The sequence below is a fragment of the Pseudomonas sp. GNP013 genome, from assembly GCF_054343995.1.
The window spans coordinates 2522680-2638022 of record NZ_JBTGUT010000001.1 but is presented as its reverse complement, the minus strand read 5'-3'; the positions used below and the strand labels follow the sequence as shown (position 1 = coordinate 2638022).

83 protein-coding genes and 1 pseudogene (2 of these 84 only partly in view) are annotated in these 115343 nt (G+C 62.9%); 38 read left to right on the top strand and 46 right to left on the bottom strand.

The features are described 5' to 3' along the window. The 7 genes from ACXX81_RS11525 to ACXX81_RS11495 form a co-directional block, all read left to right on the top strand. Window positions 1–135: the final stretch of an MdtA/MuxA family multidrug efflux RND transporter periplasmic adaptor subunit gene (locus ACXX81_RS11525; RefSeq protein ID WP_322213435.1), read on the top strand. Its footprint begins 1164 nt before the window's first position; the window shows 135 of its 1299 coding nt (coding positions 1165–1299); its start codon lies beyond the left edge, outside the window; its stop codon occupies window positions 133–135. Next, a complete protein-coding gene (locus tag ACXX81_RS11520) occupies window positions 132–3233 on the top strand; it encodes an MdtB/MuxB family multidrug efflux RND transporter permease subunit (protein WP_231423828.1) in 3102 nt (1033 codons plus the stop codon). The genes ACXX81_RS11525 and ACXX81_RS11520 overlap by 4 nt, the downstream gene beginning before the upstream one ends. Then, complete coding sequence (locus tag ACXX81_RS11515; RefSeq protein WP_458571709.1) at window positions 3230–6337, top strand: efflux RND transporter permease subunit; 3108 nt, start codon at window positions 3230–3232, stop codon at window positions 6335–6337. The genes ACXX81_RS11520 and ACXX81_RS11515 overlap by 4 nt, the downstream gene beginning before the upstream one ends. Continuing rightward, window positions 6334–7800, top strand: a complete 1467-nt coding sequence (locus tag ACXX81_RS11510) for an efflux transporter outer membrane subunit (RefSeq protein ID WP_209981498.1) — start codon at window positions 6334–6336, stop codon at window positions 7798–7800. The genes ACXX81_RS11515 and ACXX81_RS11510 overlap by 4 nt, the downstream gene beginning before the upstream one ends. Before the next feature lie 904 nt (window positions 7801–8704). Continuing rightward, on the top strand, window positions 8705–9121 hold the full coding sequence (locus ACXX81_RS11505; protein ID WP_209981500.1) for a nuclear transport factor 2 family protein: 417 nt from the start codon (window positions 8705–8707) through the stop codon (window positions 9119–9121). Then, window positions 9118–10587, top strand: coding sequence for an FAD/NAD(P)-binding protein (locus tag ACXX81_RS11500; protein WP_458571708.1), 1470 nt, complete (start codon window positions 9118–9120; stop codon window positions 10585–10587). The genes ACXX81_RS11505 and ACXX81_RS11500 overlap by 4 nt, the downstream gene beginning before the upstream one ends. Then, window positions 10584–11243 (top strand): glutathione S-transferase family protein, encoded by a 660-nt coding sequence (locus ACXX81_RS11495; RefSeq protein WP_458571707.1) that lies wholly within the window; start codon window positions 10584–10586, stop codon window positions 11241–11243. Before ACXX81_RS11500 ends, ACXX81_RS11495 begins: the two co-directional genes overlap by 4 nt. A gap of 3 nt (window positions 11244–11246) precedes the next feature. Here ACXX81_RS11495 and ACXX81_RS11490 read toward each other — a convergent pair whose 3' ends face one another. Further along, window positions 11247–11975: an ArsR/SmtB family transcription factor gene (locus ACXX81_RS11490; RefSeq protein ID WP_458571706.1), complete on the bottom strand. Its 729-nt coding sequence runs from the start codon at window positions 11973–11975 to the stop codon at window positions 11247–11249. Between the two features lie 142 nt (window positions 11976–12117). Here ACXX81_RS11490 and ACXX81_RS11485 point away from each other — a divergent pair, with 142 nt between their 5' ends. From ACXX81_RS11485 to ACXX81_RS11460, 6 genes are all read left to right on the top strand, one after another. Further along, a complete protein-coding gene (locus ACXX81_RS11485; RefSeq protein WP_458571705.1) occupies window positions 12118–13491 on the top strand; it encodes an MFS transporter in 1374 nt (457 codons plus the stop codon). 111 nt (window positions 13492–13602) lie between these two features. Further along, the gene (locus ACXX81_RS11480; protein WP_231423704.1) at window positions 13603–14943 is read left to right on the top strand and encodes a lysine N(6)-hydroxylase/L-ornithine N(5)-oxygenase family protein; all 1341 of its coding nucleotides are present in this window, start codon (window positions 13603–13605) and stop codon (window positions 14941–14943) included. A gap of 16 nt (window positions 14944–14959) precedes the next feature. Further along, window positions 14960–15313, top strand: coding sequence for a cupin domain-containing protein (locus ACXX81_RS11475; RefSeq protein ID WP_057008863.1), 354 nt, complete (start codon window positions 14960–14962; stop codon window positions 15311–15313). Further along, complete coding sequence (locus ACXX81_RS11470; protein ID WP_458571704.1) at window positions 15310–16413, top strand: NAD(P)/FAD-dependent oxidoreductase; 1104 nt, start codon at window positions 15310–15312, stop codon at window positions 16411–16413. The genes ACXX81_RS11475 and ACXX81_RS11470 overlap by 4 nt, the downstream gene beginning before the upstream one ends. 4 nt (window positions 16414–16417) lie before the next feature. Beyond that, window positions 16418–18037: a methionine--tRNA ligase gene (locus tag ACXX81_RS11465; RefSeq protein ID WP_458571703.1), complete on the top strand. Its 1620-nt coding sequence runs from the start codon at window positions 16418–16420 to the stop codon at window positions 18035–18037. Next, window positions 18030–19142: an NAD(P)/FAD-dependent oxidoreductase gene (locus tag ACXX81_RS11460; RefSeq protein ID WP_209981514.1), complete on the top strand. Its 1113-nt coding sequence runs from the start codon at window positions 18030–18032 to the stop codon at window positions 19140–19142. Before ACXX81_RS11465 ends, ACXX81_RS11460 begins: the two co-directional genes overlap by 8 nt. A 14-nt stretch (window positions 19143–19156) precedes the next feature. Here the strand turns inward: ACXX81_RS11460 and ACXX81_RS11455 are convergent, their stop codons facing one another. Genes ACXX81_RS11455 through ACXX81_RS11440 form a run of 4 tightly spaced genes read right to left on the bottom strand, consistent with a single transcriptional unit; the run spans window position 19157 to window position 23752 of the window. Continuing rightward, window positions 19157–19603 carry a response regulator gene (locus ACXX81_RS11455; RefSeq protein WP_209981516.1) on the bottom strand — a complete coding sequence of 149 codons (447 nt, stop codon included), beginning with the start codon at window positions 19601–19603 and terminating at the stop codon, window positions 19157–19159. After that, window positions 19600–21927 (bottom strand): ATP-binding protein, encoded by a 2328-nt coding sequence (locus tag ACXX81_RS11450; RefSeq protein WP_458571702.1) that lies wholly within the window; start codon window positions 21925–21927, stop codon window positions 19600–19602. Before ACXX81_RS11450 ends, ACXX81_RS11455 begins: the two co-directional genes overlap by 4 nt. After that, complete coding sequence (locus ACXX81_RS11445; RefSeq protein WP_209981520.1) at window positions 21924–22577, bottom strand: response regulator; 654 nt, start codon at window positions 22575–22577, stop codon at window positions 21924–21926. Before ACXX81_RS11445 ends, ACXX81_RS11450 begins: the two co-directional genes overlap by 4 nt. Then, entirely contained in the window at window positions 22574–23752 is a 1179-nt protein-coding gene (locus ACXX81_RS11440) for a sensor histidine kinase (protein WP_458571701.1), read from the bottom strand. The genes ACXX81_RS11445 and ACXX81_RS11440 overlap by 4 nt, the downstream gene beginning before the upstream one ends. 155 nt (window positions 23753–23907) lie before the next feature. On the opposite strand from ACXX81_RS11440, the gene ACXX81_RS11435 reads away from it, so the two are divergent. Then, on the top strand, window positions 23908–24426 hold the full coding sequence (locus tag ACXX81_RS11435) for an SgcJ/EcaC family oxidoreductase (protein ID WP_458571700.1): 519 nt from the start codon (window positions 23908–23910) through the stop codon (window positions 24424–24426). Between the two features lie 810 nt (window positions 24427–25236). On the opposite strand, the gene pvdO is transcribed toward ACXX81_RS11435, so the two are convergent. From pvdO to pvdM, 3 genes are read right to left on the bottom strand one after another with little or no spacing between them, the layout of a single operon-like run. Continuing rightward, window positions 25237–26109: a dihydropyoverdine dehydrogenase gene (pvdO, locus tag ACXX81_RS11430; protein ID WP_231423712.1), complete on the bottom strand. Its 873-nt coding sequence runs from the start codon at window positions 26107–26109 to the stop codon at window positions 25237–25239. A 30-nt stretch (window positions 26110–26139) separates the two neighbouring features. Beyond that, complete coding sequence (pvdN, locus tag ACXX81_RS11425; protein WP_458571699.1) at window positions 26140–27408, bottom strand: pyoverdine-tailoring periplasmic protein PvdN; 1269 nt, start codon at window positions 27406–27408, stop codon at window positions 26140–26142. A gap of 19 nt (window positions 27409–27427) precedes the next feature. Continuing rightward, entirely contained in the window at window positions 27428–28777 is a 1350-nt protein-coding gene (gene pvdM / locus ACXX81_RS11420) for a pyoverdine-tailoring dipeptidase-like protein PvdM (protein ID WP_231423714.1), read from the bottom strand. A 142-nt stretch (window positions 28778–28919) separates the two neighbouring features. Between pvdM and pvdP the strand changes: the two genes are divergently transcribed. Further along, complete coding sequence (gene pvdP / locus ACXX81_RS11415; protein WP_458571698.1) at window positions 28920–30548, top strand: pyoverdine maturation tyrosinase PvdP; 1629 nt, start codon at window positions 28920–28922, stop codon at window positions 30546–30548. A gap of 3 nt (window positions 30549–30551) precedes the next feature. Here pvdP and ACXX81_RS11410 read toward each other — a convergent pair whose 3' ends face one another. Next, window positions 30552–31652 (bottom strand): DUF1853 family protein, encoded by a 1101-nt coding sequence (locus ACXX81_RS11410; RefSeq protein ID WP_458571697.1) that lies wholly within the window; start codon window positions 31650–31652, stop codon window positions 30552–30554. On the opposite strand from ACXX81_RS11410, the gene ACXX81_RS11405 reads away from it, so the two are divergent. The 8 genes from ACXX81_RS11405 (at window position 31644) to ACXX81_RS11370 (ending at window position 40028) form a co-directional block, all read left to right on the top strand. Beyond that, window positions 31644–32534 carry an NAD(+) kinase gene (locus ACXX81_RS11405; protein WP_003217892.1) on the top strand — a complete coding sequence of 297 codons (891 nt, stop codon included), beginning with the start codon at window positions 31644–31646 and terminating at the stop codon, window positions 32532–32534. The two genes, ACXX81_RS11410 and ACXX81_RS11405, sit on opposite strands and share 9 nt — an antisense overlap. Then, window positions 32534–33505 carry a metallophosphoesterase gene (locus ACXX81_RS11400; protein WP_458571696.1) on the top strand — a complete coding sequence of 324 codons (972 nt, stop codon included), beginning with the start codon at window positions 32534–32536 and terminating at the stop codon, window positions 33503–33505. Before ACXX81_RS11405 ends, ACXX81_RS11400 begins: the two co-directional genes overlap by 1 nt. Further along, window positions 33502–34371: a rhomboid family intramembrane serine protease gene (locus ACXX81_RS11395; protein WP_322213453.1), complete on the top strand. Its 870-nt coding sequence runs from the start codon at window positions 33502–33504 to the stop codon at window positions 34369–34371. Before ACXX81_RS11400 ends, ACXX81_RS11395 begins: the two co-directional genes overlap by 4 nt. Window positions 34372–34385: 14 nt before the next feature. Continuing rightward, window positions 34386–34646, top strand: coding sequence for a YeaC family protein (locus tag ACXX81_RS11390; RefSeq protein WP_322213454.1), 261 nt, complete (start codon window positions 34386–34388; stop codon window positions 34644–34646). Further along, the gene (locus ACXX81_RS11385) at window positions 34643–35473 is read left to right on the top strand and encodes a DUF2797 domain-containing protein (RefSeq protein WP_231423716.1); all 831 of its coding nucleotides are present in this window, start codon (window positions 34643–34645) and stop codon (window positions 35471–35473) included. The genes ACXX81_RS11390 and ACXX81_RS11385 overlap by 4 nt, the downstream gene beginning before the upstream one ends. Before the next feature lie 13 nt (window positions 35474–35486). Further along, entirely contained in the window at window positions 35487–38144 is a 2658-nt protein-coding gene (gene pepN / locus ACXX81_RS11380; RefSeq protein ID WP_231423717.1) for an aminopeptidase N, read from the top strand. A 147-nt stretch (window positions 38145–38291) separates the two neighbouring features. Then, window positions 38292–39398 (top strand): cell division protein ZapE, encoded by a 1107-nt coding sequence (gene zapE, locus ACXX81_RS11375; RefSeq protein ID WP_458571695.1) that lies wholly within the window; start codon window positions 38292–38294, stop codon window positions 39396–39398. A 138-nt stretch (window positions 39399–39536) separates the two neighbouring features. Next, window positions 39537–40028: a GNAT family N-acetyltransferase gene (locus ACXX81_RS11370; protein WP_322213459.1), complete on the top strand. Its 492-nt coding sequence runs from the start codon at window positions 39537–39539 to the stop codon at window positions 40026–40028. A gap of 102 nt (window positions 40029–40130) precedes the next feature. Here the strand turns inward: ACXX81_RS11370 and ACXX81_RS11365 are convergent, their stop codons facing one another. The 4 genes from ACXX81_RS11365 to ACXX81_RS11350 all read right to left on the bottom strand — a co-directional run bounded on the left by ACXX81_RS11365 (window position 40131) and on the right by ACXX81_RS11350 (window position 44921). Next, window positions 40131–40340, bottom strand: a complete 210-nt coding sequence (locus tag ACXX81_RS11365; protein WP_209981551.1) for a hypothetical protein — start codon at window positions 40338–40340, stop codon at window positions 40131–40133. Between the two features lie 144 nt (window positions 40341–40484). Then, window positions 40485–42722: a TonB-dependent siderophore receptor gene (locus ACXX81_RS11360; protein ID WP_458571694.1), complete on the bottom strand. Its 2238-nt coding sequence runs from the start codon at window positions 42720–42722 to the stop codon at window positions 40485–40487. A gap of 126 nt (window positions 42723–42848) precedes the next feature. Next, entirely contained in the window at window positions 42849–44591 is a 1743-nt protein-coding gene (locus ACXX81_RS11355; RefSeq protein ID WP_458571693.1) for a phosphoethanolamine transferase CptA, read from the bottom strand. A 153-nt stretch (window positions 44592–44744) separates the two neighbouring features. Beyond that, window positions 44745–44921 carry a DUF6026 family protein gene (locus ACXX81_RS11350; protein WP_269325510.1) on the bottom strand — a complete coding sequence of 59 codons (177 nt, stop codon included), beginning with the start codon at window positions 44919–44921 and terminating at the stop codon, window positions 44745–44747. A gap of 268 nt (window positions 44922–45189) precedes the next feature. On the opposite strand from ACXX81_RS11350, the gene gnd reads away from it, so the two are divergent. From gnd to ACXX81_RS11335, 3 genes are read left to right on the top strand one after another with little or no spacing between them, the layout of a single operon-like run. Next, a complete protein-coding gene (gene gnd, locus ACXX81_RS11345) occupies window positions 45190–46173 on the top strand; it encodes a phosphogluconate dehydrogenase (NAD(+)-dependent, decarboxylating) (protein ID WP_209981556.1) in 984 nt (327 codons plus the stop codon). Continuing rightward, window positions 46170–47693, top strand: coding sequence for a glucose-6-phosphate dehydrogenase (gene zwf, locus ACXX81_RS11340; protein ID WP_458571692.1), 1524 nt, complete (start codon window positions 46170–46172; stop codon window positions 47691–47693). The genes gnd and zwf overlap by 4 nt, the downstream gene beginning before the upstream one ends. After that, window positions 47690–48523: an HAD family hydrolase gene (locus ACXX81_RS11335; protein ID WP_209981560.1), complete on the top strand. Its 834-nt coding sequence runs from the start codon at window positions 47690–47692 to the stop codon at window positions 48521–48523. The genes zwf and ACXX81_RS11335 overlap by 4 nt, the downstream gene beginning before the upstream one ends. Before the next feature lie 57 nt (window positions 48524–48580). Here the strand turns inward: ACXX81_RS11335 and ACXX81_RS11330 are convergent, their stop codons facing one another. Continuing rightward, complete coding sequence (locus ACXX81_RS11330) at window positions 48581–48841, bottom strand: hypothetical protein (RefSeq protein WP_209981562.1); 261 nt, start codon at window positions 48839–48841, stop codon at window positions 48581–48583. Window positions 48842–49118: 277 nt separating this feature from the next. On the opposite strand from ACXX81_RS11330, the gene ACXX81_RS11325 reads away from it, so the two are divergent. After that, window positions 49119–50444 carry a sigma-54 dependent transcriptional regulator gene (locus tag ACXX81_RS11325; protein WP_209981564.1) on the top strand — a complete coding sequence of 442 codons (1326 nt, stop codon included), beginning with the start codon at window positions 49119–49121 and terminating at the stop codon, window positions 50442–50444. Window positions 50445–50737: 293 nt separating this feature from the next. On the opposite strand, the gene fapF is transcribed toward ACXX81_RS11325, so the two are convergent. The 7 genes from fapF to ACXX81_RS11290 form a co-directional block, all read right to left on the bottom strand. Then, complete coding sequence (gene fapF / locus ACXX81_RS11320; RefSeq protein WP_458571691.1) at window positions 50738–52048, bottom strand: fibril amyloid transporter FapF; 1311 nt, start codon at window positions 52046–52048, stop codon at window positions 50738–50740. A 48-nt stretch (window positions 52049–52096) separates the two neighbouring features. Further along, a complete protein-coding gene (fapE, locus tag ACXX81_RS11315; RefSeq protein ID WP_322213465.1) occupies window positions 52097–52846 on the bottom strand; it encodes a fibril amyloid subunit FapE in 750 nt (249 codons plus the stop codon). Window positions 52847–52883: 37 nt separating this feature from the next. After that, window positions 52884–53561 carry a fibril amyloid maturation endopeptidase FapD gene (gene fapD, locus ACXX81_RS11310; protein ID WP_209981569.1) on the bottom strand — a complete coding sequence of 226 codons (678 nt, stop codon included), beginning with the start codon at window positions 53559–53561 and terminating at the stop codon, window positions 52884–52886. 61 nt (window positions 53562–53622) lie between these two features. Further along, window positions 53623–54306 (bottom strand): amyloid-like fimbrin subunit FapC, encoded by a 684-nt coding sequence (fapC, locus tag ACXX81_RS11305; protein ID WP_209981571.1) that lies wholly within the window; start codon window positions 54304–54306, stop codon window positions 53623–53625. A gap of 67 nt (window positions 54307–54373) precedes the next feature. Continuing rightward, a complete protein-coding gene (fapB, locus tag ACXX81_RS11300) occupies window positions 54374–54940 on the bottom strand; it encodes a fibril amyloid subunit FapB (protein ID WP_231423723.1) in 567 nt (188 codons plus the stop codon). Next, the gene (fapA, locus tag ACXX81_RS11295; RefSeq protein ID WP_209981575.1) at window positions 54937–55392 is read right to left on the bottom strand and encodes a fibril amyloid chaperone protein FapA; all 456 of its coding nucleotides are present in this window, start codon (window positions 55390–55392) and stop codon (window positions 54937–54939) included. The genes fapB and fapA overlap by 4 nt, the downstream gene beginning before the upstream one ends. A 319-nt stretch (window positions 55393–55711) precedes the next feature. Continuing rightward, window positions 55712–56707 (bottom strand): FecR family protein, encoded by a 996-nt coding sequence (locus ACXX81_RS11290; RefSeq protein WP_231423724.1) that lies wholly within the window; start codon window positions 56705–56707, stop codon window positions 55712–55714. 153 nt (window positions 56708–56860) lie between these two features. Here ACXX81_RS11290 and ACXX81_RS11285 point away from each other — a divergent pair, with 153 nt between their 5' ends. Next, entirely contained in the window at window positions 56861–57130 is a 270-nt protein-coding gene (locus tag ACXX81_RS11285) for a PepSY domain-containing protein (RefSeq protein WP_003236351.1), read from the top strand. A 21-nt stretch (window positions 57131–57151) separates the two neighbouring features. On the opposite strand, the gene ACXX81_RS11280 is transcribed toward ACXX81_RS11285, so the two are convergent. Beyond that, window positions 57152–62290 carry a dermonecrotic toxin domain-containing protein gene (locus tag ACXX81_RS11280; RefSeq protein WP_458571690.1) on the bottom strand — a complete coding sequence of 1713 codons (5139 nt, stop codon included), beginning with the start codon at window positions 62288–62290 and terminating at the stop codon, window positions 57152–57154. Between the two features lie 169 nt (window positions 62291–62459). On the opposite strand from ACXX81_RS11280, the gene ACXX81_RS11275 reads away from it, so the two are divergent. Further along, complete coding sequence (locus ACXX81_RS11275) at window positions 62460–63497, top strand: Ldh family oxidoreductase (RefSeq protein ID WP_209981580.1); 1038 nt, start codon at window positions 62460–62462, stop codon at window positions 63495–63497. 33 nt (window positions 63498–63530) lie between these two features. Here ACXX81_RS11275 and ACXX81_RS11270 read toward each other — a convergent pair whose 3' ends face one another. Further along, window positions 63531–63851: an ElaB/YgaM/YqjD family protein gene (locus ACXX81_RS11270; RefSeq protein WP_017738628.1), complete on the bottom strand. Its 321-nt coding sequence runs from the start codon at window positions 63849–63851 to the stop codon at window positions 63531–63533. A 163-nt stretch (window positions 63852–64014) separates the two neighbouring features. Between ACXX81_RS11270 and ACXX81_RS11265 the strand changes: the two genes are divergently transcribed. Then, window positions 64015–64269 (top strand): hypothetical protein, encoded by a 255-nt coding sequence (locus ACXX81_RS11265; RefSeq protein WP_057009320.1) that lies wholly within the window; start codon window positions 64015–64017, stop codon window positions 64267–64269. 744 nt (window positions 64270–65013) lie between these two features. Here the strand turns inward: ACXX81_RS11265 and ACXX81_RS11260 are convergent. The 3 genes from ACXX81_RS11260 to ACXX81_RS11250 all read right to left on the bottom strand — a co-directional run bounded on the left by ACXX81_RS11260 (window position 65014) and on the right by ACXX81_RS11250 (window position 68123). Further along, on the bottom strand, window positions 65014–65475 hold the full coding sequence (locus ACXX81_RS11260; RefSeq protein ID WP_209981582.1) for an LEA/WHy family protein: 462 nt from the start codon (window positions 65473–65475) through the stop codon (window positions 65014–65016). Window positions 65476–65487: 12 nt separating this feature from the next. Beyond that, complete coding sequence (locus ACXX81_RS11255; RefSeq protein WP_209981584.1) at window positions 65488–66915, bottom strand: nucleobase:cation symporter-2 family protein; 1428 nt, start codon at window positions 66913–66915, stop codon at window positions 65488–65490. A gap of 74 nt (window positions 66916–66989) precedes the next feature. Beyond that, complete coding sequence (locus ACXX81_RS11250; RefSeq protein ID WP_458571689.1) at window positions 66990–68123, bottom strand: Gfo/Idh/MocA family protein; 1134 nt, start codon at window positions 68121–68123, stop codon at window positions 66990–66992. 313 nt (window positions 68124–68436) lie between these two features. Here ACXX81_RS11250 and ACXX81_RS11245 point away from each other — a divergent pair, with 313 nt between their 5' ends. Both ACXX81_RS11245 and ACXX81_RS11240 read left to right on the top strand, forming a co-directional pair. Continuing rightward, window positions 68437–69477: a WD40/YVTN/BNR-like repeat-containing protein gene (locus ACXX81_RS11245; protein WP_458571688.1), complete on the top strand. Its 1041-nt coding sequence runs from the start codon at window positions 68437–68439 to the stop codon at window positions 69475–69477. A gap of 15 nt (window positions 69478–69492) precedes the next feature. After that, window positions 69493–71868 (top strand): efflux RND transporter permease subunit, encoded by a 2376-nt coding sequence (locus ACXX81_RS11240; protein ID WP_231423732.1) that lies wholly within the window; start codon window positions 69493–69495, stop codon window positions 71866–71868. Window positions 71869–72723: 855 nt separating this feature from the next. On the opposite strand, the gene ACXX81_RS11235 is transcribed toward ACXX81_RS11240, so the two are convergent. After that, window positions 72724–77529 carry a hypothetical protein gene (locus ACXX81_RS11235; protein ID WP_458571687.1) on the bottom strand — a complete coding sequence of 1602 codons (4806 nt, stop codon included), beginning with the start codon at window positions 77527–77529 and terminating at the stop codon, window positions 72724–72726. 18 nt (window positions 77530–77547) lie between these two features. Then, window positions 77548–82428 (bottom strand): dermonecrotic toxin domain-containing protein, encoded by a 4881-nt coding sequence (locus ACXX81_RS11230; protein WP_458571686.1) that lies wholly within the window; start codon window positions 82426–82428, stop codon window positions 77548–77550. Between the two features lie 142 nt (window positions 82429–82570). Here ACXX81_RS11230 and ACXX81_RS11225 point away from each other — a divergent pair, with 142 nt between their 5' ends. From ACXX81_RS11225 to ACXX81_RS11215, 3 genes are all read left to right on the top strand, one after another. Continuing rightward, window positions 82571–82861 (top strand): DUF5629 family protein, encoded by a 291-nt coding sequence (locus ACXX81_RS11225; protein WP_231423735.1) that lies wholly within the window; start codon window positions 82571–82573, stop codon window positions 82859–82861. Next, window positions 82848–84023 (top strand): lactonase family protein, encoded by a 1176-nt coding sequence (locus tag ACXX81_RS11220; RefSeq protein ID WP_209981598.1) that lies wholly within the window; start codon window positions 82848–82850, stop codon window positions 84021–84023. Before ACXX81_RS11225 ends, ACXX81_RS11220 begins: the two co-directional genes overlap by 14 nt. Before the next feature lie 156 nt (window positions 84024–84179). Then, window positions 84180–84359 (top strand): hypothetical protein, encoded by a 180-nt coding sequence (locus tag ACXX81_RS11215; protein WP_209981600.1) that lies wholly within the window; start codon window positions 84180–84182, stop codon window positions 84357–84359. A 36-nt stretch (window positions 84360–84395) separates the two neighbouring features. Here ACXX81_RS11215 and ACXX81_RS11210 read toward each other — a convergent pair whose 3' ends face one another. The 10 genes from ACXX81_RS11210 to ACXX81_RS11165 all read right to left on the bottom strand — a co-directional run bounded on the left by ACXX81_RS11210 (window position 84396) and on the right by ACXX81_RS11165 (window position 97687). Continuing rightward, complete coding sequence (locus ACXX81_RS11210; protein ID WP_458571685.1) at window positions 84396–84989, bottom strand: glutathione S-transferase; 594 nt, start codon at window positions 84987–84989, stop codon at window positions 84396–84398. Then, window positions 84986–88624 (bottom strand): SbcC/MukB-like Walker B domain-containing protein, encoded by a 3639-nt coding sequence (locus ACXX81_RS11205; protein WP_458571684.1) that lies wholly within the window; start codon window positions 88622–88624, stop codon window positions 84986–84988. The genes ACXX81_RS11210 and ACXX81_RS11205 overlap by 4 nt, the downstream gene beginning before the upstream one ends. Further along, on the bottom strand, window positions 88621–89862 hold the full coding sequence (locus ACXX81_RS11200) for an exonuclease SbcCD subunit D C-terminal domain-containing protein (protein ID WP_458571683.1): 1242 nt from the start codon (window positions 89860–89862) through the stop codon (window positions 88621–88623). Before ACXX81_RS11200 ends, ACXX81_RS11205 begins: the two co-directional genes overlap by 4 nt. Window positions 89863–90236: 374 nt before the next feature. Further along, the gene (locus ACXX81_RS11195) at window positions 90237–91877 is read right to left on the bottom strand and encodes a BatD family protein (protein WP_209981608.1); all 1641 of its coding nucleotides are present in this window, start codon (window positions 91875–91877) and stop codon (window positions 90237–90239) included. After that, a complete protein-coding gene (locus ACXX81_RS11190) occupies window positions 91874–93607 on the bottom strand; it encodes a VWA domain-containing protein (RefSeq protein ID WP_209981610.1) in 1734 nt (577 codons plus the stop codon). The genes ACXX81_RS11195 and ACXX81_RS11190 overlap by 4 nt, the downstream gene beginning before the upstream one ends. Next, window positions 93604–94692 (bottom strand): vWA domain-containing protein, encoded by a 1089-nt coding sequence (locus tag ACXX81_RS11185; protein WP_231423740.1) that lies wholly within the window; start codon window positions 94690–94692, stop codon window positions 93604–93606. Before ACXX81_RS11185 ends, ACXX81_RS11190 begins: the two co-directional genes overlap by 4 nt. After that, complete coding sequence (locus tag ACXX81_RS11180) at window positions 94685–95179, bottom strand: DUF4381 domain-containing protein (protein ID WP_209981615.1); 495 nt, start codon at window positions 95177–95179, stop codon at window positions 94685–94687. Before ACXX81_RS11180 ends, ACXX81_RS11185 begins: the two co-directional genes overlap by 8 nt. Further along, a complete protein-coding gene (locus tag ACXX81_RS11175; protein WP_209981617.1) occupies window positions 95176–96108 on the bottom strand; it encodes a DUF58 domain-containing protein in 933 nt (310 codons plus the stop codon). The genes ACXX81_RS11180 and ACXX81_RS11175 overlap by 4 nt, the downstream gene beginning before the upstream one ends. A 5-nt stretch (window positions 96109–96113) precedes the next feature. Next, entirely contained in the window at window positions 96114–97073 is a 960-nt protein-coding gene (locus ACXX81_RS11170; protein WP_003236444.1) for an AAA family ATPase, read from the bottom strand. 260 nt (window positions 97074–97333) lie between these two features. Next, on the bottom strand, window positions 97334–97687 hold the full coding sequence (locus ACXX81_RS11165) for a hypothetical protein (RefSeq protein ID WP_231423741.1): 354 nt from the start codon (window positions 97685–97687) through the stop codon (window positions 97334–97336). A gap of 491 nt (window positions 97688–98178) precedes the next feature. On the opposite strand from ACXX81_RS11165, the gene ACXX81_RS11160 reads away from it, so the two are divergent. Further along, window positions 98179–103047 carry an NAD-glutamate dehydrogenase gene (locus ACXX81_RS11160; RefSeq protein ID WP_209981619.1) on the top strand — a complete coding sequence of 1623 codons (4869 nt, stop codon included), beginning with the start codon at window positions 98179–98181 and terminating at the stop codon, window positions 103045–103047. A gap of 112 nt (window positions 103048–103159) precedes the next feature. On the opposite strand, the gene ACXX81_RS11155 is transcribed toward ACXX81_RS11160, so the two are convergent. The 3 genes from ACXX81_RS11155 to ACXX81_RS11145 all read right to left on the bottom strand — a co-directional run bounded on the left by ACXX81_RS11155 (window position 103160) and on the right by ACXX81_RS11145 (window position 106049). Continuing rightward, window positions 103160–103846 (bottom strand): GntR family transcriptional regulator, encoded by a 687-nt coding sequence (locus ACXX81_RS11155; protein ID WP_458571682.1) that lies wholly within the window; start codon window positions 103844–103846, stop codon window positions 103160–103162. 16 nt (window positions 103847–103862) lie between these two features. Continuing rightward, a complete protein-coding gene (locus ACXX81_RS11150) occupies window positions 103863–104564 on the bottom strand; it encodes a FadR/GntR family transcriptional regulator (protein ID WP_209981621.1) in 702 nt (233 codons plus the stop codon). 159 nt (window positions 104565–104723) lie between these two features. After that, the gene (locus tag ACXX81_RS11145; protein WP_231423747.1) at window positions 104724–106049 is read right to left on the bottom strand and encodes a C4-dicarboxylate transporter DctA; all 1326 of its coding nucleotides are present in this window, start codon (window positions 106047–106049) and stop codon (window positions 104724–104726) included. 216 nt (window positions 106050–106265) lie between these two features. Here ACXX81_RS11145 and ACXX81_RS11140 point away from each other — a divergent pair. Beyond that, window positions 106266–106884, top strand: a pseudogene (locus ACXX81_RS11140) (DNA-3-methyladenine glycosylase I). A 142-nt stretch (window positions 106885–107026) separates the two neighbouring features. Here ACXX81_RS11140 and ACXX81_RS11135 read toward each other — a convergent pair. The 3 genes from ACXX81_RS11135 to ACXX81_RS11125 form a co-directional block, all read right to left on the bottom strand. Then, the gene (locus ACXX81_RS11135; RefSeq protein WP_209981625.1) at window positions 107027–107794 is read right to left on the bottom strand and encodes an SDR family oxidoreductase; all 768 of its coding nucleotides are present in this window, start codon (window positions 107792–107794) and stop codon (window positions 107027–107029) included. Window positions 107795–107816: 22 nt separating this feature from the next. After that, entirely contained in the window at window positions 107817–108884 is a 1068-nt protein-coding gene (locus ACXX81_RS11130) for a phosphotransferase family protein (protein WP_458571681.1), read from the bottom strand. Window positions 108885–109013: 129 nt separating this feature from the next. Then, the gene (locus ACXX81_RS11125) at window positions 109014–109967 is read right to left on the bottom strand and encodes a 2-hydroxyacid dehydrogenase (protein WP_458571680.1); all 954 of its coding nucleotides are present in this window, start codon (window positions 109965–109967) and stop codon (window positions 109014–109016) included. Between the two features lie 224 nt (window positions 109968–110191). Here ACXX81_RS11125 and ACXX81_RS11120 point away from each other — a divergent pair, with 224 nt between their 5' ends. Further along, window positions 110192–111469, top strand: a complete 1278-nt coding sequence (locus ACXX81_RS11120) for a serine/threonine transporter (RefSeq protein ID WP_322213485.1) — start codon at window positions 110192–110194, stop codon at window positions 111467–111469. Between the two features lie 217 nt (window positions 111470–111686). On the opposite strand, the gene acnB is transcribed toward ACXX81_RS11120, so the two are convergent. Both acnB and uspL read right to left on the bottom strand, forming a co-directional pair. Then, window positions 111687–114296, bottom strand: a complete 2610-nt coding sequence (gene acnB / locus ACXX81_RS11115; RefSeq protein ID WP_209990313.1) for a bifunctional aconitate hydratase 2/2-methylisocitrate dehydratase — start codon at window positions 114294–114296, stop codon at window positions 111687–111689. A 669-nt stretch (window positions 114297–114965) separates the two neighbouring features. Then, window positions 114966–115343, bottom strand: the end of a protein-coding gene (gene uspL, locus ACXX81_RS11110) for a universal stress protein UspL (protein WP_231423745.1). Its footprint extends 486 nt past the window's final position; the window shows 378 of its 864 coding nt (coding positions 487–864); its start codon lies off the right edge, out of view — the gene reads right to left on this strand; the stop codon is at window positions 114966–114968.

The window sequence follows — 115343 nt, the reverse complement described above, 5'->3', positions numbered from 1 at the left end:
GACGGCAGCGAAATCGAAGTGGTCAACGACAGTGCCGAAGTGCCCACCACCCCGACCGAACACCTGCAAGGCAAACCTGCGGCCAAAACCGAGAGCGGCGTAAACGCCGGCAAGGCGCAAAAGGTCGGTTCATGAACCTGTCGCGGCTGTTTATTCTTCGCCCGGTCGCCACCACGCTGAGCATGCTGGCCATTGTCCTGGCCGGCATCATCGCGTACCGGCTGCTGCCGGTATCGGCGTTGCCCCAGGTGGATTACCCGACGATCCGGGTGATGACCCTGTACCCCGGCGCCAGCCCCGATGTAATGACCAGCGCGGTCACCGCGCCGCTTGAGCGCCAGTTCGGGCAAATGCCCGGCCTTACGCAGATGGCGTCGACCAGCTCCGGCGGCGCCTCGGTGCTGACCCTGCGCTTCAACCTCGACATCAACATGGACGTCGCCGAGCAACAGGTGCAGGCCGCCATCAACGCCGCCACCAACCTGTTGCCCAAGGACCTGCCGGCGCCGCCGGTGTACAACAAGGTCAACCCGGCGGACACCCCGGTGCTGACCCTGGCAATCACCTCCAAAACCATGCTGCTGCCCAAGCTCAATGACCTGGTCGACACCCGCATGGCGCAAAAGATCGCGCAGATCAGCGGTGTCGGCATGGTCAGCATCGCCGGCGGCCAGCGTCAGGCCGTGCGCATCAAGGTCAACCCCGAGGCCCTGGCAGCCAACGGCCTGAACCTGTCGGACGTGCGCACCCTGATCGCCGCGTCCAACGTTAACCAGCCCAAGGGTAACTTCGACGGTCCCACGCGGGTGTCGATGCTCGACGCCAACGATCAACTGGTCTCGCCCCAGCAATACGCCGAGCTGATCCTCGCCTACAACAATGGCGCGCCGTTGCGTCTCAAGGATGTGGCGCAGATCGTCGACGGCGCCGAAAACGAACGCCTTGCCGCCTGGGCCAATGAAAACCAGGCTGTGCTGCTCAATATCCAGCGCCAGCCGGGCGCCAACGTCATCGAGGTGGTCGACCGCATCAAGGCGCTGCTGCCGAGCATCACCGACAACCTGCCGGCCGGCCTGGATGTGGCCGTGCTCACCGACCGCACCCAGACCATTCGCGCCTCGGTCACCGATGTGCAGCACGAATTGCTGATTGCCATTGCCCTGGTGGTGATGGTCACGTTCCTGTTCCTGCGCCGGGTCAGTGCGACCATTATTCCGTCGATCGCCGTGCCACTTTCACTGGTGGGCACCTTTGGCGTGATGTACCTGGCCGGGTTCTCCATCAATAACCTGACGCTGATGGCCCTGACCATCGCCACCGGTTTCGTGGTGGACGATGCCATCGTGATGCTGGAAAACATCGCGCGCTATATCGAGGAAGGGGAGACGCCCATGGCGGCAGCGCTCAAGGGCGCGCGGCAGATCGGCTTCACCCTGATTTCCCTGACGCTGTCGCTGATCGCCGTGTTGATTCCGCTGCTGTTCATGGCTGATGTGGTGGGGCGGCTGTTTCGCGAGTTCGCCATCACCCTGGCGGTGGCAATCCTGATCTCCCTGGTGGTCTCGCTCACCCTCACGCCGATGATGTGCGCGCGCTTGCTCAAGCGCGAGCCCGAGGAAGCGGAGCAAAGCCGCTTCTACAAGGCCAGCGGCGCCTGGATCGATTGGCTGATCAACGGCTACGCGCGCATGCTGCAATGGGTGCTCAGGCACCAGCCGCTGACCCTGCTGGTGGCCATCGCGACCCTGGGCCTCACCGTGGTGCTGTACCTGGTGGTGCCCAAGGGCTTTTTCCCGGTGCAGGACACCGGGGTGATCCAGGGTGTTTCCGAGGCGCCGCAGTCGATTTCGTTTGCCGCCATGAGCCAGCGCCAACAGGAACTGGCCAAAATCATCCTGGCCGACCCCTCCGTAGAAAGCCTGTCGTCCTATATCGGCGTGGACGGTGACAACGCCACGCTCAACAGTGGCCGTTTGCTGATCAACCTTAAGCCCCACGCCGCACGTGACCTGAGCGCGACCGAGGTGATCGCACGCCTGCAACCGCAGATCGACAAGCTGGTGGGCATTCGCCTGTTCATGCAACCGGTGCAGGACCTGACCATCGAAGACCGCGTCAGTCGCACCCAATACCAGTTCAGCATGTCGTCCCCGGACGCCGAGCTGCTGGCGCTGTGGAGCGGCAAGCTGGTGCAGGCCCTCAGTCAGTTGCCGGAGTTGACCGACGTCGCCAGCGACCTGCAGGACAAGGGCCTGCAGGTGTATCTGGTGATCGACCGCGATGCGGCCTCGCGCCTGGGGGTCAGCGTGTCGACCATTACCGATGCGCTGTACGACGCCTTCGGCCAGCGGCAGATCTCGACCATCTACACCCAGGCCAGCCAGTACCGTGTGGTATTGCAGGCCCAGTCGGGCGAAACCCTCGGCCCGGAGGCGCTGAATCAGATCCACGTGAAAACCACCGATGGCGGCCAGGTGCGGCTGTCGAGCCTGGCCCGCGTGGAACAGCGCCAGGCGCAGTTGGCGATTGCGCACATCGGTCAGTTCCCGGCGGTGATGATGTCGTTCAACCTGGCCCCGGGCGTTGCGCTGGGCAAAGGCGTGGAGCTGATCAACCAGACGCAGAAGGACATCGGCATGCCGGTGGGCGTGCAGACCCAGTTCCAGGGCGCGGCCCAGGCGTTCGAGGCTTCGCTGTCGAGCACCCTGCTGCTGATCCTGGCGGCGGTGGTCACCATGTACATCGTGCTTGGCGTGTTGTACGAGAGCTATATCCACCCGATCACCATCCTCTCGACCCTGCCCTCGGCAGCGGTGGGCGCGTTGCTCGCCTTGCTGCTCAGCGGTAATGACCTGGGCATGATCGCGATTATCGGCATCATTTTGCTGATCGGTATCGTGAAGAAGAACGCGATCATGATGATCGACTTCGCCCTCGACGCCGAACGCAACCAGGGCCTTGACCCGCAGACGGCGATCTATCAGGCGGCGCTGCTGCGTTTCCGGCCGATCCTGATGACCACCCTGGCCGCGCTGTTCGGTGCGGTGCCGCTGATGCTCGCCAGCGGTTCCGGCGCCGAGTTGCGCCAGCCCCTGGGCCTGGTGATGGTCGGCGGCCTGCTGGTGAGCCAGGTGTTGACGCTGTTCACCACACCGGTGATCTACCTGTACTTCGATCGTCTGGGACGGCGTTGGCGCAAAGAACCGCAACGCCTGGAGCCGGTTGAGCCATGAACCTGTCCGGACCTTTCATTCGCCGGCCGGTCGCCACGCTGCTGCTGAGCCTGGCGATCATGCTGCTGGGCGGTGTCAGCTTCAACCTGCTGCCGGTGTCGCCCTTGCCGCAGATCGACTTCCCGGTGATCGTGGTGTCGGCCAGCCTGCCCGGGGCCAGCCCCGAAGTGATGGCGTCCACCGTGGCCACGCCGCTGGAGCGCTCCTTCGGCTCGATTGCCGGCATCACCACCATGAGCAGTTCGTCCAGCCAGGGCTCCACCCGGGTGATTTTGGCGTTCGACTCCGACCGCGATATCAACGGCGCGGCAAGGGAGGTGCAGGCCGCCATCAACGCGTCGCGCAACCTGCTGCCCAGCGGCATGCGCAGCATGCCCACCTACAAGAAGATCAACCCGTCCCAGGCGCCGGTCATGGTGCTGTCGCTGACCTCGGACGTGTTGCAGAAGGGGCAGCTCTACGACCTGGCCTCGACCATCCTCTCGCAAAGCCTGTCCCAGGTGCCCGGCGTGGGCGAAGTGCAGATCGGCGGCAGTTCGCTGCCGGCGGTGCGCATCGAACTGCAACCCAAGGCCCTCGACCAGTACGGCGTGGCCCTGGACGATGTGCGTAACACCATCGCCAATGCCAACCAGCGCCGGCCCAAGGGCTCGCTGGAAGACAGCCAGCGCAACTGGCAGATCCAGGCCAACGACCAGTTGGAAAAAGCCAAGGACTACGAGCCGCTGCTGATTCGCTACCAGAATGGCGCGGCCCTGCGCCTGTCGGACGTGGCGAAGATCACCGACGGCGTCGAAGACCGCTACAACAGTGGCTTCTTCAACAACGATTCGGCGGTGCTGCTGGTGATCAACCGCCAGTCCGGCGCCAACATCATCGAAACGGTCAGGCAGATCAAGGCGCAGTTGCCGGCGTTGCAGGCGGTGTTGCCGTCCAGCGTCAAGCTCAGCCTGGCCATGGACCGCTCACCGGTGATCACCGCCACCCTGCATGAAGCCGAGATGACCCTGCTGATCGCGGTGGGCCTGGTGATCCTGGTGGTGTACCTGTTTCTCGGCAATTTCCGCGCGTCGCTGATCCCGACCCTGGCGGTGCCGGTGTCGCTGGTGGGCACCTTCGCGGTGATGTACCTGTATGGGTTCTCGCTGAACAATTTTTCGCTGATGGCGTTGATCCTCGCCACCGGCCTGGTGGTGGACGATGCCATCGTGGTGCTGGAGAACATCTCCCGGCATATCGACGACGGTGTGCCGCCGATGAAGGCAGCGTATCTGGGCGCTCAGGAAGTGGGCTTTACCTTGCTGTCGATGAACGTGTCGCTGGTGGCGGTGTTCCTTTCCATCCTGTTCATGGGCGGCATCGTCACCAGCCTGTTTCGTGAGTTCTCGATCACCCTGTCGGCGGCGATCATTGTGTCGCTGATCGTCTCGCTGACCCTGACCCCGATGCTCTGCGCACGTTGGCTCAAGCCCCAGGTCAAGGGCCGCATGACCGGGCTGCAGCGCTGGAGCCAGAAGGTCAACGACCGCATGGTGGCCGGCTATGCCATCAGCCTGGACTGGGTGCTGCGCCATCGGCGCCTGACATTGCTCAGCCTGCTGCTGACCATCGGCGTGAACGTCGCGCTGTATGTGGTGGTGCCCAAGACCTTCATGCCTCAGCAGGACACCGGCCAGTTGATCGGCTTCGTGCGCGGTGACGACGGCCTGTCGTTCAGCGTGATGCAGCCGAAGATGGAGACCTTCCGCAAGGCGGTGCTCAAGGACCCGGCGGTGCTCAGCGTGGCCGGCTTTATCGGCGGCAACAACGGCACCAACAACGCGGTGATGCTGGTACGCCTCAAGCCGATTGCCGAGCGCAAGGTGTCTGCCCAGGCGGTGATCGAGCGCCTGCGCAAGGACGTGCCGCTGGTGCCGGGCGGGCGCCTGTTCCTGATGGCCGACCAGGACCTGCAATTTGGCGGCGGTCGTGACCAGACCAGCGCGCAATATTCCTACATCCTGCAAAGTGGCGATCTTGCCGCGCTGCGGCTGTGGTACCCGAAAGTGGTCGCCGCCTTTCGTACGTTGCCGGAGCTGACCGCCATCGATGCACGGGAGGGCCGGGGGGCGGCGCAGGTCACGCTGATTGTCGACCGTGACCAGGCCAAGCGCCTGGGCATCGACATGGACATGGTCACGGCGGTGCTCAACAACGCCTACAGCCAGCGGCAGATTTCCACCATCTATGACAGCCTCAATCAGTATCAGGTGGTGATGGAGGTCAACCCCAAATATGCCCAGGACCCGATCACCCTCAACCAGATGCAGGTGATCACCGCCGATGGCGCACGGGTGCCGTTGTCGACCATTGCCCATTACGAAAACAGCCTGGCCAATGACCGGGTCAGCCACGAGGGCCAGTTCGCTTCGGAAAACATTGCCTTCGACATGGCCCCCGGGGTCACGGTGGAGCAGGGCACGGCCGCGATCGAACGGGCGATTGCCAAGGTCGGCTTGCCCGAGGACGTGATCGCCAAGATGGCCGGCACCGCCGACGCCTTTGCCGCGACGCAGAAAGGCCAGCCGTTCATGATCCTCGGCGCGCTGGTGGCGGTGTACCTGGTGCTGGGTATTTTGTACGAGAGCTACATTCACCCGCTGACGATTCTTTCGACGCTGCCGTCGGCCGGGGTCGGCGCCATGCTCGCCATCTACCTGACAGGCGGCGAGTTCAGCCTGATCTCCCTGCTCGGGCTGTTCCTGCTGATCGGCGTGGTGAAGAAAAACGCGATTTTGATGATCGACCTGGCGTTGCAACTGGAGCGCAACGACGGCCTGGGCCCGCTGGAATCGATTCGCAGCGCCTGCCTGCTGCGTCTGCGGCCAATTCTGATGACCACCCTGGCGGCCATCCTCGGCGCCTTGCCCTTGTTGCTGGGCAGCGGCGACGGTGCGGAAATGCGCCATCCGCTGGGCCTGACCATCATCGGCGGCCTGGTGTTCAGCCAGGTCCTGACCCTTTACACCACCCCGGTGGTCTACCTCTATCTCGACCGCGCACGCCACCGTTTCAACGCCTGGCGTGGCGTGCGTACCGATGCTGCCCTGGACTCTGTGCTATGACCGATTCAACGTTTGCCCAATGCGCCATGTTCCGTGGGTCCCGCGTGGCGAGCCTATTGCTGTGCGGCCTGTTGCTCAGCGCGTGTGCCATTGGCCCCGATTACAAACGCCCGGAGGTGATCGAGCCGGCGCAGTTCAAGGAAGCCCAGGGCTGGCGCCAGGCCACGCCGAGCGACTCCCTGGCCCGTGGTGCCTGGTGGGAGCTGTACGGCGACCGCCAATTGAATGACCTGGTGACGCGTCTGAACACCTCCAACCAGACCGTGGCCCAGGCCGAAGCACGTTTCCGTCAGGCCCAGTCGCTGGTGCGCAGCGCCCGTGGCGCGTTTTACCCCAGCGTCGACCTGAGCGTCGGCAAGACCCGCGCAAGCCAGGGCACCGGCAGCAGCAACGCGAGCCTGAGCAGTTCCAGCAGCGGTATCCGCGACACCCTTAACGCGCAGTTGGGCGTGAGCTGGGAGGCGGACGTGTGGGGCAAGTTGCGCCGAGGCCTGGAAGCCAACGAGGCCAGCGCCGAAGCCAGCGCTGCGGATCTCGCGGCGATGCGCCTGAGCCAACAGTCGGAGCTAGTGCAGAGCTACCTGCAATTGCGCGTGATGGATGAACAGACGCGCTTGTTGCAAGCCACGCTGGACACCTATCAGCGTTCGCTGCAGATGACCGAAAACCAATACCGCGCCGGCATTTCCGGCAAGGACGCGGTCGCTCAGGCGCAAACCCAGCTCAAGACCACCCAGGCCAGCCTGATTGACCTGATCTGGCAGCGCGCGCAACTGGAAAACGCCATCGCCGTGCTGGTTGGCGAGGCCCCGGCCAACTTCAACCTGGCGGTGAGCAAGGACATTCCCGCGTTGCCGCAAATCCCGCTGAGCCTGCCTTCGCAACTGCTCGAACGCCGCCCGGACATCGCATCGGCCGAACGCTCGGTGATCGCCGCCAATGCCAATATCGGCGTGGCCAAGGCCGCCTACTACCCGGACTTGAGCCTGAGCCTGGCGGGCGGGTATACCAGCAGTACCTATGCCGACTGGATCAGCCTGCCGAACCGCTTCTGGTCGGTGGGGCCCAAGCTTGCGATGACCCTGTTCGACGGCGGCCAGCGCTCGGCCGAGGTCGACCGCACGGTGGCCTCCTACGACGAGACCGTGGCCAAGTACCGCCAGACGGTGCTGGATGGGTTCCGTGAAGTGGAAAACTACATGGTGCAGCTCAAGGTGCTGGAAGACGAGGCGGTGGTCAGCAACGAAGCGCTGGACGCCGCGCGTGAGTCGTTGCGGTTGACGCAGAACCAGTACAAGGCAGGGTTGATTGCGTATCTGGATGTGGTGACGGTGCAGGCGACCGCATTGAGTAATGAGCGGACGGTGTTGACGTTGCTGCAGACGCGTTTGGTGGCGAGTGTGCAGTTGATTGCGGCGCTGGGTGGGGGGTGGGATGGGGTTACTGCTTCTGGGGGGGAGTGATTGGGTGTATAGCCGTTTGGGTGTATAGCCGTTATTGGGGGATGGCTACTGGCGGTTCCGCCCTTACGGCGGCTCACTTTTGGAAAAGAGCCCCAAAAGTAACCAAAAGGGCTCTTGCCCCACCACTCGGCACCTCGCCTGGGCTCGGTGTGCCCGCACGCAGGCTTGAATCCGTGGGCCGCCGCAATGGGCCATCCTTGGCCCAGTGCGGCTAACCCGGCGTCCTGCCGGGTTACCCACGGATTCAAGCCTGCGTGCGGCCAGCGTGGTTGACGGGGCGCTTGAGATCAAGATCAAAAGCCAAAGCAAAGCAAAACAAAGCAGATCAAAAGCAGACGGTGTTGTATCTGATCCATGGAGATCACATGTGGGAGGGGGCTTGCTCCCGATAGCAGTGGGTCAGCTAAAAATAAGCTGACTGAAACTCAGCCATCGGGAGCAAGCCCCCTCCCACATTTTACAGCGTACGGCAGACAACCCCGGTCGGCTCTAAGGCCGCCGCGCTTTTGCTTTTGATCTGAGGCGCCCCGTCAAACACGCTGGCCGAACGCAGGCTTTGGAGCGTGGGCAACCCGGCAGGACGCCGGGTTAGCCGCGCTGGGCCAAGGATGGCCCATCGCGGCGGCCCACGCTCCAAAGCCGGAGTGAGGGCACACCGAGCCCAGGCGAGGTGCCGAGTGTTGGGGCAAGAGCCCTTTTGGTTACTTTTGGGGCTCTTTTCCAAAAGTGACCCGCCGTAAGGGCGGAACCCATACCCGCCATAACCGCAGCAACGGATATGTACCCCACCAGCCAGCCAGCCACCCAGCCACCACACTTCGACCCAGCCCGAAGCATCCCCCCTCACCAATTCCCTATAGTCACAGGCTCTCTCAGCCCAGCGCTGCCACCCAAGGAAACCGCCATGACTTCGTCCATCGACCCTGGCCTGCTGGATATCTACGAATCCTGGCACTCCACCGTCTGTGCCGGCGACCTGGCCGCCACCGCCGCGCTCTATGCCGAAAACGCAGTATTCGAAACGCCGCTGGTGCTGGCCATCTACCCCGATCACGGCAGCGGCGTGCTGGAAGGACGCGCCACCATCCAGCGCTTCATGGAAGACAGCAAACGCAAGTTCCCCAGCGACCTCGCCGAGTGGTATCGCAGCGACAAGGCCTTCATCAACGGGCGCAACCTGACCTGGGAATACCCGCGCAAGACGCCCAAGGGCGAGCAGGTCGATTTGATGGAAATGATGGAAATCGAAAATGGCCTGATCACCTACCACCGTGTGTACTGGGGCTGGTACGGCGTGCGCTTGCTGGCGCGGGCGTTGTGAGCTTCAGTCGTGCGGTCGCCATTATCGGCGGCTCGGTCACCGGCGTTGCGGCCTTTATTGCGCTGGTGCGCACGGGGAAGGCGCGGCGTATCGACCTGATCGATCCCCAGGGACTCGCCGATTCGATCGCCTTTACCGCTGCCGAGCAGGGGCTGTTGTGCAACACCTCGGTGCAGACGATGTCGGTGCTCGACGATGACCCGCAGGACTTCCAGCGTTACCTGAACGCCCAGGGCATTGCCGCCAGTGAGGACGGTTTCGTGCCCAGGGCCTGGGTGTCGGGCTACCTCAAGCAACGCTACTCGGAGTATCGCGACCTCGCCGAGGCTCAGGGCATCGAGCATCGGGTGGTGCGCGCGACGGTGCGCCGTATCAAGCCGGTTGCGCCTGGTCGCTATCAATTGCAGCTGGACAATGGCGCCGAGCTTTACGCCTCGGCGGTGCTGGTGTGCACCGGCAGCGCGGCGCCCTGTGTGCCGCCGCAGGTCGCAGCGCATGTGGGCACGCCGGGTATTTTCACCACGCCGTACCCCACCGGCGCCTGGTTGCAGCACTTGCATAAACCGTCGCGGGTGCTGGTGCTCGGCAGCCGTCTGTCTGCTGTCGACAGCGCACTGCTGCTGTGCGGCGCGGGGCATCGCGTGTTGATGGCTTCACCCTCCGGGCGCTTGCCCGGCGTGCGCACGGCCACGCCACGGCGCAGCGCGGTTGCGCTGGATGAGGCGCGATTTGCCCGGCTCGACCTGGAAAGCCCCAGGCTGTACTGGCATCTGCTGCGCCTGCTCGCAAAGGCGGCCAAGGCCATCAATGGGCGCCCGCTGCGCGAACAGATTGATCGCAGTCGCGATGCGGCTCAACGCCTGCGCGGTGAAATCGCCCTGGCCAGCTGTGGCGCGACCGATTGGCAAAACCTGCTGGTGCACTGCATGGACCTGGCGGACCTGAAACTGCGCGCCGCCCCTGCGGCGGTGCGTACGGCCGCGCTGCAAAACTGCTGGGAAGCGGTGGGGCGCTATCTGTTCGCGGTGCCCCTGCAAACCGCCGTCACCCTGTCGCAGTGGATCGACGAAGGCCGCCTGCAACTGGCCGCGCATGTGCCCACCCGGCTTGAGTGGCAGGGCCGTTGGCTCGCCCATGATGACCATGGCAACAGCCACGCGGTCGACGCCGTGGTGTGTGCCAGTGGTTTTCACAAACAACAGTTCCATGCCACGCCTGATGGCCTTGAGTTGCAGGTGTCATCTGGCGCGCCCTGCATCCCTCCGGCGGTCTCTGCGCAATTGCAGGTCAGCCTGCCGGGTGCCGACCGGCCGGACAACATCTGGCTGCTGGGCGTGGCGTCCTACCTGGCGGCGCCGATGGTCAACTCGGTGTACCAGTCGGTGCGCCAGGCTGCCGAGGTGGCACTGATGCTCAGCGAGCACCCGGCCTTCAGCGACGAACAGGCAAGTGAGGCAGTGGCATGAAAGTGTATGGCGACCGAGGCTCAAGCAACACCCGGCGGGTGCTGACCACCGCCGCTTACCTGGGGCTGGACGTTGAATTCGTCTTCCTCGACCTGTTCAGCGGCCAGAACCGCACGCCGGAATACCTGGCCCTTAACCCCAACGGCAGCATCCCGACCTTCGTTGACGGCGATGTGGTGCTGTTCGAGGCCTCGGCCATCATGATCTATCTGGCCGAGCAGAGCGGTTCTGCACTGCTGCCCGAGGGCAAGGCGAAGTACGAAACCCTCAAGTGGATGTTCTGGGCCGCCGAACATTTTCGTCGCGGGCCCACGGTGCTGATCGAGCAGCGCTTTATGGAACGCCTCAAGGGCCATGCCGAAAACCCTACCCTGGTGGCCGAGGCACTGCACGCGATCCATCGCTACACGGCGGTGCTCGACGAGCATCTGCGCACCCGTGCATTCATGGTCGGCGACGCCCTGACCCTGGCCGATATCGACCTGGCGGCGCCGCTGAGCCATATCCCGCGCACCCAGGCGCCGTTCCTTGAGTATCCCCATGTGGCGGCCTGGTACGCGCGCATCAACGCGATCCCGGCCTGGCAGCAGAGCGGGGCGGCGCAGGAGCGGCGTATCGTGGACATCGAGGGGCTGTTCACCGCGCAACCCGCTTGAGGATCAGGCCGTGGTCAGGACGCGCAGCGGCGCTTCGAGATGGCGCAGGTGCTCAATCCCCAGGTGGGTCTTGAGCGCACGCCAGCCGGCCACGGTGACAAACACGGCGCGGGTGCCCGCCTGCCGACGCAGCCAGCCCAGTTGGGTAAAGGTATCCAGCAGATGGCTGCCGAGCGGGCCGGCAATATGGTGCTCGCGCTCGGTCCAGTCCAGGCAACGCCGGGCCTGCACGTGGTCCTGAAAGCACGGTTCGCCGCTTTCCGGGTTCAGCGATTGCAGCCATTCGATGCCGCGCAGGCTCAGCACGTATTCGCGCTCGTTGCGCTCCAGGATATAGCCGCGCTCCAGCATGCCCTGGGTCACGGCCACACCGACCTGACCGGCCAAATGGTCATAACAGCAACGTGCGAAGCGCAGGTCATGGGCCGCGCGGTTGGGCAGGCTGCGCCACGAACTGGTTTGCGGGGACACCGCGGCCAGGCTTTCCAGGACATGGGAAACGTCGGGACCAGCCAGCTGATAGAAGCGATTGCGGCCCTTGGTTTCAACGGTGAGCAGGCCGCCGTCGAGCAATTTGGCCAGGTGCGAGCTGGCAGTCTGCGGCGTCACGCCGGCCGCATCGGCCAAGGCACTGGCCGACAGCGCACTGCCGTCGGCGAGGGTGATCAGGATCACGGCGCGCACCGGTTCGGCGATCAGGTAGGCGATGGATGAAATTTTAGGTTGGGTCATTCCCTTGAACTCCGCGCTGTGCCGGGTGATATCAGGGCCGAGGATGACACAAACACCAACACTTCGACACGCCTCGAAGCGTTTATCGGACAAAGCTGCTTATAGTCACGCCGCAATTATGTCGCCAGGGACACACGCAGCCATGGAACTCAGCACGCGCTATCAACGACAGGTACTGATCGCCACCAGCCTCAGCTACGTGGTCGTCATCCTCGACACCTCGATCGTCAACGTGGCGCTGGAGTCCATCTCCACCACCTTCGGTTCGGACATCACCGGGCTGCAATGGGTGATCAACGCCTACACCCTCACATTCGCCAGCCTGCTGCTCACCGGCGGCCTGCTCGGCGACCGCTTCGGCGCGAAAAAAATCTACGCCCTGGGCCTTGGCCTGTTCGCCCTGGCATCTGCGCTGTGCGGCCTGGCCACCGACCTGCCGGAGCTGGTCGGCGCCCGTGTGCTGCAGGGGCTGGGCGCGGCGTTGCTGGTGCCGTGCTCGTTGATGCTGATCAACAGCGCCTACCCGCAGTCCCATCAGCGCGCCAGCGCCATTGGCGTGTGGGCTGGCTGCGGCGGCATCGCCATGGCCGCCGGGCCTTTGGTGGGCGGGGTGCTGATCGAACTGTTCGGTTGGCGCAGCATCTTCCTGATCAACGTACCGATTGCCTTGATCGGCGTATGGCTCACCTCGCGCATCCCGCACGCTGCGCCACTGGCGCCCAACCGACACCTGGACGTTACCGGGCAAATCGCGGCGATTATCGCGCTGGGCTCCTCGGTGGCCGTGTTGATCGAGGGCGCCAGGCTGGGCTGGAATTCCGAATGGGTCTATGCGGGCGTGTTCGTCGCGTGCATCGCCTGGTGTGTGTTCCTGGTCACCGAAAGCCGTCACAAGGACCCGATGCTGCCGCTGCAGTATTTCCGCAATCCGACCTTTTGCGGCGCGACCTTCCTGTCGATGGCCTCGGCCCTGGTGTTCTACGGGCTGTTCTTCCTGTTGAGCCTGTATTTCCAGACCCATCGCGGCTGGTCACCTTTGGAAACCGGGCTGGCCTTTTTACCGCTGACCGCCATGGTCACCCTCGGCAGTTTCACCTGCGGTCGCCTGACCCGTGCCTACGGCCCACGTGCCGTGCTGGTGGCAGGTTTCGGCTTGTACACCCTGGGCTTTATCGGCCTGTTTGCCCTGGCCGGTGACGCGCCGTACTGGCGTATCGCGCTGTGCTATCCGGCAGTCGGTTTCGGCGCGGGGATCATCACCCCGGCCGCCACCGCCGTATTGATGAGCGTGGTCGACCGTGCCAAGGCCGGCGTCGCCGCCGGCACCCTGAACGCCAGCCGGCAAAGCGGCTCGGCCTTTGGTGTGGCGATCTTCGGCGCCTTGCTCACCTCGGTGCAGCCGCTGGACGACGCCATCGAGGTCGCGGTCGGCGTCGCGATCGGCCTGTCGCTGCTGGCCATGCTGCTGTGTCTGCTGATGCTCAAGGCCCCGCTTGTGCAGACCGTGGAAAGTTGATGCACCACCACTTGTAACGGCATCACCCGTAACAGCCAACGCCCGGCACGCCTTCGTGATCATCGCGAGGCGTTGCTGCATCTGAAAACATCATCAATAGGGATAGTGATCATGAGTGTGCTCTCTGCAGCCGCAGTGGTAGACATGGCGGGAATCGGCATCGGTCCGGCCAACCTGAGCCTGGCGGCACTGGCCCGGCCCCATGCGGGCATCAGCTCGGCCTTCTTCGAGCGCAGCAGCGAGTTCCAGTGGCATCCCGGCATGATGGTGCCCGAAGCCAGGTTGCAGGTGCATTACCTCAAGGACCTGGTCAGCCTGGTCGACCCCTCCAACCCGCTGTCCTTCCTGGCCTACCTGTCGAAGAAAAAGCAACTGCTGAGCTTCATCAACGCCAATTTCGATCAAGTGCTGCGCCGCGAATTCAACCAGTACTACCGCTGGGCGTGCAGCCAGTTGCCCAACCTGCAGTTCAACCGCGACGTGCGTTCGGTGACCTTCGAAAACGGCCTGTTCATGCTCAAGGGCGATACCTGGATGCAGCCGGCGCGCAACCTGGTGCTGGGCACCGGGCAACAACCGTCGGTGCCGGCGTTTGCGCAGGCGCACCTGGGCGACACGCTGTTTCATGCCTCGCAGTACATGACCCGCAAGCGTTCGCTCAAGGACAAACGCGTGGTGGTGATCGGCGGCGGCCAGACCGGCGCCGAGATCATCCAGCACCTGCTGTCCGACACCAGCGCACTGCCGGCCAGCGTGACCTGGGTGTCGCGGCGCTGGAATTTCGCGCCGCTGGACGAGTCACCGTTTACCAACGAGCTGTACACCCCGCAGTACAGCGATCATTTCTTCGCGCAGCCCGAGGCCGTGCGCCAACCGCTGCTGGCCGAGCAAAAGCTGGCCAGCGACGGCATCTCGCAATCGCTGTTGCAGTCGATCTATCGGCGCCTGTACGAACTCAAGCATGTGCTGCATCACCCCTGTCAGGTCCGCCTGCTGCCAGGTCGCGAGCTCACCGCCGTGCAGCCCCGAGCGCAGCACTGGAGCCTGGCGCTGCTGCACGGGCACAGCCAGGCCCGTGAGGAACTGAACGCCGACGTCGCCGTGCTGTGCACCGGCTACGCCTACCAGATGCCGGCGTGCCTGGAAGCGCTCGAACCGCGCATTGCCCGGCGCAACGGCGAGTACGTGTTCAACCCCGACTACTCGGTGCAATGGGACGGCCCGCAGGGTTCGGCGCTCTATGTGCAAAACGCCGCGCGCAGCCAGAAAGGCATCGCCGACCCGAACCTGGGCCTGATCCCCTGGCGTTGCGCGCACATCATCAACAGCGTCAGCGGCCAGCCCCTCTACGACCTGGACGAGCCTGAAGCATGCGTCCAGTGGGGCGCCAGCGCTGCCTTCGAGGACGTCAGCGATGGGTGTTTCGATCGCCTCGCCGCCGTCGCCCACTAGACCCAGGAGTCCCGCCATGGAACCCATCACACTTCCCCCCAACGGCAACGCCCCGGTGATTCGCGAAACCGAGGAGCCCGTTGCGCTGCAAGGCGTGCACCTGTACCTGCACCACTTTTCCGGCCGGCTGACCAACGCGCCGATCCAGTCCTCGCGCTTCACCATCGAGCCCGGCTGCGGTACCGAAGAAGACAAACACGCGGTGAATGAAATCTGGTTTATCAGCGGCGCCGATCTGGAGGTGTATTACGACGGCACCTGGCACGCGGTAAAAAATGGCGGCAGCGTGTATTTCGAGCCGTGGCGCCCGCATTTTGTGCGCAATAACAGCACCACCCAGGCCCAGGTGTTTTCGGTGTGGTGGGCATGAGTCGGCAAGTTGATTTCGACCTGGTGATTGTCGGCGGCGGCATTATCGGCGCCTGGGCCCTGCACCACGCCGTACAGCGTTACCCGCACTGGCGGATCCTGCTGATTGACCGCTACCGCGTCGGCGACGGCGCCACCGCGCATTCGGCGGGCGTGCTGCTGGCCACCGGCAAGTCCGAGCGTGAGCGGCGCCTGGCCGGGGAGAGCGCCGGGCTGTATCGCGCGTTGCGTGACCGGCTGGGCCTTCGCACCACCCAGGCGCCGGTGTACTGGCTGGCCCATCACGGGTTCACTGCCGATATCCAGCGCGCCGTGGTCGAGGCGCCCGTGCTGCCGGCCGATGTGTCGCTGCAGGCCCTCGGCGAACGTCTGGGCGCCGCGCTGAACCTGGGCGCCGACGAATGCCTGTCCAGCGGCGGCACGGCGGAAAGCTACGAGCCGCCGCTGGTGGCGCGCCTGCTGATCAGCCACAGCCTGGCCAGTGCGAATGTGCAGTGCCTCGAAGGGGTCGGCGTAGAGGCCATCACCCGCACCGGCATCCGCCTCAGCGACGGCTCCCGCGTGCTGGCGCAACGCACCCTGATGGCCACCGGGCCGTGGGTCAGCGAGTCGCCCTTTGCCGCGATTGCGGCCGAGCATGGCCTGCGCGTGAAGAAGGTGGTGGCCCTGCATATCGACGGCCGGCCACCGGCGGATGCCGCGGCGCTGTTCCTGCCGCAATCGGACGCTTACCTGATGCCGTTGCCGGCGCGTAACCAGTGGCTGTTCAGCTTTCGTTGCGACGAGTGGGACGTGGCGCCACGCAAACACGCGCTGGAAATCAACGCCCACGACGTGCAGGTCGCCACCCGCACCCTGGCGCACTACCTGCCCGACCTGGTGGCGCGTTGCCGCGGTGGCCGGGTGTTCTGCGACAGCTACAGCCCCAGCGGCGAGTCGCAGGTCAGCTACCACCCCGAGCAACACCTGGTATTTGCCGGTGCCGGCAGCGGTGCGGGGTTTCGCCTGGCCCCCGGCATTGCCCGCGAAGCCCTTGACCTGCTCGTGGCGCACTGGCCCGACACCGCCGCTGCCACACCTTCCGCTGCCTTGATGGACTGAACCGATGACTGCCACTCCTGCGCAAACCTTCTTCCTGATGCCGATTCCGCCAACGCCCAACGGCCGCCTGCACCTGGGCCACATCGCCGGGCCCTACCTGCGCATGGACATGCTCGCGCGCTACCTGCGCAGCCAGGGTCACCACGTCGACGTGGTGTCGGCGGTGGACGGCTTTGACTCCTACGTGTTGTGGAAGGGTCTGCAGGAACAGCGCGCGCCCGAAGCCGTGGTGCGCGACTACCACGCCCGGATCGCCAATGACCTGCGCGCCCTCGACGTGCAAGTCGATGACTTCCTCGACCTGGTGCAGGGCCCGTATGCTCGCCAGCATGCCGCCAATGCCCAGCGCACGGTGGAGCGGCTGGTGGCGCTGGGCGTCACCGAAAACGTGAGCGAGCGCGTGCTGTACTGCCCTGGCACCCGGCGCTACATGGCCGGCGCCTGGCTGGTGGGCCAGTGCCCGTATTGCCAGGCCGGCGCCGGCGGCTACTTTTGTGAAGCCTGCGGCGCGCTGTTCCGCCCGGAAAGCATGCTCAACCCGCAGCCGCGCATGGGTGACAGCCCGCTGCAACGGGTCGAGGTCGAGAGCCTGTTCCTCAAGGTCGCCGACCCCGAGCAGTTGCTGCACCGCATGAGTGCCAGCGGCGCGCCGGCGTCGATCATCGAGGTGATTGCGCGCTTTTTGCAGCGTGAAAACGGCCGTGTGCGCCTCACCGCGCCGGGTGACTGGGGCGTGGCCTGGAGCGCGGACCGCTTCGGCAACCCACGGGTGCTGTTCGAGTCCGGCTGGGAATACGCGCTGACCTGCGCCGACCGCGCGCTGGAGCAAACCCCTGAGCACGGCCACGCGATGCTGCGCAGCAGTGCTGTGACCACGCTGGTCAGCTTCGGTATCGACAACGCGGTGTTGCTGCTGGCCGGCAGTGCGGCGGTGATGGATGCGCTGCAGGATCACCGGTCGTTCGACTACGTGCTCACCAACTACTTCTACAACCTGCAAGGCGCGAAATTCTCCACCAGCCGCCTGCACGTGGTGTGGGCGGCCGACATCGTCGACCACACCCCGGCCAGCAGCGACGGCGTGCGTTATTTCCTCAGCCGCGAAAGCCCGGAAAACGGCGAAACCAACTTCGCCATCGAAGCATTCATCGAGGTGGTCAACGTGGAACTCGCGGGCGCACTCGACAGCCGTATCGACCTGGCGCTGGCCCACCTCGATCAGCAGCGGCAGGCTATCGAGCCCGAGGGGCGCGTGAGCCTGGACGCGGCCGTCGAACGCCTGGCCCTCGCGTTCCGCCTGGACGCGGTCTCGGTGCGTGATGCCTGGGACGTATTGCACCAGTGGATGCAGTGCCCTGAACGCGACGTGACCGACAGCGCCCAGGCTTACCTGTGGCTCAAGGGCCTGGCCTACCTGGCGGCACCGACCATGCCGCGTGTGGCCGCCTACCTGTGGCAGCGGCTGGGGCATGACGGGCTGCCGAGCCTGCAGGGGTTGTACAGCGCCTCGACGCCTCGCGAGACCCGTGCGCCACGCCCGCGTTTCAAACCGTTGTCGCCCGCCAGCCTCGCACCCTGCCTGCCTGCCAGCGTGGTGCTCGACGGCGCTCGCGCCCATGCATGAGTCCGCCGACGTCATCGTCATCGGCGGCGGCACCACCGGCACCAGCGCGGCCTGGCACCTGGCGCGGGCCGGTGTGTCGGTGCGGCTGCTCGACAAAGGCGCTATCGCCAGCGGCGCGTCCGGCGCGTCGCCGGGGATCGTGCGTGAGTATTACGCCGACCCCGCCCTGAGCCGGTTGGCGGCACGCGGGGTGCAGGCGTATCGCGATTGGGCGCAACGCTATCCGGGCGCCTGCGGCTATCGGCGCACCGGTTTTCTCACCGGCATTGCGCCGCGCGAGCAGGCCGCGACCCAGGCCAATGTGGCGCGCCTGCACGGCCTGGCATGGCTTTCACCGGCGGCCGCACGTGACCTGATTGCCGACCTGCACAGCGACGCGCTGGCCGGTGCGGTGTACGAGCCCGACGCCGGCTATTGCGACCCGCGACAGACCGCGCAGAGCTTTGCTGCGGGCGCGCGCGCCCTCGGTGCGGTCATCGAAGAGGGGCGGGCCGTGCAGCGCATCGTCTGCGACGGTGGGCGGGTGATTGGCGTGCACACCGATCGCGGTTTTATCGCCAGCGCCCGCGTGGTCAACGCCGCCGGGCCCTGGGCTGCGCGGCTGGCCGCCGACTGCCAGGCGCCACTGCCGATCCACGCCACGCGGCAAACCGTCGGTATCGTTCAGACGCCCGGCGCGCATCCGCCCATGCCTGGCTACTGCGACCGCGACGCCGGGTTCTACCTGCGCCCTGACACGCCGGGCCGCTACTTCATCGGCTCATTGATCGCCAGTGAAAGCCAACCCATCGACCCGGACGCATTCGAGCGCAGCCTGAGCGATGCGAGCGTGTTGGCCCACCGCGACCGCGCCACGCAACGCCTCAAGCGTCTGCTGGATGCGCAACCTGTCGGGCACCGCGTGTCATTCTTCGACAGCACGCCGGACGGTAACCCCATCGTCGGCGCGGACCCGCGCATTGGCGGTCTGCTGATCGCCGCAGGGCTGTGCGGGCATGGCTTCAAGTTCGCCCCGCTGTTTGGCGAGGCGATTGCGCAATGGGTGGTGGAGGGCACGCTGCCTGCCGCGCTGGCGCCGTTCGCGCTGGAGCGCTTTATCGAGTGACCCGGCGCCCGGCTTCAGCAACGTTGCAACAACGCAATCTGCTCGGCCGGCACCAGGGTGCGCAGGGTTTTGTAGAGCGCGCGGGTTTCCAGCAGGTTCCACACCCGCAGCATGGTTTCCAGCGCGTCCAGCGGTTTGCTGATGAAATCCCGCGCGCCGAGGGCCAGGGCGCGCAGGCGCGTGTCGCGGGTGGCGTCGGCGGTGAGTACCAGGACCGGCAGGTACTCGCCGTGGGGGATGCGCCGGTTGAGTTGTTCGAGCACCGCAAAGCCGTCGAACTGCGGCATATGCAGGTCGAGAATCACCAGGTCCGGCTCGAAGCTGTTGAACAGCTCCAGGGTGCGCAGCGGCTCGGTGCTGCTCAGCACATTGGTCAAGCCTTCGCGCGCCAGCAGTTGCTCCACCAGGTCAAGGTTGGGGCGTTGGTCGTCGATAATCAGAATGCGCAGGTCGAGGTTCACGCGGGCTCCGGAAAATACTGGTCGAGGTGGGCGAGAAACGCAGGCACGTTGATCGGCTTGTTCAGCACGGCGGTCGCGCCGGCGTGCTGCAAGGCCGTGCGGGTGAGGTCGCTGGCATCGGCGGTGAGCATCAGCACCGGCGTGTCGCGGGTCAGCCGCGCGCGGCGCAGGCGTTGCAGCACCTGCAGGCCGTCGATGTCGGGCAGCGATACGTCCAGCAGAATCAGTTGGGGCGCATGCTGCGCGGCCAGGTCCAGCCCGAGCTGGCCCTGCATGCTCGACAGCAGCTTGATGCCCGGCCTGCGCTGCAACAGGGTTTCGATCAGCGCCAGGCTCGCAAGGTTGTCTTCGATACACAGCACCTTGCCGTGAATCGCCTGCGTGCCGGGGGCAGGACGGGCCGACCGGGCGTCGCTGATGGCGGCGTCGGGACGTTGCGCTTCCTGCACCCTTACCAGCGGCAGCTCCAGGGTAAAACGCGAACCGATGCCGGGTTGGCTGTGCACCTGCAGCGTGCCGCCCATCTTCTCCAGCAGGCTCTTGCTCAGCGCCAGGCCCAGCCCGCTGCCTTCGACGGTCGGGTCGGCGCCCAGGCGCTCGAACGGCTTGAACAGTTGCCCAAGGTGCTCGGCCGCAATGCCCTTGCCGGTGTCGCACACCGACACGCCGACGCGTTGGCCGTGCAGGTTCACCTCGATGCTCACCTGGCCGGGGCGCAGGTTGTACTTGATCGCATTGGACAGCAGGTTGAGCAGCACCTGGGTGAGACGTTGGCGGTCGGCGACGATGCCCAGGTCGGGGGCGAGCGCCGGCAGTGGCTGCAACTGGATGCCTGCGTCCGCCGCCATCGGCGACACCAGTGTCAGGCACTCCTGCAGCACCCCGGCCAACGGCAATGGCTCGAGGTTCAGCGGCAGGCGCCCGGCTTCGATCTTGGCGATGTCCAGCACTTCATTGATCAGCGTCAACAGGTGTTGCCCGGCGCGCAGGATGTGGCCGACGTTGGCTGTGTGCGCGGCCGGCGCGTCCATCTCCAGCAGTTGCGCAAAGCCCAGGATCGAGTTGAGCGGGGTGCGCAGCTCGTGACTCATGCGTGACAGAAACTCGCTCTTGGCGCGACTGGCGCGTTCGGCCTCTTCGCGGGCGGTGCGCAGGGCGATTTCCGCCGCGCGGCGGTCAGTGATGTCGCGGGTGATCTTCGAGAAGCCGCGCAGGGCGCCGGTGCCGTCGTACTGTGCGGTGATCACCACGCTGGCCCAGAAGTGCGTGCCGTCCTGGCGGCAGCGCCAGCCTTCTTCGCTGTAGTCGCCGTTGCGCGTGGCTTCGCGCAACGCCATGGCCGGGTGCTGCGGGCATTCCTCGGGCAGGTAGAACAGCGAGAAATGCTGGCCGATGATTTCCTGTTCGGTGTAGCCCTTGATGCGCTCGGCGCCGTTGTTCCAACTGGTGACGTGGCCCGCCGTGTCGAGGGCGAAGATCCCGTAGTCCTTGACCCCGTCGATGATCAGCCGCAAGCGCTCTTCATTGTCGCGCAGCGCACGCTCGCGCTCGGACAGCAGCAGGCCGGCCTCCACCAGGCGCGTGCCCAACTGGCCGATTTCGTCGTGTTCCGGCGGTTGCGGCAGCAGCGGGTGACCCAGCGCCAGGCGCTGTGCGTTGCGTTGCACGTTCTGCACCCGGGCGACGATGCCCTTGGACAGAAACAGCACCGCGACGATGGCGCCGAACAAGCCGCAGACCGCCGCCAGCCAGGTCGACAGCAGCAGGCGCTCGCGGGTTTCGGCCGCGGCCTTGCTGCGCTCGGCCAGCAACGAATCTTCCAGCCGGAGCATGGTGCTGATGTGTTGGCGCAATGCATCGAGGATGTGCTTGTTGCTGATCAGAATGGCGCTGATCGACTCCGCTGTGGCCTCGCGGTCGTTGAGCATGGCTTCCAGGCCGTCGACCTTGTGCGCGATCAGCGGCTTGATTGCGTTGAGCTCTTCGCGCACCCGTGGGTCGCGCACGTTGCTGTCGAGCCTGTGCAGCGCCGATTCGATCTGCGGGCCGGCCGTGCGGTAGCTGGGCAGGAAGTCCTCGCGGCGGGTCAACAGGTAACCGCGCACGCTGCCCGCCGCTTCGGCCAGCAGGGTGTGCACGGCCTGGATATCGCGCTGCACGCGCAGCACCCGACGCACGTCCTCTTCGGCGTGGGCCGTTTGGCGCTCGGTGATGTAGATCAGCACCAGCGACAGCAGCAGCACCACCAGTGGCAGCGAAATCACCAGCAGCGCCTTGCCGCGCAACGGCAGGTCGGCCCAGCGCTGCGCCTGCAAGCGCCTCATGCCTGGGTCACCAGGCCCAGGGCGATGCCGCGCACCGCCGCCTGGGTGCGGTCGGCGGCGCCCAGCTTGCCGATCACCCGCTCGACATGGGCCTTGGCGGTGCCGGTGGTAATCCCCAGCTGCGCGCCGATTTCGCGGTTGCTCATGCCCGTGGCGACCAGGCCCAGCACCTGGCGCTCCCGGGGTGTGAGGTGTTCCGTGGGGGCCGCGCCGCCGGCGTTGCGCTCGGCCATGCGCCGCAGCAGGCGGGTGCTGACCAGGCTGTTGAGCGCTTCGCCGCCGGCGGCCACTTGCTGCAGGGCGGCGATCACCTCGTCACGGCTGGCGTCCTTGAGCAGGTAGCCGACGGCACCGGCATTGATCGCCGCTTCCAGGTGGTCGGGGCTGTCGTCCATGGTGAACATCACCACTTTCAGTGCCGGCAGGCGCTGTTGCAGCAGGCGCGCCGCACCGAGGCCGTTGAGCACCGGCATGCGGATATCGAGGATGACGATGTCCGGCAGCAGTTGCTCGCACAGATCCACGGCCTGCTGACCATCGCGCGCCTGCCCGACCACCTCGAACTGCGGGTGGCCGGCCAGCAGGGCGACAAAGCCGGTGCGGGTGACTTCATGGTCATCCGCGAGGACCAGACGCAGTACATCGCTCATGGGCAGGTTCCATTGAAGTGGGCAGGCACGCTGGCCTGCAATCGGGTTCCGCCGTCGACCGTACTGACGCAACTGAAGCGCCCGCCGAGCAGGCTGGCACGCTCCTGCATGGTGGCCAGACCCAGGTGCTGCGCGTCATCGCGCGGCTGCCCGACGGCAAAGCCCCGGCCGTTGTCGTCCACCCGCAGAGCGGCTTCGCCGTCGCGCAGCTCCAGGGCCAGTTGCACCTGGCTGGCCTGCGCGTGCTTGAGCACATTGTTGATCGCCTCCTGGCCGATGCGGAACAGGGCGATCTCCACCTGGCTGGGCAGGCGCGTGTCGCAGTGCGCCTGCCAGACCACGCGCACACCGGCATCGCGCAGACGGTCGGCTTCCTTGTCGAGGGCCTTGAACAGGCCGAAATCGTCGAGCACCACGGGGCGCAGGCCGGCGATCAGTTGCCGGCCTTCACCGACCGAGTGCTGGGCCAGGGTCAGGATGGCCTGCAGGTCGGCGGCCAGGGCGTCGGGCAACGGCAGGCAGCGGCCGGCGAACCCTTGCAGGCGCTGATGCAGGCCGGCGAGGGTCTGCGCCAGGCCGTCGTGCAGGTCGTAGGCCACGCGTTTGCGTTCATCCTCCTGGGCGTGCAGCAGCCGGTTGACCAGCTCGGAGAGGTGTTTGTCGCGGGCCTTGAGGGTGGTCAGCAGGCGGTCGTTTTCCAGGTGCGCGGCCAGCAGGGTGGCGAGCAATTGCAGGGATTCGGCGTCTTCATGGTCTGGCGCGCGCAGGCTCACGCTGTTGCCCAGCACCAGCACGCCAAAGGTGCCGCCGTCGCTGCCGCGCAGCGGCACATGCAGCACGCTGGGCAGCGCCTCGCCCGGCAGTTCCTGCCAGTACGGCGTGCGCCGGCCGCGGTCGGCGAGGGTCGCCAGACGGGCGAGGTGGGCCGGGTTGCCTTGGCGGGCAGTGGAGTGGGCGACGCCCCTGGCGTCCCATTCCTGCAGCAGCCCGTGGTCCATCGCCAGAAACGCGCAGGCCCGTGCCAGTACGCGTTCGCGCATCGCGGCGGGGGCCAGTTGGGCCAGTTCCTGCCCGGTGTCGACCAGCAGGCGCAGGCGCGCGGTGCGGCTTTGCGACTGCCTGAAGTGCGCGCGCATGGCCAGCGCGCTGGCAGGGTCGTGAGGCGTGTTGTGCATGTTGAATGCTCAGGGGCGCGAGGCGGCTATTAGACCTCGACGGGCACCCTGGGCGCTATCTGCCATATGGCATAGGCAAATGCCCCCGGTTGGCCGATGGCGGGAGGAGGGCGGCTTGGCAAAGTGGGCTCAACGAACACCACCGGAGCATCGCAATGAAATCCAGAACCGCCGCCCTCGCCCTGTTGTTTGCCTTGAGCGCACCGCTTGCCCAGGCTGCCGTCACGGCCCCTTATGTGTACCTGGACGTGGCCCAGGCGCCTGTCAATGTGAAGGACCGTGAGATTGCCGGGCTGTTCGACCGCTGGAACAGTGCCTTGCAGACCGGCGATGCCAAATCGGTGGTCAAGTTGTACGCGCCGGATGCGGTGTTGCAGCCGACCGTGTCCAATCAGGTGCGTACCACGCCGGATCAGATCAGGGATTACTTCGATCACTTCCTGGCGCTCAAGCCGGTGGGGCAGATCAACTACCGCGAGATCCGCCAACTGGGCAGCAATGTGGCGATGGACAGTGGGGTTTATACCTTTACGTTGACTGAGGCCAGTGGGAGCAAGCGGCAGGTGCAGGCGCGGTATACCTTTGTTTATGAGCAGGTTGAGGGGGAGTGGAAGATTCTTAATCATCATTCTTCGGCGATGCCGGAGGTGCAGGTTCGGCATGCCAGGCAGTGAGGGTTGGGTTGGTTTTGTGTACATATCCGTTGGTGGGGTAACGGCTGATATGGGTTCCGCCCTTACGGCGGGTCACTTTTGGAAGGACCCAAAAGTAACCAAAAGGTCCTCGCCCCAACACTCGGTGCCTCGCCTAGGCTCGGCATGCCCTCACGCAGGCTTTGGAGCGTGGGCCGCCGCGATGGGCCATCCATGGCCCAGCGCGGCTAACCCGGCGTCCTGCCGGGTTACCCACGCTCCAAAGCCTGCGTTCGGCCAGCGTGTTTGACGGGGCGCCTCAGATCAAGATCAAGAGCGCGGCGGCCTTAGAGCCGACCGGGGTTGTCTGCCGTACGCTGTACAAACTGTGGGAGGGGGCTTGCTCCCGATGGCTGAGTGTCAGTCAGCTTATTTTTAGCTGACCCACCGCTATCGGGAGCAAGCCCCCTCCCACAGTTGATCTCCATTTGTCTGTCGGATATCACACTGCCTTTGATCTGCTCTGGCTCTGGCTCTGGCTCTGCTTTGGCTTTTGATCTTGATCTCAAGCGCCCCGTCAACCACGCTGGCCGAACGCAGGCTTGAATCCGTGGGTAACCCGGCAGGACGCCGGGTTAGCCGCACTGGGCCAGGGATGGCCCATTGCGGCGGCCCACGGATTCAAGCCGGAGTGCGGGCACACCGAGCCTAAGCGAGGTGCCGAGTGGTGGGGCAAGAGCGTTTTGCTTACTTTTGCGCTTTTCAAAAGTGAGCCGCCGTAAGGGCGGAACCCATACCAGCCATCACCAAAAAACGGATATGCCCCCAAAAAAGCGCCCAACCAAACCCTGATCAAAGCTCCCGCACAACCCTGAACCCAACCCAATCCCCACGCGTCTGCGGGTAAATATTGTTCCGATTCCCCGACCGCGAAAACACCGGTGCCTCGCCCCAGTCATTACCCCGAATCTGATACCCCTCACAGTTCGGCTCCACCCACGCGCTGCCATCGGTGGGCGCGCCGATGTAGTTGGGATGTTCGCAATCGGCAACCCGCTCATACACATTGCCATGCATGTCATACATGCCAAACGCGTTCGGCGGGTAGCTGCCCACCGGCGACGAATAGCTGTAGCCATCCGCCGGGCCATAGGTGTTGGCGTGCCGGGCGATGCTGTAGCCCTTGCCTTCGTCGAACGGGAAGGGGAACGGTCCGGTGGAGCCGGCGCGGGCGGCGTATTCGCGTTGCGACTCGCTGACCAGGTGGTAACGCTGGCCGGTTTTTTTCGACAGCCAGCTCACGTACTGCCTGATGTCGTCCATGTCCATGCACACCGCCGGCTGACGCGGGCCCTGGGGGTAGCGCGGCTTGCTGGCGATGCATTCGCGGCCGGGGCGGGTGTCGCCGTCGGCGATCTTCACACCGCTCTGGCGCAGGTAGCTGTCCCATTCGCCGGCGGTCACCTGAAAGCGGCTCATGGCGAAAGGCTTGGCAAAGGTCACCTCATGCATCGGGCCCTCGTCGGGCTCGCGGCCGACTTCATCGTCCGGGGTGCCCATGGTGAAGGTGCCGGCCGGCAGCACCACCATTTCCGGGCAGTCCTTGCAGTCCTTGAACACTTTGCCCGGTTGCGGCGTATCGGCCCAGGCCAGGCTGGGCAACAGCGCGCCGCACACGGCAGTCAACGCCAGTGCCGTCAGGGGGTTGAGTCGGAATGGAGTCATGTGGGCATCTCGTTCAAAGGGAAAAGGGCATCACACCCGCTGGCTCAGCAGGCGCATGAAACGCTGGATTTCATCGGTGGAGTTGAGCAGGCCGGGAGACGTGCGCACCACCGGGCCGGCATCACGCTCCACCGCATCGACCACCACACGGTTTTTCATCAGATAGGCCGCCACCGCGTCGCTGTCCTGGCCCTTGACCCGGAAGAAGGTGAAACCGGCCGACAGTGCCGCGCTGCGCGGTGTCACCAGCTCGATCTGCGGATGGGCGAGCAGGCGGGTTTTCAGCTCGGTGTTGAGTTCATGAATACGCGCCTGCACCTGCGCCTTGCCCAATTGCAGGTGCAGCTTGAAGGCTTCATCCGCCGCCCAGCGATGCTCGAAGGCGTGATAACCGCCGGGGGTCATGCGGGTGGCGAAATTGGTGTCTTCGGAGAAGGTCGCCACCATGGGCGTGACGTATTTGTTCTCGCTGTCGCGTGCGCAGACCACGCCGGTGCCGCGCGGGCCGAACATCCACTTGTGGGTGCCGGCGATGAAGAAATCGCAGTGCATGTCGGGAAAGTCGAGGTTTTCCACGCCGAAACCATGCACCCCGTCGACCACGTAAAGTATCCGGTCCTGGTCGTCGCGGTTGCGGTTGTGCTCGTTCACCAGCGTGCCGATTTCGCCGATGGGCAGCTTCACGCCGCTGCCGGACTGCACCCAGGTCATGCCCAGCACGCGGGTGTTGGGGCGGATGGCGCGCTGGATATTGCCAAGCACTTCATCCACCGAAACCTGACTGGCGCGCTCGAACAGCTCGATGCGGCGCACCTGTGTGCCTTCCTTGAGCGTGCGAAAATCCAGCACGCTCTGGGTGGCGTAATGCTCATGGACGGTGGTGAGGATTTCCTGGTCCGGCCGCACCTTGATGCCGCCATAGATCATCGCCAGGCCTTCGGAGGTGCTGCCGGTAAGGGCGATCTGTGCCGGTGTGGCCTTCAAATAGCGGCCGGCCCAGTCGCGTACCTGGCCTTCACGCTTCCAGGTTTCCTGCAGGTCCCAGTCCATCGCCAGGCCGGGGTTGCGGTCGATCTGCAGGCGATAGCGCTCGATGGCGTCGCGCACCGGCCTGGGGTGCGAGGTCACCAGAAAGTTGGAGAAATGCAGGTAGCTCGGGTCCTGGTCGAACAACTGCTTCAATCCCGTCCAGGGATCGTTTGCCGTGGCGGCCAGCGCCGGCCGCATCAGCGACGCGCCCAGGGGCAGGCTGGCAGCGAGCAGGCCAGCCTGCTTGAGAAAGGTGCGGCGGTCGGTCATGGGCTTGCTTCGTGGTTGATTAACGGTTGGCCAACGGCTTGGCGGCTTTTTGCACTTGGTCCCACACCCGCAGGAAGTTACCTCCCCACAGCTTGGCGATATCGGCTTCGGAGTAGCCGCGCTGGATCAGTTCGGCGGTGACGTTGCGGACCTCGCCGACATTATTCCAACCCTCGATACCACCGCCGTCGTTGAAGTCCGAAGCAATGCCCACGTGATCGATACCGATCTTGCGCACGGTGTAATCAACGGCATCGCCCCAGTCCTTGAGGCTGGCCTTGGGTTCTTCTTCGAGGATGCCGTACAGCCCCTGGGCGTACTGACCGAATTTCTGCTCGGGCCAGGCGGCGATGATGGCGTCGCCCGGCATCAGCGCCATGGCCAGGTTGGGCAGGGGCGGCAGGTCGAAGCGCGCGCGCAGGGTGTTGAGTTTGTCCTGGGTGGGCTGGCTCAGCGGACGCAGGTAGGCGGGGAAGCCCACCACCTGCACCACACCGCCGCTTTGTTTGATCAGTTGCAGCTCTTTGTCGCTGAGGTTACGCGGGATGTCCACCGACGCGCGCGGCGCCGAGTGCGAGGCCACCATCGGCGTGCGGCTCAATTGCGCGACCTGCTCCAGCGCCTGGGTCGACATCTGTGACACATCGATGATCACGCCCAGGTCGTTCAGGCGCTGCACCGCTTGCTGGCCGATCTGCGACAGCCCGCCCAGGGCATCGGTGGAGTCATTGAAGAACGGCAACGGGCGCGACGAGTCCGACCATGAATTGTTGCCGATGTAGCTGAAGCCGAACATGCGCATGCCGCGCGCGGCCCACAGGTCCAGCTGGTTCAGGTCATCTCCCAGCGGGTAGGCGTTGAGCATGCTGATGAAGATCGCGAATTTGCCTTCGCCATGCAGGCGCCGGAAGTCATCCGGGGTGTAGGCGATGCCGACCTGGTTGGGAAAGTCGCGCACCATGCCGGTGATGATCGTGTAGCGCACCTCCTGCTCGTGGCGGGCTTCTTCGACAAAACCGTCGGTGGGCCTGTGCGGTGCATTGTCGCCGTTCCAGATTTCCGGCCAGCCGAAAATCGTCAGCGCTGCGCCGGAGAGGCGTCCGCGCGCTGCCTTGGCCAGGTCGAACTGGCCGCTGCCATCCTTGTCGGCCTCATTGCCGGCGGTGCCGAAATCCATGGGCACGGTGATGTGGCTGTCGAACGACAACAGGCGGTCCTGCATTTCATTGGCCTGCCTGATCACCTCCAGCGGGTAGCCGGCATTGCCCTTGAACCAGTGATCCCAGACCAGAAACCCGGCCCCGGCGCCAATGGCCAGGGCCAGCGGCAAGCCGAGATACAGCGCCTTTTTCGAACGTGGTTTTGTCATTGCCATCTCAGTCAGTTGAGGCCTTTGCTATCTGGGAAGGACGAGCCATGACAGAGGAAATTTAGGCGGGCAGGGCGGGGCGGTAAATTTCGCCGGGCTGCAAACGTTCTAGCTCTGATTAAGCCGTTTCCTAAGGTAGACAATGACGATCTCTCGACGTGGGTTCATCGCAGGCCTGGCGCTGACCGGCGCGGCTGTGCCGGCGGCCTTTTACGCCCATCGCGAGCTGACGCGGGAAGAAGAATTTCCCATCACCCCCGGCGAAGCCACGGTGGCGTTGGCCGATACCACCGGGCAGCACCTGGCCAATACCTTGCGCGGTGTGTGGAGCCTGCGCCTGACAGGCCATGACGCCGGGCTCAAGGGCTTGCCGCTGCACGGCCTGGAGCTGCTGCTGGATATCGCGCCGCGTGGCCGTGGCCTGCGCGGCTACCTGGACACCGCCGAAAACCTGCGTGCCGAGGGCGAACCGCGCTACCGCGTACTGGGCGACCTGACGGGCGAAGGCACGTTGCTCTACTGGCGGCTGATCGACCGTGACTCGGCCGGTGGCGCGCCTGCCTATGAATTCAAAATGACCCTCGACGAGGTGTGGGCCGATTTCGCCAACGCCGGCAGCAGCACCCTCAGCGGGCAAATCTTCGACCTCGATCGCCCCCTGGCACTGACCGAGCGCGACAACCGCTTCATCGCCCACAAACAGCTGTTTCCCGAAGCCCGCCAGCGCATCGGCCTCAACCCGACCTTGCTGGCTTGGCTGATCGCGCCCGAACACCGCCTGTTTCACCAGCTCTGGCACGCCACCCGCGACCAGTGGCACAAGCTCTCCGAAGAAAAGCGCGACGCCCTGCGCGGCATCGGCTGGCAACCCGGCCCACGCGGGCAGGAGCGTGACGCCCGTGGCAAGCGCAAGGACCGCAACGGCTCGGGCATCGATTTCTTCTTCATGCACCGCCACATGCTCGGCACCGCGCGCTCGATGCAGGAACTGCCGTCATGGCCGCAATTTCCCGCCCCCCAGCCGGCGCTGGAGCGCGATCGCCTGGGCTTTTTGCGTTACTTCGACAACCACGATGGCTTCTCCCTGCCGCCCACCTGGTCGGCGCCGGACGACAGCGACTACACCCAGTGGGTCAGCGACATCAAGGCCGCCGAGACCTACCACAGCAACTTCCAGGTGTGGGAATCCCAATACCGCGACCCGCGTTATCTGGCGCGGTTGACCCTCGGCCAGTTGGGCTCGGAAATGGAGCTGGGCCTGCACGACTGGCTGCACATGCGCTGGGCGTCGGTGCCGCGCGACCCCTCCAATGGCGCGCCGGTGCCGTTCGCCCGCGACCCTTCGGACTTCGCGGCGCGCTGGTATGTGGCGCAAAACGATTTTCTCGGCGATCCGTTTTCATCCCATGTGAACCCCGTGTTCTGGCATTTTCACGGCTGGATCGATGACCGCATCGAAGACTGGTTCCGCGCCCATGCGCGTTTCAATCCGGGCGAAGTCAGCCGCATGCAAGTCAATGGCGTGGCCTGGTTTGCCCCGGGCCGCTGGGTGGAAGTGGGCGATCCGTGGCTGGGGCCGGACACCCATGGCTGCAGCACCACGCCGGGGTTGCAAATGGGCAAGTCGATGGAAATGGACCCGGAAACCATGAAGCTGGCGCTGCGCATTACCTTCAGCGCCGAAGACGACGGGTTGCAAGGGCTGTTCAAGCGCGTGCCGAGGCGGCCCTGGTACGCCCGGCACCTGAAGGTCAAGTCGCAGCCGGTTTGACCCTCAGGGATTGCCCGGCACATTCGGCCACAGGTCGGCGACCAGGAACAGGCGCTCGGCTTCCTCCCAGTCTTCGCCCTGCTGCACCAGCCGCACCAGCAGTTGCGCCGGCGCCATCGGGTCCAGCGCTGTCAGCCACGTGTGCATCTGGGCCTCGCTCCACACCTCATCAGCCGGGTAATGCGCCGGGGCCAGCCAGGCGTGGCGCGGCAGGGGTTGCCAGCGGCCCGGCGGGCGCGTGGCGACAAAGTCCTGCCAGTCACGCTGATGCAACCAACTGCCGCGTAAATGCTGCGGATGGGCGCCCAGCGGCGGTTCGGCCGGGCCCGGCCACGGATACAACAGGTAACCCCCGAGCCACAGGTACGCGTCGAACTGTTGAACATCCAGCGCGGCCAGCACCTCGCGGCTTTCCGGGCGGGCGGAGATCGGCAGTTGATGCTCGGCCAGGTGCGCCAGCTTACGGTCGAGCCGGTCATGGCAGCCCGGGCCCAGCCATTGCTCGGTGGCCTGGCCATTACCGGCTTGCGGCCCGAGGTACAGCTTGATCGCCAGTTCCAGGTGGTGTACGCCATCGCGGTCGCGCAGCAGCATGTCCAGCTCGCCCAGCGTATGCCCGGCCCGGCGGATCGGCAGGTTGGCGGCCAGCAACTGAACGCCCGGTGCGTGCTGCACGGCGAATTGCCAGAGGCGCTCGTAATACAGGCCCAGGCGCCGCGTGCGTGCCAGGCTGAGCCAGTGCTGCAGGGCGCTGCTGTCCTCGTCCAACTGACGCAGCCAGTGTTCCAGCCGGCAGGGGGCCTGCACCCAGTCGCTGCCGGCCAGCGGGTGGCGTTGCGGCCATGGCGTCTGCGCCAGCATCGGCGGCGCCAGGATCACCCACGCGAGGTCGCGCACCTCGGGGTGACGCAATTGGCGGGGCAAGGTGTGCAGGTCGGGGAACACAGTCATGCTCCGAGCATAGCCTTTTAAGTGTGACGCAGCTGCGTGAGAACCATTGTCATCAAGGCTTTGCGCTGACAAAGGGTTTTGCCTGACGCGGCCTTTCACCCATAATCGTGGTTTTTCGCCGCACCCGGAACCCGCAGGAGCCCCATGGAGCAATTTCGCAATATCGGCATTATCGGTCGCCTGGGCAGTACCCAGGTGCTGGACACCGTCCGCCGGCTGAAAAAATTCCTGCTCGAACGCCACCTGCACGTGATCCTCGAAGACACCATCGCCGAGATTCTCCCCGGCCACGGCCTGCAGACGTCCTCGCGCAAGATGCTCGGCGAAGTGTGTGACATGGTGATTGTGGTCGGCGGCGATGGCAGCCTGCTGGGCGCCGCACGCGCTCTGGCGCGGCATAACGTGCCAGTGCTGGGGATCAACCGCGGCAGCCTGGGGTTTCTGACCGATATCCGCCCCGATGAGCTGGAAGTCGAAGTGGCCAAGGTGCTCGACGGCCATTACCTGGTGGAAAACCGCTTCCTGCTGCAGGCCGAAGTGCGCCGCCACGGCGAGGCCATCGGCCAGGGCGATGCGCTCAACGACGTGGTGCTGCACCCTGGCAAATCCACGCGGATGATCGAGTTCGAGCTGTATATCGACGGCCAGTTCGTGTGCAGCCAGAAGGCCGACGGCCTGATCGTCGCCACGCCGACCGGCTCCACCGCCTACGCGCTGTCGGCCGGTGGCCCGATCATGCATCCCAAGCTCGATGCCATTGTGATCGTGCCGATGTACCCCCATATGTTGTCCAGCCGGCCGATTGTGGTCGACGGCAACAGCGAGCTGAAAATCGTGGTGTCCAAAGACATGCAGATCTACCCGCAAGTCTCCTGCGACGGGCAGAACCATTTCACCTGTGCGCCCGGTGACACCATCACCGTGAGCAAGAAGGCGCAGAAGTTGCGCCTGATTCACCCGCTGGACCACAACTACTATGAAGTGTGCCGCACCAAGCTGGGCTGGGGCAGCCGCTTGGGGGGTGGAGGCGACTGATGCTCGATCCCGCGCGTAGCTACGACCTGATTGGTGACGTGCACGGTTGCGCTCATACCCTTGAGCACTTGCTCGAACGCCTGGGTTACCACAAGCAGGGCGGCACCTGGCGCCATCCGTCGCGCATGGCAGTGTTCCTCGGCGATATCATCGACCGTGGCCCGCGCATTCGCGAGGCGCTGCATATCGTCCACGACATGGCAGTGGCCGGTCAGGCGCTGTGCATCATGGGCAACCATGAGTTCAACGCGCTGGGCTGGACCACAGCGGCGCCGCCGGGCAGTGGCAAGCAGTTCGTGCGCGAGCACAACCCCCGGCATGCGCGGCTGATCCACGAAACCCTGACCCAGTTCGAGCAGCACCCGGGTGACTGGCAGGATTTCCTTGGCTGGTTCTACGACATGCCGCTGTTCGTCGACGCCGGGCGTTTTCGCGTGGTGCATGCGTGCTGGGACGAAAGTTTTATCCAGCCACTGCGCGCCCGATTCCCCGACGGCTGCATCGACCGGTCCTTTCTGCAGGCGGCCGCCGTGCCCGGCAGTTTTGCCTGCAACGCCTTCGACCGCCTGCTGCGCGGTACCGACATGCGCCTGCCCCACGGCTTGACGCTGACCGGCGGCGACGGCCTGACCCGCTCGTTCTTTCGCACCAAGTTCTGGGAGGACGACCCCAAGACCTACGGCGACGTGGTCTTCCAGCCCGACGCACTGCCCGAGCCGGTGGCGCGCACGCCGCTGTCCTCGACCGAGAAAAATTCACTGCTGCGCTATGGCGTCGATGAACCCTTGCTGTTCGTCGGCCATTACTGGCGCAGCGGCAAACCGGCACCCATCCGCCCGAACCTGGCCTGCCTGGACTACAGCGCGGTGCTGTACGGCAAGCTGGTGGCGTACCGTCTGGACCAGGAAACCCGACTGGATCCGGCTAAATTCGTATGGGTCGACGTTGAGCGTCCCGAGGTTATTGAATGAGTACCGTGGCTGTATTGCGCTTGCCCCTGAGCGTCGACCTGGGCGGTTTCGTCAAGCTGCTGCAACGCATGCAAGTGCCCCATCACGTCAGTGAAGAGGCAGGCGAGCAGGTATTGTGGGTGCCCGAGGGCATCAGCGATGACGTGCGCGTGCTGTATCAGCGCTTTCCCGCCGGCGACCCCGACCGGCAACTGGATATTCCCGAGCAGGCGCCGGCCGCGCGCCCAGGCTTTGTGCAGCAAGTGCGCCACAGCCCGGTCACGGCGCTGGTGCTGCTGGCGAGTCTGATCGTGGGCGCGGTGACCCTGCTCGGTGAAAACCTGCAAGCCGTCGGTTGGCTGACCTTCCTGCCGTTTCGGGTCATGGGCGAGTACATCCAGTTCACCCCGTTCGCCCAGATGCTGGCCGAGGGGCAGTGGTGGCGGCTGGTCACGCCGATGCTGATCCACTTCGGCATCCTGCACCTGGCCATGAACGGCATGTGGTATTGGGAGCTGGGGCGGCGCATCGAAGCGCGCCAGGGCAGCATCAACCTGCTGGGCCTGACCCTGTTGTTCAGCCTGGTTTCCAACTATGCACAGTACGCGTACGGCGGCCCCGGCCTGTTCGGCGGCTTGTCCGGCGTCCTGTATGGCCTGCTCGGGCATTGCTGGATCTTTCAACTGCTCTCGCCCAACCCTGCGTATCGCCTGCCCCGTGGGGTGCTGGCGATGATGCTGATATGGCTGGTGCTGTGCCTGTCGGGGCTGGTCTCGATGATCGGCTTCGGCGAAATCGCCAACGCGGCCCATGTGGGCGGACTGGTCATCGGTTGCCTCACCGGTTTGCTGGGTGGTCTCTACAACCGCCGCAAAGCGTCTATTTGATAAGGAAGAGTCCCATGTCCTCTTTTGCTGAAATGATCGAAAACATCACCCCGGATATCTACGAGAGCCTCAAGCTCGCCGTGGAAATCGGCAAATGGTCCGATGGCCGCAAGCTCACCCCCGAGCAGCGCGAACTGTCGCTGCAGGCGATGATCGCCTGGGAGGTCCAGAACCTGCCGGAAGACCAGCGCACCGGTTACATGGGCCCGCAGGAGTGCGCGTCCAAGGCCGAGACGGTGCCCAATATTCTGTTCAAGTCGGATGCGATCCATTGATTGAAATTGGTCGCGGTGCAGTCAGCAAAATGTCGGCGCAACTCGGTGAGCCGACCGTTCAGTACGCGTTTCGCCTGGGAAGCACGGAGGTGCCGGTCAATCCCCTGATCGGCACCCACATCCGCCTGGAGTTTCTCGGCGCCATCCATTGCAGCCATTGCGGGCGCAAGACCAAGACCAGCTTCAGCCAGGGCTACTGCTACCCGTGCATGACCAAACTGGCCCAGTGTGACCTGTGCATCATGAGCCCGGAGCGCTGTCATTACGACGCCGGCACCTGCCGTGATCCGGTGTGGGGCGAAACCTTCTGCATGACCGACCATGTGGTGTACCTGGCCAATTCGTCGGGGATCAAGGTCGGCATCACCCGCGCGACCCAGTTGCCGACCCGCTGGCTCGACCAGGGGGCCAGCCAGGCGCTGCCGATCATGCGCGTGGCGACGCGTCAGCAATCGGGTTTCGTCGAAGACCTGTTTCGCAGCCAGGTGGCCGACAAGACCAACTGGCGCGCCCTGCTCAAGGGCGATGCGCAGACCGTTGATCTCAAGCAGGTGCGCGATGAGCTGTTCGCCAACTGCGCCGAAGGTCTGGTGACGTTGCAGGAACGCTTTGGCCTGCAGGCCATCCAAACCATTGCCGACGTTGAGCCGCTCACTATTCGTTACCCGGTCGAGCAGTACCCGACCAAGATCGTCAGCTTCAACCTGGACAAGAACCCGATTGCCGAAGGCACGCTGCTGGGGATCAAGGGCCAATACCTGATCTTCGATACCGGCGTTATCAATATTCGTAAATACACGGCCTACCAGCTCGCCGTGCATCAGTAGAAGGACTCCCAGCATGCGCACCGAACAACCGAAGATGATTTACCTGAAGGACTATCAGGCGCCGGACTACCTGATCGACGAGACCCACCTGACCTTCGAGTTGTTCGAGGACCACAGCCTGGTCCACGCGCAGTTGGTGATGCGCCGCAACCCCGAGCGCGGCGCCGGCCTGCCGCCGCTGGTGCTGGATGGGCAACTGCTGGAACTGTTGAACGTGAACCTGGCCGATCAGGCGCTGACCGCCGCTGACTACCAGTTGACCGACAGCCACCTGACCGTGCAGCCAACGAGTGCGACCTTCACCCTCGACACCACGGTCAAGATCCACCCGGAAACCAACACCGCGCTGGAAGGCCTGTACAAGTCCGGCAGCATGTTCTGCACCCAGTGCGAGGCCGAAGGCTTTCGCAAGATCACCTATTACCTTGACCGCCCGGACGTGATGAGCACCTTCACCACCACGGTGATCGCCGAGCAACACCGTTACCCGGTGCTGCTGTCCAACGGCAACCCGATTGCCAGCGGTCCTGGCGAAGACGGCCGGCACTGGGCGACCTGGGAAGACCCGTTCAAGAAACCCGCCTACCTGTTCGCGCTGGTGGCCGGTGACCTGTGGTGCGTCGAAGACAGCTTCACCACCATGACCGCGCGCGAAGTGGCGCTGCGCATCTACGTCGAGCCGGAAAATATCGACAAGTGCCAGCACGCCATGACCAGCCTGAAAAAATCCATGCGCTGGGACGAAGAAACCTACGGCCGTGAGTACGATCTCGACATCTTCATGATCGTTGCGGTCAACGATTTCAACATGGGCGCCATGGAGAACAAGGGCCTCAACATCTTCAACTCCAGCGCCGTGCTGGCCCGCGCCGAAACCGCCACCGACGCCGCGCACCAGCGCGTGGAGGCGATCGTCGCCCACGAATATTTCCACAACTGGTCGGGTAACCGCGTCACCTGCCGCGACTGGTTTCAGCTGTCGCTCAAGGAAGGCTTCACCGTGTTCCGTGATTCGGGCTTCTCCGCCGACATGAACTCGGCCACGGTCAAGCGCATCCAGGACGTGGCCTATCTGCGAACCCACCAGTTTGCCGAAGACGCCGGCCCCATGGCCCACGCGGTGCGTCCGGACAGCTTTATCGAGATCTCCAACTTCTACACCCTTACCGTGTACGAAAAGGGTTCGGAAGTGGTCGGCATGATCCACACCCTGCTCGGTGCCGACGGTTTCCGCAAAGGCAGCGACCTGTACTTTGAACGCCACGATGGCCAGGCGGTGACCTGCGACGACTTCATCAAGGCGATGGAAGACGCCAACGGCGCCGACCTCAGCCAGTTCAAGCGCTGGTACAGCCAGGCCGGTACGCCCCGTCTGGCGGTGAGCGAAGCCTTTGATGCGGCCGCCAATACCTACAGCCTGACGTTCCGCCAGAGCTGCCCGGCAACGCCGGACAAGGTCGAAAAACTGCCGTTCGTGATTCCGGTGGAACTGGGCCTGCTGGACGGGAAGGGCGCCGGCATTCCATTGCGCCTGGCGGGTGAAGCAACTGCCGGCGCCACGTCGCGGGTGATTTCGGTGACCGAAGCCGAGCAGACCTTCACCTTTGTCGATATCGCTGAACAGCCGTTGCCTTCGCTGCTGCGTGGGTTCTCGGCGCCGGTGAAACTGAGCTTCCCGTACAGCCGCGACCAACTGATGTTCCTCATGCAGCACGACAGCGACGGTTTCAACCGCTGGGATGCCGGCCAGCAACTGTCGGTGCAGGTCTTGCAGGAACTGATCGGCCAGCACCAGGCCGGCCAGGCGCTGAAGCTGGATCAACGCCTGATCAATGCGCTGCGCTCGGTATTGAGTGATGAAAGCCTGGACCAGGCCATGGTCGCCGAAATGCTCTCGCTGCCCGGCGAAGCGTACCTGGCGGAAATCAGCGAAGTCGCCGATGTGGATGCGATCCACGCCGCCCGCGAGTTCGCGCGCAGGCAACTGGCGGATAACCTGTTCGAAGGGCTGTGGTTGCGTTATCAGGCCAATCGCGAGTTGTCCAAGCAGACCCCGTATGTCGCGGCGGCCGAGCATTTTGCCCGTCGCGCGCTGCAGAACATCGCGCTGTCGTACCTGATGCTCAGCGGCACACCGCAAGTGCTGGCGGCCACCCTCGATCAGTTCGACACCAGCGACAATATGACCGAGCGCCTGACCGCGCTGGCGGTGCTGGTGAACTCGCCCTTCGAGGCGGAGAAGGCGCAGGCGTTGGCGGTGTTCGCCGAGAACTTCAAGGACAACCCGCTGGTCATGGACCAGTGGTTCAGCGTGCAGGCCGGCAGCACCCTGCCGGGCGGACTGGCGCGGGTCAAGGCGCTGATGCAGCATCCGGCGTTCACCATCAAGAACCCGAACAAGGTACGCGCCTTGATCGGTGCGTTTGCCGGGCAGAACCTCGTCAACTTCCATGCCGCCGATGGCTCGGGCTACCGCTTCCTGGCGGACCTGGTGATCGAGTTGAACACGTTGAACCCGCAGATCGCCTCGCGCCAGCTGGCACCGCTGACGCGCTGGCGCAAATACGACGCTGCGCGCCAGGCGCTGATGAAGGCCGAGCTGGAGCGCATTCGTGGCTGCGGTGAGCTGTCCAGCGATGTGTTTGAGGTGGTCAGCAAGAGCCTGGCGTAAATCGATATAGCGCAGGCGAACTCCGAGTGTGGGAGGGGGCTTGCTCCCGATAGCGGTGTACCAGTCAATTGATTTTTGGCCGGTCCGGCGCCATCGGGAGCAAGCCCCCTCCCACAGTTGATTGTGGTGTGGTCAGGGCAGGTATCCATGACGTTCGAATCGCCCCTCGCGGCCTACCGGCACGCCATTGCCCAACTGGGCTTCGTCCCCGACGACGCCCAGCGCCGGGCGGTCGAGGCGCTGCACGCCTGCCATGAAGCCTTGCACCAGGGCCGCGCACCGATCACCGGCGTCTACCTCTGGGGGCCGGTGGGCCGTGGCAAGACCTGGCTGATGGACCAGTTTTACCAAAGCCTGCGGGTGCCTGCGCGGCGTCAGCACTTCCATCACTTCATGGCCTGGGTGCATCAGCGCTCGTTCCAGCTCACGGGCATCCAGGATCCCTTGCAGGCGCTGGCTTGTGAGCTCAGCCAGGCCGTGCGGGTGCTGTGCTTCGATGAGTTGTTCGTCAACGACATTGGCGATGCGATCATTCTCGGCCGTCTGTTCCAGGTGATGTTCGAGCACGGCGTGGTGGTGGTGTGCACCTCCAATCAGCCACCCGACCAGTTGTATGCCGGTGGCTTCAACCGCGAGCGTTTCCTGCCGGGCATCGCGGCGATCCAGCAGCATATGCGCGTGGTGGCCGTGGACGGCGGCGAGGATCATCGTTTGCACCCGGGCGTGGATGTGCAGCGCTACTGGGTCAATCAGGCCGATGCACTGGCGGCGGTGTTCGAGACATTGAGCGACGGGCCAGCGCTCGGCGGCGGGGCGATCAGCGTAGGGCATCGTTCGATCATGACGGTGCAGGCCAGTGACACGGTGCTGTGGTGCCGCTATCCCGACTTGTGCGAGCAACCCCTGGCCGCGATGGACTTCATGCTCTTGTGCGATCGTTTCAAAGCGATTCTGCTGGGTGAGGTGCCCAACCTCAGTGCACAACAGCGTCCGGGGCGCATCGCCCGAGGCACTGAAGACGCCGCCACGCGCGTGGTAGCGGGGGATCGCGAACTGCCGCAGTTGTCGGTGCACGATGATAGCGTGCGTCGCTTCATTGCTTTGGTGGATGAGTGCTATGACCGCAAGGTGCCGCTGTTCATAGAGGCCAGCGTGCCGCTGCAAAGCCTGTACACGGAGGGTTATCTGGCGTTCCCATTTCGACGGACCCTGAGCCGACTGCAGGAGATGCAATGGCAGCGTTTTGGTCTGTGACAGACTTTTCGCTGCGTAAGCTTCGCTTTTTCGTACATGCCTTTGTAGTGAATCGCCTTCATCCGCTGCTGACTCCGCGCTTACAATCGGTGCCCTCAAAGGGAGCCGATTCCCTTGCTGTCATGATCGAGGACGCTGATGGACACCCCTGATATCCTGGTGTTGCAAGCCAGTTACACCAATCCGGTGCACGCCGAGGCGATTGCCCTGGTGCTCAACCATTACGCCGAACACCCCATGGGCGGGGGGCACAGCCTGCCCGCCGACCTTGTGCAGCAACTGCCGGCCGAACTGGCCAAGCGCCCCTACGCTTTCAGCGTGCTGGCGTTTGTGGGGGGCGAGCCTGCCGGTCTGGTCAATTGTTTTGAAAGCTTTTCCACCTTTGCCTGTCGCCCGTTGGTCAACGTCCACGATGTGGCGGTGATGGAAGCGTTTCGCGGCCTGGGGTTGAGCCAGAAGATGCTGCAAAAGGTCGAGGAAATCGCGCGCCAGCGCGGCTGCTGCAAAATCACCCTGGAAGTGCTGGAAGGCAATGAAGTGGCACAGTCGGCCTATCGAAAGTTCGGGTTCGATGATTCGGTATTTGATCCGGCCAATGGCCGCATGCTGTTCTGGAATAAACCGCTTTAATAAATAACCGCAAAAAAAAGGGCGCCATTAAATGGCGCCCAATAAACCGTTTGCCAAAGGCGCGCAGTGGTAACGGGTGGTGCAGATTAACGAAGCGTTAAATTAACTGTTTGGCTGCTGCTGTTCGTCGGTATCGGCTTTTAATGTCTTGCCGTCAGCGGAAGCAGTTTGTTCGTTAGTGCCGTGGGTCTTTTCCTGCATGAAGGTGAAGTCATTGTAGAACTGCTTCGAACGCTCCGAGCCACCTTCTGCAAAGGCGGCGGCGGAGGTCAGGGTCATCAGGCTGGCAAGCATCAAGGTCGAAAGTTTCATGGCAGTATTTCCATTAAGAGTGATCGTTGTTCGTTCGCTCCACGGGCGAACTCATGGGGCGATTGTGGGGCGATCTTATTAAGTGGAAATTAACCCAAGCAACAGTCAGTGATAACAACTTTGTTAACGTTGCAGACGCGGACCTCAGAGTTTCCAGTCCATCGCCAACGTGATCGAGCGTGGGTCGCCCCAGTACACGCCGTTATAAAAGCCGACGCGCTCATAGTACTTTTTATCGAATAAATTATTGACGTTAAGCGACGCCGAAACATGTTCGTTGAACTGGTAGCGGGACATCAGGTTCACCAGCGAGTAGGCCTGTTGAGTGATCTTCGCCCGAGTGGTGATGGGGTTGCCCTTGGCGTCGCGCTCGCCGGTCGGCCTGTCGCTCCAGGCATAGGTTTCGCTCTGCCAGTTGAAGGCGCCGCCCACCGTCAACTGGCGCCACGCGCCCGGCAGCCGATATGCACTCGACAGCCGCAGCAGGTTCAGCGGTTGCTCGACGTTGTTGCGTTGGTCTTTGCCGTTCACGGAGTGGGTGTAGGTGTAGCCCGCCGTGATATTCCAGTCGGGCATCACTTCACCGGCCAGCTCCACTTCAAACCCGCGCACCTTGTTGCCCTTGCCGCCTGATTTGTAGAACGACTCTCTCGTCTTTGGGTCCGGCGGCACTGAGTCGTCCAGATCCGCAACGTTGTCCTGGGTACTCCAGAAATAGGCGGTGGCAAGGTTCAAGCGCTCATTGAGCAGGCTGCCCTTGAGGCCCACCTCATAATTGCTGCCGACCACGGGCTCCAGGTATTTTCTGCCGGCATCACGTCGGTCCTGCGGTTTGAAGATGTCGGTGTAGCTCGCGTAAACGGTGTAGGCCGGGGTCAGGTCGTAAAGCAGCCCGGCGTAGGGCGTCCACATATCATTGTGGACCTGGTGGTTTTTATCGGACTTGATCCACTGGTCGTCATTATCGTATTGGGGCCAGGAGTTTTCGATTTCCCAACTGCCATAGCGGCTGCCCAGTACCGCGTGCGTGCGGTCAGTCAGGCTCAGGCGTGTGGCCAGGTAGCCCGCTTTCTGCTCCTTGCGGCTGTGTTCACCCTTGAGACCGGTGGTGACATCGGCAAACTTGCCGATGCCGCCCATGTGCTTCCAGTCTTCGATGGTGCGGTAGCCGTCGGGCAGTACATTGCGCTGATGCGGCGAAGCGTCTCTTTGCTGCGATTGGCCGTAGCCCATCATCAATTCATGCTGCCGCCCCAGTAACGAATAGGCGCCGGAAAGGTTGAAGTCGAACACGTCCATCCTGGAGGTGCCGACCATGCGACTGGCCCAGGCGCCCATGCCGCTGCGGTCCGCATTCGGGAAGCCGGTGCCGCCGTAATACACCTTGCCGTCGGTATCGCTTTGTCGGTGGGTGTAAGCGGCTTTCAGGCGCCAGTCCCCGCCCAGTTTGTGATCGAGGGTAGTGAACAGGGTTTTGTCGGTCAGCGGCCAGGAGCTCCAGTGCGCGGCCATGTTGGTGGAGCGTGACAGCCCGGCCTTGCCCCCCTGGCTGTTCCAGTAAGGCACGGTGCCCCAGGAGGTGCCTTGCACCTGCTTGTCCTGATAGTCATAGCCCACCGCAAGCACGGTGTCGTCACTCAGGTCGCCTTCCAGAATGCCGTAGCCCACCACGCGCTGAAGCGTGTAGTTGTCACGGTACGATTGACTGTCGCGGTAGGCCAGCACGCCGCGCCCGCGCAGCCTGCCGTCAAACGCCAGCGGGCCGCCCACGTCCACGTAGCTGTGGTAGTTGTCATAGCTGCCGGCGCTGAGCCCGGTTTTAGCCTGCCATTGGCCGGTCGGCCGCTTGCGCACCATATTGACTGTGGCCGACGGGTCGCCCGCGCCGGTGGTCAAGCCGGTGGCACCGCGTACCACTTCGATACGGTCGTAAATGATGGTGTCGGCGTCGGACTTCATGAAGCCGAAGGTATTGAGCATCCCGTCGACCTGGAAGTTGCTGATGCCGTAGCCGCGGGCCGAGTACGAGGCCCTGTCCGAGTCGTTGTGCTGCACCACGACGCCGGTGGTCTGGCGCAAGGCCTCGGTCAGGGTGTTGAGGTTGAAGTCGTCCATTTGCTGGCGGGTGACCACCGAGACCGATTGCGGGGTCTCCTTGATGGACAGGTTCAGGCGCGTGGCGGTGCTCATGGCGCCGGTGGTGTAGGCCCCGGTGTGTTCGGTGTTGGTATCCAGGCCCTCGGCGGTGACGCTGGTGGCGGCCAGTTCGAGTGCCGTGGAAGGCGTGTGCTCGGGATCGGTTTCAGCCAGAAGCTCGGGGCTGAAGACGCCGCCGAAGAGGCCGAGGGTGAGGGTGATGGAGCGGGTGAAGGGCGAAAGCATGGTGGCAGACTCCTTTTTTCTTTGTAGCCTTTTCGATAAAAAAGGCCTTGGCTCAAAGACGAAAGGAGTCGTGCAACTTTAGGCTTAAACAGGAATGATTATTATCTTCTTGTTTCAGGGGGTGGGCTACTTGAGTACTACCTCGTTCGGTTCGATCTTCTTCGGCTTGATCAGGCTGAAGTCGATCAAGCCCTTCTGTTTGGTCTCGTAAGGATTGCCGATCATCAGCGGACGCGGCTTGAAGCTGTCACTCACCAGGCTTCGGCTGCGGTCCCATTCGTCGAAGCTCAACCCGGCCAGATCGGCCCAGGTGTGAATCAACTGCGAGCTGCTGTAAGGGCGTTGCAGGTCGCCGGCAAAACTCCAGTCGTGGCTTTCGCGCCATTTGGGCGACGCGTAGGCCATGAACGGGATGGTGTACATCGGCGTGGTCGGCTTGGCTTCGTTACGGCCCAGGGTGCTGTGACCGACGGAGTCGAACACGTCTTCGCCGTGGTCCGACAGGTACAGCAAAAAGCCGTTGGGATCGCTTTTGGCGTAGTCCTTGATCAGGCTCGACACCACGAAATCGTTGTACAGCACCGCGTTGTCGTAGCTGTTGTAGGTTGGCAACTGCGCATCGCTGACGCCCTTCGGCACGCCCTGGCGGTCGGTGAACTTGTCGAAGCTGGGCGGGTAGCGGTACTGGTAGCTCATGTGTGTGCCCAACAGGTGCACCACGATGAACTTGCGCTCGGCGCCGTCGGCCAGGGCCTTGGCGAAGGGCGCCAGCACGTCGCCGTCGTACTGGCGGGCGTTCTGGTTGCGATTATTGTTGAGGTACACCTGCTCGTCGGCCTGTTCGGAAAAGGTCGTCAGCATGGTGTTGCGCTTGGTCATGGTCTGCTGGTTGGTGATCCAGTAGGTCTTGTAACCGGCCTGTTTCATCACGCTGACAATCGACGGAGTTTTGAGGTACAGGTCGGGGTTCTCTTCGTCGGCGAACGTCAGCACCTGTTGCAGCGCCTCGATGGTGTAGGGGCGCGGGGTGATGACGTTGTCGAACACCGCCAGTTGATCACGCAACTTGTCGAGTTCCGGCGTGGTGTTGCGCGGGTAGCCGTAGAGGCTCATGCGCTGGCGGTTGGTCGACTCGCCGATGACCAGCACCAGGGTCGACGGCTGACCGGCGTTGTTGTCCTTGAGGTTTTTCAGGGGCGGGATCTGGCTGGCGCTGGTGAGCATGCCCTGCATGTTTTCCAGCTGTTCGGTGTAGCGACGGTAAGCCACGATCATCTGCCACGGCACGGCCGGCTCGATACGGGTTTCGAAACGGTCGATGGCCTGTTCCATGGTGTCGCTGGTGGCGATCTGCTTGACCAGCGGGTAACCGACCACGGCCAGCACGATGGCGGCAGCGGCCAGCATCGACTGCCCGCGCGGCATGTACACCGGGCGCAGGCGGGTCCACAGGAACACGGCGAAGGCGGTGTGGGCGATAAACGCCAGCACGATCCACCACGCGAAATATTGGGTCGCGTACTCGCCGGCTTCAGAGATGTTCGACTCGAACATGATGAAGATGACGCTCTGGGAAAATTCCTGCTGGTAAATGAAGAAATAACCCAGGCTGGCCATGGAACATGCCCACAGCACCACACCGATCAAAGCCGCCAGCAAGCGTGTACGGCGCGGGAATAAAAGCATCGGCGCCAGCCACAGCGCACTCATGAAGAAGGCCTGACGAAACCCGCTGAAACCGGAAGTGCCGGTCAGCTGGATCAGCAGTTGGGTAATACCCGAGAAGTACCAGAAGAACAGAAACAGCCAACCGAAGCCGGCCCAATCAAAGCCTTTTGCAGACGCAGTGCTGCGCTTGAACATCACCATCCAACGCTCCAACCCAATTATTTTCAGCCGGCGCGCAGAAACGCGCGCCAACAGAGGCCGCCCTTGCATGGGGTGGCCCTTCGGGCGGGGAGTATCGGGGAGAGAGTGTGAAAACTTTGTCAGCGCTCTGTAAGCATTATCTTACAGAGCGGTTCAGCACAGCGCAGGGCGGGCGCCGGAGGTCTGTTCGAGCTGGCCTTGCAGGTGCGAGCGCAGACGCAGGACTTCCTGCTGGAGTTGATCGCGTTCGTCCTTCAACTGGCGCAATTCATCGCGACGGATGCTGACGTAAAGCGTCTGTGGAGGACGGGACATCTGTGCTGTGCTCATTGCTTGCCTCGCAAATAGCCGGTAGATCGCGGTGCCGGAACGCAGAATGGGAGTTCTCGGCATCAGTCGGAAGCAATTCTGAATTCTTTTTTCCATCAAGGGAACTTTTTTATTTTTGGTGGTCGTGTGACTTTTGCCGCAGTGATGGTGAAACGATGGCAACTTTTTTAGCATGAAACTCCCGCTATCCGCTCTGGACTAACCCTCATTAGCCTCATTGCGCTATAAACTATGTCACACATTTTTTAGCAGTTAGGAGCATCAGCACATGCAACTGGGGATTATTGGACTAGGCCGCATGGGCGGTAACATTGCGCGGCGCCTGATGCTCAATGGGCATACCACCGTTGTTTATGACCGTAACGAAGCATTCGTCAAAGGCTTGAGCGAGGAGGGCGCCACCGGCGTCGCCGACTTGAAAGCCCTGGTGGCCGGGCTGCAGAAGCCTCGCGCCGTGTGGGTCATGTTGCCGGCAGGCGACCCGACCGAAGACACCATCAATGCGTTGAGCGAGCTGCTGGAAGACGGTGACGTGATCATCGACGGCGGCAACACCAACTACAAGGACGACGTACGCCGCGGCAAGGCCCTGGCGGAAAAGGGCCTGCACTATGTGGACGTCGGCACCTCCGGCGGCGTCTGGGGCCTGGAGCGCGGCTATTGCATGATGATCGGCGGCGACGTCGAGACCGTGCAGCGCCTCGACCCGATCTTCAAGAGCCTGGCCCCGGGCGTTGGCAGCATCCCGCGAACCAGGGACCGTTCCGCCAGCGCCGATCCGCGTGCCGAGCACGGCTACATCCACGCCGGACCTGCGGGCGCCGGGCATTTCGTCAAAATGATCCACAACGGCATCGAGTACGGGATGATGCAGGCGTTCGCTGAAGGCTTTGACATCCTCAAGACCAAGAACTCGGACAATCTGCCCCAGGACCAGCGCTTTGACCTCAATGTGGCTGACATCGCCGAAGTCTGGCGCCGCGGCAGCGTGGTGTCGTCGTGGTTGCTGGACCTGACCGCCGACGCGCTGGCCACCGACCCGAAACTCGACGGTTACTCCGGTTCCGTCGCCGACAGTGGCGAAGGCCGCTGGACCATCGAAGCCGCCATGGAGCAGGCCGTGCCGGTCCCGGTGCTGTCCACCTCGCTGTTCGCACGCTTCCGCTCGCGTCAGCAGAGCACCTACGGTGACAAAATGCTCTCTGCCATGCGCTTCGGCTTTGGCGGTCACGTGGAGACTTCCAAAAAATGACCGCCAACGGCAAAAAACCACAGGCCGAGCCCGCACCACCCACCACGCTGTTTTTGTTTGGCGCCCATGGCGACCTGGTCAAGCGCCTGCTGATGCCGGCGCTGTACAACCTTAGCCGTGATGGCTTGTTGGGCGATGGCCTGCGGATTGTCGGCGTCGATCACAACGCCATCAGCGATGCCGATTTCGCCAAGAAGCTCGAAGATTTCATTCGCACCGAAGCCGCGAGCAAGGTCAAGGGCAATGCCGAGAATGCCCTCGACCCCGAGCTGTGGGCGCAATTGGCCAAGGGCATCAGCTATGTCGAGGGCGACTTTCTCGACGACAGCACCTACGCCGACATCGGCAGGAAGATCGCCGACAGCGGCACCGGCAACGCGGTGTTCTACCTGGCCACCGCGCCGCGCTTCTTCAGTGAAGTGGTGCAGCGCCTGGGCAGTGCCGGTTTGTTGACGGAAACCGACGAGAGCTTCCGCCGCGTGGTCATCGAGAAGCCGTTCGGCTCCGACCTGGCGACCGCCGAAGCGCTGAACGCGTGCCTGCTCAAGGTGATGAGCGAGAAGCAGATCTATCGCATCGACCATTACCTGGGCAAGGAGACGGTGCAGAACATCCTGATCAGCCGTTTCTCCAACGTGCTGTTCGAGGCGTTCTGGAACAACCATTACATCGACCACGTGCAGATCACCGCCGCCGAAACCGTTGGCGTGGAAACCCGGGGTAATTTCTTCGAGAAAACCGGCACCCTGCGCGACATGGTGCCTAATCACCTGTTCCAATTGCTGGCGATGGTCGCCATGGAACCGCCGGCGGCCTTCGGTGCCGACGCGGTGCGGGGTGAAAAGGCCAAGGTGATCGGTGCCGTGCGGCCCTGGTCGCTGGAAGATGCGCGGGCCAACTCGGTGCGGGGGCAGTACACCGCCGGCGAAATCGGCGGCAAGTCACTGCCCGGCTACCGCGAAGAAGCCAACGTGGCGCCCGACAGCAGCACCGAGACGTTTGTTGCCCTCAAGGTGATGATCGACAACTGGCGCTGGGTAGGCGTGCCGTTCTACCTGCGTACCGGCAAGCGCATGAGCGTGCGTGACACCGAAATCGTGATCTGCTTCAAGCCTGCGCCCTACGCGCAGTTTCGCGACACCGATGTGGACGAACTAGAGCCCACCTACCTGAAAATCCAGATTCAGCCCAACGAGGGCATGTGGTTCGACCTGCTGGCGAAAAAGCCCGGGCCGACCCTGGACATGGCCAACATCCAGTTGGGTTTTGCCTACAAGGACTTCTTCGAGATGCAGCCGTCGACCGGGTACGAAACCCTGATCTACGACTGCATGACCGGCGACCAGACCTTGTTCCAGCGGGCCGACAACATCGAAAACGGCTGGCGTGCGGTGCAGCCGTTTCTTGATGCGTGGCAGCAGGACGACGGGATCCAGGCCTACAAGGCGGGCGAGGACGGCCCGGCCGCCTCCGATGCATTGCTGGCGCGCGACGGCCGCACCTGGCACAGCCTCGGATGAGTGACGCGGCGATCCATCCCATCCGTTTTATCCTGAGTGACGTGGACGGCACCTTGTTGCATCCGGACCACCGCCTCAGCCAGCGCACTGCCGATGCGGTGCGGGCGTTGCGCGAGGCCGGGGTGTTTTTCAGTCTGGCCAGCGGGCGGCCGCCCAAGGCCATGCATCATCTGATCGAGGCCTTCGGCATCGATGTGCCGGTGGCGGGCTTCAACGGTGGCACGCTGATCAACCCCGATGGCAGCATTCTGGTTGCCCACCACCTGCCGGCGGAGGCGGCGCTGATTGCCTTGGCGCTGTTCTCGGCCGAGCCGGACGTGGAAGTCTGGGTGTTCGCCGACGGTGACTGGTTGCGGCGTGATCCGCCGGGGCCTATGGAGCCGCGCGAGGCTGCAGGGCTGGGCTATGGCCCAATCGTGGTGGAGAGTTTCGAGCCGTACCTGGATCGGGTCGACAAGATTGTCGCGGCCAGCAACAACACCGGCTTGCTGGTGGAGCTGGAAGCGCAGTTGCATCCCAAGGTAGAGGGCCTGGCTCAGGTATCACGTTCGCAACCGGTTTACCTGGATGTGACGGCGATGCTGGCCAACAAGGGCGAGGCCTTGAAGACCCTGGCGGCGCACCTTGGGGTGCCGCTTGCGCAGACCGCCGCCATTGGCGACGGCGGCAATGACCCGGCGATGTTTCACGTGGCGGGGTTGTCGATTGCCATGGGCCAGGCGGAAGAAACCGTCAAGCACCAGGCGACTGTCGTCACCGGCAGCAATCTGGATGATGGCGCGGCGGAGGCGTTCGAACGCTTTATTCTCGCGCCGCGCGCAGGCTCTTAGAGGCCCAGCTTAAACGGGCGATCACTGTTTGCAGTGATCGCCCGTCAGGGTCATGCCTTACTTGGGCATTGCCCAGGACTGCAACTGGTAGCCGTGCTCGTCGAGTTCGGCACGGGCCTGCAACAGCAGATCTTCCAATTGCGCCGGGTCGGTGTAAGCGCTTGACGACAGCTGCTTGCTGCCGATGCGGGTGTTGGTGCGGTCGATGACGCTCAGGCTGAGGGCGCCAACGCCATCATGCCAGGCCACGCACTGAAAGGGCTGGAAGGCACGGTCTGCGATCAAAAGAGCTTCGTTGATGCGGAGCGGGGCGTTCATGTGGGTCTTCTCTCTGTATGCCCATTCAAGTCAGCACCGGCGGTTGGGCTGACCGTGCGGTGGGTTACTTGTACTGATGCACGATGCCCGGGTTCGGGTCACATACTGACGCAATTAATTTTCAAGGCTTGATCTGCGGATGGAGACGGTGGCTTTTTGCCCGCACTTATAGCGAAATGTTACATAGTGATCGTCAATAAATTGATAGTGTGGCAGTCAGGCGTCCCAAATCCTTGTTTATAAATAACTTTAACAATTTTGACGCCAAGGAATAGTCATGATTGTTACACCCGTCCCGCGACGCTTGCTTGTGGTTGACCCCTGTGACGATTGTCACGGCCTGCTGCCCGGTTTGCGCGCCGCCGGTTGGGACGTGGACAGTTGCGCACTGGAAACGGTAGGGGACCGCTCCTGTGATATCGGTTTGTTGCGTTTGCAGCCGTATCACCTGGAGCGCCCCGAGGCCGTCAAGGAACTGATCAGCCGCAGCGGCACCGAATGGATTGCTGTGCTCGACCAGGACGTACTGCGCCTGCAGAACGTCGGCGATTTTGTCTGCGAGTGGTTTTTCGACTTCCATACCCTGCCGTTCGATGTGTCGCGAGTGCAGGTCATTCTCGGCCGTGCGTTCGGCATGGCGCGCTTGCGCGGCAAGGGCAACACGCCGGTGGACGGGCCCGAACACGAATTACTCGGCGACAGCAGGGCGATCCGCGAGCTGCGCAAGTTGCTGTCGAAGTTGGCGCCCACCGAGTCACCGGTGCTGATTCGCGGTGACAGCGGCACCGGCAAGGAGCTGGTCGCCAAGACCCTGCACCGCCAGTCCCAGCGTCATGCCAGGCCATTCGTGGCGATCAACTGCGGTGCCATCCCCGAACACCTGATCCAGTCCGAACTGTTCGGCCATGAAAAAGGCGCGTTTACCGGCGCCCATCAGCGCAAGATCGGCCGCATCGAAGCCGCGAATGGCGGCACCCTGTTTCTCGATGAAATCGGCGACCTGCCGATGGAGCTGCAAGCGAACCTGCTGCGCTTTCTCCAGGAAAAACAGGTCGAACGCGTCGGCGGCAGTCAGCCGATACCGGTGGATGTGCGGGTACTGGCGGCGACCCACGTCGACCTCGAAGCGGCGGTGGTCAAGGGCACCTTTCGCGAAGACCTGTATTACCGCCTGAATGTGCTGCAAGTGGTCACCGCGCCCCTGCGCGAGCGGCACGGTGACGTCGCGATGCTGGCCAACCACTTTTCACGCTTCTACAGCCAGGAAACCGGCCGCCGCCCGCGCAGTTTCAGCGAAGACGCGCTGGTTGCCATGGGGCAGCATCCCTGGCCGGGCAACGTGCGTGAACTGGCCAACCGCGTACGCCGCGGTCTGGTACTGGCCGAAGGGCGCCAGATCGAGGCCACCGACCTGGGCTTGCTGGGCAAGCGGGCCGTGTCGCCACCCATGGCCACACTGGAAGACTACAAGCACCGCGCCGAACGCCAGGCGTTGTGCGACGTGCTCAATCGACACAGCGACAACCTGAGCATCGCGGCCCGCGTGCTGGGCGTCTCCCGGCCCACGTTCTACCGGTTATTGCACAAGCACCAGATCCGCTAGACGCGCCCACTCCACGTCCACACCTTGAGGCTAGCGGGCTTGTCGCGGGTGATTGGGTTGTTGTGGCGAGCGGGCTTGCCCTAATGCCGTTCAGTTAAGCGCAGATTCCTTGTGGCGAGCAGGCTTGTCCTGCGTTGGGCTGCGCAGCAGCCCCAAAGCCAGGCGCTGAGCCGTATCAGGTACACCGCGTTTTGCTCGATGGGGGGCGCTGCGCACCCCAACGCGGGGCAAGCCCGCTCGCCACGACAGCCCTCTCGCCACAACAAGTCCGCACCCAAGGACGCGTTGGGCATTCAGAAGTAATACGGAAACTTCAGGCTGAACGTAAAGTCCGGCGCATCGTCCGTCATGCCGATCGCGAGGTTCGGCACGATGGTCAGGTTGTCCGACGCCGCAATCGTCATGCCCACGTTGAAATAGCCCGCGTTGGCATCGCTGGACACCACCGACTGCCAATCCTGCCCGCTTTGCTTGACCTTGCTTTTGCGCTGTATCACGTCGGACACCGAGAACGACATGCTCATCTTCTCGTTCAGCGCGAATGCCACGCCCACGCCGAACTGGAAGCTGTCGCCCAGTTGGATCTTGCCGGGCACCTTCTGATTGACGTTGGGGCTGATGTCGCTGAACGAGTCCTCGAAGTTGTGGGTGTAGGACAGCGAGCCGAACAGCACCGCCGGGTCGAAGGTCTTGACCAGCGAGATGCCCGGCGTCACCGACCACACGCCGTTGCCGGTGGGCAGGCTCTCGGGAATGGCGAGGTTGTCGTTGCCCGGTTTCGGGATCAGCTTGATGCCGTACGGGTCTGCCCCGGTGGGCGCCTTGACCCGTACCGACACGACCGCATCGGGCAGGTGCGCGCTTTCGTCGAGGAACTTGTACGAGACGCCGGCATTGACGTCGCCGATGGTCGGATCGCGCGTTACCGAGCCTTCCGACATGGCGGTAGAACTGCCGCCCGCACCGCCTGACTGGTAGGTGGATTCGCGGTACACCACCGGCACGTTCAGGTCGAACTGCCAACGGTTGTCCAGGTTGTAGCGCCCGGTCAGGTCCAGGGTCCAGCTGTCGGACTTGATGCGGTCCAGGTTGATATTGCCGAGGAAGATCGAGTCCAGCGCGAGAAAGCCGTTGAGGGACAACTGGCGTGCATCGTAGCGCGCGTAGGTGATGCCGGTTTCCAGGCTGAACCTGCCGTTGCCGAAAAAGCCACTGGCTTCGTTGTACAGGTTGCTCACACTTTGCGCCGGGGCCGAGTCGTCCTTGAGGTTCTGCCCGTAGGAACTGCCGCCGCCCGCGCCGCCGGAGGCCGCCGCCGCGCCTACGCCGGACGTATGGCCGGCCACGGTGGTGCCGCCTTTCTGGAAGTCGGCAGGGGATTTGGCCAGGCGTTTGGGGGCGGGTGTTGCGGGTTGATCTTCTACTTGCCTTACACGTTGTTCCAGTACGGCCAGTGCTTTTTGCTGCACTTCATAGCGTTGCTTGAGCTCCAGCAGTTCTTGCTTCAGTGTTTCGATATCAGCGTCCGGTGCGGCATAAAGCACGGAGGCGGGCAGGAGCGCACTCAAACAAACCACGGCACGTAACGATACAGATCGATGCATGAAATAAGCCGTCCCTTTTAATGCGTAAGTGTCGAGGCTCAGCGTAGTTCAATAACCGGAGGGGCGAAGGCCCTTGAGTTGATCCAGATTGAGGTTCTGCGTGATGTTGTTGAAACCGTTGTTGCCCATGACCACATTGAGTTGGGTCAGGTTGCTGACCGCGTTGCCGTTGCCTTGAATGACGGTGCCTTGCAGCACGTTGCCGGCGCCGATCTGCTGCACGGCATTGCCCTGGTTGTTGCTGGCCTGGAGGGCCATTTGCAGCCCGCCATTATTGGCGCTCACCGTGACCTGGCCTGCCGCCGTGCCACCGGTAATCGGCTGGCCAGCCAGCAGCGCCTGTCCGGACTGCGCGTAGTTGGCCGGGGCCAGGCCGTTTTTGCTCACGTTGATGTCCACGCCGTTGGTGGCAGCGTTGCCATCCCCGGCCGCGCGAACGCTTTGCACCACGCCCTGGCCGGTGCCCAGGCCCGCGCCACCGACGACTGTGCCGGTGCCTTCAGGTTGCCTGCTCACGCCTGTGCCATCGTTGCCCGATACCTGCACATAAAATTGCGGGGTGACGGTGGACGCGTTGACCTGCATGGCCGCGCTGCCGGTCACGGTGGCGCCGGCAGCATTGGTCCAGGTGCTGCTCATGACGATGCCAAAGCTGATGATGCGCCCCGGCATCACGTAACGCCCGCGCAAGTCGGCCATCTCCGCATCCTTGAGCTCGATCGGCTTGAACGCCGAGGACGCATGCACCGGTGCAGAGGCGGCCAGGCAGATGACCGTCAACCAACGGAAAGTGTTCATCGTGTGCTCCTGGAGCGTCCTGCCCCTTATTGCGCTTCTAGAAGAAGTCGCTCTGGATAAAACCGAATTCCATCAATTCGCTGTCACGTACCGGGCTGAACGCGTTGAACTGGTTCCTGGCGGTCAGCGGCACGCGCGGGGTGAGCAGGGCGTTGGTCTTGTCGTAGCCTTCACCGATCACGGCGAACACGATGCCATTCCAGCCCTTGACGAAGTCGTCCCTGGCGTAGCGCTTGTTGCCCAGCACCGGATCGCCGATGTACACCCACTCCTTGTCGGCACGCTGCAACACCACAAAATGCTTGTAGCCGCGAATTTCCAGCAGGACCACGACCGGCACCTTTACGGTCATCAACACGTCGGGGGCGATGCGATAGCCCTTGGCGCGCATGTTGATGCTTTCCAGGTAGCGCTTCATGTCGAGCATCGAGAAGCCCTGGGTGCGCACCAGGTCCTGGTCGGCGTTGACCAGCATGCCCTTGATGATGTGGTCTTCATCCACGTCCATCCAATAGGCTTGGCGCAGGATGGTCGCCAGCGCGGCGGCGCCGCAGCTGAAATCGGTTTTCTGTTCCACCAGGTTGGCGAACTTGCGCTCGCGGATGCTCTCGACCTTTTTGTACACCACCGCACCGTTGGGCATGACGACTGCCATTTGCCCCGCCCAGGTCGGGCCGGTGAGTGTGAACAAAAGGAGAAAGACAACGCGGCGCATGATCAGGTGACCTGTTGGACACTGGAATGAAAGGGGCCTTGTTGGCAAGGCCCGATCTGCATCAGAAGCGAGTGATTGCTACGTTGTTCTGACCCTGGTTGTTGCTGCCCGACAGTACGTTGGAGTTCGATACGCCGGAGCTGTAGTTCAGCGAGTTGTTCACGCTGGCGTTGTTGGTGACCACCGATTTGGCACCCCAGCCATGGCCGCTGCTCAGGTTCACGGTCAGGTTGCCCGACACATCCTGCACGCCGGATACAACGGCTGCGCCGCTGTCGCCATTGCCGGAGGCGATAGCAACGCTGTTGCTGCCCTGGTTGGAGGTGCCGGTGGCTGCGTTCAACTGAATCACGCCGGAAGCGTTGTTGCCGCTGCTGTTGAGCGAAGCATTGTTTTGCGAGCCGCCGTTGATTGCCAGGTTGCCGCTGTTGGATTGCGCGGTGCCGGTGCTGGCGAACACGAAGTCAGCATCGCCGGAAACGATGGCCACGTCGTTCTTGCCCTGGTTGTTGTCACCGCTCAGCACGTTGCCGTTGGCCACGCCGCTGATGTGGTTGTAGGAGTCAGTGGTCGACGCGTTGTTTTCGGTTTTGTCGTTGAGTACGGTGTTGCCCTTGTTGCTCTGGCCGTCAACGGTAGTCGCGGCAGCAGTGGTAGGCGCGTGGTAGCCGCCTGCCTGGGCTGCAACAGCCATGAGCGCAGCGAGAGCGAAAGCCAGTGGTTTGAGCGCTGTGGTGGTTTTCATGGTGTATCTCCTTGCTTCTAATTAGTGATTTAAGTGTTGATACGGTCCGGCAGGCGACTCAGCTCCATCAGTTGAGTCGCACATTCAGGGTGTTAGCCACTCGGTTCCCCACCCCGGCGCTCTGGTTGACCTGTACCACTCCACGGCTGCCGGTGAAGGCCTGGTCGCTGGTAACGACCTGGCGGCTGCCAGTGGTAGAGGTCAATCCCGAGTCTGTTGCAAGCGCAACGGTCTGTTGCGACATGACGCTGTCGTCGATGCTTTGCGGGCCAGTGGTCAGGCTGACGCGCACGGCATTGATCATCTGGTTCTGGGCCCCGGCCGACTGATTGACGCTCAGTGCACCGTTGCCATGGCTGAAAGCGTTGCCCTGAATCGCAGTGCTGGCACTCAGGGAGCGGTCGGCGGCGGCGCCGCTGATTTTCTGTGTGACGGAGACAGTGGCCCGGGCGTTATGGCCCACGGCGATGGCGAGGTTGTTGCTCAGCTGTTGCTGGTCACCGGCGGCCTGGTTGATCGAGACCGCGCCGTTGTATTGCTGGCCCGAGTTATCGATGCTGGCGTTGTTGCCGGTCGTGTCGGCCATGGCTGCCGAGCAGCTCATCATGGCCAGGAGCATCCAGAGATGATTCATTTCATCGCTCCGCCGATCATGCCGCCGAGGTTGTTCAGCGGTGCGAGGCCGCGTGAGACTGCGCCGTTGACCGTTCCCGAGATGCCAGCGCTGCCGCCGCCCTGGCCCGCCGCGCTGGCGGCACCCAGGCTGTTACCGGCACCGATGGCGTTCAACCCGTTCAGGTCGCCATTGGGCATGACGCTGCGGGTAACGCTGGAACCGCTGCTGATGCCAGCGATGTCGTGGTCGCTGAGTTCGTTGGTGACGGCGCGGATTTGCCCGGTCGGGTTGGCATTGGCGGTGATGGGGTAGGGGTCGGTGCCGCGTGCACGGCCAATGGCATAAGGTTGCACCTGACGCTCGATCACGATCACTCCATCATTCGCCGCCAGCACTGGCAGGCTCACGACGGCACTCAGTGCGCAGCCGATCAGCAGGAGGCTCAGTGAGCCAGGATTGTGTGTGTCCACGGTGGCAGTCCTTAGTCGTCGCGCTGACCCTAAACAGCGCTGACAGACGTAGAGCAGAAGGCGTGCCGCTTTTTATTTAACGTTTATATTCAAAAGGTTAGATTTTTTTGTGGGCAAAGTGATGGCCATGCTGTTTCAGGGATGAGACAGCGCTGAGGCGATGTCGCAGATCCAGTGCCGCCTGTGAGCTGTCTCAAGGATGAAACACTGCCCAGGGCAAAACCATGAATCCGCTCAATACGGGCGATTGCAGGCGGGGAAGTGTTTCAAAAATGGACACATCAGGCGCAGGCGGGCCCGCGATGGCTGGCGAAAAGGCTCAGCCCTTGGGGGCTTTACGCGGAATGGAATTGAGTACGGGATTGCCGTCCTGGTTCTGGGTCAGGTAGACCGGCAGCACCTTGGGCAGGGAAGGGATGAGGTTGTTGACCTCATTGATGTTGTAGATGCCGCCGATGCGAATCGCCCCGGTGGGCGTGTCGGCCAGCATCACCGGCTTGCTCAGGTAGCGATTGATCAAGGGCAGCGCATCGGCCAGGGCCAGATTATCGAGTACCAGCTTACCCTGGCGCCAGGCCAGCGCCGAGTCGCCGGGGTTGATCGCGCGGAGCTTGGGTGTTGCATCGCCATGCTGGTAGCTGGCCTGCATTCCCGGGGTCAGCGGCACGCTGCCGTGCACCGTGTCGCTGGAAATCTGCACCGAGCCCTCAAGCAGCATCACCCGTACCTGGTCTTCATATTTCCACACGTTGAACTGAGTGCCCGTCACACGCACCCGGCCGTCGCCGGCCCGCACGATAAACGGGTGAGCGCTGTCATGGCTGACCTTGAAAAACGCTTCGCCCCTGTTCAGCGTCAGTTGACGCTGATCCCTGTAATTGGCGTAGACCAGTTGCGTGCCCAGGTTCATTTCCACCTGGCTGCCATCACCCAGGGTGACTACGCGTGCGTCATTGGTTGTTTCGAAGCGTTCATAGGCGTTGGGCAGCCAGCCGGCTTCCCAACCGGTGAACGCTGCCAGCGGCAAGGCTACCAGGCAAATCGCAGCGGCGACTGCATAGGTGCGCAATCGGCTACGCGGTTTGAACCGCACCACGACAGGCTGGGTTTGAGGGCGGGGCAGGTGCTCGGCAACGTCCCAGATCTCCAGCATGGCTGCGTATTCAAAGGCGTGCAGTGGATGAGCGTCATGCCAGCGCTGGAAAGCCTGGCGCTCGGCGCCGGTGCAGTCGGCCGCATGCAGGCGCATGCACCACTGCGCCGCGGCGTCGGTGATGGCGTCATATTCTGCTTCTGAAACGGAATTTTCGCTCATTGACTCATCCTGATTTCCCACATTCTAACCTCCCCGAGCGGACGGCGAGAACAGCATCATGGCGAATGCACATCAATTGGAACTTATTCTCGTTGGCGCGCACCTAAAAATTTCAGGACTTGAGTCTGTGTTTCCCACGATGGAGTAACCAATATGCTGAAGAAAACCCTCATCGCGCTATGTGCAACCTCCGCCCTGCTGAGCGCAGGCGCTGCGCTGGCCGACAAGCCGGGCGCCGGCTGGATCCCGATTGAAAAAGCCATCGAAGTGGCCAAGACCAAGGCCGGCTATGTCGAAGTCTATGCGGCCGAAGCCGACGACAACGGCTACTGGGAAGTCAAGGGACGCAAGTCCGACGGCGTCGTGTATGAAGCCCGCATCGACGGCGCTTCGGGCAACGTCCTGCGTGATCAGAAAGACTGATCGACCGCGCCGGGAGCCTGTTCAGGCTCCCGCATCCAACGTGCGTCCCAGGTGGGTGATCAGGTAGGTAATGGAGTCTGCATTGGCCAGGATGGTGTCGATGCGCTTGTCGACGTTACTCATGAACACTGACCGCGCATCCTGCAACGTTTTTGTACCGGTGGCACTCAGCACCTTGTCCTTGAGTGAAGTACTCGAAGTGCTTTTGCCGAAATCTTCCCACGTCTGGCTGAATTCGTCCCACGTCCTGAACAGCGTCGAGGCTGGCGTCAGCGTCGACAGCGCGGTTTCACGCAAGTCCGTCAGCGTGGTCTTGAGCTGCGTGGCGCCTTTGATGTTGACGTTGATCAAGTCAGGAAACGGTCGCATCGAGTCCAGGTAGGCCAGGTCTTCAGTGTCGCAGGTTATGTGGGTTATCTCGTGGATCAGGGTGGCCGCACGTGCATGGGCGGCAATGTCGAACGGCGCGTTGAGACGGTTCTGATAGACGTCCAGCAGCGGGTCGAAAAAGCGGTCCATCAAGTAAATCCGGCGTTCTGCTTCGCCAGGCAGAATGAACGCGCAAGCATCCGCAGGGTTGTAACGGTCGGTGCCACTGACAAAGCGCATGGAGTCGGGTGTGATCAGGCTGGGGTTGATCAGCTCATTGAGCACTTCGTCAATCCGGCGCTCGATCCGCCCCAATTGGTCGGGGCTGAGGGTACCGACGCCGAACATGTCGCCAAAAAACAAGCCGCACCGGCTCAACGGATCACGTGAGGGGGCGAAGTGCAGAATGTTGCGTTTGCAGGTCACGGCGTAGTACGTGGCGACATTCAATGCTTCGTTGATACAGCGCGCCTTCCAACTCGACACGGCGCTGATTGCGCGCATGCCAATCGCCTCCACGTTGATGCCATGCTGCTCGGCAGTAGGAGGGTAGTAGCGATCGGCAAGGCGGGACAGGACCTTGCCATAGCGGGGGGTGTGTCGGTTCAGGTCAAGCACCCATATGCCCTGGCTATTGCGTTGTATCCAGGGGCCGCGATCCTCGGTAGCACCCAGTCGCCAGTGCTCACCGGCTTTGCTCACGGCGTATACCTTGCCCGCAGCGGGCACAAAGTGGCGCTCTCCGTACTTCTCTCCGTAGGTGTGGGTCTGCGCATTCAGGTTCAGGGAGTCAAGCGAAACATCCTGGCCTTCAAACTTCTTCAAACGCGTGCGCGCAGGGGCTGTCACTTTGTAGGTGTCCAGAGTCATCGCTTTGGGCGGTGAGGCTGCTGGCCATTGTTCGAGCGACGACGGCTGTTTGGCCGCAGGCAAGCCAGGCAACGGCGCGTCCAGTTCATCGCGCAGGGCGGCCAGTTGGGCCACGCCGGCGATAAAGGTCTTGAGTGCACTTGTCCAACGATGCTCTTGCAGGTCTTCGGCTGAGGCCTTGAACAACGTATAACTGCGCCACACCACCAGCGGGTAGGCGAGCTTGCCCGCCATGAACGCCAGGCCTCTGGGGATAGCCTCGCTCAGCAGGCTGCTCACCGCATCCCACTGTCGTTGCCCCGATGGCGTGAACTGGCAGGTCAGCATCCGGTTGAGCATCTCGCGGTTGTCGTCGAACAACCGATGCAGCAGATTGCCGCTGACGGGCGACGCGCCCAGATGAATGTCCGCGTTCGGCCGACGCAACAGATTGCGATAGGTCGTCTGATGAGCCGTTTGCATCTGGCCGATCACCCAGTCCTGCAATGCGCCGGGGGATGTGAACTCATGCAGCAGTTCGGTTTCGTCCTTGTACTCTTTCAATACGTGCCGGGTGCTGTAGGGCGCGTACAGCACCAGGGGATCGGCTGCCTCGGCACCGATCAGGTAGCAGCCCAGGGCCGCGACTACGGAGGCGCCCTTGGTGGCGATCAGCTCCAGCGGTCGAATCAGCGCCTTCGCACCGCTGACGGCGGCACGGGCCACGGCATCGGGCATGTCAAAGGCTTGCTGGAGCAGGCGCCAGGCCGCGTCCGACAGGCGTTCATTGAGCTTTTGTTCGTGGGCGTACTGCAGCAGTTGCCAGGGCAGCTGCCGGCAGAAGAGTTGGCGGCGCACGCGCGTGTCGTCGGTGTTGCCGTTGAGGTGGGTGGCGAGCAACGTCTGGTAGATACTCTTCAAATCCAGCTGCCGCACCAGTTGCACCACGGCGTTCCCGTCCAGCGTGGCGGGCAGCCCGGTGGCAGCACGCGATGTCGGCCGGATATCCTCGGCGCGCAATTGCGGCAGATGGCGCATGGCGAAATCCGTCAGGGTCTGCGTGTGGCCCTGCAGCTCGATGCGTGGCGTGATCAGCACGTGCTCCGGGTCTGTCGCGTGGTCGGGAAAGCGCGCTGCAAGCAGGGCTTTCAGCGTGCTCCCGACTTTATCGCGCAGGGGCGTGATGCCGTGCAGATAGTCGCGCTCCTGCGGCGCGCTCAGGCGGTACTGTTCGAGCAGTTCGGCATGCAGGCGCTGGTCTGCCTGCGCCGCCATGCCCAGCCATACCGGTAACGCCTGCTGGTTGATCAGGGCGTGGGCGATGTTGATGGCTCGGTCCAGGTTGGATGGCGGCGCGCGGCGGATCAACGCGTCCATACAGTCCTGAAAGCGTTGTGCTCCCAGCCTCATCGACAGCAGGTGGTCGATCTCGTCCAGCACGAAGCGGCTATAGGTGGACTGGCGATTGTTGACCAGATGATCATCGATACGCTGCAATGGGCCCAGCATGAAACGCTGGTGGGGCACACGCCTGGACGGCGGCAGGTGCTCAACCAACGTCCAGCGTTCACGCTCATCCTGTACACGTCGGTCGAGGGTATCGCGCAAGGTCTTGACCGAGGCAAACCCCTCATAGCCACGCCCTGGCGTCCAAAGTATGGCCGCACCGGAATGCTCGGTGTCGATGCCGCCGCGTTCGGTCAGTACAAAGCAGCTGGTCAGTGGATCGGTGCGGGTTCCGACGCTCAGGCTCAGGCCGTAGGCGTCCGGGATAAACCCTTTCAGGCCATGCCGTGTCAGCCGGGTCATGCTCTCGTTGTTGAGCACACTGCCCAGCAAGGCGACGTGAGTGGGGCCAAGGGTACGTGACAGGCGCCTGAGGTGCGCTTCGCCGCTCAAGCCATCGAACAGCCCCTGGGCCGGATGTGCCTTGTTGTTGTCGATCAGCACATGGGGGAGTGTGCGCAGGTCCCTGTCGACGAAGCTGCTCAGCACCTTGTCGATGACTGTATTGAAGCTGGCGACCGTCACGTTGGGTAATTTCAACGCAGTGCCCGCTTCAGGCTTGCCGTAAAACCCGCGCACCGCCGACTGACCAAGCGCGTCAGCCTGCCCGGCCAGGCGCGCAATAAAGTGCGCGACCATGCCGATTGAGGTTTCAGGCACGCGCCTCTCGCGTTCTCCTGCCGGCGTGGAATAGGTATTGAGGTAGACGTCATCGGCCTTCAGGTTCGTATGCCCTTTGGCCATTTCCGCATCCAGTGCATGGGCGGCCAGATCGCGCAGCGTCAACTGCTTGCTGCGTTCCAGTGCCAGCGCATCATGCACGGCACGCATTCGTTTGAGCTGCAGCTTGGCCTTTTCCGCCAATACCGTACTCGGTCGTCCATTGCCGCTGGTGACTGGGTGCACGCTCCAGTGTCCGCCAGCGTCGTGCTCCATCAGCCGGCTGTCGAGCATGATGCGAACGTCCAGGGCGGTATCGAGCAGGGCGCCCAGGTTGATGGTGCCGACGCTGCGCCGATACAGGCCCAGCGCATGCTCCAGGTTGCTGAACTGTTTGGCCGCAATGTCCTTGATCATGTCCTGGAAGACATCGTCGGCGACAGGTTTGCCGGTGACTTGCACCTGATCCATGTCGATAAACACGCTGCGCTCATCCAGCGACAGAAAATTGAGCAGCTCATCTTCATGCCCGGCCGTCTTGAGCATGGCCTGCAGCATGCCCTTGAGTTCTTCCACGTTCTTGAGCACCTGCAACCCCCGCGATTGGGTATAGAAATACGCGTGGGAGTTGCTGATCAGCAGGGTGCTGGCCAATTCAACGTAATGTTGATAGGGCGCATGAACCTGAACCTTTTCTATTTTCAGGGTGCTTGCATAGGTGCTGCGCGCGGCCTGGTCTGCGAGAAATATCGCGCGCAGCGTCTGGCTTTCTTCAGTGCTCACGATCTGGTCCTGGTGCTTGAACAGCAGGTCGACGCGAAACTTGTCACTGATCACCCGCGCGAAAAACTGCAGGCGTGACTGACCGTCCCGGCAGTCTTCGTTCCAATAGGTTTGCAGCAGGCTGTGCAGCAAGGTCGAGAGAATACCGCTGGTTTGCGCGACCAGGCTGTCCCAGTTCTGCTGGTCTTTGGCCTGTTGCTGCAGGGTATGCTGGCGGGTGTCGTGGCCGAGATTGGCGAACGTGCGGGTCTGGTCCGTGGGCCAGCCCTGACGGCCGTAAAACTGCAGAAGTGCCTCGCGCAGGGGCATGGAGGCGCCCAGGCGATGTTCCTCATCGGTGGCGACCCTGGCGAGAAAGTCCACCCGCGTGTCGCTCTGGTCAAGGCTGGGAAAGTAGCGCCGCGCCATGATGTTGAGCAGCGTGTCGAGCATCCAGCGCAGGGTGGGGAGCTTGCGCAACTGGTCCAGCATCGCGACGACGTTTTTCTGTTGCGCGTCGAGAATGCCCTGGCGCTGGTCCGCCATCACGGCGCCGGGGACGGCGGCGGTGCTCACGATCAATGGATCCTTGCCCGGCAAGGCGTCACGCTCATCGATGGCCAGAAACTGCAGCAGCTCTGCACGCTGGCCGGGCTGTTTCAAGCGTTCCTCCACGCCCTCAAGCAGGTCGGCACGGCTGTCGAACAACTCCAGGCCGCCATAGGGCGTGAAGAGCAAGGCTTTAGCGTCGTCAGGTGTCGGGCTCATGATGAAGGCGCCGGCCAGCACTAGTGCGGGCTGGTCGCTGAGATTGACCAGCAGCCGTTCCACGTTCATCGGGTAGTCGCGTGCTTCGTTGTTCTGGCGCGCCGCGTCCGTGGCGTAATACAGGGTCAGCAACCAATCAAGGTCCTTGACTGAAAACCCCAGAGTACGCTCGCGTTCCGAGGGGGTCTTGCGACTGACGGGGCGTTGAAACTCATCGAAAAAGTAAGGCGGGTTCACCTGGGTCATGGCGCGCGTTCCATTTGCGGGGCTGTCATCAGTGCGCACCGTAATGGCAGGCGCAGTGCCAAGGGTGTTACATATCTGAAGCAGACATTGACAGCAGCCACGGGCCGCGTTGTTTAATCGACGATGTGGATTCTTGTTGTTTCTCCCAATTATAAAATCGGAGCTACAGATGTCTGCCCAGTCCCCGATCGTCGACCTTCCTTGCGCGCTCATCGGTTTCAACGACCTGGTGGCGTTGCTGCACGCCCTGTTCATCAAGCACGGCACGTCAGCCGAGGTGGCGGCCATCCTGGCTCACAACTGTGCGAGCGCCGAGCGCGACGGCGCCCACAGCCATGGCATTTTCCGTATCCCCGGTTACCTGAGTACGTTGGCCAGCGGCTGGGTCAATGGCCATGCGGTGCCGCTGGTGACGGATGTGGCCTCCGGCTTTGTGCGGGTAGACGCCTGCAACGGGTTTGCCCAGCCCGCCCTTGAAGCCGCGCGTACGCTGCTGGTGGACAAGGCCCGCAGCGCCGGCATCGCCTTGCTCGCGATCCACAACTCCCATCACTTCGCCGCACTGTGGCCGGATGTCGAGCCCTTCGCCGAGGAAGGTCTGGTGGCGCTGAGTGTGGTCAACAGCATGACCTGCGTGGTGCCCCATGGCGCCGACCGGCCGCTGTTCGGTACCAACCCCATCGCGTTCGCCGCACCGCGTGCCGACGGGCCGCCGATTGTGTTTGACCTTGCCACCAGCGCCATCGCCCACGGCGATGTGCAGATCGCCGCACGCAACGGCGAGCGCTTGCCGCCGGGCATGGGGGTCGACAGCCTGGGCCAGCCTACCCAGGACCCCAGGGCAGTGCTTGAAGGCGGCGCGCTGTTGCCATTCGGCGGGCACAAGGGCTCGGCGTTGTCGATGATGGTCGAGCTGCTGGCGGCGGCGTTGACGGGCGGTAATTTTTCCTTCGAATTCAACTGGGCGGATCACCCGGGCGCACGCACGCCCTGGACCGGGCAATTGCTGATCGTGATCGACCCGAGCAAAACCGCCGGGCAAAGCTTCGCCGAGCGCAGTCAGGAGCTGGTGCGGCAAATGCATGCAGCAGGGTTGCGGCGGTTACCGGGTGATCGGCGTCATCGCACGCGGGCGAAGTCGCTGGAGGCGGGTATCGAGATTGACGCGAAGGATCTTCAGCAGTTACGGGAGCTGGCGGGAGAGTAAAAGGGGCTGCGCAGGGCGCGCAGCCCCCGGCAATCAGTTGCGACGACCCAGCAACAGGCCGACCACCAGACCGAAGCCTGCGGAAATCGCCACGGTCTGCCACGGATGACCACCGATGTAGGTCTCGGTGGCATCCACCACCGGCTTGCTGCGCTCGCGCACGCTGGAGACCGAGTCCAGGGCCTGCTTGAGTTTGATGGCGACCTGCTCACGCAGGGTTTCGCCTTCTTCGCCCACCAGGGCTGCGCTGCTTTTAAGCAGCTTGTCGGATTCTTCGATCAGCGCCGTCAGTTCACTGAACGCTTGATCCTTGATTTGTTCTTCGACGGCTTGGGCAGCGGTTTTGCGGGCCATTGGGTGACTCCTTGCAGGTGAATGTGACAGTGAACAATGGAGTGTCCGGCGTCGGCAAAAGTTGCAGTTTTTTTGCCTGCAGCCGGTTTGGAGCAAAATCCGGATCAGGATATTTCGACCCACGGTGTAAGATGGCACCTATTTGTGCAGCAGGTAATTCAACATGAGCTTCAATCTCGCCAACAAGACCCTCGCCGAACGTGCCGAGCTGGAAGATGAAAAGTCCCGTCTTTATGACCTGTGGCAAAGCAACCTGGGCAAGGCCAAGGGCGAAGCTGCGCGACTGTTCGGTGAGCGCGCCAAGCGCAAGGGTAAATGGGCCGAATGGGTGCGTGCCGAGCTTGACGGCATGTCGCCACCGGAGTTCTCCGGCATGGTGCGCAGCGAAGTCAACAAGCTGATGGCTGCGGCTAAATAAAACACGCCACAATGGCCTCGCGCAGCGTGGGCAGCGGCGAGTCAAACCACGGCTCTGTGGCGAGCGGGCTTGCCCTGATGCCGTTCAGTTAAGGAAAATTTGCGGGCTTATTGTGGCGAGCGGGCTTGCCCCGCGTTGGGGTGCGAAGCGCCCCCAATCAAGCAAAACGCGGTGTACCTGATACGGCCCAGCGCCTGGCTTTGGGGCTGCTGCGCAGCCCAACGCAGGACAAGCCTGCTCGCCACAGGGAATCTGCGCTTGTGGGCTTATTGTGGCGAGCGGGCTTGCCCCGCGTTGGGGTGCGAAGCGCCCCCAATCGAGCAAAACGCGGTGTACCTGATACGGCTCAGCGTCTGGTTTTGGGGCTGCTGCGCAGCCCAACGCAGGAAAAGCCTGCTCGCCACAGGGAATCTGCGCTTGTGGGCTTATTGTGGCGAGCGGGCTTGCCCCGCGTTGGGGTGCGAAGCGCCCCCAATCAAGCAAAACGCGGTGTACCTGATACGGCTCAGCGCCTGGCTTTGGGGCTGCTGCGCAGCCCAACGCAGGACAAGACTGCTCGCCACAGGGAATCTGCGCTTGTGGGCTTATTGTGGCGAGCGGGCTTGCCCCGCGTTGGGGTGCGAAGCGCCCCCAATCAAGCAAAACGCGGTGTACCTGATACGGCTCAGCGCCTGGCTTTGGGGCTGCTGCGCAGCCCAACGCAGGGCAAGCCTGCTCGCCACGGGGATAGATCACTCTCTTGTTTTACCAAGTCGCCGTGTTCGGCAGATTCAGCGTGCCACGGTCCACAAAGCGCAGGGTGCCGAACAGCCCACCCGCCAGTTTGCCGCGCAGCACGTATGGCAGGTTGTTCAGGCGTTGGGTCTGGCTCAGGCCCAGGGTCTGGCGCAACACGGAAAACGCTGAAACGCTGACCGGCACGGTCAGAACGGTCTCGGAAAAACGTGGGATGTTGCCGTCTTGATCACTCACCCCTGACGCCAGCGGCCGCCCGTTGACTTCCAGGTCCAGCGCCACGCCGTTGTAGTCAATCGCCGTTTCATTGGGGTTCTGCACCCGCAGTTTCACCGCGAAGCGCACTTCCAGGTCCTGGCTCTGCAGCGGCTCGATGCCCACCACGGTGATGTTGACCGGATCGCGATGGGGAAACAGCGCGCACGCGCTCAAGGTCAACAGCAGTAACGATAGAACCATGAGCTTGCGCATGTGAACCTGCTCCTATTTCGTGACGTCCGGGTCCTGCATCACCTTGAGGGTGGATGACTCCGGATCAAATTCGTCGTCTTCCAGCGCGATGAACGTTTCGGGCAGGAAGATGTTCAGCAGGATTGCACAGAACGCGCCCACGGTGATCGGCGATTCGAAGATGTCGTGCAATGTCTTGGGCAGGTCGCGCAGCACTTCGGGCACGGCGGCAACGCCCAGGCCCATGCCAAGGGAAATCGCCACGATCAGCACATTGCGCCGATGCAGGCCGGCTTCGGCGAGGATCTTGATGCCGGCCACCGCCACGGTACCGAACATGATCAGGGTGGCGCCGCCCAGCACCGGCTTGGGCATCAATTGCAGCACCGCGCCGATCATCGGGAACAGCCCCAGCAGCACCAGCAGGCCGGCGATGAAGTACGCCACGTAACGGCTGGCCACGCCGGTCAGCTGAATCACCCCGTTGTTCTGTGCGAACGTCACCATCGGCAGGCTATTGAAAGTGGCGGCCATGGCTGAGTTGAGCCCGTCGGCCAGCAGGCCGGATTTGATCCGCTTGATGTACAGCGGGCCCTTGACCGGTTGTTGGGAAATCATCGAATTGGCTGTCAGATCGCCTGCCGCCTCCAGCGGCGAAATCAGGAAGATCACCGCCACCGGGACAAACGCCACCCAGTCAAACGAGAAACCATATTTGAACGGCACCGGCACGCTGATCAACGGCACCTGGGGCAGGGCGGCCATGTCGACACGGCCCAGCCACCAGGCGACGACGAAGCCAAGGGTCAGGCCGATCACAATCGAGCCCAGGCGCAAAAACGCATTGTTGAAGCGATTGAGCACCACGATGGTCAGCAGCACGAGCGCGGCCAGCCCCATATTGCCGGCTGCGCCCAGATCATTGGCGCCAAAGCCGCCGGCCATGTCGGTGACCGCCACCTTGATCAGCGACAGCCCCATCAGAGTAATGATGGTGCCCGTCACCACCGGTGTGATCAGCTTGCGCAGCTTGCCGATGAACTGACTGAGCGCCACTTCGATAAACGCTGCGAAAAAGCACACGCCAAAGATTGTCGAGAGAATTTCATCCGTACCACCGCCGCGGGCCTTGACCAAGAAGCCCGCGCTGAGAATCACGCTGATAAACGAAAAACTGGTGCCCTGCAGGCACAACAGCCCCGAACCGATGGGGCCGAAGGTGCGCGCCTGCACGAAGGTGCCCAGCCCCGAGACGAACAGCGCCATGCTCACCAGGTACGGTACTTCGCTTTCCAGGCCCAGCACGCCGCCGACGATCAGGGTCGGTGTGATGATGCCGACGAAGCTCGCGAGCACATGCTGCAACGCGGCAAACACCGCCGCGGTAAAGTGCGGACGGTCTTCGAGGCCGTAGATCAGCTCGGATTTATAGCGCGGACGGGGGGCTTGAGCGTCAGACAAAATGCGGGCTCGGGTCAGAAAAGGGAGGCGCAGGATGCCAGAAAGTCCTCAGCGTCTTAAGTGTAAAAAGATATTTAAGCTCCCGGCTCGCCGCTCACCTCGCTGATCCTGACCCAACGTTCCTCGCGGGCCGCCGTACGAATCGCCGCCGCCAGCCGTTCCACTTCCCACGCATCGTCAAAATCGCTGCCATCTGCGCCCTGGCCCGCCAGCGCCATGATCAACTCCTGCACTTCCAGGGTCTTCAATTCGTTGTAGCCCAATTGATGTCCCGCCGCCGGGCTGAATGCGGCGTAGCCGGGCAGATCGGGACCGGCCAGCACCCGTTGAAAGCCCATTTGGCCGGCACGATATACGCGCAGTTCATTCAAGCGTTCCTGATCGAACGCCAGGGTGCCTTCGGTGCCGCTGATTTCAAAACTCAGGTGGTTTTTATAACCGTGCTTGAGCCAACTGCTGCTGACCGTACCGCGCGCACCGTTGGCGAAGCGCAGCAGCGCATGCACCTGATCATCCACTGCGATGGCCTGGAACGTGTCGCTGCCTCTGACCGCCGGGCGTCGGCTGTGCACCGTGTGGGTATCGGCACACACGCTGACCACCTCACCGACCAGGTAGCGCGCCATCGACAATAAATGACTGCCCAGGTCCGCGAGGGCGCCACCGGCGTGTTCCACCTCGCAGCGCCACGACCAAGGCGAGGCCGGATCGGCCATGAAGTCTTCGCTGAACTCGCCCTGAAAGCTGATGATCCGGCCCAGCTCGCCATTGGCGATCATCTGCCGCGCCAGCCCGATCATCGGGTTGTGCTGATAGTTGTAGCCCACCCGCGTGATCACGCCTGCGGCACGGGCAGCCTGGCGCATTGCGTCGGCCTGCTCGAGGCTGACGGCCAGGGGCTTTTCACAATACACCGCCTTGCCCGCCGCAATCGCGGCCATGGCCATGGGGTAGTGCAAGTGGTTGGGCGTGGTGATGGCGACGACGTCAACCCTGGGGTCGTTGATCAACGCTTGCCAATCACCCTGGGCCTGGCCAAATCCCCAGGCTTTGGCGCAGCGCTCGGCGCGTTCACCGTCGGCATCGGCCAGGGCGACCAGCTTGAGCTGAACCGGCAGGTCGAACACTGACCGGGCATTGTTGAATGCCAGCGCGTGGGCGCGCCCCATGAAGCCTGTGCCGATCAAACCGATTCCGAGTTCGCGCATCGCCGTGGTCCTTGGATTTTTATTTTCAGGAGCGCTATTAATGGAATAAATATTCTCTTAATTCAATACATGGAATAAAAATTCATTGCTGCCCAATCAATCACTCTGGCGAATGCGGCTATATTCAGACGCTGACGAAAAGCCACTAGTTAACAAAAGATAACGTACCGCCGATTGTCAGGCGATTCCAAAGCCCGCTAGGATGGCCCGTGCTTGCTTCAGGCGCTCTAGATTGCAGGTTTCAGCGCCCGGGAAGACGAGACGACCTGACAAAAAATAATAATGGGGAGAAAGGTCTATGAGTGAGCCTGTCATGGCTTGGGTTGTTTGCCGCCCACGCGCCGCACGCAGGGTTGCGATGCTGGCCACAGCGCTCTCGCTGCTTGGCGCTGTCGCGTTGTCGACCGCCGTCCAGGCCGCCAGCGATACCACCGCGCCAGCGGTGTCTGCGATTGAGTCCCCCAAGGCCGTCAAGGGCCTGATGATCGATGTGGTGCACGCCGGCAGACGTCTGGTGGCAGTCGGTGATCGCGGGCACATCCTCTATTCCGATAATCAGGGCAGCACCTGGACCCAGGCCAGCGTCCCCACCCGCCAGTTGCTCACGGCGGTGTTTTTTATCGACGACAAGCACGGTTGGGCGGTCGGCCACGATGCGCAAATCCTCGCCAGCACCGATGGCGGCGCCACCTGGACCCAGCAATTTCAAGACCTCAAGCGCGAAGCGCCGTTGCTCGACATCTTGTTCAACGATGCCAGCCACGGCCTGGCGGTGGGCGCCTACGGGGCGTTGATCGAAACCACCGACGGCGGCAATACCTGGACCGACGTCAGCGACCGCCTCGACAACGAAGACCAGTTCCACCTCAACGCGATCGCCGCCATCAAGGACGCCGGCCTGTTCATCGTCGGCGAGCAGGGCAGCATGTTCCGCTCCAGCGATAACGGCCAGACCTGGGAAAAACTCGAAGGCCCTTACGAAGGCTCGCTGTTCGGCGTGATTGGCACGGCGCAAGCGCAGACGCTGTTGGCCTATGGCCTGCGCGGCAATCTGTACCGCTCCAGCGATTTCGGCAGCACCTGGGAGCAGGTCGAGCTGAACGCGGCGCGCGGCGCACTGGAGTTTGGTTTATCCGGCGCCACCTTGTTGGCGGATGGCTCCATCGTGGTCGTCGGCAATGGTGGCAGCGTGGTCGTCAGCCATGACGACGGGCTGACGTTCAGCGTGTTCAATCGCCCGGACCGTATCTCGCTCTCGGCCGTCACGGCGGCGGGCAACGGCAATCTGATTCTGGTCGGGCAGGGCGGTGTGCGGGTTGCCACGCCGACCGGCGCCGAACCGACAAAACAATAATAAGGGCGGGAAAGCATGAGCAGTCATCACAACGATAAAGCGACCTTCCTTGAACGCCTGATCTTCAACAACCGCCCGGCAGTCATCGTGATCTGCCTGCTGGTGAGCATTTTCCTGTTCTGGCAGGCGACCCTGATTCGCCCGTCCACCAGCTTCGAAAAAATGATCCCGCTCAAGCACCCCTTCATCGAAAAGATGATGGAACACCGTAACGACCTGGCGAACCTGGGCAACACCGTGCGCATCTCGGTGGAGGCCAGGGACGGTGACATCTTCACCAGGGACTACATGGAGACCCTGCGCCAGATCAACGACGAGGTGTTCTACATCTCCGGCGTCGACCGCTCGGGCCTCAAGTCGCTGTGGAGCCCCAGCGTGCGCTGGACCGAAGTGACCGAAGAAGGCTTCGCCGGCGGTGAAGTGATTCCGCAGAGCTACAACGGCTCGCCGGCCAGCCTCGATCAACTGCGCAATAACGTGCTCAAATCCGGCCAGGTTGGGCGTCTGGTGGCCAACGATTTCAAGTCGAGCATCGTTGATATCCCGTTGCTGGAGTCCTATCCGGACCCGCAGGACCAGGGCAAATTGCTCGCCCTGGACTACCAGAAGTTTTCCCATGAACTGGAAGACAAGATCCGCGACAAGTTCGAAGCGCAGAACCCCAACGTCAAGATCCACATCGTCGGCTTTGCCAAAAAGGTCGGCGACCTGATCGACGGGCTGGTGATGGTGGTGCTGTTCTTCGGCGTTGCGTTCGTCATCACCCTGGTTCTATTGCTGTGGTTCACCCATTGCGTGCGCAGCACCGTTGCGGTGTTGAGTACCACCCTGGTGGCGGTGGTGTGGCAACTGGGCCTGATGCATTTTTTCGGCTTCGGGCTCGATCCTTATTCGATGCTGGTGCCGTTCCTGATCTTCGCCATCGGCATTTCCCACGGCGTACAGAAAATCAACGGCATCGCCCTGCAGTCCAGCGAGGCCGACAACGCGCTGACTGCCGCGCGGCGTACCTTCCGCCAATTGTTCCTGCCGGGCATGATCGCGATCCTTGCCGATGCGGTGGGCTTTATTACCCTGCTGATCATCGACATCGGCGTGATCCGTGAACTGGCCATCGGCGCCTCCATCGGCGTGGCGGTGATCGTGTTCACCAACCTGATCCTGCTGCCGGTGGCGATTTCCTACGCGGGCATCAGCCAGCGCGCCATCGCCAGGAGCAAGAAAGACGCGAACCGCGAACACCCGTTCTGGCGCTTGCTGTCCAGGTTCGCCAGCGCCAAAGTCGCACCGGTCTCGATCCTGCTGGCGCTGGTCGCCTTTGGCGGCGGCCTCTGGTACAGCCAGAACCTCAAGATCGGCGATCTGGACCAGGGCGCACCGGAGCTGCGCCCGGACTCGCGCTACAACAAGGACAACAACTTCATCATCAGTAACTACTCCACCAGCTCCGATGTGCTGGTGGTGATGGTCAAGACCAAGGCCGAAGGCTGTTCGCGCTACGAAGCCATGGCGCCCATCGACCAACTGATGTGGAAGATGCAGAACACCGAGGGCGTGCAATCGGCGATCTCGCTGGTGACCGTGTCCAAGCAGATGATCAAGGGCATGAACGAGGGCAACCTCAAATGGGAAACCCTGTCGCGCAACCCCGACGTGCTGAACAACTCCATCGCCCGCGCTGATGGCCTGTACAACAACAATTGCTCGCTGGCGCCGGTGCTAGTGTTCCTCAACGACCACAAGGCCGAGACCCTCGACCGCGCGGTGCACGCGGTGCAGGACTTCGCCAAAGAGAACAACAAGGACGGCCTGGAATTCATCCTGGCGGCCGGTAACGCCGGGATTGAAGCCGCCACCAACGAGGTCATCAAGGAGTCGGAACTGACCATCCTGATTCTGGTGTACCTGTGCGTGGCGACCATGTGCATGATCACCTTCCGCTCCTGGGCCGCCACCCTGTGCATCGTGCTGCCGCTGGTGCTGACCTCGGTGCTGGGCAACGCGCTGATGGCGTTCATGGGTATCGGCGTCAAGGTCGCGACCCTGCCGGTGGTGGCGCTGGGCGTGGGGATTGGCGTGGACTACGGCATCTACATCTACAGTCGCCTGGAGAGCTTCCTGCGCGCGGGTCTGCCGCTGCAAGAGGCGTACTACCAGACGCTCAAGTCCACGGGTAAAGCGGTGCTGTTCACCGGCCTGTGCCTGGCGATTGGCGTGTGCACCTGGATTTTCTCGGCGATCAAGTTCCAGGCCGACATGGGGCTGATGCTCACCTTCATGCTGCTGTGGAACATGTTCGGCGCCCTGTGGCTGTTGCCGGCGCTGGCGCGTTTCCTGATCAAGCCCGAGAAGCTGGCGGGCAAGAAGGGCAACTCGTTGTTCGCCCACTGAGGCTAACATCAAGGTCTTTATTGTGGCGAGCGGGCTTGCCCTAATGCCGTTCAGTTAAGGAAAATGTGTGGGCTTATTGTGGCGAGCGGGCTTGCCCCGCGTTGGGGTGCGAAGCGCCCCCAATCGAGCAAAACGCGGTGTACCTGATACGGCTCAGCGCCTGGCTTTGGGGCTGCTGCGCAGCCCAACGCAGGACAAGCCTGCTCGCCACAGGGAATCTGCGCTTAACTGAACGGCATTAGGGTTTGCCCTAATGCCAGTCGGTTAAGCGCAGCTCCCCTGTGGGAGCGTCGGTGCGACGATTCGACTTGCCCGCGAAAGCGGTGGGTCTTCAACATCAATGTTTGCTGGGCCGACGCCATCGGGAGCAAGCCCCCTCCCACATTTTTTACAGCGTTCGGCAGACCATTTCGGTCGGCTCTCAGGCCGCCGCGCTTTTGATCTTGATCTTAGGCACACCGAGCCTGGGCGAGGTGCCGAGTGTTGGGGCAAGAGCGTTTTGCTTACTTTTGCGCTTTTCAAAAGTGAGCCGCCGTAAGGGCGGAACCCTAAGTTGCCGTTACCGCAGAAACGGATAGGTACACCGAAAAGTCGCACCGCTCATTGCTTCGAGCATCACACTGGCTTAACTGTGGCGAGCAGGCTTGTCCTGCGTTGGGCTGCGCAGCAGCCCCAAAACCAGACGCTGAGCCGTATCAGGTACACCGCGTTTTGCTTGATTGGGGGCGCTTCGCACCCCAACGCGGGGCAAGCCCGCTCGCCACAACAAGCCCGCTCGCCACGACGAGCTACCTGGCCACAACGAGCCCGGCTGCCAAAGCGTGCCCGTTCACGATGGACCTCCTCGGTCAACGTTCACGCTGAATAAAAGAACAGCTTCTTCGCCATCTCCCGCGAGACGTCGCTGCGCCAGACCCGTCCCACGACCTGGTTGTTCCGGGCTTGCTGCAACTGCGCCTTGAATCCCAGATAACGCTGCTCCGCGCGTTTCAGATGCCCGGCGGTGTAGGCCAGGTCAGCGTCGGTTCCCCTGGCGTAGTGAAAGTGTGCATACCACAGCACCTTGTTGGAGGCTTTGTCGCGGATCGCATATTCCGTGAGAAAGTCCTGGGCCTGGGTCGCTGTGCGGGCGCTGACCCGTTGAATATCCACCTGATTATCGCGCCACAGCGTAAATACCTTGTCGGACGTCGGCGCCTGGCGCTTGTAGGCGTTGTTTCGGTAGCGCTTGCCGGTGTCGCGCAGGTCCAGGGCTTCGGCGCGAAAGCCCTCGATGGCCGCCGTGATCGGCCCGGTGGCCGGCTTTGCGCGCGCAAGCTCGTTGCTGATGGACTCCAGCTCATCGGCCAGTTGTTCGAGCAGCGTGAACCATTCCTGCGGGTTCTTCTCATCGCGTAACGTCGCGTCATCCAACTGGCGCATTTCACGCTGAATCAGGCGCTCCCGATTTACCCGCTCCTGTTTGAGGCGGTTGCCAGCCTTGATCGCCGCACTTGCCGAGCGCCCGGCAGGCGGTCGTGTCGGTGGCCGAGCCGGTGGCGCCGCCTGGACTATTTCGACGTAATTGCCTTCCTCTGGATGTGCATGAAAGGTGCTGCTGACGGCGCCCGTTTGCGGGTCATGCAGGTCGATAAGCGCGTCGCTCGCTTGTGTGCGGGCATCACCGACCAGCGTGCCATGGTTGCGGGTTTTGAACACCCGCCTGTTGGCAGGCTTGTTTTTGAGTGGCAGCGCCCTGGGCAGCGGTACCTGGGTTTTTTCGAGGGTGTGAATGGCGGTGGCCAGGTCTTGCTCGGCGATGCTGCGCGCCTGTGCAAGGCTTGCCAGAAACATCTCCGGATAGGGTTGACGCACAGTGCTCGACCCCAACTCGTGCAGCGAGCGCATGGCGTAGGCCTGACTTTCGTAGTGCGTGATGACGTTTTCGTAGACTGAAATCTGTTCCTGCAGGGTAAAGCCGCGCACGATGCGCATTTGTAGATGAGAGATCAGCGCCGAGTAAAAGCGCGTGCCGTTCAGATGCTGGAGGAAAAACCCCTCGCTGTGATCGGGCGCCGGGCCACTGCGGTCGATAGCCAGCTCCACTTCGGTGCTCAGTAACTTGATCCTGTAGTTGGCGGCGTAGAACAACTCCGGCACGGTGATTTGCGCGTGCAGCTTGTCGCTCTGCGCGCTGCCCGCCGGCGAGAGTCGGGCCATTTCGTCCCACAGGGTTTCTATGCGCTCCGTGCATTCGATCAGCGCCTGGCTGTGCGCTTGCTCGCGTTGCTTTTGCGCGATAAATGTCTCGTAAACGCTGTTCTGTTCACGCGCCAATGCTTCAAGAGACCGTGAGGCAAGCGCGTCTACGTGCTCACCTTCAACGGTAATCGCCACGTCCCTGAGATGGTCCTGCAACAGGTCGCGCACGGCACAATGTATCCGCGACAGCGTGTTCATCGCGCTTAATTGCTGCTCTTCATACAGGGGCGCTGCGTCCACCGCGCGAATCTGGTTAAAGCTGTCGAGCAACTGCCGTTGCAAGGGCACCAGTGCGTCCACGTTGCGCTGCATGAGGCGTAACGCCACTTCAAAAGCGACCTGGGTTGCGCGGGTTTTTTCCTGCCAGAACTGCTGCAGTTGCAGGTCATGCGTCTTCGGGGACGCAGACGTCTGGACCGTGTTCCACGCGTTTATCAGCGCTGCACGGTTTGACTCAAACTCGGCGCGGGTGTGCCGGGCCTTGTTGAACGCTTGCTCGTGGACGGCGCAGAGTTGATCCATCTGGTTGCCGATATCGGCCTTGCGGGCCAACAGTGGCGCCGTTCGGTCCTCCAGCGCCTGCCGGTAGGCGGCAATCCGTTTTTTCGGGCCACCCCCCGTCAGTTTCAGGCCACGATCCAGCGTCCAGTGCCCTTGGCCGTCGGTGCGCAATTTGATGCCGGGATGATCCGGTTTTAGCGGATGCACGACGAACACATCGCCGAAGCCCGGCACGATCTTTACCTGGAACAGCCGGCCAGCGACCGTGGCATGCCATTTTCCCGCGATCCTGAACAAGCCTTTGAAGGCACCGGTATCCACCGGAGCCAGGTGCTCTTTGGGCCATTCGACGCGCACGGCGGTGAGCTGTTCAAGCAGGCGCGCGGCAGAGGCATCCCGCGCCACTGACGTGTCGAAGTCCAGCAAGGTGTGACCGCTTCCCGGGGGCTCGGACGGCAGCGCAATCGGGCCTGGATCAATTACCAGCGTGGTGTCCGGCGGTCGACCCGATGCCCGGCGGATCGGGTCCAGCGCCAGCCCGTAGCGCGGTGAATCGGACCCTCGCGCAACGTCGACCGCCGTACCGGCATGCAGCAGCACCAGGGCGATGTTCAGTAAAAGATCAACAACGGCCTGCTCGCGGGTGATGGCGTCCGTGCTATCAAGGCCGGGAATGTCATGCATCAGACTGCTGCTCAATGACGCCATCCAGCCCACCAGCATGACCGGCGCACTCAGCGGCAGCCCCAACAGGATGTTGAACAATAGCCAGCCGCCCTCCAGCACAATCGCCCAGCGGCTTTGAGCATTGGACACCGCTTCGCGCTCGGCCAGGTCCACCAGCGCCCGGGCGTTGCGGCCAAACAGATGCTGCATCAGCTCGCCGCCTTGCAGCGACTGGATAAGTTCTTCATCGGTCGCATCAGCCGCCAGCGTCGCGGGCCTGGGTCTGTCAGGTACGTCAAACGGGTCCAGGGCGGAGAAGTGCACGATGTGCGGTTCCTGCAAACCGCCGTGCGCATAGATCGGTCGTGCATGCTCAGGCAGCCACGCCAACACGCTTTCCTGCAGGTCGCCGGGTGCGGCGATGGCCGCCAGCATTGCTGAACGATCCGCGAACTGCCGCAGGGACTGCTCATACAAAGGCCTGTACAGAATATGCGGCCCCTTGCGGTTGTCGGTGCGTTCGATGACGAACATGGTGTCGACCTGATCGGGGGTGGCGCCGTCTTTTCTGCGCAATGCCAGCGGGCGTATCACGACCGCGTCGTCACCCACGATCTGTTGCACCGCGCCGGGCTGTACCAGGGCCGCGATGAACTGGTAGCCCACAAGGGTAAAACCTTGCTCGCCCTTGACCGCCAGTTCCAGCGCCGTCAACGCTAGCATCACCCTCAACGCTTCGCCAAACAGGCGCTGGCGTTCAACGGCCTCGGCAGAGGGAACCAACAAATGCTCTTTGAGCAAAAGCGGGTAGTGTTTGCCAATGTCCACGCGGCTGATCAGGTCCAGCAGATAGTCGGGTGTTGTCCAGGCCTGAATCAGTTGCCCGCCAGTGTGCCGAAGGGTCATTGTGCCCTTGGGTTTGCCGGACAGATTCTTCAATGCCAGGTCGGTCAGACTCATCGTCTGGCGCTCGATATAACCGCCGCCCAAAGTGCCGACCGCCACCGCGAAGGTCAGCTCCAGCTCATCGGGTTGATAGCCCGGCGCCTGGGGCTGGTCCAGCCGCATTTGCCGGTGCAGCTGTTTTGCCGCGTACACCCGCAGGTTATCGATGCCATCGGACCACGATTTACCCTGGCTGACCTGGCGGTTCCTGGCCAGTTCCAGGCTGTGCCTGCGGTACGCCAATTGCGCGGCGGGCTTGGCACTGCTCAACCAGCCAGGCAGCGCCGCGTGCACACGCCGCAAGAATTGAGGATCGGCACTGTGTGCGCCACTTAACCACGCGGCCGGATCGGTAACGCGCACGAACAGCGCGGCGAGTTCGGCTTTGCTGGTGCGCGTCGGCAACTGGATGGCGGCCAGATCCTCCAGCTGTAGATTCAACAGCAGTGCCGCTTGGGTGTCGAAAAAATTGCCGGAAGGTTCATAGCGTTTGAGTTTTATAGCGTCGGCTTCGAACTGCAGGCTCAACTCGCGTTGCCAGGCCTGGACGAATGCGTCCATCGACGGGTAAGTCGCGATCACGCCTGACAACCGGCAATGCAACACCCGTTGATCGAGCGTCACCAACAAATCAGGCGACAGCAATGTGCTGGACAGTGCGCCCCTGGACACCCGCGATTCGAGCACGTACACGCGCGCCGGGCTGAACGCCTCAAGGCCCAGGCGATCAGGATGATTGGCCATCTGCGTGAGGGTTTCAGCCAGCGTCGGGTCGACGGCGGCGTGGCTGATCGCGGCGACCCGCAGCGCCTCGGCAAGCCGGTCGCCCAACCATTCCCAGCGGCTGCCGCCGGCGGTACTGGCGCCATTCCAGTAGCGGGCCAACGCCTCCTGAAAGCCGATGGCGATAATCCCGGGCAGTTGCCGAACCACCCCTGCCAGCATGGTCATGTCTGGCCCGGTCGCAGCGTGCGAGTCACCGACCTGGGCGAAGGTGACCTTGCGCCGGGTGATGTCCACCAGGTGCGGCACACGGTCTGCGGTGCCGGTGTAAAAGTCCGGCGGATCACCGCCGGCCAGGTAATCGAGCACCACCTCCACCAGCCGGGTCAGGTCATAACCGCCTGCCTGATTCGGGAAGGCGACATACACCGCTTCGGCGGGGATATTGAGCGGTGCGGTTTTTTCAATGATCAGTTGATCCAGCAACTGTGCAATGACTGAGCGCAGCGTGGGGCGAGCACGAAACTGCGCTTGCACGGTCTGGCGCAGTGCTTGTGCGCCAGTGGAGGACTCGGGGAGCGTCATGGGTAGTCCTTTCCGTGTTCAGCCTGCAGTAGACGGGGCAATGCTCAGGAACAACCGGTCAGTTGGCGGCTCGATCAGCACATAGAGAATCTTGCCCAGCGGCTCGGCGCCGGCCTCCTGCTGAGCGCGCAGCCGGGCTTGCACATGCTGCTTGAGCAGATCCTTTTGCGTGAATTTGCGTTGCTCGGGCAGCTTCAGATGGGCGCGGGTATAAGCCGCGGGCGCAGCCTCGGCTGATGTGTAGTGAAAGTGCGCGTACCACAACACCACCGCAGGCTTGCGGGCTTTGTCGTACACCGCGTATTCGGTAAAGAAGTCTCCGCTCAAGGTGGGACGCAGCGGGTCTGCCTGGCTGGTCAGGTTGATATCGATTTCTTTATGGCGCCACAGGTAATCGATACCTTCCAGGGTTGGCCATTGTTGTTTGTAGGCGTCGCTGGTGACGCGCTGCGCCTTTCGAGTCATGTCACGGGCGTTGGCCCTGAAGTCATCGATCAAATCCTGTGCCGTCGGGCTGGCGATGTGTTCGCGTGCGATCTCGTCAGCAAGTGCGTCAAGCCTGCTCGCTTGTCCGCCGAGCAGCGCATCCCAGTCCGCCGGGTTGACGTCTTGTCGGGTCAGCGGCGATTGCAGTTTCTGCTGCTGGGTAGCGATGACACGCTCAAGCGCCGGCCGTTCCCGGATCAGCTGCAAACCCTGGTTTTTCAGGGTGGTCAGCGACTGCGCCTTCGGCGCCGGTTCAGGCGCCGAAGGCGTGTCCTGGCTGGACTGCGCCCAGCCGTCCGCCTGTTGGTCGTACCTTGCAATGGCTTCGCCTGTCATCGTGTCGGTGATGACAATGTGTGTGGTATCGGTCGTCGCGCCTGCTGGCTGCAGTTCTCCGACGTAGTAGTGGTGCTTGCGGGTTTTGAATACCCGTTTTGTCGAGGCCTTGGGGCGCAGGTTGGTCGCAGTGGGGGGCTGGGTGTCCAGTTCTTCCTGTCGGCGTACCACCGTTTCCAGCTCGGTTTCGGCCAGCCGACGAGCACTGTCCAATTGCTTGAACAGGCGTTCCGACACAGGATGCAGGCGACCCGGGTTGATCGTCTTGAGTACTTGTGCGGCATGTTCATAGCGCCGGTACATGACCAGTACCGTGTCGTATACCTGGCGTTGTTCTGCCAGGGCATAGCCTGAACTGCTACGCACCTCGACATGGGACAGCACAGCTTTGGTCAACTCCATGTACGCCAGGTGTTCGACGTACAGCGCTTCTTGTGGCGTGCGTATCAGTCCGGGCTCGAATGGTTCCACCAGTATCCACGACAACGGGATCAGTGCGTTGAGCTTCAGGCTCTCAGAGGAGAAGTGCTGGGGATGCTTGATCCCGGCCAGCAGCGATTCCCGTATCGCACGGCCCGCGACGGAGTCTTTTTCAAGTTGATCCAGGGTGTTTTCCATGGCTTCGGAAAGCGTTGCCATGCGTTGCCACATGTCGGCCAGTTCAATCGCTCTGGTGACATGCTCGTTATAGGCAGTTGGGTTTCCTATCCATTTTTCCGGGAGCATGCGCAAAACCAGGTGTGACATCGGCTCTCCACTGCCGGTGAAACGCAGCGTATCGGCCCAGCCCCTCAGGTACGTGTGAATGGAAAACTGATCACCCCAAAGGGTGTGCAGTGTTTTGGCCCGGTCCCGGACGTGAACCCCGGCGCCCCCATACTTTTCCAGAGACCGACCCACTTCAACCAGCTCCAGACGCAGCGGCAGCACCTGGTCATAGCGTTTTTGCAGCGGTTCCAGCAGCGCTTCGTACTGGTTGCGCAGCCTGGCGTAACCCTGCACCTCAAGTTGATGCCTTTGCAGCAGCGCGGGTTTTTGTGCGACGTCGGCGTGCTGGAGCAGCTTCCATACCGTTTTGAGCGTATTGCCCTGTTTGATCAAGTTCTCGTAGGCCGTCTGCATCCGCATCATCGATGCATTGAGCTCATTTATTTGCGGGGTGATTTCCAGGCCAAGGGACTCCATTTGCGCGACCATTTCACGAGTCTTGCGCTGGTTTTCCTCGCGCAACTGCGCAATACGTTTGGGGCCACCGCCCAGCAGCTTCAAACCGCGATCCAGGGTCCAGTGGCCCTTGCTATCGGTTCTTAGCTTGATGCCCGGATGGGCGGGTTTTTCGGGGTGAACAATAAATACCTCACTGAACCCTGGAACGATCTTGACCCGGAACAACAACCCGCCAACCGACGCATGCCAAACGCTATCGATTTTGTACAGACCCTTGAGCGCGCCGATTTCGATGGGAGCGGGAACAGGGTCGGGCCAGGCCACTTTGTAGTTCAGCAGTTTTTCCAGCAGCCGCGCGGATGCGCCGTCGCCGGCCACTGAATGATCGAAGTTGACCCGCGTGCGACCGCCACCCGGCGGTTCGGAGGGCAGGCCGACCGCTCCGCGCTTGATCACGGGCAGTGTTTTTGCCGGCGGGCCCGCCGTGCGCCGCAGTGGCAGTCGGGCGACGGCCGACTGATCAATAGGCGGCCGCTGCGTTGCGGGTGGAGCCGAGGCTTGATGCACCAGCACCATGGCCGTGTTGAGCAGCAAATCGATCCATGCCAGTTCCCGCGCAATTGGGTCGTCGCTGACCAGCGCCGGCAAGTCCTGGGCAAGGCTCTGGACCAGTTGCATAAACCAGCCCACCACCGCCGCCGGTCCGCGCACCAGCATCAATAAGGTATTAAAGCCCAGTTGCGCGCCTTCCAGAATCAGTGCCCAGCGGCTTTCGACATTGGAGGTCGACTCGCGCTCGGCCTGTTCCAGCAGTTGGCGCGCCTCGCTGGTAAACAGGTACTCCATGAGCTGGCCATTGGTCAGCGACTGCATGAGTTCGTCGTTGCTCTCATCATCGCTCAACGCCAGTATCGCCGGTGCGGGCACGGCGGGCAGCGGATCGAACGCCGAACCAATGCCACCGATCCGCACGTAATGCGGCTCGTTGAATCCGCCGTTGCTGTAAATAAGACGGGCGCTGTCACCCAGCCACGCGAGGACACTGTCCTGCAGCTCGCCCGGCTTGACGATGGCCGCAAGCAATTGCTCGCGGCTGCTGAATTGCAACAGCGACTCACGATAGCTGGGGCGGTACAGCAAATGTGGGCCGGCCTGGCCATCACGCGGCTCGATGATGAACATGTGCTGCACCCCATCCGCCTTGGCTCCGGGCTTGCGTTGAAAGGCCAGCGGGCGCATGACGATGTCGCGGTTATCCACGCAGCGCTCGGCGCGGCTGGCAGCGACCACGGCGGTCACATACTTGACGCCCATCCAGGTAAGGCCCGCTTCGTTCTTTATGGCGTGCTCCAGCGCCTGGCTCGTCAGTTCAAGCGGACGTTGGGCAATGAACCGGCGTTTGCGTTGCTGCGCCTCATCGGTGTCGCCGAGCAATTGGCGACGAACGTAGTTGGGGTAGTTCAGACCGATATCCACCCGTTGTACCAATTGCTCGATGTAATCGGGCGTCAGCCACGCTTCAAGGGCTTGTCCGGTCGTGTCACGCAGGGTCATGGAACCGCGCGGTTTGCCCGACAGGTTTTTCAGGGCCAGGTCCACCAGGCTCATGCGCACCGTTTCGAGGTAGCCCCCGCTGAGCGTGCCGTACGGTACGGCAAAGGTCAGTTCCAGGTGGTCGGCGCTGTAGGTGGCGGCGTCGGTTTCACAGGTGCGCTGGTTGGTCAGCCAGGCATTGCGTTCCAGGCACAGCTGGTTGTCCAGATGGCGACGAGCATAGGAACGGATATCGTCCAGACCCGTCAGCCAGGTTTTACCGTCTTCCAGCCGCCTGACGCTGGCTTGTTCGAGCAGGCAGCGACGATAGGCCAAACGCAGGTCGGGCGAGGCCTGCCGCAACCAGTCGGGGAGGGCGGCCTCGACCGACAGCAGGGTCTGGCTCGGCGCGGTGGATACGTCGCCCAGCCGCGCGGCGGGGTCGGTCAGCGATTCGAACTGCGCTTGCAGGCGATCCGCCGAGGTAGCGCTCGTCAGGTCCAGGGCCGCAATGTCATCGAGCTGGGCATCGAGCACCAGTGCAGCCTGCACTTCGAAGATATTGCCGTCCGGTTCATAGAGTTGCCAGGTGAGGCTGTCGGCGGTGAACTGTTCTGCAATGCGCCGCCCCCAGGCTTCGCCAAAGGCATCCAGGCTGGAGTAGGCTTCGATGCGGCCCGACAGGCTGCAGAGCCACGCCTGTTTACCATCGACCAATACCAGGTCGCTCGATTGCAACGTGACCTGGATGTCGCCTTGAACCAGGCGGGTTTCCACGCTGTAGGCATGCAGCGAAGATTCCGGCCCGGCGCGCTGGCTGCGGGTTTCGCGCGCAGGGTAGTCGGCCAGGTGAATGAGTCGTTGCAACGCAGAGACATCGCCGCTCAATTGGCGGATGGCTGCAGCGCGCAGTTGGCCCTGCAAAATACCGGCAAACCACTGCCAGCGGCTGCCTGCGGCGTCGCTGGGCATGTTCCAGTAGGCGGTCAGCGCGTCTTGAAAGCCCACCTGCACGATAAACGGCAGTTCGCGGATGACCGCTTCCACCACCGCCAGGTCGTAGCTGTGCATGCCGTTTTGTTCGAAGACCAGCCGCGTGCCGCCGGCGTCGCTCAGGTAAGCGTCGAGCCCGTCGCGAGCAGTGAGGTCAGGGAAAATGCCGCTGGCGAGGTATTCAAGCGCGACCTCAAGCAGTGGCTGCAAACTGCGTCCACCGCCTTCACGGGGCAGCGCGAGGCGCAATCGGGCAACGGGCAGCGTCAGCGGCGGGTATTTTTCCACAAGGTGGTCGGCGAGCATCTGCGCGACCACCGAGCGCAACGTCGGTCGTGTGCCGAACTGCGCGTGGACGGCACGCTTGATCAAGTTGTCGGTCATGGGTATTCCTTTACGAAAGAGAAGGGGATCCCTTTACGTTACGGCTCGCAATGCCGCGCGGGCGTTAGCCGGTTACCGCCACCCTCTGATGCGCCAACTCGCCTATCATGTGCACTTTCTCTTTGCCGATGACCGACTCGTAATGACTGCCGACAACCTCACCACCGTCCTTGCCACCGCCGACATGCTTGAAATTGACGGGCTGCACGCCTTCGACTTTGCGCTGTCCAAGGAACACCTGCTGATCACCGCCATGGACGGCCGCGCAGAAAAGCGCTGGACCTTCAGCCTTCAGCAGGTGGAAAACGCCACGTTTGATAACACCCTGCAAAGCTGGACCCTCTGCGGTGACTCGGGCGAGCATCGCCTGATCTGCATGAGTGCGATCACCGGCAACAATAACGATGAGGACGACGAGCATGATGATGCGTAAATTCTGGCCGCTGCTGATGGCGGGCAGTGTCGGTGCGATGTCGGTGCAGGCTGCACCGGCCGACACCCATGACCTGCTGGTGGGCAGCTACACCGCTGGCAGCAGCGAAGGAATCTACCGCCTGCAGTTCGACAGCCGTACCGGCCAGTTCAACGGCAAGCCGGTGCTGGCGGCCAAGGCGGCCAATCCGTCCTGGCTGACCCTTTCCAAAGACCAGAAGCGTCTCTACGTGGTCAACGAAAATGGCCCGGGCCAGCAGGATGCGGTCGGACGCGTCAGCGGCTACAGCATCGACCCGCAGAACCATCAGCTCAGCCTGATCAATCAGGTGCAGAGCCTGGGCAATGAGCCGACCCATTCCAGCATTGCGGCTGACGGGCGCTATCTGTTCGTTGCCAACTACTCGGTACTGGAAGACCCGGGCGGCAGCCTGGCGATTCTGCCGCTGGACGCCAGTGGCAAGCTGTCGGCACCGGTGCAGATGAGCGGGCACCCCGCCAGTGGCGTAAACCCTGAGCGCCAGGCGTCCAACCATGTGCACTCGGTGGTGTCATCGCCCGATGGCAACTACGTGTTCGTGCAGGACTTGGGTGCCGACAAGATGTTTGTCTACCGTTATGACCCCAAGGCCAACCACGAACAGCCCTTGACCCCGGCCAGGCCGGCGTCGGTGCAACTCCCGGCCGGCAGCGGTCCGCGTCATCTGCTGTTCAGCGCCGACGGCAAGCATGCCTGGCTGACCACCGAGATGAGCGCCCAGATTGCGGTGTTCGATTATCAGGACGGCCAGCTCACCCAGACCCAACTGGTGGATTACGCCACCGGCCAGCCGGTGACCGACAAGGCCGGTGCGGCGTTGCATGCCTCAAGTGACGGCAAGTTCCTGTACGTGAGCAATCGCGGTACGGCCAATCAACTGCTGGTGTTCAGCATCGACCCGGCGACGGCGCACCTCAAGCAGATTCAAAAACGCTCCGTCGAGGGCGACCACCCGCGTGAATTCAGCCTGGACCCGAGCGGCAAGTTTGTGCTGATCGCCAACCAGAAGAGCAATGAAATCGTGGTGATCGAACGCGACCCGAAGACCGGCCTGCTGGGTAAAACCGTGCAGAAACTGCCTATTGATGCGCCCAGCGACCTCAAGTTTCTGCTGCGTCAATAAGCCACAGGCCCCGCAATGCGGGGCCTGAGCTTGTCTATTAATTCTGTTAATAGCGGCTACTGTTTCAAAGCATTTCTAAGGTTCAACCCTCGGGCGTACGTTGAGTCCCAAGGCCTTCCCCGGCCACTCAACCACACGAACACGAGGGTTACCGCCATGAACTTGAACCTCTTCTCCATCATCGCCGCTTCTGCTGTTTCCGCCACTGTTGCCTTGCCAGCGGCCGCCAGCGTGGAAGTCACCGACAAAAAATCCGGCACCAGCGCCTACACCCAGAAGTACCTGCAACAAAGCGCCAACTTCTATGCCGCCCTGGATCACAAGACCCTGCGATAAGCTTGAACTGAGCTCCCACATTTGATGGTGTTGAACTCAGGGTTTGGCCATTACCGCTACAAACAGCGGCGATTGCAGAAAGCGCTGCAGCCAGGTTTGTAATCGGACATAGGGCGTACTGGCGAACCACTTGCGATCCACATGGGCAAACTGGCGCACGAACGGCGCCAGTGCCACATCTGCCAGGCTCAAATGATCGGCCAACAAGCAGCTATGCCCCGCCAGTAAATTTTCCAGCTTCTGCAGGAACACCTCACCCTCGGCCCGATAATGTTCCATCGGATGCTCCGGGTAGCGCTCGGCATACTTGTACCGATCCAACTGATATTTAAAGCCCTGGTCATTCTCGGCGATCAACGCCAGCGCGGCCGGGTCATCCTGCAGCAACCAATCATCCGGGTCGTGCTGCGCCAGGGCCCATTGCATGATCGCCAGGCTTTCATCGATCACTTGGCCGCCCACGCTCAATACCGGCACCGTGCCCTTGGGCGACAGCGCCAGCATGTCGGCCGGCTTGGCCTTGAGGCTCACCTCAATGATGCACACCGCCACGCCTGAATAACGCAAGGCCAGACGTGCGCGCATCGCATAAGGACAACGCCGGAACGAATACAACAGCGCCTCGCTCACTGGACCTCCAGCGTACTCAAGCCGTTGCCCTGACGCTTGACCTGGATCTGCACCGGGATGCGCTCGTGCATCTCCTGCACGTGGGAGATCACCGCCACCTTGCGGCCCTGGGCCTGCAAGCCATCCAGGGCATCCATCGCCAATTGCAGCGACTCGGGGTCCAGGCTGCCGAAGCCTTCGTCGATAAACAGCGACTCGATCTTCAGGGTGCTCGACGCCATGGACGCCAGCCCCAGGGCCAGGGCCAGCGACACCAGGAACGTCTCGCCGCCGGACAACGAATGCACCGAGCGCAGTTCGTCGCCCATTTCCGTGTCCATCACCAGCAAGCCAAGCATGCTGCCGCCGCGCTTGAGGCGGTAGCGGCGCACCAATTGGCGCAACTGCACGTTGGCATGGTGCACCAATAGGTCGAGGTTGTAGGCCTGGGCGATCTTGCGGAAGGTGTCGCCGGTGGCCGAGCCGATCAGCGCATTCAGGCGTGCCCAGCGCTGCCACTCTTCATAGGCCCGGGCAATTTGCGCGGCCAGTGCGCTGTTGGCCTCCTGACGGCGCTGGTCTTCCGATTGACGTGCGCGCAGCTCGGCGCACTGTTTTTCGGCCTCGGCGATGTGCTGATTGAGGGCGGCGAGGCTGTTGTCCAACTGTTCTGCTTCGAGGTTGCCGTTGTGCAGGGCCTGGTGTTCGGCCAGGCGCTGTTCGCGCTCATGCAGCAACACCCTGGCTTGCTCGAGGGCTTTTTCGCTGGTCTGCACCTGCTGACGCAGCTCACTCAGTTGGGCATCATCGAACGCCAGCAAACGCGTGAGGTGCGTGTCATCCAGCTCGGGATGCCGTGCGCGCCACTCGCTCAAGCGCGTGTCGAGCGCCTGTTGTTCGCTGTGCAGCGCCGACTGACGCTCCTGACGAGCCTTGAGGTCGGCCGCCAGTTGGATCAGTTCGTCGTGAATAGCCTGCAACTGTTGACTGGCCTCGGCTTCGCTCTGGCGCGATTGCACCACTGCCTGTTCCAGTTGCTGTTGCCAGTGTTCGGCACTGGTGTAGTCGCCCAGCAAAGTACCGAGTTTTTCCTGAGCGGCCTGTTGCTGCGTCGCCAGCTCGTTGAATTGCTGGTTAAGCGCGTCGAGCTGTTGCTCACGGTGTTGCTGATGGGTGTGCTCTTTTTCGATGGCCTGCTGACGCGCTTGTTGTTCGGCCAGTTCGTCGCGTTGGTGGCCCAGTTGCTCAAGCCGCTGGCTGACGTGCTGGTCGAGCAGCATGAAGGTTGCCGCTGGATCGCTGCGCAAACCGTCGAGGGTTTCGGCGGGCAACAGGTTGGCGAAGGCGTGCAGCTCTTCGTCAAGGCGTTCGCGGTCGTTGGCCAGTTCGCGTTGCTGGTCGAGCATCAGTTGGCGCGCTTGCTGGCTCGCTTGCTGGGCGCTGTTCAACTGCTGTTGCAGGCGCCCGGCATTCTGTTGCAGGTTGAGCAGTGCGGCCTGGCGCTGTTCGTCCTGGCCGATGCTCTGAGTCAGCTGGTTGAGCTGCTGGCCCAGCCAGGCGCTGCGTTTGGCCGCTTCCTGATTGAACAGCGAAGCCGACAAAGGGTGCGCTTCAAGGCTCGGCTTGAGCGCAGTGTGCTGGGCGGCCAGGTGTTCCTGTTGTTGCAAAAACTCTTTCTGCTGGGCGATCAGGCCACCGACTTCACCGCGCAGTTCGGTGAGCTTTTCCTTGAGCGTGTCGACGACCTTCTGCGCCGTGGCCTCTTCGGTTTCATCGTGACGGCCCAGGCTGTGCAGCAACGCTTCGGGCTGGTGATACGGGTGTTCAGGGCTGCCGCACACGGGGCAGGGCTGGTCATCCTGTAACTGTTCACGCAACTCCTCGACGCTGGCACTGCGCGCCAGGCGTTGGCGCTCCAGCAGTTGCCGGGTCACGGTGAGGGTCTGTTCGGCCACCGCCAGTTCGGCCTTGGCTTGCAGGCCGGCCTGGTTCAGATGCTCGCGTTGTTGCGCAGCATCGGCGAGCTTCTGCGTGAGGGTGGCGGCTTGCTGGTCCAACTGTTGCAGACTGTCCCACAGGCGCGTCAGCTCTTCGAAGGCGCGCTGCTGCTTGCGATTGTCCTGCAGCAGGCTGGCCAGCAGTTGCACCTGTTCCGCTACCGCGTGGGGTTCGGCACCGGCCTCCTGAAACAGCAGGTCCAGCGCTTCGCGCTGCTCGGCGAACGCCTGTGCAGTGGCCGTGGCGCGCTGCTCCAGTTGGGGCAATTCGGCCTGGCCTTTGCTCAGGCGGTTGCCGATCAGCATCAACTGTTGCAGACGGTCGCGGTAGGCGTTCCAGGCGTCGCTCAGCGGGGCGAGGTTGGCGCTGCGCTCAAGCTCTGCGGCCAGGCGCTGCAGGCGCTGTTCGACGTCGGCGTGTTTGTCCTGCATGGCTTTGAGCCGGGCCTGGCCTTCAAGGCAGGCGCTTTGCTGCTGGTGTTTTTCTTCGGTGCGCTTGGCGAGGTCGCGGGTCAGGTGGGCGAGGGTGCTTTGCTCTTCGACGGCCTGGCGCAACAGCGGCGCAGCGTCGGCCTGGTTTTTTACCGCCTGGGCCACAGCGCTTTGCGCGCTGGTTTGTTGCAGCTGTGCCTGCTGCTGGCGGGTCTGCAGCGCGTGTTGCTGTTCAATATACTGCTGAATCTGCGCCGCCAGTGGCGGGAGCAAGGTACTGAGTTCGGCCTGGCGTGCAAAATGGTGTCGTTGCGGCGCCAACTGCTCCAGGTGATTAAGGTCCTGGCGCAGCGGGGCCTGGGCTGCCCAGGCCTGCTCGTCGCGCTGCAGTTGCTGCGCCGCATGTTGATGGCGCTCTTGCCACTCACGCAACTCCTTGAGCCAGGTGTGCTGCAACTCCAGCTGCCTGAGCTGGGCCTGCCGGGTCTTGAGCTGTTGCTGCGCCTCGCTCAGTTGCTGGTCCAGCTCGGCGCGGGCTTCGGCGGCCAGCGGGACAATGCCGGTGGCCTGGTCCTGCAGTTGCCTGTGCACCTCGCGGGCGTCCCGGGTCTTGTCGAAGGCGCGGCGGCCAAGCTGGGTGTACAGCGCGGTATCGGTGAGCTTTTCCAGCAGTTCGCTGCGCTCGTTGTCATTGGCCTTGAGGAAGGCGCTGAACTCGCTTTGGGCCAGCAACACCGCACGGGTGAACTGCTCGAAGTTCAGGCCCAGGGCGAGTTCCAGCTGGGTCTTGTATTCGGTTTTCTGACTGGCCAGCACCTGATCACTGTCCAGGTCGAGCAGGCTTTGCCGACTGTTTTGCAGCTTGCCGCTGGCCTTGTCGCGGGCGCGGTTGGCCTCCCAGCGCGCGCGGTAGCGACGGCCGTTGACGCCGACAAAATCCACCTCGGCATAGCCGCCGCCCGTGCCGCGGCGAATCAGCGTGCGCGGGTCGCCGATGGAAATGTCGGTATCGGCGTCGGGCATTTTCGCCTGGCCGGTGTCGCCCAGCCGTGGCACCGCGCCAAACAGCGCCAGGCACAGCGCATCGAGCAAGGTACTTTTACCGGCGCCGGTGGGCCCGGTAATCGCGAACAGCCCGGCGCTGGCCAGGGGCTCGGCAGTGAAGTCGATTTCAAACGGGCCTGCCAGGGAGGCGAGGTTTTTCAGGCGGATGGCGAGGATCTTCATGGTTGCTCACCTTCCTGCTGCACTTCCTGGAGCAACACGGCGAAGTCCTTCAAGGTCTGTTCATCCACTTCACTGCCATAGTTGTCCTGCCAGGCGCGGCTGAACAGCTCCTGGGGCGTGAGCTGGTCGAGTTCGACCAGCCGCGCCTGGTCCGCGTCGTCCTGGCCGCGTGTGCCGGCGTATTCGGCGGCGATGCGCACCAGGCGCACGGCCTTGCCTTGCAGGGCGGTTTCGATTTGCTGGCGCAGGTCTGGTTGCGGCTCGTCCAGGCGCACCCGCACTTCCAGCCAGGGATGGCGCTGGGTCTCGGCGAGCAGGTCGATGTCGGGCAAGTCCGCCAGGGCCTTGAGGATATCGGCCAGGGGGGCAGCTTCCAGGCGTTGCAGGTTGACCGAGCGCGGAATCAGGATCGGTTCGACGCTGACCAGTCTTTCGCCCTGGAACATCACGTCGAGAATCTGGTGTTTGTAGCCGATCTCGGAAAACGACAGTGGAATCGGCGAGCCGCTGTAGCGAATGCGCTCTTCGCCGTTGACCTTTTGCGGTTTGTGCAAATGGCCGAGGGCAACATAGGCGATACTTCTATCGAACAGGCTGGCCGGCATCGCCTCGGCATTGCCGATGATCAGGCTGCGCTCGGAGTCTTCCGACACCGAACCGCCGGCCATGTGTGCATGGCTGATGGCGATCAGCGCCTGGCCTTTTTTGCGCTTGGCGTTCGCCGCGGCGATCAACCATTCATGCACCTGGCCGATGCCGCGCAGGTAGTCGTCGCCCAAGTGGGCGCCAGTGACTTCCGCCGGGCGCAGAAAGGGCAGCGCCAGGCACCAGCCGGCAATCTTGCCTTTGGCATTGGGCAAGGGAATCAGCAGGCGCTCGGCATCCAGTTGCCCGTCATCCAGCCACAGCACCCGGCCCAGCGCATGGGTGCGCAGACGGCGCATCAACGGCGCGGGCAACTCGATGCGCGAGCCGGAGTCATGGTTGCCGGCGATCATCACGATGGTCAGTGCGGGGTTTTGTTCGTGGGCGCTGATGATGAAGTCATACAGCCGCTCCTGGGCCTTGAGCGGCGGGTTGACCGTGTCGAAGATATCGCCGGCGATCAGCAGCACGTCAGGGCTGTGGGCCTTGAGCTGGCCGAGCAGCCACGCCAGGAAACAGGCGTGTTCGAAGTCGCGTTCCTGGCCATGGAGGTTTTGGCCCAGGTGCCAGTCGGAGGTGTGAAACAGACGCAAGGCGAACTCCGTGGAGAAGATGGAAAGGAGGGGAGTTTACCTGCAAAAGCGCGGGCTATGCCTGAAACCGACACAGTTCAAGGGTGGGAGGGGCAAGCCACTCTTATCAAACACAAAATAACGGGCTGCTTTAGAACCGGAAATCTCACCCTCCCTGTGGCGAGCGGGCTTGCCCCGCGTTGGGGTGCGAAGCGCCCCCAATCGAGCAAAACGCGGTGTACCTGATACGGCTCAGCGCCTGGCTTTGGGGCTGCTGCGCAGCCCAACGCAGGACAAGCCTGCTCGCCACAGGGAATCTGCGCTTAACTGAACGGCATTAGGGCAAGCCCGCTCGCCACAGACAAACCCACCCACATGAGTTTTGGGTGTGTCGGTTATTTGGGATAGAGCGGCGGCAAGCTGGTGCTGTCCGTTGTTGGGTCCTGCTCGCGGTCCGCTATCGGAATGGCTTTCACCGCGCGCCACAGGTCTTCGCCCAGCCAATAGTGGCCCCCTTCGCTGTACAGCGCGCCATTCAACCCATCCAGCGCATCCGACAACGGCACGAACCGCGCGGCCATTTCGGCGAGGGTTTCCGGTTGCTGGCGGGCCCAGGCGTCCAGCGCCTGGCGTGTGGCCTGGGGGTCGTTGGCCTGGGTGGCGCGCTTGAGGTCGTCGAGCAGGCTGCGCGGGCTCGGGCCGGTTTGCGCGGCGCGCAACACGGCCGGCTGCGAGCGGGCGCGCCACCACAGGCCGAAACCGAGCAGGGTGGTGCAGGACAGCAGCAGGGTGCTCAACTGCCACAGCCACAGGCGACTGTCGTCCGGTGCAGTGATGATGGTCGGGGTGGCGGGCGTGTCCACCACCAGGCTCGGGTTGTTGGCCACTTGCAGGGTGCGCGCCGGCAGGCTGGTGCGCTCCAGATGGTCTTCGTGGGTGTTCCACCACACCACTTCCACCGGCGGCAGCTCCAGCGCGCCGACCCGGTTGGGCACCAGCGCCTCGCGGTCTTCGCGGCTGCCGACCAGGCCGCGGTCGCTGTTCTGGTTGCCCAGCACCGGCTGGTCCGGGTAGCGGCGCAGACCGGCGATGTCGGTGCTGGGCAGGGTCGGCAGTTGCGCGCTGGACAGCCCTTCGGCCTTGACCGTGAGGCTGCGGGTCAGCGAATCGCCGACCTGCACATGCTCAGGCTCCGGATTCCAGCTTTCCGTGAGGGTCAGGCTGCGCGCCGGTAACCAGGGCGTATCCGCCGGGTACAGGGCGGGTTTGGGCTTGACCGTCAGCAGCATGGGCGCGGAGCTGACGTGGATCAGCCTGCCCGGCTTGGTGCCTTGCAGGGTGTTTTCCTGCGCCGGGCGCGACTCCACCAGCGTCGCGCTGAAGGTCTGCGCGGGAATCTCCACCGCGCCGCTGCGCTGCGGGTAGAGGGCATAGCGCGTTTCGATCACGCCATGGCGGATGCTGTTGATGACTTTCTCGTAGGTGCGCGACTCGCCCAGTTGCTCGATGCGCGCGTCCGGGATCTGCAATGGCGTGAGGCTGCTGTCGTCATACAGCGACACCGAGTGGTACACGCGCACGGTCAACAGCACCTGAGCCTGCACGTACGCGGTGTTCTGGTCGAGGCTGGCCTGCACAAACACGGGTGCAAGTTCCGCGCTGGTGTTCTGGCTGGCGGTTTCCATCACTTGCAGGGTGATCGGCTGGGTCGTGTATTCGCCCACCTGCAGCGGCGGGATCACCACCTCGCCGTTCTCCTTGGGCAACAACGTGATGATCCAGCGCGTGGTCGCGTGGTTGTCGCCGCCCAGGGTGGTGAGCTGGTTGATCTGGCGTGTGCCGCTGACTTCGAACTGCGCGTCCAGCGGCGACAGGTCGGGCTTGCCGAACTGGGTGACGTCGCTCGATTCCACCGTCAGTTCCACCGTTTCCCCGGCGTTGAGGCGGCTGCGGTCGACGCTGGCGACCAGGCTCGCCGCCTGGGCGGGGCCTGCCGTCAGCGCGAGCAGAAGCAGAAGGGTGGTGCGGCGGCTCATCGCGTCTTGTCCTGATGCTGTTGCTGTTCGTACCAGAATTTGCGCCGCAGCAGCTCGCCGGGGTTGTCCGGAATCTGCCGCAGCCATTGTTCCAGGGCCTGGCGGTGTTCGCCGTCAAGGCTGGCGTCATTGGCGCTCAGCGGCGGGGTGGTGGTTTGCTCATCGCCCAGCTCGCTGCCCGGTACTTCGTTGCTGCCGGACTTGGCCGGCGTACCCGGCTGGGTGTCACCGGTCTGGCCCTGGCCCTGGGACGATTGCTCGCCGCCAGTGGCACGTTGCCCGCTGTCGCCCGGTTGCGCAGTTTGGCCGGGTTGGGTGGTTTCGTCATCTTCGTTTTTTGCAGGCTCTGGCGGCTCGGGGGGCGCCTGCTGCTGCATCAGGGCTTCGACCAGGGCCTTGTTTTTCAGCGCCGGTTGCAGGTCCGGCTGTGCTTCCAGGGCCTGGTCGTAGGCATCGATCGCCGCTTCCAGCTCGCCGGAGCGGGCCAGGGCGTTGCCTCGGTTGTAGTGGGCGCTGGCGTCAGTGCCCTGGGCAAAACGCTTGATCGCCTCGGCGTAGTTGCCAGCCTCATACAGCGCCACGCCTTGCCACTGGGGGTCGGCAAAACGCTCGGCAGCTTCGGCCGGCCGTTGTTTTTGCAGCAACTGCTGGCCTTGCTGGTCGGCGCGCAGCCACAGGTCCTGCAACTCGAAGGCGTAGCTGGGCTGCGGCGCGGCGAGCAGCAGCAGGGGCAGGCAGAACAGCCAGCCGCGGCGACCGGCGCAGGCGGCCAGCAGCAAAAGCGGCAGCAGCAGCCAGTAACCCTGGTCGGCCCAGGTGTCGAGGTGCAGCCATTGTCCGTCGCTGAGCAGGGTTTGCGGTGGGTCGAGCACGCCGAGCTGGCGCAGGTCCTTGTCGTCCAGGCGCGCGGCGCGGTAGCGGCCGCCCATCTCGTTGGCGAAGGCCTTGAGGGTCGGGCTGTCGAGCCGCGGGATCAGGATCGCGCCTTGTTCGTCCTTGAGGAACTCGCCGCTTTCCTGGGTCACCGGCGTGCCTTCGCGGCTGCCGATACCGAGGATCGACAGCGCCGGTGACGCGTTGCCCTGCAGCAACAGCCGGATGCCCTGGCGCTCCTGTTTGGACAGCGACGAGCCGATCAACAGCAGGCGCCCCTGGCCGAGACCGCCGTGCTTGAGCAGGGCCAGGGCCTTTTCCACGGCGAGGTCGGCGCGATGGCCAGGCTCGGGCATGATCGAGGGGCGCAGCGCTTCGAGCAGGTTGCGGCTGGTGCCGAGGTCGTCCGACAGCGGCACCAGGGTGTGGGCGCTGCCGGCGTACACCACGATGGCGGTTTGCGCATCGCTGCGCGCCTGCAGCAAGTCATACAGCTTGCGCCGCGCCTGTTCGAGACGATTGGGCGGGCTGTCGGTGGCGAGCATTTGCGGGGTCAGCTCCAGCAGCACCACCAACGGGTCGGCAGGCTTCTGGCTGGTTTGTTCCACGCGTTGCCAGCTCGGACCAAGCAACGCCAGCAAAGCCAGCAGCCACGCCAGGCCCAGCAACACCCACGGCGATTTGCTCTCGCGCCCGTTGCCGCCGCTGAGCAGCACGGCGTGAAACGCAGGCGGCAGGATCATCTGCCAGCGCCCGGCGCGTTTTTGCCGGTGCCACAACTGCCACAGCAGCCAGCCGAGCAGCGGCAGCAGCAACAACCACCAGGGACGGAACCAATGCGGCCACAGATCGATCATCGACGCCTCCGCAAACGCAGGCGTTTGAGGCGCTGGCGCCATTCGGGGCGCTGCGGCAGGAACATCCCCCGGCTCGGCAGTTTGCTCAACAGCCGTTGCAGCGCGTTGTCGGGCCAGCGTTCCTGGATCACCAGCAGCATGCTCAGGATCAGCGCCAACGCCAGCGGCCCGCTGTACAACGCCTGGGCCGGGCGGGCCTGGGTGGGTTGCTGTTCGACCGGTTCAAGGCGGTCGAGGGTTTCCTTCACCTGCTGCAGCTCCTGGCCATCCCGGGCGCGGAAATATTGGCCGCCGGTGGCCTGGGCGATGGCCTTGAGCGCCGGCTCGTCGAGGTCCAGGCTCGGGTTGACGCCGAGAATGCCCAGGGAGCCGGTCTGCTCGGGGTCGGCGCCGATGCCGATGGGGTAGATCTTCACGCCTTCTTCGGCTGCCAGGCGCGCGGCGGTCAGCGGGTCGATCTGGCCGCCATTGTTGGCGCCGTCGGTGACCAGAATCAGCACGCGACTCTGCGCCGGGCGTTGGCGCAGACGCTTGAGGGCCAGGCCGATGGCGTCGCCGATGGCGGTGTTCTTGCCGGCGATGCCGATGCGCGCTTCGTCCAGCCAGGTGCGCACGGTGCGCCGGTCGAACGTCAGCGGCGCCTGCAAATATGCCTGGCTGCCGAACAGGATCAGCCCGACGCGATCGCCTTCGCGGCCTTGCAGGAAATCGCCGAGCAAATGCTTGACCAGGCTGAGGCGACTGACGTCCTCGTCCTGCCAGTGCATGTCGGGGAAGTCCATGGAGCCGGACACGTCCACCGCCACCAGCAGGTCGCGGCCACTGGCGGCAATCGGCAGCGGTTCGCCGAGCCATTCGGGGCGGGCGGCGGCGGTCAGCAGCAACAGCCACAGCACCACGAACGGCGCTTGCTGGCGCCAGCCGGGCAGGTTGATGCGCGCGCGGCGTCGGGCCAGGCCTTCGAGGTCCTCGAGGTAGCTGACTTTGAGTACCGGCTCGCCGCTGTCGGCGATGGGCAGCAGCAGTCGCATCAACCAGGGCAAAGGTAGCAGGGCAAAGATCCACGGCCAGGCGAACTCAAACATGTTTGCGAATCCACGTGTCGACGGCCTGGGTGAGGCCGGCGATGGCCTTGTCGTCGAGCTTGCATTCGGGCTTGTAGGCGCCTTCTACCAGCACCATCCAGCGCGTGAGGCCGGCGGCCGGGCAGCGGTTATCGAGGAATGCCAGCCATTTGCGGCCGTTGAGGGTGTGGCTCTGGCTGTAGGGGTAATCGTTGCGGCACAGACGCTTGAGCAGGCCGTTGAGCTGTTGCAGCCAGGCACCGGCGGGGGCGCCGTCGTATGGCTTGGGCATCAAGGCCAGTTCGGCGAGGGCGGCGATGCGCAACGGGTCCAGCGGTTGTTCGGCGCGGGCTACGGGACGGCGGGCGGGCAGGAAGCGGCGAGCCCACCACAGGCCCCAGCCGAGCAGCGGCACTGCCAGCAGCAACAGCCACCAGCCCGGCGCGGGCGGCCACAGGCCAATGGGCGGCGGGGTGATCAGCGGTTGCAGTTGGTCGAGGCTGCTCATTGTTTTTTGACCGGGCGTTGCGGGTTGAGGTATTCGCGCAGTTGCTCGACCATTTCGCTCTGGGTGCTCAAGGGCATCAGCAGCACCCGCAGTTTCTGTGCAAGCCGTTCCCAGCGGGCCGTGCGCGCTTCGGCCTGGGCCTTGTACGCCTGACGCAGGTCGAAGTTGAGTGTGTCCAGTTCCAGTTGCGCGCCGCGTTGCGCGAACCTGAGCAGCCCGGCGGCGGGCAGGGCGTGGTCGAGCGGGTCGGAAATCGGCAGCAGCAGCAGGTCGCAATGGCGCGACAGCAGGCTCAGTTGCTGTTCGGCGCCTTCGGTGAGGGCGCGCTCGTCGCAGATCACGATGCCCAGGCTGCCCGGGCGCAACACCTCGCGGCCACGGCGCAGGGCCATGCCCAGGGCATCGGCTTCCGGAAGGCTGTCGGTATTCAGGCTCTGGTTGACGTGCACCAGGCGATTGAGCAGTTGCAGCAGGCTCTGCTTGCTGCGTCGGGGTTTGATTTCGTAGTGCTCGCGGTCGCCAAACACCAGCCCGCCGACCCGGTCGTTATGCCCCAGCGCGGCCCAGCCGATCAGGCTGGCGGCCTGCGCCGCCAGCACCGACTTGAACATCTGCCCCGAACCGAAAAACAGCCGGCAGCTTTGTTCCACCATGATGAAGATCGGGCGTTCGCGCTCTTCGTGGAACAGCTTGGTGTGCGGTTCCTGGGTGCGCGCGGTGACGCGCCAGTCGATGGTGCGCACGTCGTCGCCGGCCTGGTATACGCGCACCTGATCGAAGTCGACACCGCGCCCGCGCAGCTTGGAGTGGTGCAGGCCGATCATCGGGCTGCGCTGGCCGGGCGTGGAGAACAGCTGCACTTCGCGCACGCGATGACGCATCTCGATCAGCTCGCTGAGCGTGACGCGGATCCCGGCGCTGGTGTTCATCGGCTTCAAGCGACGGCAACGACGTCGAGAATGCGTTGCACCACGCGGTCCTGGTCGATGCCGGCCGCTTCTGCCTCGAAGGACAAAATGATGCGGTGGCGCAGCACGTCGAACAGTACCGCCTGGATATCTTCCGGGCTGACGAAGTCGCGACCGGCGAGCCAGGCGTGGGCACGGGCGCAGCGGTCGAGGGCAATCGAGCCCCGGGGGCTGGCGCCGTAGGCAATCCATTCGGCCATTTCCGCGTCGAACTTGGCCGGGGTGCGCGTGGCCATCACCAGTTGCACCAGGTATTCCTCCACCGCATCGGCCATGTACAGGCCGAGGATTTCCTTGCGCGCGGCGAAGATCGCCTGCTGGCTGACGCGGCGTTCGGGCTTGGTTTCACCGTTGAGCGCTTCGCCGCGCGCCTGTTGCAGGATGCGCCGCTCCACGGCGGCGTCGGGGAAACCGATCTTGACGTGCATCAGGAAACGGTCGAGCTGGGCTTCGGGCAGCGGGTAGGTGCCTTCCTGCTCGATGGGGTTTTGCGTGGCCATCACCAGAAACAGCGGCGACAGGTCGTAGGTGCTGCGACCCACGCTGACCTGGCGCTCGGCCATGGCTTCGAGGAGGGCCGACTGCACCTTGGCCGGCGCCCGGTTGATTTCGTCGGCCAGCACCAGATTGTGGAAGATCGGGCCTTGCTGGAACACGAAGCTGCCGGTTTCCGGACGATAGATCTCGGTGCCGGTGATGTCGGCGGGCAACAGGTCGGGGGTGAACTGGATACGATGGAACTGCGCTTCGATGCCTTCGGCCAGTTCTTTGATGGCCTTGGTTTTGGCCAGGCCCGGCGCGCCTTCCACCAGCATGTGGCCGTCGGCCAACAGCGCAATGAGCAGGCGCTCGATGAGTTTTTCCTGGCCGAGAATCTGCGTGGAAAGAAAGGTTCGCAGCGCAAGCAGCGCTTCACGATGTTCCATCGATGACGGTTCCTGGGAAGAAGAGCCTGGGTGTTATGCAAACTGCCAAGGCCGGGGGCGTCTACTTTAATGCATCGAAGGGGGCGGCGACTAACGGCGTAACGGGTATTTTTGGCAAATCGTGTAGGATTTTTGTTTTGGAACACGGCCGATGTGGGAGGGGGCTTGCTCCCGACAGTGGTGTGTCAGTCACAGATGTATCAACTGCCCCGCCGCTATCGGGAGCAAGCCCCTCTCCCAAATTTGATCGTTGGTGCAGCTTAAATCCGGGTGAAGGTGCCGGTGCCCTTGAGAATGTTCTGCAAGGTCTCTTCGACTTCGGCCATATCCGCCGCAACGGTGGCGTGGCTGATCTCCAGTTGGTCCTTGCCACCCAAGGCATCGGCATCGCCAGCGGCCAGCTCAATCAGCAAGGTCGTGTCACTCAGGCTGACTTTCAGCCCGTCCAGCGTCGACGGCTCGTAGTCCCAGGTCAACTCCACTTCGTCTTCATCCGGGTAACGGCTCAGCATGAACATCTCGCCGTTTTTACCGTGGCAGCAGAGCATGGCCATGTTGTCTTCTTCGTCGTCGCACGGGGTGGCCATCAATGCGTCGGTTTTAAATTGCAGCATGGGGAATCCTGTCGGGGGGAGGGTGATGCGCGGGCAATTGTGCCATTGCGGCGAATTTTGTGCTGCATCCTGTGTCAGACCCCAAGCATGACCTGACGGGCAATACCAGTCATTTTCGGTACTCCAGGCCTGGAAAACAGACGGTTTTTCTGCCGAGGAAACCGGGTTGCCCAAGGCGCAACCCCAACCCTGCGTACCGATGACCGAATATGTCGCAGGATCGCAAGCAGCTATCTTCCCGCACTCGTTAAGCTGCGCAACGGATGTGCCCTGGCCGGGCGTCTGACCTGCCCGTCGTACCGTCACCCGGCTGCGGTTCATCCTGTGGAAGTTGTATGTGACCTGACTGTCTTGTCCAGCTTCACCCACCTGTCACTCTGATTGGTTTATGGTGTTTGTCATCGTTACCCACGAACAGAGCTGACGGTCTCCCCGCACGGGGATAACACGCGACGCTTCCATCAATAACAAGCCCAAGCGGAGTACCACAGATGGCGTTCTTCACCGCAGCCAGCAAGGCCGACTTCCAGCATCAACTGCAAGCGGCACTGGCGCAGCACATCAGCGAACAGGCACTGCCACAAGTGGCACTGTTCGCTGAGCAATTCTTCGGCATTATTTCCTTGGATGAACTGACCCAGCGTCGCCTGTCTGACCTGGCCGGTTGCACCCTGTCTGCCTGGCGCCTGCTTGAGCGCTTCGATCCTGCGCAACCGCAAGTGCGCGTTTACAACCCCGATTACGAACGTCACGGCTGGCAGTCGACCCACACTGCGGTTGAAGTGCTGCACCGTGACCTGCCTTTTCTGGTGGACTCGGTACGTACCGAGCTGAACCGCCGTGGCTACAGCATCCACACCCTGCAGACCACCGTGCTCAGCACCCGTCGTGGCAGCAAGGGCGATCTGCTGGAAATCCTGCCCAAGGGCACCCAGGGCGAGGGCATCGAGCAAGAATCGCTGATGTACCTGGAAATCGACCGCTGCGCCAACGCCGCCGAACTGAGCGTGCTGAGCAAAGAGCTGGAGCAGGTACTGGGCGAAGTGCGGGTGGCGGTGGCCGATTTCGAACCGATGAAAGCCAAGGTCCAGGACCTGCTGGCCGGTATCGATGCCAGCCAGTACGCGATTGACGGCGAAGAAAAAGCCGAGATCAAGAATTTCCTCGAATGGCTGGTGGGCAACCACTTCACCTTCCTGGGCTACGAAGAATTCGTGGTACGTGACGAGGCGGACGGCGGTCATATCGAATATGACGCCAGCTCCTTCCTCGGTCTGACCAAGCTGCTGCGTGCCGGCCTCAGCGCCGACGACCTGCGCATCGAAGACTACGCCGTGGCCTACCTGCGCGAGCCCACCGTGCTGTCGTTCGCCAAGGCGGCGCACCCAAGCCGCGTACATCGCCCGGCTTACCCGGACTACGTGTCGATCCGCGAGATCGATGCCGACGGCAAGGTCCTCAAGGAACACCGCTTCATGGGCCTGTACACCTCGTCGGTGTACGGCGAAAGCGTGCGGGTCATCCCGTATATCCGCCGCAAGGTCGCGGAGATCGAACGCCGCTCCGGCTTCCAGCCCAAGGCTCACCTGGGCAAGGAACTGGCCCAGGTGGTTGAAGTGCTGCCCCGTGACGATCTGTTCCAGACCCCGGTCGACGAGCTGTTCAGCACCGTGATGTCGATCGTGCAGATCCAGGAGCGCAACAAGATCCGCGTGTTCCTGCGCAAAGACCCGTACGGACGCTTCTGCTACTGCCTGGCCTATGTGCCGCGTGACGTCTACTCCACCGAAGTGCGGCAGAAAATCCAGCAAGTGCTGATGGACCGCCTGAAGGCCTCCGACTGCGAGTTCTGGACCTTCTTCTCCGAGTCGGTGCTGGCCCGTGTGCAGCTGATTCTGCGGGTCGACCCGAAGAACCGTCTGGACATCGACCCGCTGCAACTGGAAAAGGAAGTGGTGCAGGCCTGCCGCAGCTGGCAGGACGACTACGCAAGCCTGGTCGTCGAGAGCTTCGGCGAAGCCCACGGCACCAACGTGCTGGCGGATTTCCCGAAAGGCTTCCCGGCCGGCTACCGCGAGCGCTTTGCCGCGCATTCGGCCGTGGTCGACATGCAGCACCTGCTCAGCCTCACCGAAGCCAACCCGCTGGTGATGAGCTTCTATCAGCCGCTGGGCCAGGTCTCCGGCCAGCGCGAGCTGCATTGCAAGCTCTACCACGCCGACACTCCGTTGGCGCTGTCCGACGTGTTGCCGATCCTGGAAAACCTCGGTCTGCGTGTGCTGGGTGAATTCCCGTACCGCCTGCGTCATGCCAACGGCCGCGAATTCTGGATCCATGACTTTGCGTTCATCGCCGCCGAAGGCGTGAACCTGGATATCCAGCAGCTCAACGACACCCTGCAGGACGCGTTCGTGCACATCGTGCATGGCGACGCCGAGAACGATGCGTTCAACCGTCTGGTGCTCACCGCCGGTCTGCCCTGGCGCGACGTGGCGTTGCTGCGTGCCTACGCGCGTTACCTCAAGCAGATCCGCCTGGGCTTTGACCTCGGCTACATCGCCAGCACGTTGAACAACCACACTGACATCGCCCGCGAGCTGACGCGGTTGTTCAAGACCCGCTTCTACCTGGCGCGCAAGCTCACCGCCGATGATCTGGAAGACAAGCAGCAGCGTCTGGAACAAGCGATCACCAGCGCCCTGGACGATGTTCAGGTGCTCAACGAAGACCGCATCCTGCGGCGCTACCTGGACCTGATCAAGGCCACCCTGCGCACCAACTTCTACCAGACCGATGCCAACGGCCAGAACAAGTCGTACTTCAGCTTCAAGTTCAACCCGCACGCGATCCCCGAGCTGCCCAAGCCAGTGCCGAAGTTTGAAATCTTCGTCTACTCGCCGCGCGTTGAAGGTGTGCACCTGCGCTTTGGCAACGTCGCCCGTGGCGGCCTGCGCTGGTCCGACCGTGAAGAAGACTTCCGCACCGAAGTGCTCGGCCTGGTAAAAGCCCAGCAAGTGAAGAACTCGGTGATCGTGCCGGTGGGCGCCAAGGGCGGCTTCCTGCCGCGTCGCCTGCCGTTGGGCGGCAGCCGGGACGAGATCGCGGCCGAGGGCATCGCCTGCTACCGCATCTTCATCTCCGGGCTGCTGGACATTACCGACAACCTGAAAGACGGCGCGCTGGTGCCTCCTGCCAACGTCGTGCGTCACGACAACGATGACCCGTACCTGGTGGTGGCGGCTGACAAAGGCACGGCGACCTTCTCCGACATCGCCAACGGCATCGCCATCGACTACGGCTTCTGGCTGGGCGATGCATTTGCCTCTGGTGGTTCGGCCGGTTACGACCACAAGAAAATGGGCATCACCGCCAAGGGCGCGTGGGTGGGTGTGCAGCGTCACTTCCGTGAGCGCGGCATCAACGTGCAGGAAGACAGCATCACCGTGGTGGGCGTCGGCGATATGGCCGGTGACGTGTTCGGTAACGGCTTGCTCATGTCCGACAAGCTGCAACTGGTCGCGGCTTTCAACCACTTGCATATCTTCATCGACCCGAACCCGAACCCGGCCACCAGCTTCGTCGAGCGCCAGCGCATGTTCGAGCTGCCGCGTTCAGCCTGGACCGACTACGACACCAGCATCATGTCCGAAGGCGGCGGTATCTTCTCGCGCAGCGCGAAGAGCATCGCTATCTCGCCGCAGATGAAAGAACGCTTCGACATCAAGGCTGACAAGCTGACCCCGACCGAGCTGCTCAATGCCTTGCTCAAGGCACCCGTGGATCTGTTGTGGAACGGCGGCATCGGCACTTACGTCAAGGCCAGCACCGAAAGCCATGCAGACGTGGGCGACAAGGCCAACGACGCCTTGCGCGTCAACGGCAACGAGCTGCGCTGCAAGGTGGTGGGCGAGGGCGGCAACCTCGGCATGACCCAGCTGGGTCGTGTGGAATTCGGTCTCAATGGCGGCGGCTCCAACACCGACTTCATCGACAACGCCGGTGGCGTCGACTGCTCCGACCACGAAGTGAACATCAAGATCCTGCTCAACGAAGTGGTGCAGGCCGGTGACATGACCGACAAGCAGCGCAACCAGTTGCTGGCGAGCATGACCGACGAAGTCGGCCACCTGGTGCTGGGCAACAACTACAAGCAGACCCAGGCCCTGTCCCTGGCCGCCCGCCGTGCCTACGAGCGTGCCGCCGAGTACAAGCGTCTGATGAGCGACCTGGAAGGCCGTGGCAAGCTGGACCGCGCCATCGAGTACCTGCCGACCGAGGAGCAACTGACCGAGCGCGCTGCCAATGGCAAGGGCCTCACCCGTCCGGAGCTGTCGGTGCTGATCTCGTACAGCAAGATCGACCTCAAGGAAGCCTTGCTCAAGTCCCAGGTGCCGGACGACGAGTACCTGACCCGTGACATGGAGACCGCGTTCCCGCCGAGCCTGGTGGCCAAGTTCTCCGAGGCCATGCGTCGCCATCGTCTCAAGCGTGAGATCGTCAGCACCCAGATCGCCAACGACCTGGTCAACCACATGGGCATCACCTTCGTGCAGCGCCTCAAGGAGTCGACCGGCATGAGCCCGGCGAACGTGGCCGGTGCGTATGTGATCGTGCGTGACATCTTTCACCTGCCGCACTGGTTCCGGCAGATCGAGGCGCTGGACCATCAGGTTTCCGCCGACGTGCAGCTGGAACTGATGGACGAGCTGATGCGCCTGGGCCGCCGCGCCACGCGCTGGTTCCTGCGCAGCCGTCGCAACGAGCAGGACGCTGGCCGTGACACCGCGCACTTCGGTCCGCATCTGGCGGCGTTGGGCCTCAAGCTCGACGAACTGCTGGAAGGCCCGACCCGCGAAGGCTGGCAGACCCGCTACCAGGCCTACACCGAAGCCGGCGTGCCGGAATTGTTGGCGCGCATGGTGGCAGGCACCACCCACCTGTACACCTTGCTGCCGATCATCGAAGCTGCCGACGTCACCGGGCACGACGCCGCCGAAGTGGCCAAGGCCTACTTTGCCGTGGGCAGCGCCCTGGACCTGCCGTGGTACCTGCAGCAGATCAGCGATCTGCCGGTGGCCAACAACTGGCAGGCCCAGGCCCGCGAAGCGTTCCGCGACGATGTGGACTGGCAGCAACGGGCAATCACCATCTCGGTCCTGCAAATGGCCGACGCGCCGCAGGAGATGGACGCCCGCGTGGCCCTGTGGCTTGAGCAGCACCAGGACATGGCTGATCGCTGGCGCGCCATGATGGTGGAAATTCGTGCTGCGGTCGGCACGGACTACGCCATGTACGCGGTGGCCAACCGTGAATTGCTGGACCTGGCGTTGAGTGGTCAGTCGGTGCTGCAGCCGGCTTGATCAGGCAGTAAGACAAACGCCCCTGCATCGTGAGATGCAGGGGCTTTTTGTTGGATCAGTTTTTGTCCAACACCACACATCCAATGTGGGTGATTTGCCTATTTAGTTAAAGTCAGTGGCGTTTAAGCAGCCTGCTTTCAAGGTGATCCAGGTATTGGCTCATCAACCTCACAGCCACGTTTGAGTCACCCTGTTCGACGGCATCCACAATCGCCCCATGTTCCTGCCACGCGCAATACGTGCAGGCCTGCGCTGCATATTGGGCAATCACCAGCGACGTCAACGGCACCAGGCCGTTGAGGAACTGCGCCAGCGGTCCATTGCCCGCCATCACCGCCAGTTGCATATGGAATTCCCCGGACAACCGAATTGCCGGCCCGCGTTGATCCCGTTCGATGCACTCACGTTCCCGTGCAATCAATTCGCGCAGTTGCCGTATGTGCAGGGGCGTGGCCTGGGCGCAGGCCAATTGCACCACGGTCACTTCGGTCAGTCGCCGTGCCTCGAGAATCTGCCGGGTTTGCTGCGCATCCGGCGCGACGACCTGGGCGCGCTGGTTGGGGCGCAGGAGGACCACCTGCTGATGGGACAGCCGGGTCAGCACCCGGCGAATCACGCTGCGGCTCACGCCAAAGGTTTCAGCCAGGCTTTCTTCGGTAAAGCGGCTGGTCGGGACAATGCGGTGTTCAAGGATGGCGTCGAACAGCCGCGCGTAAATGTCGTCTGCCGAGGGCTTTTTACCGGCAATCAAGTGCAGTGGCGGCTGGGGCGGGTGGCGGTGCAGGGCGTGGGCGGTCATGGCCGGTCTCCAAAAATCAGCTGCCCGGATGGTCGTCCGGAATGGTCAGGGCGATGCCCATGCGCAGGCCTTCCTGAAGGATATGCCGTCGCATTTCGGCACTGGCCAGGGCGCTGTTCTTGTTGCGGATGGCGCGTACCACGGCTTCGTTTTCCCGCAGGCGTTCGGCCAGGTGCTCGGGCGAGTTGCGCAGTACCTGGGCGCTCTGTTTGAGAGCGTTGCGGGTTTGCTGCACCACGTTCTGGAAGATCGGGTTGGCGGTGAGGGCGAACAGCGCTTCATGGAAGCCGATGTAGGCGTGCATGCCCGCTTCGGCATCACTGGCATCCAGGGCTTCGCGCATGTCCATCAGGGTCAGGCGCAGTTGGCCGACCTCCTGGGTGCTGATCGATTGCGCCACCAGGCCGACAATGAACGGTTCGAGGGTGTAGCGCAGTTGCAGGATATCTTCCAGGCTGGCATCGGCCACGGCGTCGTTCGAGTGTGGCTGGCTGACGCTGTTTTCCAGCACCACCACGCCTTTGCCGGGCATGGACCGCACTAGGCCGAGGGTTTCCAGCACGATCACTGCTTCGCGCAGGCTGGGCCGGCTGATGCCCATCTGTTCGGCCAGTTCACGCTGACCGGGCAGCATTTCACCGCGCCGCCACTGGCCGCGCTTGAGTGCGGCACGCAGTTTTTCCACGACTGAATTGACGACGGTTGAGGTGCTGATCACGTCGATGCCTCCTTAAGTTGCAAACACAGTGGTTATCCCAGTGAAAATCCAGTGTGGGAGGGGGCTTGCTCCCGATCGCGGTGTTTCAGTCACCGGAGGTGCAAGCTGACCCACCGTTATCGGGAGCAAGCCCCCTCCCACAGTGAATCTGTGTCGCTTTCAGAATTCCTGATGCGCGGGCAACACCGGTTTCTTTGTCTGGAAGGCGTAACCCTGCTCGCCGTCCAGCACCTTGTTGGCGCGTTGGATATCAATGTCTTTTTCCCAGCGCGCGATGGCCACGGTGGCGACGCAGTTACCGATCAGGTTGGTCAGCGCGCGGCCAATGCCCATGAACCAGTCCACCGCCAGCACCAGCACCAGGCCCACCACGGGAATCGCCGGGATGGCGGTGAGGGTCGCCGCCAGAATCACCAGCGCGGAACCGGGTATGCCGTGGGCACCCTTGGAGGTGATCAGCGATACCAGCAGGATGGTCATCAGGTCGGTCATCGACAGCGGCGTGCCGGTGGCGTTGGCGATAAACACGATGGCCAGGGTCAGGTAGATTGAAAATCCGTCGAGGTTGAACGAATAACCGGTGGGAATCACCAGGCCCACGGTGGAACTGCCGATGCCCAGGTGCTCGAGTTTGCGCATCACCTGCGGCAGCACGGCGTCGGAGGAGGCGGTGCCCATCACGATCAGCAGCTCCTCGCGCAGGTACTTGAGCAGCGGCAGCATGCGCAGGCCCGACAGGCGCATCACCAGGCCGAGAATCAGTGCGACGAAGGCAAAGCAGGTCAGGTAGAACAGGCCCACCAGGCTGCCCAGGTGTTGCAGCGAATCCAGGCCGTAGGTGCTGGTGGTGAACGCGATGGCACCGAACACGCCAATCGGTGCCAGGCGCACGATCATGCCCATGATGCGGAAAATCACATGGCTCAGTTCGTTGATCAGCCGCGAGATGCCCGAGGCCGCTTCGCCCACCAGGTTCAGTGCGCTGCCAAACAGCACCGAGAAGAGCAGCACTTGCAGCACATTGTTGTCGGCAAAGGCGCCGATCACCGAGTTGGGGATCAGGTCCATCAGAAACTGGCTGGTGCCCTTGAGGTGCTGGCCCTTGTCCGCCAGTTCATTGAGGCCGGCGGAGGAGAGCTGCTCCAGGTGAATATTGGCGCCCTGGCCGATGCCGGTGCTGAACGCCATGATCAGGCCGATCACCAGGGCGACGGTGGTCAGCACTTCAAAGTAGATCACCGACTTGAGACCGATGCGCCCGACTTTCTTCAGGTCGCCGGCGCCGGAAATGCCGCTGACCACCACGCAGAATACGATCAGGCCAATCAGCATCTTGATCAGCTTGATGAAACCGTCACCCAGAGGTTTGAGTTGCGTGGAGAATTCGGGAAGGGCCAGGCCGCAGGCGATGCCGAGCATCAGGCCAATCACGACTTGCAGGAAAATCGAACGCGAGCACCATCTGAGCATGGGAGGAATCCCTATTCGGTGCCCTGGTGGTTCCAGGGCTTAATTGTTGTGGTCATACCGGTAAGTCCAGTGCGCGGCCAGTCTAGGCCGGATTTTTTTGAAATCACAAGCAAATATTTGGCGGTTGACAGGTCCTGGTCTGACCAGTTGGTCGGCGAGGGCGATGCTTGAGCGGTTGGCGGGGTGGAAAAATTTTCGCTTATCATCCGCGCTCGGCATACGAGGTGATGCATGGATCAGGCAGGGCTGACAACTGACGAGACCGGGCTTACCGGGTGCACCTGGCGTATGGCCGCGCCGGAGTACCTGCGCTACCACGACCATGAATGGGGCGGATGATATCCGCCTGTACGAGAAGATCTGTCTGGAGGGGTTTCAGGCGGGGCTGGCGTGGATCACGATCCTGCGCAAGCGCGAGCAGTTCCGGGCGGCGTTCGACGGTTTTGATTTTCGCCGCGTGGCGCAATACGGCGAGGCGGATATCGAGCGGCTGATGCACGATCCCGGCATTGTGCGTAATCGCGCGAAAATCGTGTCCGCCATCAACAATGCCCGCAGGGCCTGCGAGTTGGTGGAGGAGACCGGCTCGCTGGCGCGCTGGCTATGGGCGTTCGAGCCTGGCCCTGACGAGCGCCCGGCGGTGGTCGACATGGCCTACTGGGCCGCGAACCCGACATCGCCGGCGTCGGTGCGCCTGTCCAAAGCCCTGAAGAAACGCGGCTGGAGCTATGTGGGGCCGACCACGATGTATGCGTTGATGCAGGCGATGGGGATGGTCAACGATCACCTGGAAGGATGCGCCTGCCGCCAGCAGGTCGAAGTGCTGCGGCGCCAGTTCAAACGGCCTTGAGTCTGTGGCTTGAGCGGAATCAAAACTGTGGGAGGGGGCTTGCTCCCGATAGCGGTGTATCAGTGACAGATAGATGTCTGACACTCCGCTATCGGGAGCAAGCCCCCTCCCACAGGGATTTTGTGTGGGTTTCAGGCCAGGGTCAGGAGAGGAAGCCACCGTCCACATTCAGCGAAACACCGGTGGTGTAGCTCGACGCATCGCTGGCCAGGAACAGCACCGCGCCGGCCATCTCGCTCGGGTCGGCCACGCGTTTGAGGGGGATCTGCGCCAGGGCCATTTTCAGGATCGCGTCGTTCTTGACCAGCGCCGAGGCGAACTTGGTGTCAGTGAGGCCCGGCAGCAGGGCGTTGCAACGAATGCCGAACTCGGCGCATTCCTTGGCGAACACCTTGGTCATGTTGATCACCGCAGCCTTGGTCACCGAGTAGATGCCCTGGAACACACCCGGCGAGATGCCATTGATCGACGCCACGTTGATGATGCTGCCGCCGCCGTTGTCGCGCATCAGCTTGCCGGCTTCCACCGACATGAAGAAGTAGCCGCGGATGTTCACGTCGACGGTCTTCTGGAAAGCGCCGAGGTCGGTGTCCAGCACATTGCAGAACTGCGGGTTGGTCGCGGCGTTGTTGACCAGGATATCCAGGCGGCCGAACTGTTCGCGGATGCCGGCGAACACGTGGGTGATCTGCTCCATTTCACCGATATGGCAGGCCACGGCGGTGGCTTTGCCGCCGTCGGCGATGATCGCATCAGCCACGTGCTGGCAGCCTTCGAGCTTGCGGCTGGAAACGATCACATGGGCACCTTGCTGGGCCAGCAACCTGGCAATGGCCTCGCCGATGCCACGGCTGGCACCGGAGACAAAAGCGATCTTGCCGTCGAGGTCGAACAGTTGGGTCTTGGACATGAGGGTTCCTTGTTGTGAACGATCAGAGCGCGGATTTACCGATGACATTCAGGCTCATCTGCTCCAGCAGCTTGTTCATGTGAATGAACTGCGCAAAGCGTTTGTCCTGGGTCTGGCCATGGAAGAAGCGGTAGTAGATCTGCTGCACGATGCCCGCCAGGCGGAACAGGCCGTAGGTGTAGTAGAAGTCAAAATTGTCGATCTGGATGCCGGCGCGTTCGGCGTAGTAGTCGACAAACTGGCGTCGGGTGAGCATGCCCGGTGCATTACTCGGCTGGCGCCGCATCAGTTGCACCGGCGCAGGGTCGGCGGCTTCGATCCAGTAGGCGAGGGTGTTGCCCAGGTCCATCAGCGGGTCGCCCAGGGTGGTCAGTTCCCAGTCCAGCACGCCGATGATCTGCATCGGGTTGTGCGGGTCGAGGATTACGTTATCGAAGCGGTAGTCGTTGTGCACGATGCTGGAGGTAGGGTGGTCGGCCGGCATCTTGTCATTGAGCCAGGCACGCACGGCTTCCCACTGGGGCGCGTCGGGGGTCAAGGCCTTTTCGTAGCGCTCGCTCCAACCGCGAATCTGGCGCTGCACGTAACCTTCGGGCTTGCCCAGGTCGGCCAAGCCGCAGGCGCTGTAGTCGACCCGGTGCAGCTCGACGAACGTGTCGATGAAGCTTTTGCACAGCGCTTGCGTTCGGCTGGCGTCCAGGCCCAGCTCGGGCGGCAGTTCGGAACGCAGAATGATGCCGTTGACGCGTTCCATCACATAGAACTCGGCGCCGATCACCGATTCGTCGGTGCAGTGCACGTAGGCCTTGGGGCAGTAGGGGAAGCCGTCCCTGAGCTGGTTGAGAATGCGGAACTCGCGGCCCATGTCGTGGGCCGACCTGGCCTTGTGGCCGAAGGGCGGGCGACGCAGGACAAATTCCTGGTCCGGGTATTCCAGCAGGTACGTGAGGTTGGACGCACCGCCAGGGAATTGGCTGATGGTGACCGCACCACTCAGGCCCGGGATATGCGCCTTGAGGTAGGGATCGATCAGGCTGGCATCCAGTTCTTCGCCTGGGCGAATCGTTGTCGATTGGTCGTTCAGCGCCATGCTTATCCCTTCTGCTTATTCTTGAGGCCTTGGACTATTGGGTAATCTAATGCGCAGCGCCGCCCAGCGACAAGGTCGGGGCTGCTTAATAGGTTAGCGTGTTGGAGGATGATCAGCGTGCCTGATCGGTCATTTAATGGGCGCGGGCAAGGCGACGGGCGTGAGTACCGGGCGTCCGGCAAAATATTCCGTGAGGTTGTCGGCTACGCGCTGCACGGTGTCGTGGGCCGCTTCCGGGGACAGGCCGGCGACGTGGGAGGTGAGCACGGTGTTGCCGAGTTTCTTCAGCGCGTCGGCCACCTTGGGTTCGTCATCGAACACATCCAGCGCCGCGCCGCCGATTCGGCGTTGCTCCAGGGCGGCGATCAGGTCGGCAGTGACCACCACGCTGCCACGGCCGATATTGACCAGGTAGCCATTGGGGCCGAGCGCGTCCAGAACGCGGCGGTCGATCAAGTGACGGGTGCTGGTGCCGCCGGGGGTGGCAAGAATCAGGAAGTCCGAGGTGCGCGCCAGTTCCACCGCCGTGGCGCAGTAGGTGTAGTCCACGTCATCGCGGGGCTGACGGTTGTGGTAGCTGATCTGCATGCCGAACCCCAGAGACGCGCGCCTGGCGATCTCCAGGCCTACCGCGCCGAGCCCGAGAATGCCCAGTTGCTTGCCGCCCAGGGAAGGGCGCATCACCTTGGGCCATTCACTGCGGCGCACGGCGGCGTCGGTCTGCGGGATGCCGCGCACCAGTGACAGCAGCAGCGCCATGGCATGGTCCGCCACCGACGGCGCATTCACCCCGGCGCCGTTGGTCACCACGATCCCGCGATTGCTGGCGGCCTGCAGATCCACGTGTTCATAACCGGCGCCGATCACGCAGATGATTTCCAGCACCGGCAATGCGGCGATTTCCTCGGCATACAGACCGAGCGGGCCACGGGTCAGCACAGCCTTGATCTGCGCACCGTGGGCCTTGATCGCCTGGGCGCGTTCAGCCGGCGTGGGCGCAAGGATCACATGAAAGTCATTGCTCTCGATGATGTGCAGGTATTCGTTGATGGTCTCAACCAGGACCAGGACAGTGGTGGTCATCGCAACGCTCTTGCTGAGGGGTTTGAGCGGGTGAGTATAAAGCGCATCTGTACGCAAAATCCCATTGCAGGTGCGAACAGGCTGGCCGCTAGCTCACCGTTCCTCAGCTAAGTCTTTGCTTCTTCAAGAGAATCCCGGACAATCCAGCCCCTTCTACAGTCGGGGCGCTGCCTGTCAGGTTTTTCTGACTCGTCCCGGCCGTGTCAATGCGGAGATCCGACCGGATGAATGATCAGGCCAATAGCGTCGACGAACGCTATGCAACGACACCTGCAACCCTCTCAAGCTGGAGCCGCCAGGACACCACCTGGATGCTGGGCCTGTTCGGCACAGCGATTGGCGCCGGCACTTTGTTTCTGCCGATCAACGCAGGTCTCGGCGGTTTCTGGCCGCTGCTGATTCTGGCGGTGCTGGCGTTCCCGATGACGTTCTTTGCCCACCGTGGCCTGACCCGTTTCGTGCTGTCCGGGCGTGAAGGGTCCGATATCACCGACGTGGTCGAAGAACACTTCGGCATCAAGGCCGGTGCGTTGATCACGCTGTTGTACTTCTTTGCGATCTTTCCGATCCTGCTGATCTACAGCGTTGCGCTGACCAACACGGTCGGCAGCTTCATGGAGCATCAACTGCACATCATGCCGCCGCCACGGGCGATCCTGTCGTTCGTGCTGATCCTGGGCCTGCTGGCCGTGGTGCGTTGCGGTGAGCAGGTCATCGTCAAGGCCATGAGCCTGATGGTGTATCCGTTTATCGTCGCGTTGCTGTTCCTCGCGGTGTACCTGGTGCCGCACTGGACCGGTGGCATCCTCAGTACCGCTCACGTGGTGCCGGCGCCATCGGCATTGCTCAATACCTTGTGGCTGGCGATTCCGGTGATGGTGTTCTCGTTCAACCATTCGCCGATCATCTCGGCCTTTGCGGTGGACCAGAAGCGCCAGTACGGCGCCCATGCCGACGAGCGCAGTTCGCAGATCCTGTGCCGCGCCCATGTGCTGATGGTGGTGATGGTGCTGTTCTTCGTGTTCAGCTGTGTGCTGACCCTGTCGCCGGCGCAACTGGCCGAGGCGAAGGCGCAGAACCTGTCGATCCTGTCGTACCTGGCCAACCACTTCGACAACCCGACCATCGCCTTCGCAGCCCCGCTGATTGCGTTCGTGGCGATTGCCAAGTCGTTCCTCGGCCACTACATCGGCGCCAGCGAAGGCCTCAAGGGTTTGATCGTCAAGACCGGTCGCCGCCCGGCGCCCAAGACCCTGGACCGCATGACTGCTGCTTTCATGCTGGTGGTGTGCTGGATCGTCGCGACGCTTAACCCGAGCATCCTTGGCATGATCGAAACCCTGGGCGGGCCGGTGATTGCGTCGATCCTGTTTTTGATGCCCATGTATGCCATCCGCAAGGTGCCGGCGATGGCCAGGTACCGTGGGCAGGCGTCCAATGTGTTTGTCACGGCGGTGGGCTTGGTGGCGATTACGGCGTTGGTGTATTCGTTTATTGCTTGAGGTTTAACGCAGCTTTCAGGGCTGCTCAACCTCTGAAAGGTGGGAGGGAGCTTGCTCCCGATGGCGGTGAATCAGTCACTGAAGAGGGTGACTGAACCACTGCTATCGGGAGCAAGCCCCCTCCCACATTTGTTTTGTGGTGTTGCTGATACTGGATTCCAGGCATAAAAAAACGCCGCGTACCTTGCGATACGCGGCGTTTTTACGTCACAACACCTTAGGCTTGAATCACCGGGATGTTGGCGCTTGCTGCGATCTTGCGGAACTCGGCGATCTGGTCGAAGTTCAGGTAGCGGTAGACGTCACTGGCCATGGTGTCCAGTTTCGCCGCGTAGCCCATGTACTCTTCGACAGTCGGCAAGCGACCCAGGGTAGATGCGACTGCCGCCAGCTCGGCCGAGGCCAGGTAGACGTTGGCGCCATCGCCCAGACGGTTCGGGAAGTTACGGGTCGACGTGGAAACCACCGTCGAGTTCGGCTCTACCCGTGCCTGGTTACCCATGCACAGCGAGCAGCCGGGCATTTCCATGCGCGCGCCAGCCTTGCCGTAGATGCCGTAGTAGCCTTCTTCGGTCAGTTGGTGAGCGTCCATTTTGGTCGGCGGCGACAGCCACAGACGGGTTGGCAGCTGACCCTTGACCTGCTCCAGCAGCTTACCGGCTGCGCGGAAGTGACCGATGTTGGTCATGCACGAACCGATGAACACTTCGTCGATCTTCTCGCCGGCAACGCTGGACAACAGACGGGCATCGTCCGGGTCGTTCGGGGCGCAGAGGATCGGCTCGTTGATTTCCGACAGGTCGATCTCGATGATTTCGGCGTATTCGGCGTCGGCATCGGCTTCCATCAGCTCCGGGTTGGCCACCCAGGCTTCCATCGCTTGGGCGCGACGTTCCAGGGTGCGCGGGTCGCCGTAGCCTTCACCGATCATCCAGCGCAGCAGGGTGATGTTGGAGTTCAGGTACTCGGTGACCGACGCTTTGGACAGCTTGATGGTGCAACCGGCAGCCGAACGTTCGGCCGAGGCGTCGGAGAGCTCGAACGCCTGCTCCAGCGTCAGGTCGTTCAGGCCTTCGATTTCCAGGATGCGGCCGGAGAAGGCGTTTTTCTTGCCTTTCTTCTCTACGGTCAGCAAACCGGACTGGATCGCGTAGTAAGGAATGGCATGAACCAGGTCACGCAGGGTGATGCCAGGTTTCATCTTGCCTTTGAAACGCACCAGGATCGATTCCGGCATGTCCAGTGGCATGACGCCAGTGGCTGCGGCGAACGCGACCAGACCGGAACCGGCCGGGAACGAGATGCCCATCGGGAAACGGGTGTGGGAGTCACCACCGGTGCCGACGGTGTCCGGCAGCAGCATGCGGTTCAGCCAACTGTGGATGATGCCGTCGCCTGGACGCAGCGATACACCGCCACGGGTCATGATGAAGTCAGGCAGGGTGTGGTGGGTGGTCACGTCGATCGGCTTTGGATAGGCCGCGGTATGGCAGAAGGACTGCATCACCAGATCGGTCGAGAAGCCCAGGCACGCCAGGTCTTTCAGTTCATCACGGGTCATCGGACCGGTGGTGTCCTGGGAGCCTACGGTGGTCATCTTCGGTTCGCAGTAGGTGCCAGGGCGAACGCCTTTGCCTTCCGGCAGACCACAGGCCTTGCCGACCATCTTCTGCGCCAGGGTGAAACCCTTGCCGGTGTCGACCGGCGCTTCAGGCAGCTTGAACAGGTCGGTAGGGCCCAGGCCCAGTTCGGCGCGGGCCTTGTCGGTCAGGCCACGGCCGATGATCAGCGGGATACGGCCACCGGCGCGGACTTCGTCCAACAGCACCGGGGTCTTCATTTCGAAGGTGGTGATGACTTCGTCGGTACCGTGCTTGCAGACTTTGCCGGCGTGCGGGTACAGGTCGATCACGTCGCCCATGTTGATGTTGCTGACGTCGAACTCGATCGGCAGAGCACCCGCATCTTCCATGGTGTTGTAGAAGATCGGCGCGATCTTGCTGCCGAAGCAGAAGCCGCCGGCGCGCTTGTTCGGCACGTAGGGCACGTCGTCGCCGAAGAACCACAGCACCGAGTTGGTGGCCGATTTACGCGACGAACCGGTACCGACCACGTCACCGACGTAGGCGATCGGGAAGCCCTGGCCGCGCATCTCTTCGATCTGCTTCATCGGGCCGGTCTTGCCTTGCTCGTCCGGCACGATGCCTTCGCGGGCCATTTTCAGCATGGCCAGCGCGTGCAGCGGGATGTCAGGGCGCGACCAGGCGTCCGGCGCCGGCGACAGGTCGTCGGTGTTGGTTTCGCCGGTGACCTTGAACACGCGCAGGCTGATCTTGTCGGCCAGGGTAGGGCGGTTGCGGAACCATTCGCCGTCAGCCCACGACTGCAGCACGCCTTTGGCATGCTCGTTGCCGTTTTTGGCTTTTTCAGCCACGTCGTGGAACGCGTCGAACATCAGCAGGGTGTGCTTGAGCTGGGCGGCCGCGACAGGCGCCAGCGTGGCGTCGTCCAGCAGCTCGACCAGCGTCACGATGTTGTAGCCACCTTGCATGGTGCCAAGCAGTTCAACGGCGCGTTTTTTGTCGATCAGGGGGGAAGTGGCTTCGCCCTTGGCCAGGGCGGAAAGGAAACCGGCCTTGACGTAGGCAGCTTCGTCAACGCCTGGTGGAATGCGGTTGGTGATCAGGTCAACGAGGAATGCTTCTTCGCCGGCAGGGGGATTTTTCAGCAGCTCGACCAGGCCTGCGGTTTGTTCGGCGTTAAGCGGCTGGGGAACAATACCCAGGGCTGCACGCTCTTCGATATGTTTGCGGTAGGCTTCAAGCACAGTTATTACCCTCATCAGTGGTCCCACGGGACGCTCATCCAGAAATGATCGGCACGCGTGCGCTCGGGGGCTTTTTGGGCCGCAAAGCCAGCGCTGCCGGCATCTCTCACAGAAGCTGCTTTCAAAGTTTTACGCCTGCAGAACGGGCTGATGAGGGTTGGCGAGGGCTTGACCTACCGAGTCATTGACCATCGCCAACACCGTTCTGAAGGAACGACTGTGCTCGTGACGCTTTGAAAACAGCTTCCAGCGGATTATTGGCGCCTTACAAGGCCGGGTGATTCTACGGCAAAAAAAATCTAAAGGTAAGTTGCCTGGCCAAGATTGCCGGGCAATCACGCTTAGACAAAGGGCTAATATGGCCGACTGTTTCGCTGGTTTGTGTCGTGCCCTCTCATCAGATGACGTCACGATCTGAGATTTCAGGCAACCACCTCCCTGTGGCGAGCGGGCTTGCCCTAATGCCGTTCAGTTAAGCGCAGATTCCCTGTGGCGAGCAGGCTTGTCCTGCGTTGGGCTGCGCAGCAGCCCCAAAACCAGACGCTGAGCCGTATCAGGTACACCGCGTGTCCCTTGATTGGGGGCGCTTCGCACCCCAACGCGGGGCAAGCCCGCTCGCCACAGACGCTTTAGTTTGGGTGCCGCCGCCCACAGTTGATCTTTATCGTCTCAGGATTTGATGGCCAACGCTTCGAGGTGATCCATCAGCGCCTGCGGTTTCAGCACCAGCACATCGCTCTCCACCGCATCGAGCACCACCTCCGCCGTATTACCAATCAATGCCCCGGAAATTCCGGTGCGCGCCACGGTGCCGATGATCGTTACCGCCGCCTGCCATTTGTGCGCCGCGAACGGAATCAACACATCGGCCGGGCCTTCCTCGATGTGCAGGTGCGCGTCGTCCACATCGAATTGCGCCTGGAACGCCTTGCACTGTTCGCGATAACGCGCTGCGATGGTTTCCCTGAGCTGGAACGTCGGATCGGCCGCCGCCAGCATCGGCGATGGATGGGCGCTGATCACATGCAGTTGCGCCTTGGCCAGGCT

Coding starts and splice junctions, on each gene's coding strand:
- gnd (WP_209981556.1), top strand. CDS start 45,190: ATGCAACTGGGGATTATTGGACTAGGCCGCATGGGCGGTAACATTGCG.
- ACXX81_RS11330 (WP_209981562.1), bottom strand. CDS start 48,841: ATGAACGCCCCGCTCCGCATCAACGAAGCTCTTTTGATCGCAGACCGT.
- ACXX81_RS11230 (WP_458571686.1), bottom strand. CDS start 82,428: ATGACCGACAACTTGATCAAGCGTGCCGTCCACGCGCAGTTCGGCACA.
- ACXX81_RS11125 (WP_458571680.1), bottom strand. CDS start 109,967: ATGACCACCACTGTCCTGGTCCTGGTTGAGACCATCAACGAATACCTG.
- pvdN (WP_458571699.1), bottom strand. CDS start 27,408: ATGACCGACCGCCGCACCTTTCTCAAGCAGGCTGGCCTGCTCGCTGCC.
- ACXX81_RS11235 (WP_458571687.1), bottom strand. CDS start 77,529: ATGACGCTCCCCGAGTCCTCCACTGGCGCACAAGCACTGCGCCAGACC.
- ACXX81_RS11285 (WP_003236351.1), top strand. CDS start 56,861: ATGCTGAAGAAAACCCTCATCGCGCTATGTGCAACCTCCGCCCTGCTG.
- ACXX81_RS11180 (WP_209981615.1), bottom strand. CDS start 95,179: ATGAGCAGCCTCGACCAACTGCAACCGCTGATCACCCCGCCGCCCATT.
- ACXX81_RS11440 (WP_458571701.1), bottom strand. CDS start 23,752: ATGCACAACACGCCTCACGACCCTGCCAGCGCGCTGGCCATGCGCGCG.
- ACXX81_RS11260 (WP_209981582.1), bottom strand. CDS start 65,475: ATGCGCAAGCTCATGGTTCTATCGTTACTGCTGTTGACCTTGAGCGCG.
- ACXX81_RS11395 (WP_322213453.1), top strand. CDS start 33,502: ATGAGTACCGTGGCTGTATTGCGCTTGCCCCTGAGCGTCGACCTGGGC.
- ACXX81_RS11355 (WP_458571693.1), bottom strand. CDS start 44,591: ATGGTGATGTTCAAGCGCAGCACTGCGTCTGCAAAAGGCTTTGATTGG.
- ACXX81_RS11290 (WP_231423724.1), bottom strand. CDS start 56,707: ATGAGCGAAAATTCCGTTTCAGAAGCAGAATATGACGCCATCACCGAC.
- pvdO (WP_231423712.1), bottom strand. CDS start 26,109: ATGACTCCATTCCGACTCAACCCCCTGACGGCACTGGCGTTGACTGCC.
- ACXX81_RS11370 (WP_322213459.1), top strand. CDS start 39,537: ATGGACACCCCTGATATCCTGGTGTTGCAAGCCAGTTACACCAATCCG.
- ACXX81_RS11205 (WP_458571684.1), bottom strand. CDS start 88,624: ATGAAGATCCTCGCCATCCGCCTGAAAAACCTCGCCTCCCTGGCAGGC.
- ACXX81_RS11135 (WP_209981625.1), bottom strand. CDS start 107,794: ATGTCCAAGACCCAACTGTTCGACCTCGACGGCAAGATCGCTTTTGTC.
- ACXX81_RS11465 (WP_458571703.1), top strand. CDS start 16,418: ATGACTGCCACTCCTGCGCAAACCTTCTTCCTGATGCCGATTCCGCCA.
- ACXX81_RS11520 (WP_231423828.1), top strand. CDS start 132: ATGAACCTGTCGCGGCTGTTTATTCTTCGCCCGGTCGCCACCACGCTG.
- ACXX81_RS11165 (WP_231423741.1), bottom strand. CDS start 97,687: ATGCTGCAATTTAAAACCGACGCATTGATGGCCACCCCGTGCGACGAC.
- fapB (WP_231423723.1), bottom strand. CDS start 54,940: ATGAATCATCTCTGGATGCTCCTGGCCATGATGAGCTGCTCGGCAGCC.
- pvdM (WP_231423714.1), bottom strand. CDS start 28,777: ATGACAAAACCACGTTCGAAAAAGGCGCTGTATCTCGGCTTGCCGCTG.
- ACXX81_RS11190 (WP_209981610.1), bottom strand. CDS start 93,607: ATGATCGATCTGTGGCCGCATTGGTTCCGTCCCTGGTGGTTGTTGCTG.
- ACXX81_RS11450 (WP_458571702.1), bottom strand. CDS start 21,927: ATGAGGCGCTTGCAGGCGCAGCGCTGGGCCGACCTGCCGTTGCGCGGC.
- ACXX81_RS11335 (WP_209981560.1), top strand. CDS start 47,690: ATGAGTGACGCGGCGATCCATCCCATCCGTTTTATCCTGAGTGACGTG.
- ACXX81_RS11185 (WP_231423740.1), bottom strand. CDS start 94,692: ATGTTTGAGTTCGCCTGGCCGTGGATCTTTGCCCTGCTACCTTTGCCC.
- ACXX81_RS11460 (WP_209981514.1), top strand. CDS start 18,030: ATGCATGAGTCCGCCGACGTCATCGTCATCGGCGGCGGCACCACCGGC.
- ACXX81_RS11245 (WP_458571688.1), top strand. CDS start 68,437: ATGGCTTGGGTTGTTTGCCGCCCACGCGCCGCACGCAGGGTTGCGATG.
- ACXX81_RS11325 (WP_209981564.1), top strand. CDS start 49,119: ATGATTGTTACACCCGTCCCGCGACGCTTGCTTGTGGTTGACCCCTGT.
- ACXX81_RS11350 (WP_269325510.1), bottom strand. CDS start 44,921: ATGAGCACAGCACAGATGTCCCGTCCTCCACAGACGCTTTACGTCAGC.
- zwf (WP_458571692.1), top strand. CDS start 46,170: ATGACCGCCAACGGCAAAAAACCACAGGCCGAGCCCGCACCACCCACC.
- ACXX81_RS11365 (WP_209981551.1), bottom strand. CDS start 40,340: ATGAAACTTTCGACCTTGATGCTTGCCAGCCTGATGACCCTGACCTCC.
- fapE (WP_322213465.1), bottom strand. CDS start 52,846: ATGAACACTTTCCGTTGGTTGACGGTCATCTGCCTGGCCGCCTCTGCA.
- ACXX81_RS11405 (WP_003217892.1), top strand. CDS start 31,644: ATGGAGCAATTTCGCAATATCGGCATTATCGGTCGCCTGGGCAGTACC.
- ACXX81_RS11130 (WP_458571681.1), bottom strand. CDS start 108,884: ATGGCGCTGAACGACCAATCGACAACGATTCGCCCAGGCGAAGAACTG.
- ACXX81_RS11435 (WP_458571700.1), top strand. CDS start 23,908: ATGAAATCCAGAACCGCCGCCCTCGCCCTGTTGTTTGCCTTGAGCGCA.
- ACXX81_RS11175 (WP_209981617.1), bottom strand. CDS start 96,108: ATGAACACCAGCGCCGGGATCCGCGTCACGCTCAGCGAGCTGATCGAG.
- ACXX81_RS11475 (WP_057008863.1), top strand. CDS start 14,960: ATGGAACCCATCACACTTCCCCCCAACGGCAACGCCCCGGTGATTCGC.
- ACXX81_RS11270 (WP_017738628.1), bottom strand. CDS start 63,851: ATGGCCCGCAAAACCGCTGCCCAAGCCGTCGAAGAACAAATCAAGGAT.
- ACXX81_RS11195 (WP_209981608.1), bottom strand. CDS start 91,877: ATGAGCCGCCGCACCACCCTTCTGCTTCTGCTCGCGCTGACGGCAGGC.
- fapF (WP_458571691.1), bottom strand. CDS start 52,048: ATGCATCGATCTGTATCGTTACGTGCCGTGGTTTGTTTGAGTGCGCTC.
- ACXX81_RS11390 (WP_322213454.1), top strand. CDS start 34,386: ATGTCCTCTTTTGCTGAAATGATCGAAAACATCACCCCGGATATCTAC.
- ACXX81_RS11445 (WP_209981520.1), bottom strand. CDS start 22,577: ATGAGCGATGTACTGCGTCTGGTCCTCGCGGATGACCATGAAGTCACC.
- ACXX81_RS11515 (WP_458571709.1), top strand. CDS start 3,230: ATGAACCTGTCCGGACCTTTCATTCGCCGGCCGGTCGCCACGCTGCTG.
- ACXX81_RS11215 (WP_209981600.1), top strand. CDS start 84,180: ATGAACTTGAACCTCTTCTCCATCATCGCCGCTTCTGCTGTTTCCGCC.
- ACXX81_RS11495 (WP_458571707.1), top strand. CDS start 10,584: ATGAAAGTGTATGGCGACCGAGGCTCAAGCAACACCCGGCGGGTGCTG.
- ACXX81_RS11505 (WP_209981500.1), top strand. CDS start 8,705: ATGACTTCGTCCATCGACCCTGGCCTGCTGGATATCTACGAATCCTGG.
- ACXX81_RS11485 (WP_458571705.1), top strand. CDS start 12,118: ATGGAACTCAGCACGCGCTATCAACGACAGGTACTGATCGCCACCAGC.
- ACXX81_RS11280 (WP_458571690.1), bottom strand. CDS start 62,290: ATGACCCAGGTGAACCCGCCTTACTTTTTCGATGAGTTTCAACGCCCC.
- ACXX81_RS11510 (WP_209981498.1), top strand. CDS start 6,334: ATGACCGATTCAACGTTTGCCCAATGCGCCATGTTCCGTGGGTCCCGC.
- ACXX81_RS11220 (WP_209981598.1), top strand. CDS start 82,848: ATGATGATGCGTAAATTCTGGCCGCTGCTGATGGCGGGCAGTGTCGGT.
- ACXX81_RS11480 (WP_231423704.1), top strand. CDS start 13,603: ATGAGTGTGCTCTCTGCAGCCGCAGTGGTAGACATGGCGGGAATCGGC.
- ACXX81_RS11170 (WP_003236444.1), bottom strand. CDS start 97,073: ATGGAACATCGTGAAGCGCTGCTTGCGCTGCGAACCTTTCTTTCCACG.
- ACXX81_RS11490 (WP_458571706.1), bottom strand. CDS start 11,975: ATGACCCAACCTAAAATTTCATCCATCGCCTACCTGATCGCCGAACCG.
- zapE (WP_458571695.1), top strand. CDS start 38,292: ATGACGTTCGAATCGCCCCTCGCGGCCTACCGGCACGCCATTGCCCAA.
- ACXX81_RS11250 (WP_458571689.1), bottom strand. CDS start 68,123: ATGCGCGAACTCGGAATCGGTTTGATCGGCACAGGCTTCATGGGGCGC.
- ACXX81_RS11275 (WP_209981580.1), top strand. CDS start 62,460: ATGTCTGCCCAGTCCCCGATCGTCGACCTTCCTTGCGCGCTCATCGGT.
- ACXX81_RS11400 (WP_458571696.1), top strand. CDS start 32,534: ATGCTCGATCCCGCGCGTAGCTACGACCTGATTGGTGACGTGCACGGT.
- fapD (WP_209981569.1), bottom strand. CDS start 53,561: ATGCGCCGCGTTGTCTTTCTCCTTTTGTTCACACTCACCGGCCCGACC.
- pepN (WP_231423717.1), top strand. CDS start 35,487: ATGCGCACCGAACAACCGAAGATGATTTACCTGAAGGACTATCAGGCG.
- ACXX81_RS11265 (WP_057009320.1), top strand. CDS start 64,015: ATGAGCTTCAATCTCGCCAACAAGACCCTCGCCGAACGTGCCGAGCTG.
- ACXX81_RS11120 (WP_322213485.1), top strand. CDS start 110,192: ATGAATGATCAGGCCAATAGCGTCGACGAACGCTATGCAACGACACCT.
- ACXX81_RS11160 (WP_209981619.1), top strand. CDS start 98,179: ATGGCGTTCTTCACCGCAGCCAGCAAGGCCGACTTCCAGCATCAACTG.
- ACXX81_RS11155 (WP_458571682.1), bottom strand. CDS start 103,846: ATGACCGCCCACGCCCTGCACCGCCACCCGCCCCAGCCGCCACTGCAC.
- ACXX81_RS11240 (WP_231423732.1), top strand. CDS start 69,493: ATGAGCAGTCATCACAACGATAAAGCGACCTTCCTTGAACGCCTGATC.
- ACXX81_RS11470 (WP_458571704.1), top strand. CDS start 15,310: ATGAGTCGGCAAGTTGATTTCGACCTGGTGATTGTCGGCGGCGGCATT.
- ACXX81_RS11360 (WP_458571694.1), bottom strand. CDS start 42,722: ATGCTTTCGCCCTTCACCCGCTCCATCACCCTCACCCTCGGCCTCTTC.
- pvdP (WP_458571698.1), top strand. CDS start 28,920: ATGACGATCTCTCGACGTGGGTTCATCGCAGGCCTGGCGCTGACCGGC.
- ACXX81_RS11225 (WP_231423735.1), top strand. CDS start 82,571: ATGACTGCCGACAACCTCACCACCGTCCTTGCCACCGCCGACATGCTT.
- fapC (WP_209981571.1), bottom strand. CDS start 54,306: ATGAAAACCACCACAGCGCTCAAACCACTGGCTTTCGCTCTCGCTGCG.